The sequence below is a fragment of the Streptomyces sp. NBC_00670 genome, assembly GCF_036226765.1.
Lineage (GTDB): Bacteria > Actinomycetota > Actinomycetes > Streptomycetales > Streptomycetaceae > Streptomyces.
In genome coordinates this window covers 1627501-1742567 of the sequence record NZ_CP109017.1, presented here as the reverse complement: position 1 = coordinate 1742567, position 115067 = coordinate 1627501, and the positions used below count along the sequence as shown (strand labels likewise).

The window sequence follows — 115067 nt, the reverse complement described above, 5'->3', positions numbered from 1 at the left end:
GTACAGGGACGGGTCCACCGCCACCCGGTCGCCGACCGCGACCTCGGTGACCTGTGCGCCGACCCCGACCACCTCGCCGGCGAACTCGTGCCCGGGCACGATCGGCAGCTTGGGCGCGAACTCGCCCTGGAGTATGTGCAGATCGGTGCCGCACAGCCCGCACGCGGCGACCTCGACGACGACCTCGCGGGGACCCGGCGTCGGGTCCGGGACCTCGGTGACGACGGCGCGGCCCACGGACTCGATGACGGCGGCCTTCATTTCACGGCTCCCAACGACAGGCCCTGGACCAGCTTGTCCTGGGCGGCGAACCCCGCGGCGAGCACCGGCAGGGAGACGACGAGCGACGCGGCGCACACCTTGGCCAGGAACAGGCCCTGGCTGGTGATGAAGCCGGTCAGGAAGACGGGGGCGGTCTCGGCGGCCACACCCGTCAGCACCCGGGCGAACAGCAGTTCGTTCCAGCTGAAGATGAAGCAGATCAGGGAGGTGGCGGCGATGCCCGGCAGGGCGATCGGGGCCACCACACGGGCCAGGACCGTAGGCAGCCGCGCCCCGTCCACCCGGGCCGCCTCGATGACCGCGACCGGCACCTCGGCGAGGAAGGACTGCATCATCCACACCGCGATCGGCAGGTTCATGGAGGTGTAGAGGATGACGAGCAGCCAGATGTTGTCGAGCATGTCCGCGTTCTTGGCGAAGAGGTAGATCGGCAACAGGCCCGCCACCGCCGGCAGCATCTTCGTCGACAGGAAGAAGAACAGCACGTCGGTCCACTTGCGCACCCGGTTGATGGAGAGCGCGTACGCGGCCGGGAAGGAGAGCAGGAGGACGAAGAGCGTGGAGGCGATCGAGGCCACCGCCGAGTTGATCAGCGCGGGCCAGGGGCTGGCCCCGCCGCCGACGCCGAAGAAGTCCCGGTAGCCGTCGAGGGTGAGGGCGGCCGCGAAGGACGGCGGGTTGGTCGCCGCGTCGGCCTCCGAGTGGAAGGAGGTCAGCGCCATCCAGGCGATGGGCAGGAAGAACAGCACTCCCAGCACCCAGGCCAGCAGGCCCAGGCCCGCCCCCCGGGTCCGCCCGGGGCGCTTGGCGCCGCCGGTCTCGCCGGCGGTCCGGGACGGTCGTACGCGTACTGCGGTGGCGCTCATGCGCGGGACACCTCCTCGCGGAACAGGGACGACACCACGCGCAGCGCGAAGGTGGCGATGATCAGGGAGCCGATGACCACCAGGACGCCGGCCGCCGAGGCGAGGCCGTTCTCATGGGCCTGGTAGAAGCTCTGGTAGACGGTGTAGGGCAGGTTGGCGGTGCCCAGGCCGCCGGACGTGATCGTGAAGACCGCGTCGAAGTTCTGCACGATGTAGATCGAGCCGAGCAGCGCGCCCAGTTCGAGGTAGCGGCGCAGATGCGGCAGCGTCAGATGGACGAAGATCTGCCAGTCGCTCGCGCCGTCCACCCGGGCGGCCTCGATCTGCTGGTGGTCGCGGCTCTGCAGCCCGGCCAGCAGGATCAGCATCATGAAGGGCGTCCACTGCCACACCAGGGAGGCCTCGACGGCGAGCAGCGGGGTGTTGGAGATCCAGTCCGGCTGGGGGCCGCCCACGTAGTGGAGCAACCCGTTGAGCAGGCCGTACTCCGGGTTGTAGAGCACGTGCTTCCACAGCAGCGCCGCCGCCACCGGGACCACCAGGAAGGGGGCGATCAGCAGCGTGCGTACCGCGCCCCGGCCCGGGAACTTCCGGTCCAGGAGGAGGGCGAGGGCGAGGCCCAGGACGAGGCTGACCAGGACGACGGCGACGGTCAGCAGGATCGTCGTCCACACCGAGTGCCGCAGGGCGGAGTCGGTGAGCACCTCCTGGTAGTTGTCGACGCCGGTGAACCTGCGGGCCTTGGGATAGAGCGCGTTCCAGTCGAAGAAGGAGATCACCAGCGTGGCCACGAAGGGGAGCTGGGTCACGGCGATCATGAAGATCAGGGCGGGCAGCAGGGGTGCCCGGGTGGCCCAGGCGCGCAGTCGCGCGGAGGGCTGCTTCACGTGCTGCTCGGGAGGGGCGGCCACGGGGGCCGCGGTGGTGGCGGTCATCGTCCCTCGTACTCCTCGGAGATCTGCTCGGCGAGCTTCTGGGACTTCTTCAGGGCCGACTCGACGGACTGGCGTCCGGCGATGGCCGCGCTGATCTCCTGGGAGACCTTGGTGCCGAGATCGGTGAACTCGGGGATGCCGACGAACTGGATGCCGGGCGCGGGCCGCGGCTGCACGCCGGGGTCGTTGGGGCGGGCGTTCTCGATGGCCTCTCGGGTCATCTCCTGGAAGGCGCCCGCCTCCTCGCGGTAGTCGGGGTTCTCGTACGTCGACGCCCGCTTGCCGGCGGGCACGTTGGACCAGCCGATGGTGTCGCCGACCAGCTGCTCGTACTCCTTGCTGGAGGCCCACGAGACGAACTTCCACGCCTTGTCGGTGTTGCGGGAGGCCTTCTGTATGCCCCACGCCCAGGTGTAGAGCCAGCCGGAGGACTCGGTCTTCTCCACCGGCGCCGGGGCGTAGCCGATCTTGCCCTTGACCGGGGACTTGTCCGCCTCCAGGGAACCGGCCGCGGAAGTGGCGTCGTACCACATGGCGACCTTGCCCTGGGTGAGGTTGTTCAGGCACTCCGCGAAGCCGGACTGCGGGGCGCCGGACTCGCCGTGCGCACGTACCAGGTCGACGTAGAACTTGGTCGCCTTCTCGAACGCGGGGTCGGTGAGCCGGGCCTTCCAGTCCTTGTCGAACCAGGTGCCGCCGAAGGTGTTCACCACCGTGGTCAGCGGCGCCATGATCTCGCCCCAGCCGGGCAGTCCGCGCAGACAGATGCCCTTCATCCCGGACTTGGCGCCGTCCGCCTTCGCGGCCAGGTCCGCCACCTGGTCCCAGGTGGGGTGCGCGGGCATCTTCAGCCCCTTCGCCTCGAACACGTCCTTGCGGTACATCAGGAAGGACGACTCGCCGTAGAAGGGCTGGCCGTAGAGCTTGCCGTCGTCGCCGGTGAGCGACTGGCGCATCGGCTTGAGGACGTCCTTCTCGTCGTACGACGGGTCCTTGGCGACATAGCTGTTCATCTCGTGCAGCCAGCCGTTGCGGGCGTAGATGGGGATCTCGTAGTTGGACAGCGTCGCCACGTCGTACTGGCCGGCCTGGTTGGCGAAGTCCTGGCTGATCTTGTCGCGGACGTCGTTCTCCGGCAGCACGGTGAAGTTCACCTTGATGCCGGTCTCCTTGGTGAAGTGGGCGGCGGTGAGCTTCTGGAGCTCCACCATCTGGGGATTGTTGACCATCAGGACGTTGACGGAGTCACCGCCGGAACCGGATCCGCCCGCTCCGACCCAGCAGCCGGAGAGCAGCGGTGCGAGCAGCGTTCCCGCGGCGGCCATGGCGAGTGTGACTCGCGGCCTCCGTCGGCTCTGGGTGCGCATGGATCGCTCCTGGAGGAGGGGGATGGGTGAACGGGTGCGTGGGGGCATAGGACGCATATGGGGCATATGGGAGGTGTGTAGGGGGTGTATGGGGATGGGCGGGGCTGGGGCTTACGTGGGTGCGGGTGCGGGTGCGGGTGCGGGTGCGGGCTCAGACTCGGATGACCTGCGGGCCCAGCAGGGAATACCGGTGGGCCTCGGAGGCGGGCAGCAGGGTGCTGGTGACGATCGCCTCCAGCGCGCCGACCTCCGCGAACCGGCAGAAGCTCACTGCGCCGAACTTGGTGTGCACCCCGGTGAACACCGTGCGCCGGGAGGCGCGGATCGCCTGGGTCTTGACCTCGCTGACGGCCGGGTCGGGCGTGGTCAGTCCGTATTCGCGGGAGATGCCGTTGGCGCCGATGTAGGCCAGGTCGATGACGAATCCGGCCAGCATCTTCGTCGTCCAGTGGTCGACGGTGGCGAGGGTGCCGGGGCGTACCCGGCCGCCGAGGAGGAGGACGCTGATGTTGCCCGCCTCCGCGAGCGCGCCGGCCGTGGCCAGGGAGGCGGTTACCACGGTGAGCGGGCGGTCGCGGGGGAGTGCCTCGGCGATGAGCTGCGGGGTGAAGCCCTCGTCGACGAAGACGGTCTCCGCGTCGCCGAGGAGTTCCGCGGCGGCGGCCGCGATCCGGCGTTTCTCGGGGACGTGGCTGGTGGCGCGGAAGGCGAGGGTCGTCTCGAAGCCGGCGCTCTCCACGGGGTAGGCGCCGCCGTGGGTGCGGCGGACCAGGCCGTGGTCCTCCAGTGCGCGCAGGTCGCGGCGGACGGTCTCCTTGGCGACGCCGAGCTGGGTGGCGAGGGCGGCGACGTCGACGGAGCCGGTGCGGCGGGCGGCCGTGACGATCTCGCGCTGCCGTTCCTCGGCCGATCGTGTCGTCATGGCTGGTACCTGCCCTTTCGCTGCCGCGGGATGCCGCCGCTCGGTGCGGCTCGGTACGGCTCGTGGCCGCGGGGTGTTGCTGTGGCATCGCTGTGCCCGTTCGGGCCCTGTCGGGCCTTGGGGAGAGTTCTACAGCGGGGGCGCGGTGCTGACCAGGTCTGTTGCCGGTCCGAGTGGGCCCGTTTGTGCCCGCTTCGGGGGGTGGGGGGTGGGCGACGACCTGCGGGATGGGGGTACGGCGAGTGGGAACGGGCAGCGGCCGTGCCCGGGGAATGCCCCTCGGGGGCCCGTTTCCCGCCCGCCATGCCGCCGAAGGCACCTACGGCTCGCCTGGTGCGCCCGGCCAAGGGCTCGCTGCGGGCGGTTCGCCCGACCCCGCTGCGGGCAGCCGCTCCGCGCCTCGCTGCGGGCACACTTAGCTGCGGGCAGTCGTGCCGCTGGGGCGATGGGGGTCCCCCCTGCTCGAGCGAAGCCGAGAGCTTGGGGGAGGGTGGGCGCAGCGGCACCCGGCAAGCGCCGGTTCGCGAAGCTCCCGTGACGGTCACCCCGGGGTGCGGTGCGTTGTCGGCTGACGGTCACAGTTGTCTCGCCCCCGCCGCCCCTACCCATTCCCGTCCCCCAGGGGCTCCGCCCCTTCAACCCCGGGGGCCCGGAGCGCCCAAGAGCTCGGGTGGCGAGGGGTTGTGGGGCGGGTGCGGGTGTGAGGGGGCTGGGCGCGCAGTTCCCCGCGCCCCTTACTGGGCGCATGGCTGGTCGCCCCCCCCGCGGCGGAGCCGCGCGGTGAGGGCGGTCTTGGGGGCTAGTGGGGCCAGGTTGGGGGGTTGGTGAGGAAGCGGCCGCCGATGTGGGTGTGGGCGGGGTTGTCGGGGGAGAGTTCGCCCTGCGCGGCGAGCAGCGCGGGGGCGAACTTCTCGGAGTCGTCCTGTGGTTCGTACCCCAGGGCTCGCGCACTGCCGAGGTCCCACCACAGCCGCGTGTTCGCCGAGGAGCCGTAGACCACCGTGTGGCCGACGTCCGGCGCCGTCAGCGCCGCATGGAAGAGCCGCGCACCGTCCTCCGGGCTCATCCAGAGCGACAGCATCCGCACGTCCGCCGGCTCCGGGAAACAGGAGCCGATCCGCACGGACACCGTCTCCACGCCGTGTTTGTCCCAGTACAGCTGCGCGAGATCCTCGCCGAAGGACTTGGAGAGGCCGTAGAACGTGTCGGGCCGGCGCGGAGTGTGGACGGGAACCAGCGGCTCCCCCTCCTTCGGCGCCGGCGTGTAACCCACCGCGTGGTTGGAGGAGGCGAAGACGACCCGCCCCACGCCCTCCTCCCGCACCGCCTCGTACAGGTGGTACGTCCCCTCGATGTTGGCCGCGAGGATCTTCTCGAACGTGGACTCCAGGGAGATCCCCGCGAGGTGCAGCACCGCGTCGACCCCGCGCACCGCCTCCCGCACGGCCCCCCGGTCGGCGAGATCGCCGACGATCGCGTCCGGCTCGCCCTCGATCGGGCGGACGTCGAACAGCCGCAGCTCGTAGCCGTACGACGGCAGCAACTCCCGCATCAGCGTGCCGAGTCCGCCGGCGGCGCCGGTGAGCAGAACGGTGCGGGGAGCGGGCATCCGCGGTCTCCTTGAGTTGGCCGGGTCGAGCATGTGGGGGCACCAGAAACGCGCACCTCTTCCATTCACATGCGTGGACACGCTACGAAGGACGTTCTCCCGCGTCAAGTACCCCTCGTCCCAACCCCGTCCCGCCATCGTGCACGCTTGACCGGTGCCAGGACGGCGGCCTAGCGTGACGTCGTTCATGAGTGTGTACACAAATCAGAAACATGGAAGGCGTGTCGGGGGCGCGACCACCCGCGCGCCCCTGCCCAGGGAGAGCCCGTGACCTCGTCCCCTCTCGCCGCTCGTCTCAGTGTGCCCAGCGGGCCGCTGTTCTTCCCCGTCACCGCGTACGGCCCCGACGGCGCCGTGGACCTCACCGCCTACCGCGCCCATGTGCGCCGGGGCGTCGAGGCCGGGGCCGCCGCCGTCTTCGCCTGCTGCGGCACCGGCGAGTTCCACGCGCTGACGCCGGAGGAGTACGAGGAGTGCGTACGGGCGGCCGTGGCCGAGACCGCCGGACGCGTACCCGTCGTCGCGGGCGCGGGCTACGGCACCGCGCTCGCCACGCACTACGCGCGCCGCGCGGAGGCCGCGGGCGCCGACGGGCTGCTCGCCATGCCGCCCTACCTGGTGAAGGCCGGCCAGGAGGGCCTGCTGCGGCACTACCGCGAACTGGCCGCCGCCACCGCCCTCCCGGTCGTCGTCTACCAGCGCGACAACGCCGTCTTCACCCCGGAGACCGTCGTCGGACTGGCCCGCACCGAGGGCATCGTCGGCCTCAAGGACGGCTACGGCGACCTCGACCTGATGCAGCGCACGATCAGCGCCGTGCGCGGCGAGGTGCCCGGCGACTTCCTCTACTTCAACGGCCTGCCCACCGCCGAGCAGACCCAGCTCGCCTACCGGGCGCTCGGCGTCTCCCTGTACTCCTCGGCCGTGTTCTGCTTCGTCCCCGAGATCGCCGTCGCCTTCCACCACGCGCTGCGCGACGGCGACGACGCCACCGTGCGGCGCCTGCTCGACGGCTTCTACCGGCCCTTCGTCGAACTGCGCGACCGGGGCCGCGGCTACGCTGTCTCCCTGGTCAAGGCGGGCGTACGGCTGCGCGGGCTCGATGTGGGCGAGGTGCGGCCGCCGCTGCACGAACCGTCCGAGGACCACGTCAAGCAGCTTGCGGCGCTCGTCGACCGCGGCTGCGCACTGCTGGAGGAGGACCGGTGAAGGCGTCGGCGTTCGTCTACCCCTGGGACGTCAACGGGGACCCGGAGGCGCCCGGGCGCATCGCCGGGCTCGGGGTGCGCCAGGCGACCCTGGCCTCCGCGTACCACTCCACGCGCGCGCTGACCCCGCGCCACCCCCGGCACCGGATCGTGACCGCCGAGCACGCCGCCGTGCTGTACCCGGCGGGGGAGCGGTGGCAGGGGCGCGCGCTGCGGCCGTACGCCGCCGGAGACTGGGCGCCGGGGGACGCCTTCGGCGAGGCCGCCGCCGCGCTCGCGGACGCCGGTCTCGAGGTGCACACCTGGGTCGTGCTCGCGCACAACTCCCGGCTGGGCGCCGAGCATCCGGAGACCTCCGTCGTCAACGCGTACGGGGACCGCTACCCGTGGGCGCCCTGCATCGCGCAGCCCGCCACGCGGACGTACCTCGTGGACCTCGCGGCGGAGGCGGCCGTGCGGCCGGGCGCGGCCGGTACGGAGCTGGAGTCGCTCGGCTGGTACGGGTTCGCGCATCTGCACGCCCACGACAAGACCGGCGGGGTGGGGCTCGGCGACGCCGGGCAGTACCTGATGTCGCTGTGCTTCTGCGGGACGTGCCGGGCGGGGTACGGCACCGGCACCGACGCGGACGAGCTGGCGGCGGCGGTACGGGACGCGCTGGAGCCGGTGTGGCGGGGGGCGCCCTCCGGTGGGGGGTGGCCCGCGGTGGAGAAGCTGCTCGGTGCGGAGCGGGCGGCGGTCACGCGGGCGTGGCGGGAGCCGGTGGCGCGGTCGTTGCAGGAGGAGGCGGTCGCGGCGGTGCGAGGGGCGGCGCCGGAGGGGTTTCAGGTGCTGCTGCACGCGGATCCGGTCTGGTACCACGTCGGGGCCAACGCGGGCGTCGACCCCGGGGGTGTGCTGGGGACGGCGGACGGGGTGGTCGTGCCGTGCACGGGCGGTGCGGGGGCGCTGGTGCCGTTCGCGGAGCGGGCGGGGGGTGACAGCGCCGTGCTCGCCGCGAACCTCACGGTGGTCTCCGGGATGGGCGGCAGCCCCGACACGCTGGCGGCGGATGCCCGGGGGGCGGCTGAGCGGGGTGCGACGGAGTTGCGTCTGTACCACGCCGGGCTGGCGTCGGACGCCAACCTGACGTCGGTACGGACCGCCCTCGCGGAGCTGAACCACTAGTTCCTCGCCCCCGCCGCCCCTACCCGTCCCATCCGCAACCTGGGGGCTCCGCCCCCAGGCACCCCGGCAGGAGTTGGGGACGGGCGGGGATACGCGGGAGAGCTCGGGTGGGTGGGTGCGTTGGCGGGTGCGGGTTCGTCGTGGCTGGTCGCGCAGTTCCCCGCGCCCCTTGAAAGCCACGGGGCTGTGTCGATCTGCGGCTACCGCCGCGCGGGCGCGGGAAGTCCCCGCCCACCCGCACCCGACGACGCACCCCGGGGTCCAAGGGGCGGAGCCCCTTGGAGGGATGGGAAGGGTAGGGGCGGCGGGGGCGAAACACGCTTGGCCGGTGGCAATGAGTTCCGGGGGTCCGGGGGGTCCACACTTCGAGGGGCGCACCTCGTATCCCGCCCCCCGAGCGAGGAGACACGCATGGACGCCACCACCATCGACCTGAACCCGCAAACCCTCGTCATCGCCCGCCTCGCGGACACCGTCCGGGACGCACAGCTCACCGACCCCACCCCCTGCCCCGGCTGCTCCGTGGGAAGCATGATCGGCCATCTCCTCGGGCTGTCCGTCGCCTTCCGCGACGCCGGCCGCAAACAGCTCGGCGCCACGACGGACACGGCCCCGGACGTCGCCGGCACGGCCCTCCCGCCCGGCTGGCGGACGGAACTGCCGAAGGCGCTGGAGGAACTCGCGGCGGTGTGGCGCGAGCCGGAGTCGTGGAGCGGCACGACCCGGGCGGGCGGGGTGGACCTGCCGGGCGCGGTCGCCGGGGCGGTCGCGGCGGACGAGCTGGTGATCCACGGCTGGGACCTGGCGCGGGCGACGGGGCAGGAGTACGCACCGGACGAGGGCGCCCTGCGGATGGCACACGGCTTCCTGGCGGCGGCGGAGGACAAGGAACGCGGCGAGGGCATCTTCGGGCCCGTCGTCCCCGTCCGGGAGGACGCGCCGCTGCTCGACCGGGCGCTCGGCCTCAGCGGCCGCGACCCGTCCTGGCGCCGCCCGTAGCCACGGGCCCGTCCCGCAGCCCTCGATCCCACCGCAGCGCCCCCGGCACGAAAACAATCCCGTCGGAACCATTGACGCCCAGTCACCGCGCGCCTACCTTCATCGCGTCGTACTTCGTACGTCATATATGAGACGCGATATCCGAGAGGCGCGCATGACCTCTGTGCCCACGCCGATCCCCTCCCGCACGCAATTCGTGCTGGAAGGGATCAAACACCGCATCCTCACCGGACAGCTCAGCCCCGGCCATCCCCTCGTCGAGACAGAACTCGCCGCACAGTTCGGGGTCTCCAAGACCCCGGTCCGCGAGGCCCTCAAGACGCTGGCCGGCACCGGGCTCGTCGTGATGAGCCAGTACAAGGGCGTCACGGTGCGCACGGTGGACGCGGACATGGCGCGCGAGGTCTACGACGTACGCCTCCTGCTGGAACCGGAGGCCCTGCGCCGCTCCGTCCGGCGCGGCTCCGCCCTGGACGCCGCCCGCGACGCCCTCGCCCGCGCCGACCAGGCCGCCGACACCGCCGAACGCTCCCTGGCCAACCGGGAGTTCCACCGCGCCCTCTACGTCAGCTGCGGCAACCCCCTGCTCGGCCGGATGCTCGACGAGGTGCGCGACCAGGCCGCCCTCGTCTCCGCCGTCGTCTGGTCCACCCATCCCTCCTGGGAGCAGGAGGCCGCCGAGCACCGGGAGATCCTGCGGCTCGCCCTGGCCGGCGACGCGGACGGCGCGGCACGCGCCCTGCACGCCCACATCGCGGACTTCGTCACGCGGGCCTTCCCGGACGCGGAGGACGAGATCTCCGAGGGCACCCTTCCCCAGGTGCCCCAACCCCGTGAGGAGGAAGGCCGGCGATGAGCGGCAGCAGTGTGGCGTTCGAGACACAACGGACCGCCCTGGCCGACGTGGTGGCGATCCCGGTGACCCCGTTCGCCGAGGACGGCACCATCGACCGGGACACCCACCGGGCACTGCTGCGCCGGCTGCTCGACGGCGGCGTCGGCATCCTCACCCCCAACGGCAACACCGGCGAGTTCTACGCCCTCACCCCCGACGAGCGGCGCCTGGTCACCGAGTTGACGATCGACGAGGCGGGCGACCGGGCGAGCATCCTCGTCGGCGTCGGCCACGACGTGCCGACCGCCGTCGCCTCCGCCCGGCACGCCCGCGAACTCGGCGCCCAGATGGTGATGGTGCACCAGCCCGTGCACCCCTACGTCTCCCAGGGCGGCTGGGTCGACTACCACCGGGCGGTCGCCGAGGCCGTGCCCGAACTGGGTGTCGTCCCCTACATCCGCAACGCGCTGCTGCCCGGCGCCCGGCTCGCCGAACTCGCGGACGCCTGCCCCAACGTGATCGGCGTGAAGTACGCCGTCCCGGACGCCGCCCGCTTCGCGGGCTTCGCGCGTGACGCGGGGCTCGAACGGTTCGTGTGGGTCGCGGGGCTCGCCGAGCCGTACGCCCCCTCGTACTTCTCCGCGGGCGCCACCGGCTTCACCTCCGGGCTCGTCAACGTCGCCCCGGCCGTCTCGCTGAACATGATCGAAGCGCTTCGATCCGGCGACTATCCGGCGGCCATGAAGATCTGGGAGCAGATCCGCCGCTTCGAGGAACTGCGCGCGGCCAACGGCTCCGCCAACAACGTCACCGTCGTCAAGGAGGCCCTCGCCTCACTCGGCCTGTGCCGGCGCGACGTCCGCCCGCCGAGCAAGCCGCTGCCCGAGGACGAGCGCGCCGAGGTCGCCGCGATCGCCGCGGGGTGGTCGATATGAACGCCCCCGACCCCAAGCGCCCCGAGGAGCTGCGCAGCCACCAGTGGTACGGCACGGACGGGCTGCGTTCCTTCAGCCACCGCGCCCGCACCCGCCAGCTCGGCTACCTCCCCGAGGAGCACCTGGGCAAGCCGGTCGTCGCCATCCTCAACACCTGGTCCGACATCAACCCCTGCCACGTCCATCTCCGCGACCGCGCCCAGGCCGTGAAGCGCGGGGTGTGGCAGGCGGGCGGCTTCCCCCTCGAATTCCCGGTCGCCACCCTCAGCGAGACCTTCCAGAAGCCGACCCCCATGCTCTACCGCAACATGCTCGCCATGGAGACCGAGGAGCTGCTGCGCTCCTACCCGGTCGACGGGGCGGTGCTGATGGGCGGCTGCGACAAGTCCACCCCCGCGCTGCTGATGGGCGCCGCCAGCGTCGACCTGCCGGCCGTGTTCGTGCCCGCCGGGCCGATGCTGCCGGGCCACTGGCAGGGTGAGACCCTCGGCTCCGGCACCGACATGTGGAAGTACTGGGACGACAAGCGGGCCGGCCTCATCGGCGACTGCGAGATGCAGGAACTGGAGAGCGGCCTGGCCCGCTCGCCCGGCCACTGCATGACGATGGGCACCGCCTCCACCCTGACCGCCGCCGCCGAGGCGCTCGGCGTCACGGTCCCCGGCGCCTCCAGCATTCCGGCCGTCGACTCCGGGCACGACCGCATGGCGGCCCGCGCGGGCATGACGATCGTGGACCTGATCCACCGGGACCGGAAGCTGAGCGACCTCCTCACCGCCGACGCCTTCGAGGACGCCGTCACCACCGTGCTCGGCCTCGGCGGCTCCACCAACGCGGTGATCCATCTGATCGCCATGGCGGGCCGCGCGGGCGTCACCCTCACGCTCGACGACTTCGACCGCATCGCCCGCACGGTCCCGGTCCTCGCCAACGTCCGCCCCGGCGGACAGACCCATCTGATGGAGGACTTCCACTTCGCCGGCGGACTGCCCGGCTTCCTCTCCCGCATCCCCGACCTGCTCCACCTGGACCGCCCCACCGTCTGTCACGACACCCTGCGCGAGCAGCTCGCCGGCGCCCAGGTGCACCACGACGACGTCATCCGCCCCCGTGACAACCCGGTAGCGGACGAGGGCGGGGTCGCCGTCCTGCGCGGCAACCTCTGCCCGGACGGCGCCGTCATCAAGCACATCGCCGCCGAACCCCACCTGCTCAAGCACACCGGACCCGCCGTCGTCTTCGACGACTACAAGCAGCTCCAGCGCACCATCAACGACCCCTCGCTCGGCATCACCGCCGACAGCGTCCTCGTGCTGCGGGGCGCGGGCCCCAAGGGCGGCCCCGGGATGCCCGAGTACGGCATGCTGCCGATCCCGGACCACCTGCTCAAGCAGGGCGTGCGGGACATGGTGCGGATCTCCGACGCCCGGATGAGCGGCACCAGTTACGGCGCCTGCGTGCTGCACGTGGCGCCCGAGTCGTACATCGGCGGCCCGCTCGCCCTGGTGCGCACCGGCGACTCGATCACCCTCGACGTCGAGGCGCGGACCCTTCAACTCAACGTGGACGACGAGGAACTGGCGCGTCGGCGGGCCCGGTGGACGCCGCCGCCCGTGCGGTACGAGCGGGGCTACGGCGCGCTCTACTCCGAACAGATCACCCAGGCCGACACCGGCTGCGACTTCACCTTCCTGGCCCGCGAGGGCAGCGTGCCGGACCCGTACGCGGGCTGACGCCCACCCCCGAAAAAGATCATCGAAGCGCTTCACCCACGTCGCTTCACTCATGCGCGTGTAGCAAGCGCTTCCTGCACCGTCCGTACACGACCCACCGCAAGCGAACGGAGAAGAGTCATGGCCCAAGCCGCAGCCGTGGCGAAGCCCCCCGCGCCACCCCGGCGGCGCCGTGCCTCCGCGACGCCGCGCAGGCTGCCGTATCTGCTGATCGCCCCGGCCGCCCTGCTCATGCTGGGCTTCATCGCCTACCCGGTGCTCAGCGTCTTCTACTACAGCCTGCAGAACTACAACCCCACCAAGCCGTGGCGGAACGGCTTCGCGGGCTTCGACAACTTCGTCCACGCCTTCACCGACGACCCGCAGTTCTGGGACACGCTCACCTTCAGCGCCAAGTGGGTCGTGGTGGAGGTCGGGCTCCAGCTCCTCTTCGGCCTCGCGCTCGCCCTGATCGTCAACCAGACCTTCGTCGGCCGGGCCTTCGGCCGCGCGCTGGTCTTCTCCCCCTGGGCCGTCTCCGGCGTGCTGACCTCCGCGATCTGGGTGCTGCTCTACAACTCCCAGACCGGCATCAGCCGTTACCTCGCGGACATGGGCGTGGGCGAGTACGGCACCAGCTGGCTCTCCGACACCTCCACCGTCTTCCCGGCGGCCGTCGTCGCCGACCTGTGGCGCGGGGTGCCCTTCTTCGCCATCCTCATCCTCGCCGACCTCCAGTCCGTCTCCCGCGATCTGTACGAGGCCGCCGAGGTCGACGGGGCGAGCAGGCTCAAGCAGTTCTGGCACATCACGCTGCCGCACCTGAAGGACGCCATCGTGCTCTCCACGCTGCTGCGCGCGGTGTGGGAGTTCAACAACGTCGACCTGCTCTACACCCTCACCGGCGGCGGCCCCGCCGGCGAGACCACCACGCTCCCGCTGTACATCGCCAACACCAGCGTCGACGCGCACAACTTCGGTTACGCCTCGGCCCTGACCACCGTCGCCTTCGTGATCCTGCTCTTCTGCTCGATCGTCTATCTGCGGCTGAGCAAGTTCGGAGGGGAGGGCAAGTGATCACCAAGAACGGTACGCAGGACGACGTGCGCGGCACGGACATCGACGCCGTCGTCGCGCCCGCCCCCGGCCCCGAGCGGCCCGCGCCGCCCCGCCGCGGTCGCCGGCGCGCCTGGGACGAGGTGCCCCGCTGGCAGATCTACGTCCCGCTCTCGCTCTACCTGGTCTTCACCCTCGTCCCCTTCTACTGGATCCTGCTCTTCGCGGTCCGCCCGGCCGGCTCCACCTCGCTGGTGCCCTGGCCGATGACCACCGAGCACTTCGAGAAGGTGTGGACCGAGCGGGCGTTCGGCACCTACTTCCAGAACAGCGTCCTCATCGGCGTCGCCACCCTGGTGATGACCACCCTGGTCGCGCTCGCCGGCGGCTACGCGCTCGCCCGGTTCGACTTCAAGGTCAAGCGCGGCTTCATGCTCGCCCTGCTCTGCTCGCAGTTCGTGCCCGGGGCGCTGCTGCTCGTGCCGCTGTTCCAGATCTTCGCCAAGCTGCAGATGATCAACTCGCTGGGCAGCGTCATCATCGCCGAGACCGTCTTCCAGTTGCCGCTGTCCATGATCCTGATCAGCGGGTTCATCCGGAACGTGCCCTACTCCCTGGAGGAGGCCGCCTGGGTCGACGGCTGCGACCGGCTCACCGCGTTCCGCATCGTCGTGCTGCCGCTCCTGCGTCCCGGACTGATAGCGGTCGGTTCCTTCGCCTTCGTGCACGCCTGGAACCACTTCCTGTTCGCGCTGATGTTCCTCTCCGACCAGAGCAAGCAGACCATCCCCGTCGGTCTCAACACCCTGATGAACGCGGACAGCGTCGACCTCGGCGCGCTCGCCGCGGGCGGCATCATCGCCGCCGTGCCCGTGGTGATCGTCTTCGCGTTCATCCAGAAGTGGCTGATCACCGGCTTCAGCGCGGGGGCGGTGAAGGGCTGACATGACCGCCGCCGACCCCCTCATCGCGGGCACCACTTCGGTTGCCGCCGCGCTCCCCACCCCGATCCCCGTCGTGCTCGCCGGGGCCCGCGGCCACGGCGGGTGGCACCTCGCCAACATCGGCCGCCTCCAGGACAAGGGCCTCGTCCGGCTCGCCGGGATCTGCGAACTCGAGCCCCTCACCCCCGACGAGATCCCCGACGGCCTCGGCACCCCCGCGCAGTCCTCCGACTTCGGCGCGCTGCTCGACGCCACCGGCGCCCGGATCGCGGTGATCTGCACCCCGATCCCCACCCACACCGACCTCGCCCTGGCCGCCGCCGTGCGCGGGACGCATCTGCTCCTGGAGAAGCCGCCGGCCCCCTCGTACGCGGAGTTCCGGCGCATGGCCGACGGGGTCGCGGCGGCCGGGGTGGCCTGCCAGATCGGCTTCCAGTCGCTGGGCTCGCACGCCGTGCCCGCGATCCGCCGGATGGCCGGCGAGGGGCTGATCGGCGAGATCCGGGGCGTCGGCGGCGCCGGTGCCTGGGTGCGCGACGAGGCCTACTACCGGCGGGCGCCCTGGGCGGGCAGACGGCGGCTCCACGGCGCCGACGTCGTCGACGGGGCGCTCACCAACCCCCTCGCGCACGCCGTCGCCACCGCCCTCGCACTGGGCGGCACCGACCGCGCCGAGGACGTCACCGGCATCGAGACCGAACTGCTGCGCGCCAACGCCATCGAGTCCGACGACACCTCCTGCGTCCGCGTCACCACCGCGACGGGCCGCCGGGTCACCGTCGCCGCCACGCTCTGCGCCGAACGCGCCGACGAACCGTACGTCCTGGTCCACGGCGACCGGGGCCGGATCACCTTCTGGTACAAGCAGGACCGCGTCCTGCTCCAGCGTGCGGGGCGCGGCCCCGAGGAACTGAGCTACGGCCGCACCGACCTGCTGGAGAACCTCGTCGCCCACCTCACCGAGGGCGCCCGGCTGCTGGTGGCGCCGGAGGCGACCGGCGCGTTCATGCGGGTCGTCGAGGCGATCCGCAGCGCCCCCGACCCGGCCCCGCTGCCCGCCGACGCCTGGCACCGGCCGCCCGGCGAGGACCGCCGGGTCGTGCCCGGGATCGACGGGCTGGTCGCGGCCGCCGCCGACACCCTCGCGCTCTACTCCGAACTGGGCGCCCCCTGGGCGGCCCCCGCCCACGCGTCCACCGGGACACCCGCGTCCACCGGGGTCCCCGCGTCCACCGGGACCCGCGCGTCCACCGGTGCCCCCGCGTCCGCCGCGGCTCCCGAAAGGCAGGCGAGCACCTGATGACCACGCCGAGCAGGACCGGCGCACCGGGCACCCCGCACGACACCCCGGTGCTGCGCGTGGCGGGCCGCCCCGTCGGCCGCTACGTCACCCGTCCCGAACTCCCCGGCCGGCTCTCCCCGCGCCCCTACCTCCACCCCGTCACCACCCTGGCCGGCACGGCGGTCACCGAGCTGCGCCCCGCCGACCACCTCCACCACCTCGGCGTCGGTGTCGCCGTTCCCGACGTCGAGGGGCACAACTTCTGGGGCGGCCGCACCTTCGTCCGCGACCGGGGCTCCACCGAGCTCGACAACCACGGCGTCCAGCACCACCGCGCCTTCCAGCTCCGCGACCCCGACGGCTTCGTCGAGGAACTGAGCTGGACCGCCGAAGGACGCGAACTCCTGCACGAACGCCGGACCGTGGCCGCCACCGCGCTCACCGACACCGCCTGGGCACTGGACTTCACCTTCTCGCTCACCAACACCACCCCCGGACCCCTGTCGTTCGGCAGCCCCGCGACCAACGGCCGCCCCGGCGCGGCCTACGGCGGCTTCTTCTGGCGGGCCCGCAAGGAGGCCGCCGCCCCGCACGCCTTCACCGCGGAGGCCGAGGGCGAGACACAGGTGCATGGCCGGTGCGCCGACTGGCTCGCGCTGGCCGGCGCGGACTGGACGCTGGTCTTCGCCGGGGCCACCGCCGACACCCGCCGCGACCCCTGGTTCGTGCGCGCCGAGGAATACCCCGGCGTCGGCTCCTCCCTCGCGCACGCCGCACGGCTCCCACTTCCCGCCACGGACACCGTCGTACGGCGGATCGTCACCGTCGTCGCCGACGGCCGGCTCTCCCGGACCGAGGCCGCCGCCCTCGTCCGCCGGGCGGTGAGCCCATGACCGCCGTGCCCGCCCCCGAGCCCGCCCCGGGCACCTACCGCAACCCGGTCCTCAACGCCGACTGGTCCGACCCGGACGTCGTCCGCGTCGGCGACGACTTCTACCTCACCGCCTCCAGCTTCGGCCGTGCCCCCGGACTGCCGCTGCTGCACTCCCGCGACCTCGTCAACTGGACCCTGGTCGGCCACGCCCTCGAACGCCTCGAACCCGAGGAGGAGTTCGCCGTCCCCCGGCACGACCGCGGCGTCTGGGCGCCCTCCCTGCGCCACCACGACGACCGGTTCTGGATCTTCTGGGGCGACCCCGACCACGGCATCTACCAGGTCAACGCCCCCGCGATCCGCGGCCCCTGGACCCGCCCGCACCTGCTCAAGGAGGGCAAGGGCCTGATCGACCCCTGCCCGCTGTGGGACGAGGAGACCGGCGAGGCATACCTCGTGCACGCCTGGTCCAAGTCCCGCTCCGGCATCAAGAACCGCCTCACCGGCCACCGTATGCACCCCGACGGCACCGAACTCCTCGACGAGGGCAAGGTGATCGTCGACGGCGACCGCATCCCCGGCTGGTTCACCCTGGAGGGCCCCAAGGCCTACCGGCACGACGGCTGGTTCTGGATCCTCGCGCCCGCCGGGAGCGTGGAGACCGGCTGGCAGGGCGCCTTCCGCTCGCGCGGCTTCTTCGGCCCGTACGAGGAACGGATCGTCCTGGAGCAGAAGGACACCGACGTCAACGGCCCCCACCAGGGCGGCTGGGTGCGCACCCCGGCCGGCGAGGACTGGTTCCTGCACTTCCAGCAGCGCGGCCCCTACGGCAGGGTCGTCCACCTCCAGCCGATGCGCTGGGACGACGAGGGCTGGCCGGTGCTCGGGGACGACGGCGCCCCCGTCGCCGTCCACCGGCGGCCCGCGCTGCCGCCGCAGCCGGCCGCCGCGCCCGCCACCGACGACGACTTCCCCGGCGGACGGTACGGCCGCCAGTGGCAGTGGGCCGCCAACCCGCAGGCCGGCTGGGCCACCCAGCACTCCGCCGACGGACTGCGCACGGCCTGCGTCCGCACCGCCGGCGCGCACGACCTGCGCACCGTGCCGCACCTGTTGACCCAGCGGCTGCCGGGTGAACCCCGCACCGTCGAGGTCGACCTGCGGCTGCACAGCGAGGAACCCGGGGCACGGGCCGGACTCGCCGTCCTCGGCGACGCGTACGGCTGGATCGGCCTGGAGCGGGGCGCCGACGGGACCGCCCGCCTGGTGCACCGGTTCGCCGAACCCGTCGCCGAGCGCGAACGGGACGCCGCGCACCCGGTGCCGGTGCCCGGTGCCCGGGTCCGGCTGCGCGTCGAGATCGGCGCCGGGGCGCGCTGCCGCTTCTCCTACGACCTCGGCACGGGACCCCGGCCGTCCGGCCCCGTCTTCGCCGCCACCCCCTGGCGCTGGGTCGGCGCGCTGCTCGGGCTGTTCGCCCTGGCCCCCGAGGGCCAGGGGCACGCCGGGGCGGCGACGTTCACCCGGTTCCGCATCACCAACCCCTGACCAGAGAACCGCGAAACCCGATATTCCAGATCCAGCAGAAGAGAGCCGTTCAATGAAGAGCAGCAATCACAGAAGCCGGCGCGCCGCCACGGCCGTCGCCCTGGGCTCCGTCCTCGCGCTGACCGCCACCGCCTGCGGCGACGACGGCAGCGGCGGCGCGGGGGACAAGGGAGACGAGGGCTCCGGCAAGGGCAGCATCACCTTCTGGGACAACAACGGCGGCGTCCGGACCGACGTCTGGAAGCAGATCATCGCCGACTTCGAGAAGAAGTACCCCGACATCGAGGTCAAGTACGTCGGCGTCCCGGCCGCCGGCATCCAGTCCAAGTACGACACCGCCATCCAGGGCGGCGGCCTGCCGGACGTCGGCGGTCTGGCCACCTCGATGCTGGCCGAGGTCGCCGCGCAGGGCGCCCTCGAACCGCTGGACGGCCGGCTCTCCAAGAGCTCCCTCAACGGCAAGCTCAACGACAACTTCCTCCAGGGCGTCAAGGCCGCCGGCACCGACGGCAAGACGTACACGGTGCCGACCTCCGCGAACAACGGCACCCTGTGGTACCGGACCGACCTGTTCAAGGCGGCCGGCCTCGACGAGCCGTCCACCTGGACCAACTTCTACAAGGCCGCCGACAAGCTCACCGACACGGACAAGAACAAGTTCGGCTACACGATCCGCGGCGGCGAGGGCTCGATCGCCCAGGCGCTGGACGCCATGTACGGGCAGAGCGGCATCACCAGCTTCTGGAACGGCGACAAGACCACCGTCAACGACCCGAAGAACGTCGCGGCGCTGAAGAAGTACACCGATCTGTACAAGAAGGACACGCCGTCCGCCGACGTCAACAACGACTTCACCAAGATGGTCGCCCAGTGGGACAACGGCACGATCGGGATGCTGAGCCACAACCTCGGCTCCTACCAGGACCACCTGAAGGCGCTGGGCGAGGGCAAGTTCAAGGGCATCCCCAACCCGACGCTCGACGACGGCTCGCGGGTGCAGGTCTCCAACCCCGTCGACGGACTCGCCATGTTCAAGTCCGGCACGAACAAGGCGGCGGCCTGGAAGTTCATCGAATTCGCCGCGTCCCACGAGTCCAACAGCAAGTGGAACGAGTCGGCGGGGCAGGTGCCGGCCAACAAGGAGGCGGCGCAGGACGCGTGGGTCCAGAAGTCCGAGCCGACGAAGCTGGCGGCGGAGGCACTCGGGGGCAACACGAAGATCGTGCAGCTTCCTTATTACCTGCCGGACTGGAACACGATTTCCAAGTCCGACAATGAGGCGAACTTCCAGAAGGTTCTTTTGGGGAAGACGTCGGCGAAGTCGTTCCTCGATACGTTGGCTGAGCAGCTGAATGCCGCTCAGGGGGACTGGAAGGAGAATCACTAAGGGGGTGGGTGGTTCGGTTTGTGCGTTGGCTGCGGGCCGGATGTGGTCGGTCGCGCAGTTCCCCGCGCCCCTTTGGGGGCGCGGCCCCCACTCCCTGTTAGAGAGGTGGACGTAAGTGTCTCTTACTCGCAGGCAGGTTGCTTTCTCCGGGGTTGCCGCTGTTCCGTTGGTCCTCGGCGCCGCCGGTACAGGGCAGACCCATGAACGCCGCAATCGCACCCTCTACCTCGCCGGTGACTCCACCGCCGCTCAGAAATACGTCGACGCCGAGCCCGAGACCGGGTGGGGGATGGCGTTGCCGTTCTTCCTCGGGAAGGGCATCGATGTTGCCAATCACGCCGTGAACGGGCGGAGTTCCAAGAGTTTTGTGGACGAAGGGCGGCTCGACGCCATTGGGTGTTCGGGCGGCGTGACGTGCGCCGGCTCGACACCGGGATCCCCGCGTCCTGGATCACCTGGTCCGAGGGCACGACCCCCGCGTAACACCGCCACCCCCGCGTAACGCCCAACTCCGCGTAACACCGCCACCCCCCGTACTCATCCGATGAGGAGCCGCACAATGAACGCACAGGTATGGCATGGGCATGCCATAGCGAAGGCCGCCGCGCTGGCCGGCTGCACCGCCCTGGTCCTCTCGCTGACGGCCACCACCGCCGACGCCCACTCCCGCCACCACGACCCGGCGCGGCAGACACTGGGCGCCCACGACGGCTGGGCCGCCTACGGCACCGGCACCACCGGCGGTGCCGCCGCCGACGCCGCGCACGTGTACACCGTGCGCACCTGGACCGAGTTCACGTCCGCCCTCGCCGACGGCGGCACCGCGCCGAAGATCATCAAGGTCAAGGGCGTCATCGACGCGGTCGCCGAGGGCTGCGACGCCTTCGCCGCCGACGGCTACGACTTCGACACCTATCTGGACACCTACTCGCCCGAGAACTGGGGCCGCGACACCGACCTGTCCGCCGAGCCCGACGACAGCCCCGAGGGGCTGCGCCGGGTCTCCGCCGACAACCAGGCGAAGGCCATCAAGGCGTCCGTGCCCGCCAACACGACGATCATCGGCGTCGGCCGGAACGCCGGCTTCAAGGGCGCCAGCCTCCAGATCAACGGCGTCGACAACGTCATCGTCCGCAACCTCTCCTTCGAGAGCCCGCTGGACTGCTTCCCGCAGTGGGACCCCACCGACACCGCCGACGGCAACTGGAACTCCGAGTACGACAGCGCGGTCGTCCACGGCGCCACCCACGTCTGGCTGGACCACAACACCTTCACCGACGGCGACCACCCGGACAGCACGCTGCCGTATTACTACGGCCGCATCTTCGAGCAGCACGACGGCGAACTGGACATCGTCAAGGGCGCCGACTACGTCACCGCCTCCTGGAACGTCTTCGAGGACCACGACAAGACGATCCTCATCGGCAACAGCGACAGCGAGTCCACGGCCGCGTTCGACCGCGGCCATCTCAAGGCCACCTTCCACCACAACCTCTTCGCCAACCTGGTCGAGCGCGCGCCCCGGGTCCGGTTCGGCCAGGTCGACTCGTACAACAACCACTTCGTCGCCGGAGACGGGTACGGCTACAGCTACGGCATCGGCAAGGAGTCCCAGCTCGTCGCCGAGCACAACGCGTTCACCCTGGCCGACGGGGTGGACGAGGCGACGATCCTGAAGAAGTGGTCGGAGTCCTCGCTCACCGCCGGCGACAACTACGTCAACGGGAAGCGGACCGACCTGATCGCCGTGCACAACGCGGGCGTCCCCGACGAGGTCCTCCAGTCCGGCGCGGGCTGGACGCCCACCCTGCGCACGAAGGTGGACTCGCCCAGGGCCGTGCCCCACCTCGTCGACCGCGGCGCGGGCGCCGGGAAGGTGCGCTGACCGTGGAGACCCCCTCCCTCGGCCGCCGGGGGTTCCTGGCCGCGGGGGCGGGCGCCGTGGCGGCGTCCGTCCTCGCGGCCGGGCCCGCCCGGGCCACCGGCCGCCGCTCCCCGTTCGGCCGGTACGGCTCGCCCGCCGACCGGCGCACCGCCCGCACCCTGTACGTCCACCCGGGCGGCGCCGGCGACCACACCACCGTGCGGGACGCCGTCGCCGCGGCGGCCGGCAGCGGCTGGACCCTCGTCCTCGCCCCCGGCACCTACCGCGAGACCGTCGCCGTCGACAGCACCCGTACGGAGATGACCTGGCTCGGCGCCTCCGGCGACCCCCGGGACGTCGTCATCGTCTACGACCACGCCAACGGCACCCCGAAACCCGACGGTTCGGGCACCTACGGCACCACCGGGTCGGCCACCACCACCGTGCAGGCCGACGGGTTCACCGCCCGCGCGGTCACCTTCGCCAACGACTGGCTGCGCGCCGACCACCCCGGGATCACCGGCACCCAGGCCGTAGCGATCAAGGTGCAGGGCGACCGCTCGGCCTTCCTCGGCTGCCGCTTCCTCGGCCACCAGGACACCCTGTACGCCGACACCATGGCGCTCACCGTCTTCGCCCGGCAGTACTTCTGCGACTGCTACGTCGAAGGCGACGTCGACTTCGTCTTCGGCCGCGCCACCGCCGTCTACGAGCGCTGCCACTTCCGCACCCTGAACCGCACCGACCTCACGGCCGCCCCGTACGGCTTCGTCTTCGCGCCCTCCACCGCGGGCGCCGACCCGCACGGCTACCTCGTACTCGACAGCCGCGTCACCAGCGAGGCACCCGACGGGTACTACAAGCTGGCCCGCCCCTGGGTGCCCAGCTCCGACACCACCGCCCGGCCCATGCTCACCGTCCGCGACACCTGGCTCGGCCCCGGCATCGACGCGGTGGCGCCCTACGCCAACATGTCCGACTCCTACCCCTGGCAGGAGCAGCGGTTCGCGGAGTACCGCAACTCCGGGCCCGGCGCGCGGATCACCGTGCCCGCGAACCGGCCGCAGCTCACTCGCGCCCAGGCCGCCGCCGCGACCCGGCGGGCGTACCTGGGGGACTGGACGCCGTGGCGGGAGAAGGAGAAGGGGGCGGGGTGCTGATGCGCCGCCGTACGCTGCTCGCCGCGGTCACCGGGTCACTGGTGGCCGCGGCGGCGGCCCCCGCCGTCCCCGCCGCCGCACGGGACCGGGACCGCCGGGTGCTGCACGTGCGCCCGGGCGGCTCGGTCCAGGCCGCCGTCGACGCGGTCACCGGGCCCGGCTGGACGATCGTCGTCCACCCGGGCACCTACCGGGAGACCGTCACCGTCCCCACCCGGGCCGCGGACCTCACCCTGCGCGGCGCCTCCCGCGACCCCCGGGCCGCCGTCCTCGTGTACGACCACGCCAACGGCACCCCCCTGCCGGACGGTTCGGGCACCTACGGCACGGCCGGCTCCGCCACCTTCACCTCGGCGGCGCCCGGCCTCACCGTCCGCGACCTCACCCTCGCCAACGACTGGCTGCGCGCCGACCATCCGGAGACCACCGGGACGCAGGCCGTCGCCGCCTACGTCACGGGGGACCGGTCGGCGTTCCACCGGGTGCGGTTCCTGGCCCACCAGGACACCCTCTTCGCGGACACCACCGCGCTGACGGCCTTCGACCGGCAGTACTACCGCGACTGCTACCTCGAGGGCGACGTCGACTTCGTGTTCGGGCGGGCCCGTGCCGTCTTCGACCACTGCCACTTCCACACCCTGGCCCGGAACGTCGACTTCACGCCCAAGGGCATGGTCTTCGCCCCCTCCACCGCCCGCGCCAACCCCTACGGTTTCCTCGCCGTGCGCGGCCGGGTCACCTCGGGCGCGGAGGACGGGGCGTACAAGCTCGCCCGCCCCTGGGTGCCGTCGTACGAGACCACCGCCTGGCCCTCGCTCGTCGTGCGCGACACCCGGATGGGCCCCGGCATCGACGCGGCCGCCCCGTACACCGACATGCGCGAGGCCTACCCGTGGCAGATGATGCGCTTTCGCGAGTACGCCAACTCGGGCCCGGGAGCGGTCATTTCCGTCCCCGAGAACCGTCCGCAACTGACCCGCGCGGAGGCCGCCGTCCACACCCCGCGCACGTACCTGGGCGACTGGCGGCCGTACTAGTACCTGTCCCCGGCAACGGCAGGAACCGCTGGGGCGACCTGACGGCGGCAGGCAGGAGTGCGGGGCCCGTTTTGTCCGCCGTACAGGTATCGATCGGGCAACAGGCCTCGCGCTCGGCGGGGTGACGCGCGTAGAAACCTGTCATGAATAAGCCACTGCGCACCACGGCCGTCGCCGCCGCCTGTACCGTCGCCGCCGCCGCGCTCTACGGTGCCGGCGCCGCCACCGCCGGGCAGTCCACGGCCAACTCCACCCACGAGCCGTACAACATCGGGCTCCTGACCAAGGACATCGACACCTACTACGGCACCGCGGCCGACGCCGACGGTGTCTACCAGGCCTCGCCGGACAGCCCGTACGCCAAGGACCTCGCCCGCATCGACGCGGCGGCGAAGCGGTACCTGGACAAGGTGGCCCACCAGGCGAAGCACAAGCACGCCAGGCCGGCCGTCGTCTTCGACATCGACGACACGCTGCTGCTCAGCCTCGACTACGAGAAGAAGAACAATTACGGCTACAACAGCGCCACCTGGGCCGAGTACGTCAACCGGGCCGACCGCCCGGAGGTCTTCGGCAGCCCCGCGCTCGTGCGGTACGCCGAGAAGAAGGGCATCGAGGTCTTCTACAACTCGGGCCTGAGCGAGGCGCAGCGCACCGCCGCCGTGGAGAACCTGAAGAAGGTCGGCGCCGACGTCAACCTGGACGCCGCGCACATGTTCCTCAAGGACGCGGCCAACCCGCCGGCGTACCTGAGCGGCTGCGCCACGCCGGGCGCCTGGAAGTGCACGACCGTCGAGTACAAGTCCGGCACGCGCAAGCACATCGAGTCGCTCGGGTACGACATCGTCGCCAACTTCGGCGATCAGTACTCCGACCTCGAGGGCGGCTACGCCGACAAGAAGTACAAGCTGCCGAACCCGACGTACTTCGTGAGCTAGGGCCTGTCTCTCGCGCGCGGGTGCCGCGGCCCCCGGCGGCAACCTTTCCGGGGGCGGTGGCGACGGATGAGCAGAAGCGGGGCCGGATGACGGCCCCTCCGGCCCCGCTTCGCGTCAGTCGTACGTCAGGTCCGACGACTGGAAGTCGCAGTACGTGCCGTCGGCGCCGCTGCCCGTCTCCGTCGGCTCCGCGCCCGTGTTGTTGCCCGTGTACCGGACGCAGGTCTTGATCTTCTTGCTGCTGTCCCCGTGGATGCGGACGTTGCGCAGCGCCGCCGTGTCCCCGTAGTTGGTGTTGATCCCGACGATCGCCTTGCCGGGCGCGGTGACGTCCACGTCGTTGATGATGATGGTGCGCTTGTACTGCTTCTTGCAGTTGCCGCAGCTGCGCACCAGCTTGCCGAAGTCCGACACCTGGAACTTGGTGACGACGAGCTTGCCGGCGCCGTTGAACTGCAGCACCTTGTCGTCGGCCTTCTTGGCGCCGCCGCCGTACACCGTGTAGACGGCGGAGGAGGAGGTGCCCTTGAAGGAGGCGGCGTCCTCGCCGACATCCGTCCACCACACGTTCTGCAGCGTGCAGGAGCCCAGGCAGTGCACGCCGTCGGCGGCGGGGGAGCCGATGATGACGTCCTTGAGGGTGGCGCCGTCCGCGAGTTCGAAGAGCGGGCCCTGGTCCTCCGACTGGTCGGAGGAGCCGAGGTCGCCGGTGCCGTAGAAGTTCTTGTACCCGCCGTTGTACGTGCCGGACACCTCGATCGTCGACGAGACGGCCTGGTTGCCGGTGGCGGTGGGCCAGCTGGTGGCGGCGCTCGCGGGGGAGAGCAGCGACGTCGTGAGGATCGTGGCGCCGGTGAGGCCCAGCGCGGCGCTCCCGCTGATCAGCGCCCGCCGCCGGGTGGATCCACGGCGGTGGCGGACGCGCTGTGCGGCTCGTGCGGTCATGGCCATTCCTTGGGTGGGAGGGGATGTGTGTGCTCCCTGGTCGCCGCCGGTGGGGAATGGGTTGCCGGGGTCGGTGATCCTTCTCGGAGGGGCGGTCCTCCGGTGGCCGGCCGTGGGTTCAGCCGTGGGCCGCGAAGTCGCCCGCCACCGCGAGGTTGTCGCCGTCGCCGCCCGCCGTGGCCGTCGCCGTGTAGGCGTCGTGCCGTGCGTCGCGGCCGCCGCGGTCGTGGTCGTACTGACCGGCGAAGATCCACTCGCCGGCCGGGACCGTACGGCCCTGCTTCAGCGTCCAGGTGTAGACGAGGAAGCCGTCCTGCTCCCGGACCGTCGAGGTGAAGTCCGTCTCGGGCAGCGACCGCCAGGCGCCGGTGGACCGCACCCCACCGGTCTGCCGGATCCGCAGCACGACGCTGAGCGCCGTGAGTTGCTCCTTGGTCTTGAGGGTGATGTCGCTCTGCGCCCAGAAGTCGTTGCTGTGCGGGTCGACCGAGCCGTCCGACCACAGCGGGCCGTCCTCCTCGTCGGCGGAGGGCCGTCCCGAGGGCCTTCCGGACGCCTCGGGGGAGTGGCCGGAAGCGGCCGGGGGCGGCACCGGATCCGCCGACACGGACGAGGCTCCCTGCGGCGGGGCGTCGGACCGCACCGCCGAGGCGACGGTGTAGCCGCCGGCCGCGAGGACGCCGGCCACCGCCGCGGTGGCGGTCGCCACCCGCACCCAGCCGGACAGCGGCGGACGCGTGGCCCGGCGGGCCGGCCGCGTCTCCTCGGCCATGCCGCGCTCGACCCGGGCCAGGATGCGGGCGCGGTCGGGCGCGTGCGACGCGGCCGCCTCGCGCAGCCGGGCACGCAGCTCCTCGTCCACGTCCGTCATCGGTCCCTTCCTCCAGCCCCGCTCCCGGGCAGGGCCGCCGCGTGCACGCGCCGCGGAGCCTCGTCGCCGCCCAGGAACCGCTGCAGTTCGGCCATGCCCTTGGACGTCTGGCTCTTCACGGTACCGACCGAGACGCCCAGGGCGAGGGCGGTGTCCTTCTCGGACAGGTCGAAGGCGTGCCGGAGCACGACACAGGCCCGCTTGCGGAACGGCAGCCGGCGCAGCGCCTCCTGCACGTCCACCACGCCGGCCACGTCGGGGTTCTCGGTGCGCTCCTCGCGCTGGGACCAGAACAGCGTGACCCGGCGCCGTTCGCGCACCGCGCTGCGGATCCGGGTGCGGGCCAGATTGGCGACCACCCCGCGTGCGTACGCCACCGGGTGGTCCGCGGCGCGGACCCGGTCCCAGCGGTGCCACAGCGCGAGCAGCGCGTCCGCGGCGAGGTCGTCGGCGGCGTCCGGTTCGCCCGTCAGGAGCTGGGCGAGGCGGGAGAGTTCGGCGTAGTGGCGTTCGAAGAAGGCGTGGAACTCCACGGAGGCGGCGTCGTCGACGACAGTGCCCACGGGGCCCTCCTCGCTGCGGCGGAGTGCGGTGATCCGCCCGGCCCTTCCCGAACCGGCCCCGGCGGACCGACTCGGGAGCGTACCAGTGGTCCGCACGCGCCTTCGATGAGGAGGGCGCCCCCTCGAAAGGGGGTCAGCTCTTCAGCGCCTCCTTCATCATCGCCGCGGCGACCGGCGCCGCCAGACCGTTGCCGCTGACCTCCGAGCGCGCGGCGTCCGACTGCTCGACGACCACGGCCACGGCGATCTCCTTGTCACTGGAGTCGGACTTGCCGTAGGCCGTGAACCACGCGTACGGCGTCTTGCTGTTGTTCTCGCCGTGCTGCGCCGTACCCGTCTTGCCACCGACCGTGGCCCCGGATATCCGCGCGTTCACACCCGTGCCGTCCTCCACGACCGTCCGCATCGCCGACTGCAACTGCTCGGCGGTGGACTTGCTGACGATCCGGTCGGTGGTCGTGCTGTCCCCGTAGTCCTTGAGCACGTTGCCGTCGGCGTCGGTGGTCTGCGCCACCATGTGCGGCGAGACCAGCTCACCGCCGTTGGCTATCGCGGCCGACACCATGGCCATCTGAAGCGGCGTCGCCGTCACGTCGAACTGGCCCATGCCGGTCAGGCCGGTCTGCGACTTGTTCATGTCCTTGGGGTACACGCTCGTGTACGCCCGCACCGGCACGTCCAGCGACTCGTCGTTGAAGCCGAACTTCTCGGCCATCGCCCGCAGTGTGTCCTGCCCGAGGTCGACGGCCATCTTCGCGAAGACCGTGTTGCAGGAGTACTGGAGCGCCACCCGGATCGTGGCGTCCTCGCAGGGCGCGGAGCGGTTCTCGTTGGTCATGTCGGTCACGGTGCCGGGCAGCCGGTACGGGTCCGGGCTGTCCGTCTTCTCGTCCACCGACGAGTAGAGGCCGTCCTCCAGGGCCGCCGCCGCGACCACCAGCTTGAACGTCGAACCCGGCGGCAGTGGCTGGCGCAGCGCCCGGTTCGTCATCGGCTTGTCCTCGTCCTTGGTGAGCCGCTTCCACGCCGCCCCGTCGTCCGTGCCGCTGATCGACGTCGGGTCGTAGGAGGGGGTGGAGACGACGGCGAGGATTTTGCCGGTGGACGGGTCGATGGCGACGGCGGCGCCCTTCTTGTCGCCCAGCGCCTCGTAGCCCGCCTTCTGCACGTCCGGGTCGATGGTCGTGAGCACGTTGCCCGGGTCCGGGCGCTCGCCGGTGACCGTGTCCATCACCGTCTTCAGCCGGTTGTCCGTGCCGTCCAGGAGGTCCTGGTAGATGCCCTCCAGCTGCGTCGCCCCGTAGACCTGCGAGCTGTAGCCCGTCACCGGGGCGTACAGCTTGCCGTCCGTGTACGTGCGCTTGTACGCGAGGTCGCCGCCCGAGGTCCGTTTCGAGCCGGTGACCGCGTCCCCGGCCACGATGATGTTCCCGAGCGGCGCCGCGTACTGCTCCATGACGTTCCGCCGGTTGTTCTTGTCGTCCGCGAGCGCCTTGCCTTCGTAGAACTGCACCCAGGTCGCCCGTACCAGCAGGGCGATGACCAGCAGCAGGGTGAAGACGGAGGCCCGCCTGATCGTCGTATTCATCGCACAGGGACGACGAACGGAACGGACCTGATCGTTCCCGTCCCGCGCTCTTCGGCCGAATTTCTCATCGGACCTTCACGAGACGGCCGAAGGTGAGCAGAAGCGGACGGAATCGGCCGGAGTCGGTCAGAGGCGGCGCGTCGCCAGGGTGAGCCGGTCGCGCGCGTCGAACAGCGCGTCCTGCACCAGCTGCTCGTGCGCCGGCGTCAGCCGCGCCACCGGCACCGAGCAGCTGATCGCGTCCCGGGCGGGCGTGCGGTAGGGGATCGCCACGCCGAAGCAGCGCAGCCCCAGCGTGTTCTCCTCGCGGTCGACCGAGATGCCCTGCTCACGGATCTGGTGCAGCTCCTCGATGAGCTTCTCCCGGTCCGTGATCGTGTGCTCGGTCAGCGCCGGCAGCGTCTCCGGGAGCAGCCCCCGCACCTGCTCGTCGGTGTACGTGGACAGCAGCGCCTTGCCGAGCGAGGTGGAGTGCGCGGGCAGCCGGCGGCCGACCCGGGTGAACGGGCGCAGGTAGTGCTGCGACTGGCGGGTGGCGAGGTAGACCACGTTGGTGCCGTCCAGGCGGGCCAGGTGGATGGTCTCCGTGGTGTCGTCCGAGAGCCGGTCCAGGGTGGGGCGGGCCAGCGCCACCACCTCGTCGCCGTCGATGTACGACGTGCCGACCAGCAGCGCCCGTACGCCGATGCCGTACCGCGTGCCGGTCGCGTCCGTCTCCACCCAGCCGAGCTCCACCAGGGTGCGCAGCAGCATGTAGAGGCTCGACTTGGGGTACCCCACCGCCTCCTGCACGGCGGCCAGGGAGTGCATGCCGGGCCGCCCGGCGAAGTACTCCAGCAGTTCCACCGTCCGTACCGCCGATTTGACCTGCGCCCCGCCGCCCGTCTCGCCTGCCGACATCGCCCTTGACCCCTTCGTTGGACGCGAAATAGTCTCGACAGCATATTCACCATCAGAGACAGCGTTCAGTATATCGAACGGGAAATGGAGTGACCCGCGGTGGCAGCAGCACCAGTCTGGAGTGTCGACCCCCGTACCGGGAAGCAGCGCGAGCAGGTTGCGGTGGAGGCCACAGCCCAGGAGGTGGACGCCGCCGTCCGGGCCGCGCACGACGCGCGCGGCGCCCTGGCCGACCGTGCCGTGCGCGCGGCGTTCCTGCGCACCGCGGCCGAGCGACTGGAGGAGGCCAGGGACACGCTCGTCGAGGTCGCCGACGCGGAGAGCGCGCTCGGCCCGGTCCGGCTCACCGGTGAGCTCGCCCGCACCTGCTTCCAGCTGCGGGCCTTCGCCGGCATCGTCGACGAGGGCGCCTTCCTCGACGTGGTGATCAACCACCCCGACGACACGACCGTCCCGCCCACGCCCGACCTGCGCCGCTACAAGGTGCCGCTGGGCGTCGTCGCCGTCTACTCGGCGTCCAACTTCCCCTTCGCGTTCTCCGTCGCCGGCGGCGACACCGCGAGCGCGCTCGCCGCCGGGTGCCCCGTGGTGGTCAAGTCCCACCCCGACCACCCGGCCCTGTCCGAGCTGGTCGCCAAGGTGCTGCGCCGGGCGGCAGGCGAGCACGGCATCCCCGAGGGTGTGCTCGGCCTGGTGCACGGCTTCGAGGCCGGCGTCGAGCTGGTCAAGCACCCGCTGGTCGCCGCCGCCGGGTTCACCGGTTCCGTACGCGGCGGGCGGGCCCTGTTCGACGCGGCGGCCGCGCGCCCCGTGCCGATCCCGTTCCACGGCGAGCTCGGCTCCCTCAACCCCGTCGTCGTCACCGAGGCGGCGGCCGAGGAGCGGGCCGAGGCGATCGGCACCGGGCTCGCCGGTTCGATGACGATGGGCGTGGGCCAGTTCTGCACCAAGCCGGGGTTCGTGCTCGCTCCGGCCGGTGCGGCCGGTGACCGGCTGCTGAAGTCGCTCGTCGCGGGCGTCAGCGACACGGACGCCGGGGTGCTGCTGGACCACCGGATGCGCGACCACTTCCTCGCCGGGATCGAGGAGCGCACGCGGCTCGCCGACGTGGAGAGCCCCGTGACGCCGGGCGCGGGCGGCGAGCACACGGTCAGCGCCGGGTTCCTCACGGTGCCGGCGAGCCGGCTGGCGGCCGGGGGCGAGTACGACGTGCTGATCGAGGAGTGCTTCGGGCCGGTGACGGTCGTCGCGCGCTACGAGAGCGCGGACGAGGTCACCGCGGTGCTGTCCCGGCTGCCGGGCAACCTGACCGCCACGCTGCACCTCTCCGAGGGGGAGGGTGCGGGCGAGGGCCGGGGCGCCGAGCTCCTGGCGGAGCTGACGCCGCTGGCGGGGCGCGTGCTGGTGAACGGCTGGCCGACGGGGGTCGCCGTGGCGCCGTCCCAGCACCACGGCGGGCCGTACCCGGCCACGACGTCGACGTCCACGTCGGTGGGCGGGACGGCGATCGAGCGGTGGCTGCGGCCGGTGGCGTATCAGGGGGTGCCGGAGGCGCTGCTGCCGGTGGAGTTGCGGGACGCGAACGAGGCGGGTGTGCCGCGGAGGTATGACGGGGTGCTTGAGCGGTAACGCTGCCGCTGGGTGCGGTGCGGTGCGGTGCGGTGCGGTGTGGGGGGCGCGGGGCCTGGGGCCCCGTGACCCCCCTTCGCTTGTTCGCCGTTGGGGGTGGGGTGTCTGGCGGCTGCCGGCTGAGTGTGGCTGGTCGCGCAGTTCCCCGCGCCCCTTGGGGTGGCTGGGGTGCGTGTTCGGCTGCGGGCCGGTCGCGCCCGCGCGGCGGAGCCGCAGATGACACAGCCCCGGCCGTCTGGCGGGAGGCCATCGCGCGGCCCGATGGGCGGGTGCTGGGGGAGCGGCTCGTCGCCATCGCCTCCTTCCGCACCCCGGAGGGCGCCCCCGGCGACACCGTCAAGCTGTTCCAGTTCCACGTCGATCCCGAGCACTGGCGCGGTGGGCGCGGGGCCGCGCTGCACGCCGTGTGCGTCGAGGAGTGGCGGGCCGCGGGGAGGCGGACCGCCGTGCTCGACGTGCACGTCGACAACGCGCGGGCGCAGGCCTTCTACGCACGGCAGGGCTGGGTTCCCGATCCGGAGAACCCGCCCGCCGAAGGCGATCACCATCTGTATCTGCGGTACGCGGTGCCGGGCGAATGAAGAGGGAATGAAGGCACGCTGTTGAAGGTTCACGTACCGGATGGAATCCGCGGGGAGCGGTCCCGCCCCCGTACCGGTACGAGCAGTGGAGTGAGCCGAGCATGCGTGTGGAGATCTGGAGCGACGTCGCCTGCCCGTGGTGCTACGTGGGCAAGGCGCGGTTCGAGAAGGCGCTGGCCGGATTTCCGCAGCGGGAGCAGGTCGAGGTCGTGCACCGCTCGTTCGAGCTGGACCCCGGGCGGGCCAAGGGGGACGTCGAGCCCGTGCTCACCATGCTCACCCGGAAGTACGGGATGAGCCAGGCGCAGGCGCGGGCCGGTGAGGAGAACCTGGGCGCGCAGGCCGCCGCCGAGGGGCTGGCGTACCGCACCCGGGACCGCGACAACGGCAACACCTTCGACATGCACCGCCTGCTCCACCTCGCCAAGGAGCACGGCAGGCAGGCCGAGCTGCTGGGGATTCTGTACCGGGCCAACTTCGCCGAGGAGCGCTCCGTGTTCTCCGAGGGCGACGAGCGGCTCGTGGAGCTGGCCGTCGAGGCCGGTCTCGACGAGGCGGCCGTACGGACGGTCCTCGCCGACCCGGACGCGTACGCCGACGCCGTGCGCGCCGACGAGCGCGAGGCCACCGAACTCGGCGCGAACGGCGTGCCGTTCTTCGTCCTCGACCGGAAGTACGGCGTCTCCGGCGCCCAGCCCGCCGAGGTCTTCACCCGCGCCCTCACCCAGGCCTGGGAGGCGCACACCCCGCTGCGGCTGCTCGACGGCGATAGCGACGGTGCCGACGCCTGTGGCCCGGACGGCTGCGCGGTCCCGCAGAACTGAGAAACCGCAGGTGAGAGCCGTCCCATAAGCGTCTCTTGGGGATATCGCGCAGAAACCGGCAATGGACGGGGCGGCCACCGGGCCGCACAGTTGTCCCATGGAGACCACCGAGAGCATCGAGAGCACAGAGAGCCCCCGGACCTTCGACGACCTCGTCCGCGCCGAGTTCGCGCCGGCCACCACCTATCTGAACACCGCGAGCACCTCGCTGCCCCCGGCCCGTACGGTCGCCGCCATGCGCACCGCCCTGGATGCGGCGGCCGCCGGGCGGCCCACCGACATGTTCGCGGACGTCGAGGCGGCCCGCGCCTCCTTCGCCCGTCTCGTCGGCGTCCCCGCCACCCGGGTCGCCACCGGCGCGTCGGTCGCCACGTACACCGGGCTGATCGCCGCCTCGCTCCCCGAGGGCGCCGAAGTCCTCACCGCCGAGGGCGACTTCAGCTCCGTGGTCAACCCCTTCCACGTCCGCCGCGACCTCAAGGTCCGCGCGGTGCCGCTGGAGGCGGTCGCGGAGTCCGTGCGCCCCGGCACCGCGCTCGTCGCCGTCAGCGCCGCCCAGTCCGCGGACGGCCGCATCGCCGACCTCCCCGCGATCCGCGCCGCCGCCCACGCGCACGACGCGCGCACCTACGTCGACGCCTCCCAGGCCGCCGGCTGGTTCGACCTCGACGCGGGGGCGTACGACTACGTCTCCGCCGTCGCCTTCAAGTGGCTGCTCTGCCCGCGCGGCGCGGCGTTCCTGGTCGTCCCGGAGGAGCCCGTCGGCCTCGAACCGGTGTTCGCCGGCTGGGTCGCGGGGGAGCGCCCCTGGGACAGCTGCTACGGCCCGGTCGAGGAACTGGCCCACTCCGCACGCCGGTTCGACGAGAGCCCCGCCCTCTACTCCTACGTCGGTGCCCGCCACTCCCTCGCCCTCCTGGAGGAACTGGGCGTGGACACCGTACGCGCGCACGACCTCGCCCTCGCCGAACGGTTCCGCACCGGGCTCGCCGCGCTCGGGCACGCGCCGGTGCCCGCGCCCGGTTCGCCGATCGTCTCCGTGCCCGGACTCGGCGACCGGCAGCCGGCGCTGAGCGAGGCCGGCATCGAGGTCTCCGACCGCGCGGGCAACCTGCGCGCCGCGTTCCACCTCTACAACACCCCGGCGGACGTGGACCGGCTCCTCGACGCGCTGGGTTCCTAGCACACGCGTCCGGGGCCGCTCCCCACGTGGGGAGCGGCCCCGGGAACGGGCTACCGCGTGCTCACTTCACCGGCGTGAAGTCCTGCGCGCCGATGAACGACGGCCGGCGCACCGGCGCCGCGAACGGCTCCACCGCCGCGTTCTCCACGCTGTTGAACACGATGAACACGTTGCTGCGCGGATACGGCGTGATGTTGTCGCCGGAACCGTGCATGCAGTTGCAGTCGAACCACGTCGCCGAGCCCGGCCTGCCCGTGAAGAGCTTGATGCCGTACTCGCTCGCCATCGAGGTCAGAGCCTCGTCCGACGGCGTGCCCGCGTCCTGCATCTGGAGCGACTTCTTGTAGTTGTCCTTCGGCGTGGCCCCCGCACACCCGAGGAACGTCTTGTGCGACCCCGGCATGATCATGAGGCCGCCGTTGGTGTCGTAGTTCTCGGTCAGCGCGATCGAGACGGACACCGTCCGCATGTTCGGCAGACCGTCCTCGGCGTGCCAGGTCTCGAAGTCCGAGTGCCAGTAGAAACCGCTGGCCCCGAAGCCCGGCTTGACGTTGATCCGCGACTGGTGGACGTACACGTCCGAGCCGAGGATCTGCCGCGCCCGGCCGACGACACGCTCGTCGCGCACCAGGTTGGCGAACACCTCGCTGATCCGGTGCACCTCGAAGACCGAACGGATCTCCTGCGACTTCGGCTCGACGATCGACCGCTCGTCGGCCCGGATCGCCGGGTCGGCGACCAGCCGCTCCAGTTCCGCGCGGTACGCGCCGGCCTCGTCCTCGCTGATCAGCTGGTCGATGGCGAGGAAGCCGTCGCGGTCGAGGTTCCGCAGATCGCCCGCCGGGACCGGTCCGGGCGTGTCCGGGGAGCCCCAGACGACCGGGTCCTGCCGGGGCACGGACACCTCGGTGGCGCCGCGGGTGGGGTAGAGGTCGGTGACGCCGGAACCGGCGGATGTGGTGGTGGGAGCGGTCATGGGGTCCTCACACCTCCTCGGTGATCAGGGGGTAGACGCCGTTCTCGTCGTGGTCCTCCCGTCCGGTCACGGGCGGGTTGAACACGCAGATGCAGTGGAAGTCCTTCTCCTTGACCTTGAGCGTGTGCCGCTCGTGGCCGTTGAGGAGGTACATCGTGCCGGGGGTGATCGTGTACGTCTGCCCGGTCTCGCGGTCGGTGAGCTCCGCCTCGCCCTCGGTGCAGACGACGGCCTCGATGTGGTTGGCGTACCACATCGACGTCTCCGTGTTCGCGTAGAGAATCGTCTCGTGCACGGAGAAGCCGACCTTCTCCTTGGCGAGGACGATGCGCTTGCTCTCCCAGGTACCGGACTCGGACTTGATGTGCCGGTCGGTGCCTTCGACTTCCTTGAACGATCGGACGATCACGGTGGGGTGACGCCTCCTTCTCGGTGTTCCCGGGTGTTTCCCGGTGTGGCTGTGTCCCGGTGTTCAGTTGTGGTGCCGGTGTTCAGTTGTGCCCCGGTGGCGCGGTGCCGCTTCGGCGACGGCGGCTCAGGCCGTCTCGCGGACCGCGCGGGCGAGGATCCGCAGACCCTCGTCCAGCTCCTCGCCGGTCGTGGTGAGCGCGGGCAGCAGCTTGACGACCTCGCTCTCCGGACCGGAGGTCTCGATCAGCAGGCCGAGGTCGAAGGCGCGACGGGCGACGCGCCCGGCCCGCTCCTTGTCGTGGAACTCCAGGCCCCAGACCAGACCGCGGCCGCGGTACTCCTTGACGTCGGCCAGGTTCTCCTCGGTGATGGAGATGAGCGCCTGCTCGACCTGCTCCCCGCGGGCGCGGGTCTGCTTCTCCATGGCGGAGCCGTCGGTCCAGTACGTCTCCAGCGCGGCGGTGGCGGTGACGAACGCCGGGTTGTTGCCGCGGAAGGTGCCGTTGTGCTCGCCCGGCTCCCACACGTCGAGCTCGGGCTTGAACAGGCACAGCGACATCGGCAGCCCGTAGCCGCTGATGGACTTGGAGACCGTGACGATGTCGGGCGTGATGCCGGCCTCCTCGAAGGAGAAGAACGCGCCGGTACGGCCGCAGCCCATCTGGATGTCGTCGACGATCAGCAGCATGTCCTGCCGCTCGCACAGCTCCGCCAGCGCACGCAGCCACTCGGGCCGGGCGACGTTGATGCCGCCCTCGCCCTGCACCGTCTCGACGATCACGGCGGCGGGCTTGTTGAGGCCGGAGCCCTGGTCCTCGAGCAGCCGCTCGAACCAGAGGAAGTCCTCGACGGTGCCGTCGAAGTAGTTGTCGAACGGCATCGGCGTGCCGTGCACCAGCGGAACACCGGCGCCGGCCCGCTTGAACGCGTTGCCGGTGACGGCGAGCGAACCCAGCGACATGCCGTGGAAGGCATTGGTGAACGACACGATCGCCTCGCGCCCCTTCACCTTGCGGGCCAGCTTCAGCGCCGACTCCACGGCGTTGGTGCCGGTCGGGCCGGGGAACATCACCTTGAACGGCAGGTCGCGCGGGCGCAGCACCAGGTCCTGGAAGGTCTGGAGGAACTGCCGTTTGGCGGTGGTCGACATGTCGAGCCCGTGCGTGACGCCGTCCCGCTCCAGGTAGTCGATCAGCGCGCGTTTCAGTACGGGGTTGTTGTGGCCGTAGTTGAGTGAGCCGGCGCCGGCGAAGAAGTCGAGGTAGCCGTGGCCGTCCTCGTCGTACATACGGCTGCCCCGGGCGCGGTCGAAGACGGCGGGCCAGCCGCGGCAGTAACTGCGTACCTCGGATTCGAGGGTCTCGAAGACGCTGAGGTCGGGCTGGGTGATGGTCACGCGAATCGCTCCTCGGTGGTGGGGTGGGAGTGGGACTCGGACGTAGCGGGCTGAAGTCCTGGGGCGGGTGAGGTGAAGGGAAACGGCAGGGGTGGGCGACGGCTCAGGCGGCGGGGGCGGCCGGGGCGCTGTCGGCGGACAGCGGGCCTATGCGGTGCAGCACCTCGGGGTCGTGCGGACCGTCGGGGAACCGCTCCGTCTCGAACAGCACCTCGCGCTCGACGGTCGCACCGTGGCGGCGGGCGAACGAGGCGAACAGGCGCTCGGAGGCGGTGTTGCCGGGGCTGATGGTCGTCTCGAGTCCGGTCACGCCGTACTCGGCGACGACATGGGCGGCCAGATCGTCGAGCAGTCGGGCGGCGAGGCCGCGGCCGCGGTGGGAGGCGTCGACGGCGACCTGCCAGACCAGCAGGGTGCTGGGGCGGTCGGGGCGCAGATAGGCGGTCACGAATCCGACGGGGGTGCCGTCGGCGGCACGGGCCACCACCGAGGTGCCGGCGAAGTCACGGCACCACAGCAGGTAGCTGTAGGAGGAGTTGAGGTCGAGGGTTCCGGAGTCCTTGGCGATGCGCCACAGTGCGGCGCCGTCCGCCACGTCCGGACGGTCTGTACGTGGTTCTCCGGTGTTTCCGGTCATTCCCATGAATTCCGCTGACAGGTCGGCTTGTGCGGCGGTCATGCAGAATGAACTTACCCAGGTAAATTGAAAATTGCATCGCCGATCGGGGTTACGCGTGGCAGACCCGTGTGTTATCACGCGGGCGCGGGCGTCCGGGCGAGCCGGCGGTGAAATGTCCTGGTAAGCGGGGCGCGAAGCGGGATGAAACGACCACCTTGTGGAACGCATCACAACCGTGTAACCCTTAGGAAGGGTGTCCGGATTATGTCGATACGGCTTCGCGAAATCGTTGCGTTTAGACCGAGAAGAAGCGGGCAGGAGAATATGGGAAACTGTTCAGGAATAAGGAGAAGAATGCCGTCGGAATGTCACCTGCAATACCCCGGCTGATAAGGGGCGCGGGGCTGTGTCAATGTGCGGCTCCGCCGCGTGGGCGCAATCTTTCGGCGGGGTCCGGGGGCGCAGCCCCCGGGGGACGGGAAGGGTAAGGGCGGCGGGGGCGAAAACCCTCAACCCCCCACCACCCGCACCGCCCCCTCCACATCCACCCCACCCACACCCAGCTCCTCCAACGCCGCGCCCAGCGCGACCAGACACCGCCGCACGACCTCCACCCCCGCATCCGCCCCGTAGTGATTCACCCGCACCATCTCCCGCGCCAGCACACCCCCGCCGGCCACCAACGGCACACCCGCGTCCACAGCCACCGCCCGCGCCACGAGCGCGGAGGCGTCCACACCGCCCCGCACCCGCACGGTCGTCGCCACCGGCGCCGCCTCCCGCGCCTCGTACACGTACGGCTCAAGACCGCCCCCCAGCGCCCGCACCCCCGCCCGCATCGCGGTCGCCGCGGCGGCGTGCGCGGCCATCACCGCATCGAGCCCCCGTTCCTCGATCCGCTCCAGACACGCCTCGAGCGCCAGCATCTCCAGCTGCGCCGGCGCGTGCGGCAGCGCGACCCGGCCCCCGTCGATCCACCGCTCCTTCCAGTCGAGGAGCGACAGATACGACCGCCGCGGCGCCCGCGGATTCGCCGCCATCCGCGCCCACGCCCGCTCGCTCACCGACACCGCCGACACGCCCGCCGGGCCGCCCATCGCCTTCTGGCCGCCGATCACGCACAGGTCGACGCCCCACGCGTCCACCCGCACCGGCTCCGCCGCGACCGAGGCCACCGCGTCCAGGTAGAGCAGGGCGCCCCGCTCCCGTACGACCTCGCTGATCTCCGCGACCGGGTTGGTGTTGCCGGTGGCCGCCTCCGCGTGCACCAGCGAGACGAAGTCGATCTCCGGGTGCTCCTCGAACGCCGCCCGCACCCGCTCCGCGGTCACCGCCGTGTGGAACGGCACCGCGAGATCGATCACCGTGGCCCCGCAGTCACGCAGCCAGTCCCCGAAGGTCTGCCCGTACGGCCCGGTGATCACGTTCAGCGCGGTGGTGCCGGGCCCGGCGCAGCCGCGGATCGCGCCCTCCAGCGGCAGCAGCGCCTCGCCCTGCATGATCACCACGTCGTTCCGCGTGCCGAGCAGCCGGGCCACCCGGTCCTCGACGGCGGCGAAGCGCGCGGCGGTCAGCGGGGGCAGGTCCAGCAGGGGGTGGGTCACGACGCGCTCTCTTCTCTCTCAACGGGTCACTTAACGGGTGCCGACACGGGTAGGGAACACCGGTGTCACCCACGTATCGCTCCGCCCGACGAGCCTAATCCCACCCCTGGAACCCGTCCCGCTCCCTCCGAACCACCCGCCGCTGCCTTCCGAACCGCAGGTCACACGACCGCTTCGACCATCGGTTTGGTTTGAGAACCCCAAACATCTCCTTATAATCGGAAGTCTGTTTGTGCCCCACAGACAGACCACAGCCTCGGCAACCCCGCGGCTCCCGCACCACAACCGCCCCACATGCCCCCACAGGAGGCCCCCGTCGTGAACACGGTCCCCGGACGCCGGACCCGCGTGCTGACCGCCACCGCCGCGGTCGCCGGACTGCTGCTCGCGGCCGGTTGTTCCTCCGGCGGCGACGACGGCGGGAAGAAGGCCACCACCAAGGGCGTGCCCCTGGTCAAGGCCGGCCAGATCACCACCTGCACCCATCTGCCGTACCCCCCGTTCCAGTCCGAGATCGACGGCAAGGTGCAGGGCTTCGACGTCTCCCTCGTCGACCTGGTCGCGGACGACCTCGGGGTGAAGCAGGCGATCGTCGACACGCCGTTCGAGAACTTCAAGACCGGCGCCTTCCTCAACTCCGGCCAGTGCGACCTCGCCGCCGCCGGTATGACGATCACCGACGAGCGCAAGAAGAACGTCGACTTCTCCGACCCGTACTTCGAGGCCACCCAGGCCGTCCTGGTGAGCAAGAAGAGCGGCCTCACCTCGCTCGCCGACGTCAAGGCCAAGGGCAAGAAGCTCGGCGCCCAGGCGCAGACCACCGGCGAGGACTACGCCCGCGAGAAGGGCTTCGACCCGGTCTCCTTCGAGTCCTCCGACGCCGTCCTCAACGGCCTGCGCACCGGCCAGGTCCAGGCCGTCGTCATCGACTACCCGGTCGTCCAGGGCTGGCTGAAGGACAAGGCCAACGCCGACGCCTTCGAGGTCGCCGACAACATCAACACCGGTGAGCAGTACGGCTTCACGGTGAAGAAGGGCAACAGCAAGCTGCTCGCCGCCATCAACAAGGCGCTCGCCGAGGCCAAGTCCGACGGCACGTACAAGAAGCTGTACGAGAAGTGGATCGGCCCGTACGACGAGTCGGCCGCGTCCCCGTCGGCCACCACGTCCGCCTCCGCTTCCGCCTCATGACGGACACCGGCACCGACACCGCCCTCCAGCCCAGGAAGTCCGGCCTGACCCGGCGGCAGAAGCGCGCGCTCTCGCGGGGCGCGCAGTACGTCGTCTTCGTCGCCGCCGTGGTCGCGCTCGCGGTGGGCGCCGACTGGGGGCGACTGCAGAACCAGTTCGCCCAGGCGGACCTGGCCAAGCAGCTGTTCCCGGACATCATCACGCTGGCCCTGAAGAACACCGTGCTCTACACGCTGTCCGGCTTCGTCGTCGGCCTCGTGCTCGGCATGGTGATCGCGCTGATGCGGCTGTCGTCCGTGGGCCCGTACCGCTGGGTCTCCGGCATCTACATCGAGATCTTCCGCGGCCTGCCCGCCCTGCTGATCTTCATCTTCGTCGGGGTGGCCGTCCCGCTGGCCTTCCCCGGCACGGAGATCCCCGGCGGCACGTACGGCAAGGTCGCCATCGCGCTCGGCCTGGTCTCCGCCGCGTACATGGCGGAGACGATCCGGGCCGGCATCCAGGCGGTGCCCAAGGGGCAGATGGAGGCGGCCCGCTCGCTGGGCTTCTCGCACGCCCGCGCCATGGTCTCCGTCATCATCCCGCAGGCGTTCCGCATCGTGATCCCGCCGCTCACCAACGAGCTCGTCCTCCTCTTCAAGGACTCCTCGCTGGTGCTGTTCCTCGGCGTCACGCTGGAGGAACGCGAACTGGCGAAGTTCGGCCGCGACCTGGCGAGCCAGACCGCCAACTCCACGCCGATCCTGGTCGCCGGCCTGTGCTATCTGCTGGTCACCGTGCCGCTCGGCTTCGTCGTCCGGCGTCTCGAGGCCAAGGCCGGGGAGGCCACCAAGTGAGCACCCGAGCGAGCAGCGAAGAGGCAGTCCAGTGAGCGCACCCCACAGCAGCGCGCCCGAGATCAGCGTCCGTGCGCTGCACAAGTCCTTCGGGGACAACGAGGTGCTGCGCGGCATCGACCTGGAGATCCACCAGGGCGAGGTCGTCTGCGTCATCGGCCCCTCCGGTTCCGGCAAGTCCACGCTGCTGCGCTGCGTGAACCTCCTGGAGGAGCCCACCAAGGGCCAGGTCTTCGTCGGCGGCACCGAACTGACCGACCCGGACGTCGACATCGACGCCGTACGCCGCCGGATCGGCATGGTCTTCCAGCAGTTCAACCTGTTCCCGCACGTGACGGTGACCGAGAACCTCACCCTGCCGCAGCGGCGGGTGCTCGGCCGGGACAAGGCGACCGCGGCCCGGGTGGCCGCGGAGAACCTGGAGCGGGTGGGGCTCGCCGAGAAGGCGGACGCCTACCCGTCCTCGCTCTCCGGAGGCCAGCAGCAGCGCGTCGCCATCGCCCGCGCGCTGGCCATGGGCCCGGAGGTGATGCTCTTCGACGAGCCCACCTCCGCGCTCGACCCGGAACTGGTCGGCGACGTCCTCGCCGTCATGCGCCGCCTCGCCCACGAGGGCATGACGATGATGGTCGTCACCCACGAGATGACGTTCGCCCGCGAGGTCGCCGACCGGGTCGTCTTCATGGACGGCGGCGTGATCGTCGAGGACGGCACCCCCGACCAGGTCATCACCGACCCGCGGCACACCCGCACCCGCCACTTCCTCTCCCGCCTCCTCGACCCCGCGATGGCCGAGGTGGAGGAGGAGACCTCGGACCAGGTCCACGCCGCCCCGGCCCCGCCGGCCAAACGGGACCACCCGCCGACCCCGCCGGGGCGGGGCGCCTGAAAAACAGGCACCGTACGCCGGAGCGGGCCACCCTTTAGGGTGCCGTGCATGAGCGATGACGTGGTGCTGCACGTGAAGGGGCGGGTGCTCGTCGGGGCGGACGACGGGCAGGTGCGGGACGAGGTGTGGGTGGTCGGCGGGCGGATCACCTACGACCGGCCGGTGACCGCGCGGGACGTCCGCACCGTCGAGGGCTGGGTGCTGCCCGGGCTCGTCGACGCGCACTGTCACGTCGGGCTCGACGCGCACGGGCCCGTGCCCGACGACGTCTCCGAGAAGCAGGCGCTGACCGACCGCGACGCCGGGGCGCTGCTGCTGCGGGACGCGGGGTCGCCGTCCGACACCCGGTGGATCGACGACCGCGCCGATCTGCCGCGGATCGTCCGGGCCGGCCGGCACATCGCCCGCACCCGCCGCTACATCCGCAACTACGCCTGGGAGGTCGAGCCGGAGGACCTGGCCGCCTACGTCGCCCAGGAGGCGCGGCGCGGTGACGGCTGGGTCAAGCTGGTCGGCGACTGGATCGACCGGGACGCCGGTGACCTGACCGCGTGCTGGCCGCGCGGCGCCGTCGAGACCGCCATCGCCGAGGCCCACCGGCTCGGCGCCCGCGTCACCGCGCACTGCTTCGCCGAGGACTCCCTGCGCGACCTGGTCGAGGCGGGCATCGACTGCGTCGAGCACGCCACGGGTCTGACGGAGGAGACGATCCCCCTGTTCGCCTCGCGCGGGGTGGCGATCGTCCCCACGCTGGTCAACATCGCCACGTTCCCCCGGCTCGCCGAGGGTGGCGAGGCCAAGTTCCCGCGCTGGTCCGCGCACATGCGCCGGCTGCACGAACGCCGCTACGACACGGTCCGCGCGGCCTACGACGCCGGCATCCCCGTCTACGTCGGCACGGACGCGGGCGGCTCCCTGCCGCACGGGCTGGTCGCGGCGGAGGTCGCGGAACTGGTCACCGCCGGCATCCCCCCGCTCCAGGCCCTCTCCGCGACGGCCTGGGGCGCCCGGCAGTGGCTCGGCCGCCCCGGCCTGGAGGAGGGCGCTCCCGCGGACCTCGTCGTCTACGAGACGGATCCGCGGGAGGACGTACGGGTCCTGGCGGCGCCCCGGCGGATCGTGCTGGGCGGGCGGGTGGTCGGGTGACGCCGGAGGCGGGCGTGTGGGCGGCTCCGGGTCGCTGAGGAGACGGCGGGCGCCGCCCCGTCAGGTGGTGCGGGAGCGGAAGTTGTGGCCGAGTTCGGGGCCGAGGCCGTAGTAGTGGCGGAAGTTGTAGAGGAGGGGGCTCCAGGCGGTCGGGTCGATGTGCTGGGTGCCGGGGACGACGATCCCGGGGGCGGCGTGCACCCGGAGCACGTCGGCCTCGACGATCAGGAAGTCCCCGGAGGCGTCCGGCCGGACCTGGGCCGCGCGGGCCTCCAGTTGGAGGGGGCACTCGGCGACGCGGGGCGGGCGCACCCGTTCGGAGGGCTGGGGGCGCAGCCCGGCGGCGGTGAACTTGTCCGGCTCGAAGCGGAACATGCCCCTTTTCTCCTCGGGCACGGGGCTCCGCCCGGTCAGCGGGGCCAGCCGCTCCACCGCCTGCCACTGCGCGGGTGCGGGAAGGTTGATCACCAGGCCGGGGCGGGCGCGGAGGTTGTGCGCGGTCTGTCCCCCGGTGCCCAGACCGAGGACCACCACCTGCCCCAGCGCCCACGCCGAGGACATCGGCGCGAGATTGCACGAGCCGTCCTCGTTCTCCGTGGAGAGCAGCACGACCGGCGTCCCGAAGTACAGGATGCTCGGCGTGACGGTCATGTGCGTGGACGACGGGGCGGCGGGCGGGGTGGGCGGTGTCGCGGTGTTCATGGGGCGACCGTAGAACGCGGACGCTTCGGCGCCGGCCGAAGTGTTCCGGGCGGAGAATGGGCGGTGATGAACAGCCATGACGCCCATGTCGCCCCCGGCCACGGTTCCGACGCCGAGGCCGGCCACGTCGCTCCCGTCGAGGGGGCCGACCTCGCCGGACTCGCCGCGCTGCTGGCCGACGGCACCCGGGCCGCCTTCTGTCTGGCCCTCCTGGACGGCCGCGCCTGGACCGCGAACGAACTGGCACGCCATGCCGCGGTCGCCCCCTCCACGGCGACCGGGCACCTCAACCTCCTGGTCGACGGCGGACTCCTCGCCCAGGAGCGCCAGGGCCGGCACCGTTACGTCCGCCTGGCCGACCCCGACACGGCCGAGCTCATCGAGCGACTCGCCTCGATGGCGCCCCGGCGCCCCCGTCCGCCCCGTTCCCTGCCCGCCGTCGGCCGCGGTCGCGCGCTGGCCCGCGCCCGTACGTGCTACGACCACCTCGCCGGGGCTCTCGGCGTCGCCCTCACCGACGCGATGACCGCACGGGGACTGCTGGACTGGACGCACGGGCTCGCCCTCACCGCCGACGGCACCGCCTGGCTCGCCGGCCTCGGTATCACCCTGCCGCCCGCCGCGCGCCGGCCGCCGGTCCGCTCGTGCCTGGACTGGACCGAGCGCCGCCCCCACCTCGCCGGCGCGGCCGGTGCCGCGCTGTGCCGGCACGCCTTCGAGGCCGGCTGGATCGTCCGCATCGGCACGGGCCGCGCCGTCGCCCTCACGGATGCGGGTGAGCGGGCGCTCGGTGAGCAGGTGGGTCTTGAGGGGGAGTGGGGGCGGGTCGACGGGGGCAGGTGAGCGCCGCCCGCTCGCCCTCCTATTCGAACCCGTTCGCGGAAACCCCTCGATGGAGTGAAGTAACCCAGGATTGCTGACCGTTCACTGACAGTAGGTAATTCTGACCGGGTCCCACCATCTGTCCCACGTATCCCATGGGGGTCCCACGCCGTGAACGGCTCCACTTTCCGCCTGCCCGCACGCCGTCTCGGCGCCGTCGCCGTCGCCGCCGCCACCGCGCTGGTCGCGGGGTCCGTCGTCCTCGCGGGCGCCGGGTCCGCCGCCGCGACCGGCGGGCACGGGCACGGGCGTGACGCCGGCAGTGCGCACGCCGTCGTCCTGCGCACCGGGCTCGACGTCTCGCTCGCCGCCAAGACCGTGAACGTGCCCCTCGCGGTCACGCTCAACGAGGTGCGGGCGCCGCGGAGCGCGGAGAAGACCGCGCTCACCGCACGGCTCGACGGCGTCGACCACGGCCGTCCGTTCAGCGTGCTGCACGCCGATGCGGCGAGCGCGAAGGCGACCGTGTCCGGAGGCACGGCCGAGGCGCGTACCGAACTCGCGCATGCCCGGCTGCACGTGCCCGGGCTGCCGTTGCTGTCCCTGGTCGAGCTGACCCAGGTCACGTCGACGGCGACCTGCGAGGCCGGGAAGGAGCCGGTCGCCTCGGCCAACGTCCTCGGGCCGGTGACCGTGCTCGGCAAGAAGGTGACCGTGAGCGCGGGTGGGCCGACCGAGGTGAAGTTGCCGGGGGTGGGGGAGGTGCGGCTGGATCTCTCCAAGCGGACGACGACGTCCCGTACGGCTGCCGCGACCGCGCTCGAACTGACGGTGTCCGTCAACCCGTTGAAGCTGAACGTGGCCGAGGTGGAGGGGACGGTGACGCTGGCGTCGGCGGAGTGCGGGGCGCCGGGGAGCGCGGAGCCGGCGGGTGGGGGTGGGGCGGAGGCCCCGGAGGATGTGCGGGCCCAGGGGGAGCGGACGGAGGAGGGGCTCGCGGAGACGGGCGGGAGTTCGATGACGCCGTATCTCGCGGGTGGGTCGGTTGTGCTGCTGATGGTGGGCGGGGGTGTGTTCGCCGCGCTGCGCAGGAGAAGCTGACGGTTCAGGGGCGCGGGGAACTGCGCGAAACGGGGCGGGGCCCGTGTGGGGGTCCGGGGGCGGAGCCCCCGGGGACGGGAAGGGTAGGGGCGGTGGGGGCGAAGGAATTGCCCTACCCCCCGCCCCGCACCTTCCGCAGCGCCCCCAGGAACGCCTCCGTCGTCTCCCGGCCCCGTACCGCCAGCCGCAGCCAGCAGTCACCCTCAAGACCCGGAAACGTATCGCCCCTCCGCACCGCGAACCCCAGTTCGCGCAGGCCCCGGCGGACCCCCGCCGCGCCCGGCACGCGGGCGAGGACGAAGGGGGCCCGCGGAGGATCCACCACCGCGGCCAGCCCCCCGTCCCGCAACCCGGCAACGAGGAACGCGCGATCCGCCGCGACCCCACGCGCCACCCGCCCCGCCTCCACCACCGCCGCAGGCGACACACACGCCTCCGCAGCCACCAACGCCGGCGTGGACACCGGCCACAACGGCTGCACCCGCCCCAGCGCACGGACCACGTCCGGCGCCGCCAGCACGTACCCGATCCGCAGCCCCGCCAGCCCCCACGTCTTCGTCAGACTGCGCAGCACCACCAGCCCCGGCACGTCCGTCCGCCCCGCCAGCGCCTCCCGCTCCCCCGGCACCGCGTCCATGAACGCCTCGTCCACCACCAACGTCCGCCCGGGACGGGCGAGTCCGGCGATCACGGCCGCCGGGTGCAGCACCGACGTCGGATTGGTCGGGTTGCCGATCACCACCAGGTCCGCCTCCTCCGGCACGGCGTCCGGACGCAGCCGGAAGCCGTCCGACTCCCGCAGCAGCACCCGCCCCACCTCGTGCCCCGCGTCCCGCAGCGCCGCCTCCGGCTCCGTGAACTGCGGGTGCACGACCACGGGCCGGCGTACCCGCAGCGCCCGCGCCAGCAGCACGAACGCCTCCGCCGCACCCGCCGTCAGCAGCACCCGCTCCACCGGCAGCCCGTGCCGCGCCGCGACCGCCGCCCGCGCGGCCCGGCCGTCGGGGTAGGCGGCCAGAGTGGTCAGCGAGGCGGCGATGCACTCGCGCAGCCACGCCGGGGGCGTGTCCGCGCGGACGTTCACCGCGAGGTCCACCAGGGCACCGCCGCCGTCCCGCACCTCGGCGTCCCCGTGGTGCCGCAGCAGGTCGGACCCGTCCGGACCAGGGGCTCCGTCAGTGCGCATGGGAGTGCGCGTGCCCGTGCCCGTGGTGATGCCCGTGCCCGTGCCCGTCGTGCCCCTCGTCGTCCGGGTGGAAGTGCGGCTGCTGCGGCAGCCCCACCTTGTCCTCGAACCCCGGCAGCGCGATCCGGTACACGCACGCGTCGCAGTTCATCCGCACGCCCCCCTTCGCCGCCTCCTCGTACCGCTCCCACACCAGGTCGAGCAGCTCCGGCTCCGGGCCGATCACGTCGGCCGACCGCACGCCCACCTCCGGGTGCGCCGCCGCCCAGATCTGCGTCTGCTCCCGCACCCGGTCCGGCAGGATGCCGGTGAACAGGAAGTAGGGGAGGACGACGATGCGGCGCGCGCCCAGCCTCGCGCAGCGGTCCAGGCCGGTCGGCACGTCCGGCGCCGCCAGCGACACGAACGCCGGTTCCACGCCCGCGTACCCGCGCCCCTCCCACAGCAGCCGCGCGGCCTTGTGCACCTCGGCGTTGGCGTCCGGGTCGGTCGAACCGCGCCCCACCAGCAGCACCGTCACCTCGGACGGGTCCCAGCCCGTGCCCTGAAGGGCCTGGCCGAGGCGCCGTTCCAGCACCGCGAGGAGCGACGGGTGCGGGCCCAGCGGACGGCCGTAGGTGTACGAGATCCCCGGGTGCCGCTCCTTCTCGCGGGCCAGTGCCGCCGGGATGTCGCCCTTGGCGTGCCCGGCGGAGACCAGCATCAGCGGGACGGCGGCGAACCGGCGCACCCCCCGCTCCACCAGCTCGCCCACCGCGTCACCCAGCGGCGGCGGGGACAGCTCGATGAAGCCGCCCGCGACGGGCAGTTCGGGGTGCCGGCGCCCCAACTCCCGTACGAACGAACGGAATGCCTCGGCCCCGGCCTCGTCCCGGGTGCCGTGTCCGGCGATGAGCAGGGCGGGGGGCGTCGGGGCGGTCACAGAGTCTCCTCAAGGTGTGAAACGGGGCGTGAAACGGGGTGGTACAGCAGGGCGTTCAGCGCGGCCGCGGCCACCGCCGAACCGCCCTTCTCGGACACGTTGCTCACGGCGGGCAGCCCGCTCGCGCGCAGCGCGGCCTTGGACTCGGCCGCGCCGACGAAGCCGACGGGCAGACCGATGACGAGCGCGGGGGAGGCGTCCAACGTCAGCAACTCCTCCAGCGCGGTGGGCGCACAGCCGATCACCCACAGCGCGCCGGGGCCGACCTCCTCGTACGCCAGCCGCACCGCGTGCGCGGAACGGGTCAGCCCGGGGCCGGACTTGGCCTCCTTCAGACGGCAGACGGTGTCGCGGCGCGTGATGCCCGCCGCGACCATCTCCACGTCCACCACCACCGGCGCCCCCGCGTGCAGGGCGGCGTGCGCGGTCACCAACTCGGCCTCGTCCAGGACGAGATCGGCCGCGTAGTCGAGATCGGCGGCGGAGTGGATCACCCGCTCCACCACCGCCCGGGTCAGCGGCGGGAAGTGCGAGGTGTCCAGGCGGGCGCGCAGCCGCCGGAAGGACTCCTGTTCGATCGGGTGGATCACGCGGTTCACTTGGCCTCCTCCTGCCAGCGGTAGCCGCGCGGGGTCACCATGCGGCCGGCGATCTCGCGGGTCGCGGTGTTGCCCACCGTCACGACGGTCATCATGTCGACGGTCGCCGGGTCCAGCGCGGAAAGCGTCGTCACCCGGCCCGACTCGTCCGCGCGCGAGGCGTTGCGGACGACGCCCACCGGTGTGCCCGGCTCCCGGTGTCCGGCGAGGATCGCCAGCGCCTTCGGCAACTGCCAGTCGCGGCCCCGGCTCCGCGGGTTGTAGAACGTCACGACGAGGTCCGCCTCGGCCGCCGCCCGCACCCGGCGCTCGATGACCTCCCACGGCGTGTGCAGGTCGGACAGGCTGATCGACACGTGGTCGTGGCCCAGCGGCGCGCCCAGGATCGCCCCGGCCGCCAGCGCCGCCGTCACCCCCGGCACCCCGACCACGTCGATGTCGTCGGACGCCTCCGCCAGCGCGGGCGAGGCCATCGCGTACACCCCGGCGTCCCCGCTGCCGATCAGCGCGACCGCGTGCCCGCGCCGCGCCTCGGCCACCGCCGTCCGCGCCCGCTCCTCCTCCGCGCCGAGCCCCGACTCCAGGACGCGGGTGCCCGGGCGCAGCAGATCGCGGATCTGGTCGACGTACTGGTCGAGCCCGACGAGCACCGACGCCCGGCGCAACTCCGCCTTCGCGCGCGGGGTCAGCAGGTCGCGCGCGCCCGGGCCGAGCCCGACCACCGCGAGCCGCCCGCGCCCCGGACGCCGTACGACCGCACAGGTCGCCATCGCGGGCCGCGCCGCCGACTTCCGCTTGGGCACGAGGAGTTCGCCCCCGCGCACCAGCGCCGCCGCCTCCGCCACCGACGGCGTGCCGACGGCGGCGAGCGGGGCCTCGGACGGGTTCGGCACGTCCACCTCCGCCAGCTCCCCGGCGGAGTACGTCACCAGCGGCACGCCAAGGCGCGCGGCCGCCTCCACAAGACCCGGCTCCTCCGCCTTCGCGTCCACGGTGGCCAGTTCGGCGACGGAGGCAGGGGACAGCCCGGCCTCGCGCAGCGCGTCCTCGACCAGCCCGAGCACCTCCGCCACGGGCGCGCCCTTCGAGGCGCCCACGCCCACCACCAGGCTCGGCGGCCGGAGCACCACCTCCCGGTCGTCCGGTTCCACGAGCCGGTCGGTGACCCGGACCGCGTACGCCCCCTCGGCCGCCACCGGCAGCGGCGGCAGCGGCCACGCCACCTCCGCCCGCAGCGCCACCGGCTCCCCGTCGAGCAGCGCCCGCGACACGGCGGCCACCGCGCCCTCCACCGGCAGGCCGAGCGTGTCCAGGCCCGGCAGGTCCGTCGCGTCCGTCGCCGTCGTCACCACGGGCGCGGCACCCAGCACCTCGCCCACCGCGCGCGCCAGCTCGTTGGCCCCGCCGCCGTGGCCGCCCACCAGCGACACCGCGAACCGTCCGCCCTCGTCGACGCAGACCACGCCCGGGTCGGTGTGCTTGTCGCCGAGCAGCGGCACGAGCAGACGTACCGTCGCGCCCGTCGCCAGGAAGCACACGAGCCGCTCGCACTCCGCGAACGCCCGCCGTACGGCGTCCCCGACGGGACCCTCGTAGACGCGCGTACGCTCCGGCCACGCCGCCGCCAGCCGGTCACGCGCGGCCGCGCCCGCCGCGGTGGCGGAAATCAGGCCGATCACAGGGCAACTCCTTCAGCAGTCGCCGGGGGCCGTACGCCCCACAGCAGGAAAACGGGGTTGGCCGCCGCCAGCCGGGTCACGTCCCCGGGCAGCGGCGCGAGCCGGGAGGACTGCAACAGCACGCCGTCCACGTCGAGACCGGCGCCGGTCAGCGCCGCCCGGGCCGCCGGGACCCGGTCGAGCGCGGCCAGCGCCACCACGACCGTCCGCCGGGCCCGCCGCGCACACGCGGCGGCGACGTCCGGCAGATCCGCGCCGCCCCCGCCGACGAACACGGCGTCCGGGTCGTCGGCAAGGCCCGCCAGCGCCTCGGGCGCCACGCCGTGCACCACGTGTACGTCGACGCCGTGCGCGGCGGCGTTGGCGCGGATCCGTCCGACACCGTCCGCCGTCTTCTCCACGGCCACGACCGCCGTGCCGAACCGCGCGCACTCCACGGCCACCGAGCCGGAGCCCGCGCCCACGTCCCACACCAGCTCGCCGAGCCGGGGCCCGAGGCGGGCCAGCGCCAGCGCCCGCACCTCCGCCTTGGTGATCATCGAGTCGCGGTGCGCGAAGGCGTCCTCGGGCAGCGCCCAGCCCCCGGCGGGCCCGGTCCGCGGACCGGCCACCGTGCGGACGGGGCCCAGCGCGCGGGCCGGGTCCAGACACAGGACGACGTTCACCGCCTCGCCCCAGTCACGGGCGGCGGCCTCGGTGGGGGACACCCGTTCGAAGCGTTCGGCGTCGGGGTCGCCGAGGGCCCGCGCCACCACCAGGACCCGCCCGTCCGGCCCGTCCGCCAGCGCCGCGCCCAGCTCGGCCGGGCCCGCGCCGGGACCGGTCAGCACCGCCACCTTGGGGTGGGCGCGGCAGACGTTCACGGCCGTCCGCAGGGCGCGTCCGTGCGCGCTCACCACCACCGCGTCGTCCCACGGCAGCCCGGCGCGCGCGCACGCGGCCGCCACCGACGACACACCCGGCCGTACGTCGAGCCGGGCACCGCCGAACCGTTCCGCCAGCGCCCGCACGATCCCGAAGAACCCGGGATCGCCGGAGGCCAGCACGACCACCGGGCCCGCCCCGCCCTTCTCCAGATGCCGGGCGATCGCCTCCAGCGCCGGCGCCAGCGGCCCGAGCGTCACCCGTTCGGCGGTGTCCGGCACCGGCGCCGCCGCCAGATGCCGCCGTCCGCCCACGACCAGCCCGGCCCCGGCCACCGCCGCCCGCGCCTGGTCGGCGAGCGGGGCGCCGGTGCCCGTACCGACGACGATGATCTTCGTCGACTCATTCATGGCGTCGTGTTCCGGGCGCGCAGGGCCCGGCGGGCCTCCGGGTCGGCCTTGCGGAAGCCGTGGAAGTGGCCGGGGTGGTACAGGTGCGAGCGGGTGCCGTGCGCGTCCAGGGCCGGGCCGACCAGGAACAACGTGTGCTTCCAGAGCTTGTGCTCCTTGACCGTCTCCTCCAGCGTGCCGATCGTGCAGCGCACGATCAGCTCCTCCGGCCAGGTCGCCTGGTACGCCACCACGACCGGCGTCGTCGTCGGATAGCCGCCCTCCAGCAGCTCCCGCACCAGCTGGCCGCTGCGGGCCGCCGACAGGAACAGCGCCATCGTGGTGCCGTGCCGGGCGAACTCGCGGACCTCCTCACCCGGCGGCATCGGCGTCTTGCCACCGCCGAGCCGGGTCAGGATCACCGACTGCGCCACCTCCGGGATGGTCAGCTCGCGCTGCGCCAGCGCGGCCACGGCGGAGAAGGACGAGACGCCCGGCACGATCTCCGTCTCGACGCCGAGGGCCGTGCACCGGTCCAGCTGCTCCTGCGTGCCGCCCCACAGCGCCGGGTCCCCGGAGTGGATCCGTGCCACCTTCAGCCCCTCGGCGCGCGCCCGCTCGTACACGGCGACGACGTCCTCCAGCGACATGGTCGCCGAGTCCAGGACCTCCGCGTCCTCGCGCGCGTGTTCGAGGACCTCGGCCTGGACGAGGCTGGCCGCCCAGATCACCACGTCCGCCTCGGCGATCGCGCGCGCGGCACGGAACGTCAGCAGATCGGCGGCGCCGGGGCCGGCACCGACGAAGGTCACCTTGCCGGTGGGGGCATCGGCCATGGGGTCGGGTCCTCTCGTACGGAATGACACGCACGGGGCCGGAGATGGCCTCGTGGTGGATGTGGTGCGGAATGTCATGGTGTGCGGGGGCGGCGAGGCGTCCGGATGTGCGCGAACGGGGGTTGATCGGATAGCAAGGGCCCATGGCGGTACTCGTCGCGCTCGGCGCGTTCCTGATGACGCTGGCCGGCGGCTGGACGGCACAGCGTGTGACCGACCGCCGCCACCTGGTCCTGGGCCTGGCCGGCGGCCTGATGCTCGGCGTGGTCGGCCTCGACCTGCTCCCCGAGGCACTTCGGGCGGCCGGCGAGGACGTCTTCGGCGTCCCCGAGGCCCTGCTGCTCTTCGTCGGCGGCTTCCTCCTGGCCCACCTGGTCGAACGGCTGCTCGCCGCCCGCCGTGCCTCCCACGGCGCCGACGAGCACAACCACCGGGCCCCCGAGGTGGGCCTGACGGCCGCCGCGGCGATGGTCGGGCACAGCGCGATGGACGGTGTCGCGATCGGCGCCGCCTTCCAGGTCGGCGGCGGCATGGGCGCGGCCGTCGCCCTCGCCGTCGTCGCCCACGACTTCGCCGACGGCTTCAACACGTACACGCTCACCAGCCTGTACGGGAACGCCCGCCGCAAGGCGCTGATCATGCTCTTCGCGGACGCCGTCGCCCCGATGGCCGGCGCGGCCTCCACCCTGTTCCTCACCATCCCGGAGCAGGCGCTCGGCGCCTACCTCGGCCTCTTCGGCGGCGTACTGCTCTACCTCGCCGCCGCCGAGATCCTGCCCGAGGCACACCACGTCCACCCCGCCCGCTCGACGCTGCTGTGCACGGTCGCGGGCGTGGGCTTCATCTGGGTGGTGGTGGGCCTGGCGGGCTGAGCGCCGCCCCACCGGTACGGTCACAGCTTGCCGCCCCGGGTGCCGTCGCGGCGGGCGGGCGCGATCAGGGTCGACAGGTAGGGGAGCGGGCCGTCACCGTCCAGCTCGGCGGCCGGACGGATCGACTCCTCCGGCAGCCCCAGCGCGCTGCCCCACACCGCGTCCGCCAGCCGCCCCGTCTCGCGCAGCGCCCCGGCGACCTCGCCGGCCTGTCGCCCGAACTTGTACGCGACGACCGTGCCGGGACCGTTCAGCGCCTCCTTCAGCACCGCCGCCCCCGCGGTCACCGGGACCAGCGTCAGCGGCTCGGTGCCCTCGGTCAGCACGGCGCCGGACCGCGCGGCCAGGTCCTGCATGGCGGTGATCCCGGGCACCGTCTCCACGACCGTCCCCGGCACCAGCGCGGTGATGGTGTGCGCGAGATAGGTGAACGTCGAGTACACGTTCGGGTCACCGATGGTCGCGAACGCGACGGAGCCCTCCGGGTGCGCGCGCAGCAGCGCGGCGACCCGCTCACCGGCCGCGTCCCACGCCGCCTCGCGCCGCGCCCGGTCCGTCCGCTCGTTCAGTGCGAACACGACCCGTACGACCTTCTCCGCGGGCACGTAGTGCAGCACCGTCGCCTCGGCTCGCCCGCGCTCGCCGCTGTCCATGACGGGGACGACGACCACGTCGGCGGCGCGCAGCGCGCCCACGCCCTTGACGGTCACCAGCTCGGGGTCGCCGGGGCCCACCCCGATCCCGATCAGCCTGCTGCTCATGACGTCCGGCACCTCTCGACGAACCTGTGGGCGACACCGGGCGTGGCGGCCCAGTGCGTGTGCAGATAGCTGGCGTGCACACCGCGCCGTACGAACCCCTCGAGGCGGCGTTCGGCGCCTCGGACGCCCCAGGCGGGGGACTCCCCGGCGTGCGGTTCCACCACCGTGCGGTGGAACTCGTGGCCGCGCATCCGGGTGCCGGCGGGGGCGAGGGAGCTGTCGGTCACCGCGACCGCGTCCCGGTAGCCGAGGGTGAGCCGCTCGGACATGCGTGCGGTGGCGTCGAGCACGCCGCACATCGGGGATCCGTCCAGCTCCCGGCACAGGTACAGCAGCCCCGCGCACTCGGCGGCGACGGGGCCCCCGGCCCGCGCGAACTCCCCCACGGCCTTGCGGAGCGGCTCGTTGGCGGACAGCTCGGCGGCGTACACCTCGGGGAAACCGCCGCCGACGACGATGCCGGCGGTGCGGTCGGGAAGCCGTTCGTCCCGGAGCGGGTCGAACGGCACGACGTCCGCGCCGGCGGCGCGAAGCAGCTCGGCGTGCTCGGCGTAGGAGAACGTGAAGGCGGGCCCGGAGGCGAGGGCGACGACGGGGTGGGGGTGAGAGGCGCCTTCCGGCTCGGGGGGTTCTGGTGCGTTGGCGGGTGCGGGCGGTTCGTGATCGCTCGCGCAGTTCCCCGCGCCCCTCAGGGGCGCGGGGAACTGCGCGACCAGCCCCGACGCACCCGCACCCGACGAAATACCAAGGGGGGTGTGGGGGGCGGAGCCCCCCGAGGTCGGGAAGGGATGGGGCGGCGGGGGCGAAACCCTCACGGCCTCAGCGGCATCCCAAGCCGCACCCGACACAGGCCCCGCCGAGCGCGCCAGCGCGACCACCGCCTCAAGATCACACCCGGCGGCCACCATCGCCCCCATCGCGGCCACCGCCTCCACAGCCTGCGCACCCCGCTCGGCCACCGGCACCAGCCCAAGATGCCGCGACGGCGTCTCGACAGGCGTCGTCCTCCGCAACACCCCCAGCACCGGCACCCCGACGGAGTCCAACGCCTCCCGCAACAACGACTCGTGCCGCTCCGACCCGACCTTGTTGAGGATCACGCCCCCGACCCGCACCTCCGGATCCCACGTCACGAACCCGTGCACCAGCGCCGCCACCGACCGCGACTGCGCCGACGCATCGACCACCAGCACCACCGGCGCCCCCAACACCTTCGCCACCTGCGCGGTCGACGCCAGCTCACCCTCCCCCGCCGCCCCGTCGAACAGCCCCATCACGCCCTCGACGACCGCGAGGTCACACCCCCGCGCCCCGTGCAGGAACAGCGGAGCCACCAGCTCGGGACCGCACAGATACGCGTCGAGGTTCCGCCCCACCCGCCCCGTCGCGAGCGCGTGGTACCCGGGGTCGATGTAGTCGGGCCCGACCTTGTGCGGCGACACGGCCAGCCCCCGCGCGGTGAGCGCGGCCATCAGCCCCGTCGCCACGGTGGTCTTGCCGCTGCCGGAGGCCGGCGCGGCGACGACCAGCCGGGGCAGCACGGTGGACGACGTCACCACTCGATGCCCCTCTGGCCCTTCTGACCGACGTCCATCGGATGCTTGACCTTGGACATGTCGGTCACCAGGTCGGCGAGGTCCACCAGCTTCTCCGGCGCGTTCCGCCCCGTGATCACGACATGCTGGGTGCCGGGACGGTGCCGCAGCACGTCGATCACCTCGTCGGTGTCGACCCACCCCCAGTGCATCGGATACGCGAACTCGTCGAGGACGTACAGCTTGTACGTCTCGGCGGCCAGGTCACGCTTGACCTGCTCCCAGCCCTCGCGCGCCTTCTCCTCGTTGTCCATCTGCGCGTCCCGCTGGACCCACGACCAGCCCTCGCCCATCTTGTGCCAGTCGACGGAGCCGCCCTCGCCGGACGCCCCCAGCACCCGCAGCGCGTTCTCCTCGCCGACCTTCCACTTCGCCGACTTGACGAACTGGAACACCCCGATCGGCCACCCCTGGTTCCAGGCGCGCAGGGCCAGCCCGAACGCGGCGGTGGACTTGCCCTTCCCCACCCCCGTGTGCACGACCACCAGCGGCCGGTTGCGCCGCTGACGGGTCGTCAGACCGTCGTCCGGTACGACACTCGGCTGTCCCTGCGGCATTACGCGGCCCTCCTCTGGATCTTCCGCGCACCCTGCGCGTCCCGCACCAGCCCGGCGATCGAGTCCGCCCGCAGCTCGTCCAACGTCACCGCCGTACCGCCCAGGTCGTCCGCGACCCGCCCGGCCAGCCCCAGCCGTACCGGCCCCGACTCGCAGTCCACGACCACGGAGGCGGTTCCCTCGGCGGCGAACAGCCCCGCCGCCCGCGAGGCCAGCGCGACCGGGTCCGGGCCGCCGGTGGCCCGTCCGTCCGTCACCACCACGACCAGCGCCCGCCGCGCGGGGTCCCGCAGCCGCTCCACCCGCAGCACCTCGTGCGCCTTCAGCAGCCCGGCCGCCAGCGGGGTGCGCCCACCGGTCGGCAACGACTCGAGTCGGGCCGCCGCCGCGTCCACGGAGGAGGTCGGCGGCAGCGCCACCTCGCCCGAGGCACCCCGGAAGGTCACAAGGCCCACCTTGTCCCGCCGCTGATAGGCGTCCAGGAGCAGCGACAGCACCGCACCCTTCACGGCGCTCATCCGCTGCCGCGCCGCCATCGACCCGGAGGCGTCCACGACGAACAGCACGAGGTTGCCCTCACGTCCCTCGCGGGTCGCCTGCCGCAGATCGTCCCGCCGTACGACCAGCCCGGGACCGGACCGCCCCCGCGCCCGCTGATGCGGCGCGGCGGCCTGTACCGTCGCCGCCAGATGCAGCTTGGTCAGGGTGCCCCGGGGCCGCCGGGCGCCCGTCGTGCGCCCGTGCTCGGTCCGCGCCCGCGAGCGCCGCCCGGCGGCGCCCTCGCCGAGGCCGGGGACGCTGAGCACCTTCGTACGGAAGGGCTCGGCGGCCCTGACCGGCGACTGCTCGCCGGCGCCCGCACCGGACGGCTGCGGCTCACCGCCGTCGCCCGCCTCGGGCCGCGCGGCGGTGTCCCCGCCCTCGGGGCCGCCGTCCTCGGGGGCGGGCCGACCGCCGCCACCGCCGGGCCCGTTGTCGTCCGGGTCCGGATCGTCGTCGCCGTCGGACCCGTCCGACCCGCCGAACTCCTCCAGCGTCTCGTCGAGCTTGTCCTCGTCGAGCCCGGGCGCGTCGAAGGGATTGCGGCGGCGCCGGTGGGGGAGGGCCAGCAGCGCGGCCTGCCGTACGTCCTCGGCGAGCACGTCGGTCCGCCCCGCCCAGGCGGCCAGCGCGGTGGCCGTCCGCGCCATCACGATGTCGGCCCGCATCCCGTCCACCTCGAACGCCGCGCACGTCGCCGCGATCTGCCGCAGCGCCCCGTCGCCGAGCCGCACCGACGGCAGCAACTGCCGTGCGGCGACGATCCGTTGTCGTACGGTGGCCTCGTCGTCCGCCCACCGCGCGGCGAACCCGGCGGGGTCGTCGTCGTACGCGAGCCGCCGCCGTACGACCTCCACCCGCTGGTCGGGCTCGCGCGAGGCGGCGACCTCGACCGTCAGCCCGAACCGGTCGAGCAACTGCGGCCGCAGCTCGCCCTCTTCGGGGTTCATCGTCCCGACGAGCAGGAACCGCGCCGCATGCCGTACGGAGACGCCCTCACGCTCGACGTACGAGGCGCCCATCGCGGCGGCGTCGAGCAGAAGGTCCACGAGGTGGTCGTGCAGGAGGTTGACCTCGTCGACATAGAGGATGCCCCGGTGTGCGTCGGCGAGCAGCCCCGGCTCGAACGCCTTCACGCCCTCCGCGAGCGCCCGCTCGATGTCGAGCGCGCCCACCAGCCGGTCCTCGGAGGCCCCGACGGGCAGCTCGACCATGCGGGCGGCACGGGACTCGAACGCCCCGCCCTCGTGCGGCCCGTCCGGGCACGCGGGGTCCGGCGCGGCGGGATCGCACGAGAACCGGCACCCGGAGACGACGTCCACGGCGGGCAGGAGCGCGGAGAGCGCCCGCACGGCGGTGCTCTTGGCGGTGCCCTTCTCGCCGCGCACCAGCACGCCGCCGACTGCCGGGGACACCGCGTTCAGCAGCAGCGCGAGCCGCAGGTCGTCCTGGCCGACAACGGCCGTGAACGGAAAGGGGGTACTCACTTCTCGTCGCCCTCCAGATCGCCTTCGAGTTCCAGATACGTGGCGCGCAGCCGCTCCAGCGTCTCCGCGTCGGGCTCCGCCCACAGCCCGCGGTCCGCCGCCTCCAGCAGGCGTTCCGTGATGCCGCGCAGCGCCCACGGGTTGGACCGCTTCATGAAGTCGCGGTTCTCGGCGTCGAAGACGTACTCGGCCGACAACTTCTCGTACATCCAGTCGTCCACGACGCCGGCCGTGGCGTCGTACCCGAACAGGTAGTCCACCGTCGCGGCCATCTCGAACGCGCCCTTGTAGCCGTGGCGCCTCATGGCCGCCATCCAGCGCGGGTTGACCACCCGCGCCCGGAAGACGCGGTGCGTCTCCTCGCCGAGGGTCCTGGTCTTCACCTGGTCCGGTGTCGCCGAGTCGCCCACGTACGCCTCCGGGCTCTCGCCCGTCAGATGGCGGACCATCGCCACCATGCCGCCGTGGTACTGGAAGTAGTCGTCGGCGTCGACGAGGTCGTGTTCTCTCGTGTCGACGTTTTTCGCCGCCACCGCGATCCGCCGGAACGCCGTCTCCATGTCCCCGCGCGCCGCCCGCCCGTCGAGCCCGCGGCCGTACGCGTAGCCGCCCCACACCGCGTACACCTCGGCGAGGTCGGCGTCGGAGCGCCAGTTGCGGGCGTCGATCAGCGGCAGCAGGCCCGCACCGTACGCGCCGGGCTTGGAGCCGAAGATGCGGGAGGTGGCCCGGCGGCGGTCGCCGTGCCCGGCGGTGTCCTCGTCGGCGTGCGCCTTGACGAAGTTGGACCCGGCCGGTTCGTCCAGCTCCGCCACGGCCCGTACCGCGTCGTCGATCAGGCCCACCACGTGCGGGAACGCGTCACGGAAGAAGCCGGAGATGCGGACCGTGACATCGATGCGCGGCCGGCCCAGTTCCTCCAGGCCGACCACCTCGAAGCCGGTCACGCGCCTCGACGCGTCGTCCCACACCGGGCGGCAGCCCAGTAGCGCGAGGATCTCGGCGATGTCGTCGCCCTGCGTGCGCATCGCGGAGGTGCCCCACACCGTCAGGCCGACCGACTTCGGGTACTCGCCGGTGTCGGTGAGGTACCGCTGCACCAGCGAGTCCGCCAGTGACTGCCCGACCTCCCAGCTCAGCCGGGACGGGATCGCCTTGGGGTCGACGGAGTAGAAGTTCCGGCCGGTCGGCAGGACGTTGACCAGTCCGCGCGTGGGCGAGCCGGAGGGGCCCGCCGGGACGTAACCGCCGTCCAGGGCGCGCAGGATGTGCCCGATCTCGTCCGTCGTACGGGCCAGCCGGGGCACGACCTCCTCGCTCGCGAACCGCAACACGGCGACCGCGTCCGGGAGTTCGGTGCCCAGCACCTCGCCTACCAGCGTCTGTCCGGCCTCCGCCGCCCAGCCGCGCGCCTCCATGCCCTCCGCGAGGCGGCGGCAGAGCTGCTCCAGCAGGTCGATCGCGTCGGACGCGGTACGGGACGGGCCGTCGACCAGGTCGGTGAGTTCCACCGGGACCTTCACCCCGGCGCCCGGCTCGGCCAGCAACTCCTTCTCCACCAGGCCGAAGTGGGCGGCGAGCGAGGCCCGCAGCCCCGGCAGCGCGTTCGCCCGCCCGCCCCACACCTGCGAGGCGCGCAGCACGGCGAGTACGAGGTTCACGCGGGGTTCGCCGACCGGGCCGCCGCCGAGGATGTGCAGACCGTCGCGGATCTGGACGTCCTTGATCTCGCAGAGATAGCCGTCGATGTGCATGACGAAGGAGTCGAACTCGTCGTCGTCCGGCTGGTCGTCCACATGCAGGTCGTGATGGAGCTCGGCGGCCTTGACCAGGGTCCAGATCTGCGCCCGTACGGCCGGGGCCTTCGTCGGGTCGAGGTCGCTCACCAGCGCGTACTCGTCGAGGAGTTGCTCCAGCTTGGCGAGGTCGCCGTAGGTGTCGGCCCGGGCCATCGGCGGCACCAGATGGTCGACCACCGTCGCGTGCCCGCGCCGTTTGGCCTGGGTGCCCTCGCCGGGGTCGTTGACGATGAACGGGTAGATCAGGGGCAGGTCGCCGAGGACCGCGTCCGGCGCGCAGCCCGCGCTCAGGCCGAGGCCCTTGCCCGGCAGCCACTCCATCGTGCCGTGCTTGCCCATGTGGACGATCGCGTCGGCGCCGAAGCTGTTCTCCAGCCAGCGGTAGGCGGCCAGGTAGTGGTGGGAGGGCGGCATGTCGGGGTCGTGGTAGATCGCGATGGGGTTCTCGCCGAAGCCGCGCGGCGGCTGAATCATCACGATCACGTTCCCGAACTGGAGGGACGCGAGCACGATGTCGTCACCGTCGACGTACAGCGAGCCCGGCGGCTCGCCCCATGCCTCCAGCATGCCGCCCCGCAGCTCGGGGTCGAGCGTGTCGAACCACTCCCGGTAGTCGGCGAGCGGCACGCGCGCGGGGGCGGCGGCGAGCTGGTCCTCGGTGAGCCACTCCACGTCGTGGCCGCCGGCCTCGATGAGCCGGTGGATCAACTCGTCGCCGCCGGACGGGTATCCGTGCACCCCGTACCCGGCGTCGCGCAGCGCGTCCAGCACCCGGACGGCCGAGGCGGGCGTGTCCAGGCCGACGGCGTTGCCGACCCGGGAGTGCTTGGTGGGGTAGGCGGTGAAGACGAGCGCGATCCTCTTCTCCGCGTTCGGCTTGTGCCCGAGCGCCGCGTGCCGCACGGCGATCCCGGCGACCCGCGCGGCCCGCTCGGGGTCGGCGACGTACACCGGCACGTCGTCCGGGCCCTGCTCCTTGAAGGAGAAGGGGACGGTGACGAGCCGGCCGTCGAACTCGGGGATGGCGACCTGCATCGCCGCGTCCATGGGGGACAGCGCGGCGTCGGACGCCTCCCACTGGGCGCGCGAGGAGGTCAGGCAGAGCCCTTGCAGCACGGGCACGTCGAGGTCGGCGAGCGCGCCGACGTCCCACGCCTCCTCCTCGCCGCCCGCCGACGCCTGGGAGGCGTGGGTGCCACCGGCGGCGAGGACGGTGGCGACGAGCGCGTCGGCCCCCGCCAGCAGCTCGTACAGCCCGGGGTCCGCACCGCGCAGCGAACCGCAGTACACCGGGAGCGCGTTGGCACCGCGCGCCTCGATCGCGTCGCACAGGGTGTCGACGAAGCCGGTGTTGCCGCTGAGTTCGTGGGCGCGGTAGAAGAGCACGCCGACGGTCGGGCGGCCCGGCGCGCACGCGCGTGCCCCGTGCACGCCGTACTCGGGCATCTTGCGCGGCTCGTCGAAGCCCTCGCCGGTCAGCAGCACGGTGTCCGACAGGAACCGGGCGAGCTGGGTGAGGTTGTCGGGGCCGCCCTCGACCAGATAGCGCAGCGCCTCGGCCACCACGCCCGCCGGCACCGACGACTCCGCCATCAGCTCGGCGTCCGGCACGGTCTCCCCGCCGAGCAGCACGGTCGGCACGCCGGACGCCTTCAGCGCGGCGAGCCCGTCCTCCCAGGCCCGCTTGCCGCCCAGCAGCCGTACGACGGCGAGGTCGGCGCCGTCGAGCAGCGCGGGCAGCTCCGCGGCGACGTCCACGCGGGTGGGGTTGCCGATCCGGTACCCGGCACCGGCGGCGGCCCGGGCCGCCAGCAGGTCCGTGTCGGCGGTCGACAACAACAACACTGTGCTCATGCGGGCGCTCCCGGTGGGATGAAGGGCAGTCCTTGCGGCGCGCCGGACTCGATGAGCCGCCACAGCGCGTCCGTGTCCGCGTGCTGTTCGATCAGGTCGCCTAGCCGGTCGAGCTGCTCCTCGCGGAGCGCGGCGAACGACGTGTCCGGGGCGGGGACGAAGCGGCGGCCTGCGGCGGCGGCCACCTCGCGCAGGAAGGCGCGCCGGAAACCGTCCGACTCCAGCGAGCCGTGCCAGTGCGTGCCCCAGACGGCGCCGACCCGGCAGCCGTCCAAGAACGCTTCTCCGCCGGTGACGTCGGCGACCCCGTGGTGGATCTCGTACCCCTCGACGGGCTCGCCGAGGGCCTCGCCGACGGGCCGGGCGAGGGTCTTCCCGGGGGCGAACCGGACCCGTACGGGCAGCACCCCGAGGCCGTCCACCCGCCCGGCGCGCGACTCGACCTCGTCCTCGATGCGTTCGCCGAGGATCTGGAAGCCGCCGCAGATCCCGAGCACCGGCCGCCCCTCGGCCGCCCTGCGCCGCAGCGCGTCCGCGAGCCCCCGCTCCCGCAGCCACTCCAGGGCGCGGACCGTCCCCCGGGTCCCCGGAACCACCACGAGATCGGCGTCGGCCAGCTCCTCCGGCCGGTCCACGAACCGCACGACGACGCCGGGTTCGGCGGCGAGCGCGTCGACGTCCGTGAAGTTGGACATCAGCGGGACCGCGCACACGGCGACCCGCAGCACGTCCTCGCCGACCGGCGGCGCGGTGTTCGACTCCCGTACGGTGCCGCGCAGCGACACCCTGAGTCCATCCTCTTCATCGATGCCGAGTCCGTGCCGGAACGGCAGGACGCCGTAGGTGGAGCGGCCGGTGAGGCCGTGCAGCATGTCGAGGCCGGGTTCGAGGAGCGAGACGTCGCCCCGGAACTTGTTGACGAGGAACCCGGCGACCAGCTCCTGGTCCTCGGGAGAGAGCAGGGCGACGGTGCCGAAGAAGGAGGCGAAGACGCCGCCCCGGTCGATGTCGCCGACGACGACCACGGGGAGCTTCGCGTTGCGCGCGATCCCCATGTTGACGATGTCGGTACGGCGCAGATTGATCTCGGCGGGGCTGCCCGCGCCCTCGCAGATCACCGCGTCGTACGTGGCGCGCAGCTCGGCCAGGGAGTCGAGCACGGTGCCGAGCAACCGCTGCTGCCGGCCGCCGTGGTAGCCGCGGGCGCTCATCTCGCCGACCGGCCGGCCGAGCAGCACGACCTGGCTGCTGCGCTCGCCGCCCGGCTTCAGCAGGACGGGGTTCATCAGCGCGGTCGGCTCGATCCGGCACGCCTGGGCCTGCATGGCCTGCGCGCGCCCGATCTCGGCGCCCTCGCGGGTGACGAACGAGTTGAGGGACATGTTCTGCGCCTTGAACGGCGCGACCTTGACGCCCTGCCGCGCCAGCCACCGGCAGATACCGGCGGTGACGACGCTCTTCCCGGCGTCGGAGGTGGTTCCGGCGACGAGCAGCCCGCCGCCCGGCCGACGGTCGGTGCCGCCGCTCATGACATACGTCCCTTCGTCCGACGGCGCCCGAACACGAGCCGCACGCCCGCGCACACGCCCAGCGCGAGCCAGCTCACGCGTCGGGAGAGCCGCGCCGCGCGCTCGATGTCGTCCGTCCGCACGGCGCGCCCGGTGCCGTTGAGGACCGGACGGTGCTCCACACGCCCCGCGTAGGACAAGGTGCCGCCGAGCCGCACCCCGAGCGCCCCCGCGAAGGACGCCTCCACGGGACCGGCGTTGGGGCTCGGATGCCGGGACGCGTCCGCCCGCCAGGCCCGTACCGCACCCCGGGGGTCCGGTCCGGCGACGGCCGCGAGGACGGCGGTGAGCCGCGCCCCCGGCGCACCGGCGAGGTCGTCCAGGCGTGCGGAGGCCCAGCCGTAGCGCAGATGACGGGGGGAGCGGTGACCCACCATGGCGTCCAGCGTGTTGACGGCCCGGAAGCCGAGCAGCCCCGGCACACCGGCGACGGCGCCCCACACCAGGGCGCCGACGACGGCGTCGGAGGTGTTCTCGGCGACGGACTCGACGACCGCCCGCGCGATCCCGTCGGCGTCCAGCGCCTGCGGGTCGCGTCCGCACAGATGCGGCAGCCGCGCCCGGGCGGCGTCCACGTCACCGGCCTCCAGCGCCCGCCCGACGGCCCGCGCCTCGCGGACGAGCGAGGTGCCGCCGACGACGGCCCAGGTGGCGGTCGCGGTCAGGGCGATCGAGGCGGCGGGGGAGCGGCGTACGGCGCGCGCGGCGACGGCTCCGAGCGCCGTGGCGCCACCGGCGCACACGACGGTGTGCAGCGCGCCCCAGCCACGGTGGTCGCGCCAGAGCCCGCGCTCCACGGCGGCCGCGGCACGGCCGAACACGGCGACCGGATGCCCGCGGCGCGGATCGCCGAGGAGCAGGTCGCCGAGGAGGCCGGCGGTGGCGCCGTACGCGAAGCGTTCGGCACCCACGGGGTCAGCCGGCCGTGGGATCGGTCAAGGTGTCGCTGGTGAACCTCGGTCGGCAGCCGCGCATGGCGATATGTCCTCACTCAGGGTGTCCACGCCCTGGTTCGACGAGACCGGCGGTGAGAGTTCCTGGCTCCCGGGATTCCTACCCCGGTGACAGTGGCGGGACCGCGCCGGATTTCCACCGGCTTCCTCTCCTGCCGCCGCATTGGCCCCGGCAGTCCACCACGCGCCCGCACAACAGGTCAACCTGCCCCTGACCTGCTGTGCGAAGTCCCACACCCCCCACCACGAACCCGCCGCGGAACGGTGGCCCGTAAGGGGCGCGGGGCGCGACGAACGCAAGAGCCGCGCCCCATGAGGGGCGCGGGCAACTGCGCGACAAGCCACAACGAGCCCGCACCCGCCCAAGAACCCCACCCACCCGAGCTCTCAGGCGCCCTCTCCCACCCACCCCAACTCCCCACCCCCCCCCGGGGGTCCAAGGGGCAGCGCCCCTTGAGGGACGGGAAGGGTAGGGGCGGCGGGGGCGAAAAAAACCCACCCCCGCCCACCACCACGGCTACAACACGACCACGGCTACAACACGACCACGGCTCCGGCTACGCCACGATCAGATGAATCCCGTACGCCACAGCCGCCGCACACGCGGCAAAGCACACGTACGCTCCCGTCGCGGCAAGCACGGCCCCCCCACCCCGCGCCGACTCCCTCTTCGTCAGCCCCACGATCCCGAGCGTGAACAACCCCACCAGCCCCACCGTCACCACGAGCGAGACCCCGAACACGGAACCCAGCGCAACCCAGTCGATCTTCATGCCGTCCGCTCCTTACACCGTGGCCGCACGGTTGGGTTCCGCGGCCGGCCCCGCATCGGCGGCCGGCGCGGGAATGGTCGCCTGCAACCCCGCCCCCGCCGGGGGCACCCCCACCGGCGGCGGCGCCACCGCGGCGATCGCCGCGGTCACCACCCCCGGCGACTCGACGGCACCGGAGCCGGCCTCACCCGCGTCGAGTTCATTGACGTTGTCCACGGTCACCGGCGTCCGCCGCGACAGCACCCAGATCGTCCCGGCCCCCGCCACCAACAGCGCACCCGTGACCACCGTCCCCCACGTCCCCTGCTTCGTGAGGAACTCCGCCCCCGCCCCGACCAGCCCCGCCGCCGGCAGCGTCAGACACCAGGCGACGAACATCCGGGTCGCGGTGGACCAGCGGACCACCCCGCCCCGCCGCCCGAGCCCGGAGCCCATCACCGCACCGGAGCAGACCTGGGTGGTGGAAAGGGAGAAACCGATGTGCGAGGAGGCGAGGATCGCCGTCGCCGCACTGGTCTGCGCGGCGAACCCCTGCGGCGGCGCCAGATCCGTCAGCCCCTTGCCGAGGGTGCGGATGATCCGCCAGCCACCCAGATACGTGCCGAGCGCTATCGCCGTACCGGCCGAGAAGATGACCCACATCGGCGGGTTGGAGCCGGGCGCGAGAACGCCTCCGGTGACCAGGGCGAGGGTGATGATGCCCATGGTCTTCTGCGCGTCGTTGGTGCCGTGCGCGAGCGAGACCAGCCCGGCCGAGGCGATCTGCCCGGCCCGGTACCCCTTCGCGGTGGCCTTCTCGTCGGCCCGGTTGCCGATCGCGTACGTCAGCCGGGTCGCGAGCATCGCGGCCAGCCCGGCCACGACGGGCGCGGCGACCGCCGGGATGAGGACCTTGGTGACGACGGTCGAGCCGTTCACCGACGACCAGCCGGCCGACATGACCGCCGCGCCGATCAGACCGCCGAACAGTGCGTGGGAGGAACTGGAGGGCAGACCCAGCAGCCAGGTCAGCAGGTTCCACAGGATCGCGCCGACGAGGGCGGCGAAGATCACTTCGGTCCGCAGGCCCTCTTCGTTGATGATGCCGCCGGAGATCGTCTTGGCGACCTCCACGGAGAGGAACGCGCCGACGAGGTTCAGCACGGCGGACATGGCCACCGCCGTCTTGGGCCTCAGGGCGCCGGTCGAGATGGTGGTGGCCATCGCGTTGGCTGTGTCGTGGAAACCGTTCGTGAAATCGAACACGAGTGCGGTGACAATCACGATACCCAGGAGGAGCGTGATGTGTTCCATTTACCCAGGCTTCTGTTGGACGTCAGTGTCACCTGGACGGTAGGCAACCTGGGTGAACGGCAGGTGAACGAGGGCGGGCGGTGCGGTGACCCGAACGGGGTGCCGCGATTCCGCTTTCCGGCGGTGTCCGCGCACCCGCCGCCCCGCGTCAGCCCCGCGCGAACCGTTTCAACCCGGCGAGCGAGCCGTTGAAGCGGTTCTGGTCGCCGGGCAGGGTGCCGGCGGTGGCGTACTGCCAGAACGTCCAGGTGTTCCAGCCGCCCGGCAGCGCCCCCGTACCGGAGGTGCCGTGCCGGGCGATCCACAGCGCGTGGTCCGCGGCGAAGGCGGTGCTGTCGCCGGTGCACAGCCGCCACCAGTTGGCCGTGGTGTACAGCACGGGCCGGCGCCCGGTCAGCCGCAGCACCTCGTCGCTGAACGCTCTGATCCAGCGCACCATGGCGGCCTTGCCCAGCCCGTAGCACTTGTGCGATCCGTACGGGTTGTACTCCATGTCCAGCGCGGGCGGCAGCGTCCGGCCGTCCGCGCGCCAGGCGCCGCCGTTGCGCACGAAGTACGCCGCCTGCGTGGCGCCGGAGGACCGGTCCGGCACGGCGAAGTGGTATGCGCCGCGCAGGATCCCGGCGGCGCGCGCCCCGTCGTACTGCTTCTTGAAGGTGGGGCTGCGGTAGTCGGTGGACTCGGTCGCCTTGACGTAGACGAACGCCGCCCCGTCCGCCCTGGCCTTCGCCCAGTCGACGCCGCCCTGGTGCGAGGAGACGTCGTGCCCCTTCGGCTTGCCCGCGGCGACGGCCCGGGCGGGCGCCGCCGCGCCCGTGGCGAGCAGCGCACCGCAGAGCGCGAGCGTCAGGGTGCGGGCAGCGTGACGTGAGGTCATGGATCCCCCCGGGGGACGGTGGACACGCGGGCGCGGGAACCGTCGCGCACGGACGGCCCCGCAGGAGCCCCAGAGAGTAGTAGAAGACGGGAGGAAATCGGCCAATCATCATCCAATCGGCTCATAGGGGCGCGTTCAGGGGCGTATGCGCCGGGCGTGAGCGCCGGGCGCGCACGGCGCACCTGGCATGATCGCGCCATGACTGAGCAGCGGCAGAACCCGGGACGGGAGCAACGGCGGGAACGGGTGCGGGTGCGGGAGGCGGCCGAGGGCGGGGTGGCCGACGCCTGGGAGGCGCTCGTCGCCACCGCCCGCCGCACGGTCGCCGACGGACTGGTCGTCGGCACCTCCGGCAACGTGTCGGTACGGGTCGGGGACACGGTGCTGGTCACGCCCACCGGAGTGCCGTACGACAGGCTGGGCCCCGACGACGTGGTCGGCGTCGGACTCGACGGCCGCCAGGTGCTCGGCACACTGCGGCCGACCAGCGAACTCCCCATGCACCTCGCGGTGTACCGCACCACCGACGCACGTGCGGTCGTGCACACCCACGCGGTGCACTCGACGGCGGTCTCCACACTCGTCCGGGAGCTCCCGCTGATCCACTACATGGCCGCGGCCATGGGCGGCCCCGTCCGGGTCGCCCCCTACGCCACGTACGGCACCCCCGAGCTGGCCGACAACGTGCTCCAGGCCCTCACCGACCGCACCGCCTGCCTCCTCCAGAACCACGGCACCCTGGCCTACGGCACCACCCTCGACCAGGCCTATGACCACACCGCCCAACTCGAATGGATGTGCCACGTCTGGCTCACGGCCACAGCAACGTCGGCAGGCCCACCCACCCTCCTGACCCCCGACCAACTGAACGAGGTCAAGGCCCGCTTGCACACCTACGGCCAGCAGCGCGCCCCTTAAGGGGCGCGGGGCTGTGTTGTCTGCGCGGCTCCGCCGCGGCGGGCGCGAGCACTCACCGTGCCCCTTAAGGGGCGCGGGGAACTGCGCGAGAAGCCCCCACCCACCCGCACCCGACAACGCGCCCCCCCGGGGTCCAAGGGGCCGAGCCCCTTGAAGGGACGGGAAGGGTAGGGGCGGCGGGGGCGAAACAAACCACAGCACCCCACCAAAAAGGGGGCCCGCTGGCCGAAGCCCCCCGCACCCACGACACTGGACCGGTGCGCACTGTCAGGCCGACCCCCACCACCCTCACCACAGCCCTGGCCCTCACCGCCGGCCTCGCCGGCGCCACCGGCCTGGCCGCCGGCCGCCTCGCCGCCGACGCCGCCCTCAAAGCACCCCCCGGCCGCCCCCTCCCCACCGAATCCCGCCTCACCGTCCACGCCACGGCCGCCGGCCGCATCACCCTGACCCGCGCCCTCGCCTCCCGCCGCCCCGGCACCTACGGCCTCACCGGCCACGGCTCCCACGCGGTCGTCGGCCAGGTCCTCACCGGAACCCCGCACTCCGCCGACACGGTCGTCCGGCGGCTCGAACGCGTCACCCACGGCACCCTGGAGACCGGCGACAGGGTCCGGCTCACCCCCAACCTCCACATCGGCGACCCGGGCACCGCCCTCGGCCTCGACCACACCGACGTGGACGTGCCCGGCGAACTCGGCCCGCTGCCGGCGTGGTTCGTGCCGGGCGTGCGCGACATGTGGGTGATCGCCGTGCACGGGCTCGGTGCGACCCGCGAGCACCCGATGAACCTGATGCGGTTCTACAACCGCAACCACCTCACCGTGCTCGCCCTCTCCCACCGGGGCGACGCCGGCGCGCCCCGTTCGCCGGACGGTCTCCACCACCTCGGGGACACCGAGTGGCGGGACGTGGACGCGGCGATCCAGTACGCCGTGCGCCACGGTGCCCGGCAGGTGGTGCTGCACGGCTGGTCGACCGGCGCGACCATGGCGCTGATCGCCGCGGTCCGTTCCGAACTGCGGGACCGTGTCGTGGGGCTGGTGCTCGACTCGCCCGTGCTCGACCGGGAGGCGACGGTGCGGGCACTGGCGGCGGCGCGGCACACGCCGCGGGTGCTGCTGCCGTTGGCGGTGCGGGCGGCGCAGGGGAAGGCGCGGTGGGATGCGGAGCGGTTGCGACGGGTGGTGGACCCGGGGCGGCTCACGAAGCCGACGCTGCTCTTCCACGGGCCGGGCGACGCGGTCGCGCCGTGGGGGGCGTCGCGGCGGTTGGCGGAGGCGAAGGAGGGGCTGGTGGTGTTGCACGAGGTGCGGGAGGGGGTGCACGGGGCGATGTGGAACGCGGACCCCGAGGGGTACGAGGAGGCGCTGGGGCGCTTCTTGACGCCGCTGGTGTGAGCTTGAGGGTTTCCTCGCCCCCGCCGCCCCTGCCCTTCCCGTCCTCAAGGGGCGCTGCCCCGTGGACCCCGGGAGTGGGAGAGGGCGCCTGGGAACTGGGGTGGGCGGCGTTCCCGGGCGGGCGCGGGTGCGCCGTGGCTTGTCGCGCGGTTCCCCGCGCCCCTGCGTTGGTCGCGTCCGCGCGGCGGCGGCCGCGGATCGGCACAGGGGCCCGCGTCCCGTGCGGGGTGCGGTCCCGTTCCGGTTCGCGGCCCGGGGAGCGGTTGTCGCGCTGGCCTCCCCGGGCCGCGAAGGCCGGGCATCGGCATTCCGTTTGGGTTTTCGGACCGTCAACCGGAAGACTGCACCTGTGACGTCCCGTACCCCGCGCGACTCCAGGCTCCGACTCGTCCGTCCGCGGCCCCTGGCCGCCGCTCCCCGGGCGGTGAACCAGCACCGCACGCGCCGCCCCGCGCCCCGGCCGCCGGAGGGCACCCCGCCACCGGCGGAACTGGCCCGCATGGCCCGCGCCCGGCTGGCCGGGGCCGCCACGATCGCCCGGTGGGCCGACACCGCACTGCGCCCCGGCCGTGACGGCGCGGGCTCCGACGGCGGAGGCACCCTCTCCGACCGGACCGCCGAACACGCCGCGGACGAACTGCGGCTGACCGTCGCTCAGGTGCGCGCCGACTGGGACACCGCCCGGCTCGCCGGCCTCGTCGAGGTGCACGGCAACAGCGCCCGCTCCGGCTGGCGGCTGCGCGCCTGGGACCGTGACGACAGCGCCGTCCTGCGCGGCTGGGTCGCCCTGTTCGACGCCTGGTCGCTCGCCTCCCCGGAGCCCTCGGACCGGGAGCACGCCGACGTCGCCGAGGTCGTCTCCGCGATGCCCCAGCTCCTCTCCTTCCTTCAGCTCTCCGCCGGCCCCGTGCCCGTGGAGCAGCTCCTGGACCTGCTGCGCCAGCGCGTCACCGAGCTGCGCACCGAACGCTGCGAGGTCCCCTACGGCCCCGCGCCCGAACCCCTCGCCCCGTCGAACGGCGGCCTCCGGGCCGTCGAACCCCCCTCCCTCGTCGTTCCCCCCGCCCCACCCGAACCCGCCGACGCCGGCACCCTCGCTCCCCTCCTCGACTGGGCGCTGCGGGCGCTCGCCTCTGTGGGGGCGCTGACCTACGGCGACGGCCAGGCCACCCTCACCCCGCTCGGCAACTGGGCGGTGTGGGTCAAACTGGAGCAGATCTGCGTGGCCGCGCAGAGCCCCGCCGGCAACATCGAGGTCGCCGCCGAGGACATGCTCCGCGGCTGCGCCCAGCTCCGCCCCAACGCCGCCCGCGCCGAGTACCGCGCCTGGCTCGCCGCCCGCCCCGTCGGCGGCGCCGTCACCGAACTCCTCGAGGCCGCCCGCGGCGAGGACGCCCTGCTGCGCGGCCTGGCCTTCGAGGCGCTGCGCGTCGTCGGCGCCCCCGCCGAACCCGAGGTGCGCACCGCCGCCGAGGAGGCCGGACTGCGCCCCTACGCCCTGCTCTGGCTCGCCGAGCAGGAGGGCGTCGACCCCGAGGACGCCCACGAGGTGCTCACCCGCGAGGAGGCCACCTGGCTGTGGGTCGACACCGCCGCCGCCGTCGCCGACCACGGGGAGGCGCCGCTCCTCGTACGCCACCTGGAGTCCGCCGTGCAGCCCACCGTGCCCGCGCTCCTGGACGAGGTGCGTGCCGTCGGCCATCCGCGCACGGTGCAGGTGCTCGTCGCCCTCGCCGCCGCGCACCCCGACCCGGCGCTGGCCAGAGCCGTCCGCAGAGCCGCCTTCCAGGTCCACACCGGCGGCTGACCCCACGAGCGGGCCCCGTGCCCGGCCACCCCGCTCAGGAACCGGTCCCGCACAGGAACCGGTCCGCGCTCAGGAACCGGTCCGCGCTCAGGAACCGGTCTCCGGCGCGTACGTGCCGAAGCTCCAGATGTTGCCCTCCACGTCCCGGGCCATGTAGTCCCGTGAGCCGTAGTCCTGGTCCGTCGGGGGCATCAGGATCTCCGCGCCCTGCTCCACCGCTCTGCGGTGGTGTGCGTCGACGTCGTCCACCACCACGTAGACCCCCGACGGGCCCCCGCCCTTCATCGCCTCGTCGAACCGGCCGCCCCGGCCCTTGGAGCCGAGCATCACCGCGCCATTGCCCTGGACCAGTTCGGCGTGGACCACCTTGCCGTCCTCGCCCTCGTACACCGCGAGTTCGGCGAAACCGAACGCCGCGGTGAGCTGGCGGATCGCCGCCGACGCGTCCGCGTACAACAGCGTCGGGAAGACGCTCGGACGTCCGCCGCCCGTGCCTGCCATGCCGATCACGCTCCCTTCACGGCCTCCGCACCCCGCGCCCTCCATGACCGGAATGTGGCCTGCTTCACAGTCTGGCACCCCCCACTGACAACGCGGCCGGAACCGGCACGGCCCTACCCGGGAGGAGTACGCGAGCGGCACGTACGGGACGCGGCAGGAAGCGCACGGCGGCCCCGTACGTGGGGCAAAACCGCTTGCGCACCCCCGTTAGACTTGGCCCATGGCCATTCTCCTCGCGCATTAGACAGCGGGAACGCCCCCAGCCGCCCGTCCCGCCCTCTCCCGCTACTGGAGTCTGTCCGTGATTTCCGCTTCCGGCATCGAGCTGCGCGCCGGTGCCCGCATCCTCATCGAGTCCGCCACCTTCCGCGTCGCCAAGGGCGACCGCATCGGCCTGGTCGGGCGCAACGGCGCCGGCAAGACCACCCTCACCAAGGTCCTGGCCGGCGAGGGCATCCCGGCCGGCGGCACCGTCACCCGCTCCGGCGAGGTCGGCTACCTCCCGCAGGACCCCCGCACCGGCGACCTCGACGTGCTCGCCCGCGACCGCATCCTCTCCGCGCGCGGCCTGGACGTCCTGCTGCGCAAGATGCGCGAGAACGAGCAGCGCATCGCCAACGGCCAGGGCGCCACGCGGGACAAGGCCATGCGGCAGTACGAGCGCCAGGAGACCGAGTTCCTCACCAAGGGCGGGTACGCCGCCGAGGCCGAGGCCGCCACCATCGCCGCCGCGCTCAACCTGCCCGACCGCGTGCTCGGCCAGCCCCTGCACACGCTCTCCGGCGGCCAGCGGCGCCGTATCGAACTGGCCCGCATCCTGTTCTCCGACGCGGACACCCTGCTGCTCGACGAGCCCACCAACCACCTCGACGCCGACTCGATCATCTGGCTGCGCGACTACCTCAAGACCTACCGCGGCGGCTTCATCGTCATCTCCCACGACGTCGACCTGGTCGAGACGGTCGTCAACAAGGTGTTCTACCTGGACGCCAACCGCTCCCAGATCGACGTCTACAACATGGGCTGGAAGCTGTACCAGCAGCAGCGCGAGGCGGACGAGAAGCGCCGCAAGCGGGAGCGGCAGAACGCCGAGAAGAAGGCCGCCGCGCTCCACTCGCAGGCCGACAAGATGCGTGCCAAGGCCACCAAGACGGTCGCCGCGCAGAACATGGCCCGCCGCGCCGACAAGCTGCTCGCCGGTCTGGAGGCGGTGCGCCAGTCCGACAAGGTCGCCAAGCTCCGCTTCCCCGAGCCGTCCCCCTGCGGCAAGACCCCGCTCATGGCCGAGGGCCTGTCGAAGTCGTACGGCTCCCTGGAGATCTTCACCGACGTCGACCTGGCCGTCGACAAGGGCTCCCGGGTCGTCATCCTCGGCCTCAACGGCGCCGGCAAGACGACGCTGCTGCGGCTGCTCGGCGGCGTCGAGCAGCCCGACACCGGCGCGGTCGTCCCCGGCCACGGCCTCAAGCTCGGCTACTACGCGCAGGAGCACGAGACCCTCGACGCCGACCGCACGGTGCTGGAGAACATGCGTTCGGCCGCGCCCGACATGGACCTCGTCGAGGTCCGCAAGGTGCTCGGCTCGTTCCTGTTCTCCGGCGACGACGTCGACAAGCCCGCCGGGGTCCTCTCCGGCGGCGAGAAGACCCGGCTCGCGCTGGCCACCCTCGTCGTCTCCTCCGCCAACGTGCTGCTCCTGGACGAGCCCACCAACAACCTCGACCCGGCCAGCCGCGAGGAGATCCTCGGCGCCCTGCGCACCTACAAGGGCGCGGTCGTCCTGGTCACCCACGACGAGGGCGCGGTGGAGGCGCTGCAGCCGGAGCGGATCATCCTGCTCCCGGACGGCGTCGAGGACCTGTGGGGTTCCGACTACGCGGACCTCGTCGCCCTCGCCTGAGCGAGGTGATGATCCATTGCTCATGGATCATTCGGCCCATCGGTGATCCACCATCTGTGTGAGATCTCCTCGTACCGCGGTGCGTCGCACGCCGCTCTTCCGGCCGGGTCCCCCTTCCGCGGGGGCCCGGCCGTCGCGCGTCCGTGACCTGCTGCTTCGCGGAAGCACTCGTTCGGACGTACGGAACGCCACCGATCGGAATACATCCCTCCGCTTGTGGGGACCCGCTCCTGTCGTCAAAACCGTCTCTCATCGACCTTGCCGAATGGGTGGCCAACCCGCCCCGGAGGGGTGATCATGAGAGGACCAGAGCGCACTTCCCATGAGGAGGCACGGGTGGCCGAGACTCTGAAGAAGGGCAGCCGGGTGACCGGCGCCGCGCGCGACAAGCTCGCGGCAGACCTGAAGAAGAAGTACGACTCCGGTGCGAGCATCCGGGCGCTGGCCGAGGAGACCGGCCGCTCGTATGGCTTCGTGCACCGGATGCTCAGCGAGTCGGGCGTCACGCTGCGTGGACGCGGCGGAGCGACCCGGGGAAAGAAGTCCACCTCCGCCTGAGGCCCTCGAGCCCTGGGCGGCCATCGGATCTCCGATGGTGACCACCCGGACGGTCGGGTGACCGACCGGGTGGTTACTGTGCAGTCACTTGGGATGCCGGTGCACGGCGTCCCCGACGACCGCACCCCTCGGAGGCGCCCCATGGCTTCGCTCGGACTGGACCTCGAACCGGTATTCGACAAGGACGGCGTACGCCTCACCGTGGACGACGCGATCGCCACGGTGACGCTGACCAACCCCGCCAAGCGCAACCCCCAGGGCCCCGCTCTGTGGCGCGCGCTGATCGAGGTCGGCCGGCTGCTGCCGGGTTCGGTGCGGGTGGTCGTGCTGCGCGGCGAGGGCCAGTCCTTCTCGGCGGGGCTCGACCGGCAGATGCTCACGCCCGACGGAATCCCCGGCGAGCCCTCGTTCATCGGGCTCGCGCGCAGCGACGACGCCGAGCTGGACGCCACGATCGCCGCGTACCAGGAGGCGTTCACCTGGTGGCGGCGGAACGACCTGGTGTCGATCGCCGCCGTGCAGGGGCATGCCATCGGCGCCGGATTCCAGCTGGCGCTCGCCTGTGACCTGCGGGTCGTCGCGGACGACGTGCAGTTCGCCATGCGTGAGACCAGCCTCGGTCTGGTGCCGGACCTCGCGGGTACGTACCCGCTCGTCGGCCTGGTCGGGTACGCCCGCGCCCTGGAGATCTGCGCGACGGGCCGCTTCGTCCACGCGGAGGAGGCGGTGAGCACCGGCCTGGCCAATGTCGCGGTGCCCGGCGCGCAGCTCGACGACGCGGTGCGGGATCTCGCGGACGCGCTGCTCGCGGCCCCGAGGGACGCCGTCGTCGAGACGAAGGCGCTCCTGCGGGGGGCGGCCGACCGCACGTACGACGCGCAGCGCGCGGCGGAACGGGCCGCACAGGCCCGCCGCCTCCGCGACCTGGCCGGCCTGTCGGACTGAGCGGGGCGCCCAGTAGCTCGGGGGTGCGTGTTGTCGGGCGACTGCGGGTGTTCGTGGTCGCTCGCGCAGTTCCCCGCGCCCCTTTCAGGGGCGCGAGGAAATCCCTCAGAACCCCCGCAGCGCGCCCCCGTCCACCGGCAGCATCACGCCCGTCAGATACGACGCCCCCGGCGACAGCACGAACGCCGCCACCCGCCCGAACTCCTCGGGCAACCCGTACCGCCTGAGCGGAATCCGCGACTCCTGCGCCCGCCGCGTCGCCTCCGGATCCGCGGACAACGCGTCCAGCTCCCGCACCCGGTCCGTATCGATCCGCACCGGCAGCAACCCCACCACCCGAATCCCCCGCGGACCCAACTCGTCCGCCAACGACTTCGCGAACCCCGCGAGCCCCGGCCGCAACCCGTTCGAGATCGTCAGCCCCGGTACCGGCTCGTACACCGACCCCGACAGCACGAACCCGATCACCCCGCCCTCCGCCAGCTCCGCCGCGGCCGCCCGCGCCATCCGCACCGCCCCCAGGAACACGGACTCGAACGCGGCCCCCCACTGCTCGTCCGTGTTGTCGGCGACGAACCCCGGCGCCGGCCCGCCCACACTCACCAGCACCCCGTGGAAGCCGCCGAAGTGCTCCCGCGCGGCGGCGATCAGCCGGGCCGGCGCCTCCGGGTCGGCATTGTCCGCGGCCACCCCCACCGCGTTCGGCCCGAGCTCCGCCGCGGCCTCGGCCACGCCGTTGTCGTCCCGCCCGGTGAGCACCACCTTGGCCCCGTCGGCCACCAGCTCCCGAGCGGCGGCGTTGCCCAGCCCCCGGGTCGCCCCGGTGACCACGTACACACGGTCCTTCAGTCCAAGATCCATACGTCCATCCTGCCCTCACTGCTGCGGGAACGCGGGGCTGGCCCCCTTGCCGCCGTACAGACACAGCGCCGTGTTGACCAGGCCCAGATGACTGAACGCCTGCGGAAAGTTGCCGAGCTGGCGGCCGTCGACCGGGTCGTACTCCTCGGCGAGCAGCCCGACGTCGTTGGCGAGGGCGACGATCCGTTCGAACAGTTCCCTGGCCTCCTGCGCGCGGCCCGTCAGGTGCAGCGCCTCCGCGAGCCAGAAGGAGCAGACCAGGAACGTGCCCTCGTCGCCGGGCAGCCCGTCGACGTTCGGGCCGGCCGTGCTGTAGCGGCGTACGAAGCCCTCGTGGCCGAGCTCCGCACGGACCGCGTCGACCGTGCCGACCACCCGGGGGTCCTCCGGCGGCAGGAAGCCGACCCGGGGGATGAGCAGCAGCGAGGCGTCCAGCTCCTGCGAGCCGTAGAACTGGGTGAACGTGTTCCGCTTCGGGTCGTACCCCCGTTCGCACACCTCCCGGTGCACCTCGTCCCGCATCGCCCGCCAGCCGTCGAGGTCGCCGTCGAGTTCAGGGTTCTGTTCGAGCGCGCGCACCGCGCGGTCGGCGGCCACCCACGCCATCACCTTGGAGTAGACGAAGTGCCGGCGGCCGCCGCGCACCTCCCACAGCCCCTCGTCGGGCTGTTTCCAGGCGGTGCGCAGGAAGTCCATCAGGGCCCGCTGCACCTGCCACATGTGCGGCTTGGCGGGCAGCCCGGAGCTGAGCCCGAGCGAGAGGGAGTCGATGACCTCGCCGTACACGTCCAGCTGGAGCTGGGTCACCGCGTCGTTGCCGATCCGTACGGGGGAGGAGCCGGCGTAGCCGGAGAGCCAGGGCAGCTCCACCTCGCGCAGCCGCCGCTCGCCCGAGAGGCCGTACATGATCTGCAGGTCGGCGGGGTCGCCGGCGACCGCGCGCAGCAGCCAGTCCCGCCACGCCTCGGCCTCGTCCAGATAGCCGGCGCCGAGCAGCGCGTTCAGGGTGAGCGTGGAGTCGCGCAGCCAGGAGTAGCGGTAGTCCCAGTTGCGGACCCCGCCGAGCTGTTCGGGCAGTGAGGTGGTCGGCGCGGCGACGATGCCGCCGGTCGGCCGGTAGGTGAGCGCCTTGAGCGTGATGAGGGAGCGTACGACGGCGTCCCGGTGCGGCCCGTCGTAGCGGCATCTGGCCGCCCAGGCCTGCCAGTCCGCCAGGCTGGTGCGCAGGGCGGTGTACGGGTCGACGAGCGGGGGGCGCGGCTCGTGCGAGGGGTGCCAGGTGAGGACGAAGGCGACCTTCTCGCCCTCGCGCACGGTGAACTCCGAGTGCGTGCAGAAGTCCTCGCCCCAGGTGCGCACGTGCGGCTCGCTGCGCAGCCAGACCGCGTCGGGCCCGGCGACCGCCACGCGGTGGCCGTCGGTGCGGCGCATCCAGGGGACGATGGAGCCGTAGTCGAAGCGCAGCCGGAGCGCGCCGCGCATGGTGACGGCGCCGGACAGCCCCTCGACGATGCGGACGACGTCGGGGGCGCGGTCGCGCTGCGGCATCAGGTCGGTGACGCGGACCGATCCCTCGGGGGTGTCCCACTCGGTGTCCAGGATCAGGGAGTCGGGGCGGTAGGACCGTCGTGCGCAGGTGTCGGCCCCCTTGGGCGCGAGGCGCCAGTGGCCGTTGTGCTTGTCGCCCAGGAGGGCGGCGAAGCAGGCCCCGGAATCGAAGCGGGGCAGGCAGAGCCAGTCGATCGAACCGGCTCTGCTGACCAGCGCGGCGGTCTGTTCGTCACCGATGAGGGCGTAGTCCTCGATGCGCAACTCCATGCGGTCGCGGGTTCCCGGAACGGGACCGGCGCAATCACGCAGGCCCGGGGCGCACGGAGGCACCGGAAGCCCCCGGGACGGGCCTTACGCCGTGGCGGGTTCCCGTGACTCCGCCGTGTCGTCGTTCTCGCCGTCCTCGCGCTCCGCGCCCGCCCGGTCGCGGGCCTCCCGCCGGGCCAGGACGACCCAGCCCACCGGAACGCCCGCCGAGAACAGCCACCACTGGACCGCGTACGCCATGTGGGGGCCGATGTCGCTGTGGTTGGGGTCCGGGATCAGCTCCGGGCTGCCGCCCTTCGGCTCCGGCGCCGTCAGCTCCACATAGCCGCCGAGGACCTGCTTGCCGAGCCGGTCGGCCTCCTCCTTGCTGTTGATCAGCATGACCTGGCGGTCGGGGAGGCCCTTGACGTTCTTGATGCCGCTGTCGGCGGTCGTCTGGTCCGGCATCAGCCGCCCGGTGACGGTGATCTCACCGCGCGCGGGCGCCGGGATCTTCGGGAACTCGGTCTGCGCGCCGTCCGCCGGGACCCAGCCCCGGTTGACCAGCAGCACCTTGCCGTCGTCCAGGACGAACGGGGTCAGCACGTGGTAGCCGACCTCGCCGTCGGTGTTCGTACGGCGCCGGACGACGACCTCGTGCGCGGTGTCGAAGTGGCCCTCGGCGGTCACCCTGCGGTACAGGTCGACGTGCTTGACCTGACCGCCGGGGGAGGTGAGCGACTCGGCGGGCACCGGCTTGGCGGCCAGCGAGTCGCCTATCACCTTGTTCAGCGCCACCTTGTGCTCGTGCCGGTGCAGCTGCCAGAAGCCCAGCTCGATCATCGTCGGGATGAGCACGAGTGCGATGAGGGTGAGGATCACCCACTGCCGGGACAACAGGAAGCGGTACACCCGATGACGGTACCTCTTGCGCGCGGGCGCCCGACGCGTAGGGGTCCCCCGGCCTCAGACCCGGTCGGTGATGCCCGCCCTCCCCTCCGCGCGGGCGCAGTGCGCCCCGCAGTACCAGTGGCCGTCCACGTCGACGCCCTGGCCGATGATCTGCACGCGGCAGTGCTCGCAGATCGGGGCCATCCGGTGGATCGCGCAGGAGAAGCAGTCGAAGACGTGCACCGCGCCCTGGGCGTGCACCTCGAACGTCATGCCGTAGTCGTTTCCGCAGACCTCGCAACGTGCCATGGGGGACAGGGTGCGGTGCCGCCCCGCACGGGGCGAGCGACCGCCGGGCGCGTCGCCGCACCGTCACCCGTACGTCCGGTATGCGGCTTATGCCTGCTTGCTCCCCTTGGTGCTTTCGGCCTCCGTCGCCGGTGCCACGTTCTGCAGGAGCTGGCCGAAGGCCGCCTCGTCGACCACCGGCGTGCCGAACTGCCGGGCCTTGAGCACCTTCGAGGTGCCCGAGTCGGGATCGTTGGTGACGAGCAGGCTGGTGAGCCGGGACAGGCTCGTCGCCACGTGCAGTCCGGCGTCGACCGCGCGGTCCTCCAGCAGCTCGCGGTCGACCGAGGTGTCCCCGGAGAACGCCACCCGCATCCCCTGCTTCAGCGGCCCGCCCTCCTCGTACCGGCCGGGGTTGGGGTAGGGGCACGGCGGCAGCTTGCGGGACTGGCGCCAACTCCCGGGCCGGTGGCCCCCGGCGGGCGTGGCCTGGCGGCCGATGCGCGGCGTCGCGGACCACTCGGTGAGCGGCAGGCACTCCAGGAGCGGCAGCCGGACGTTGTCCCGCGCCGCCGCGTGCAGGCTCGGCCGGAACGCCTCGGCCAGCACGCGCGCGTCGTCCAGCGCGTGGTGCGCCCGCTGCTGGACGACGCCGAAGTGGGCGGCCAGCGTCTCCAGCTTGTGGTTGGGCAGCGGCAGCGCGAGCGCCTTGGAGAGCGCGATGGTGCACAGCCGCTGACGGACCGGCGGCTCGTGGCCCACGCGCGCGTACTCCCGGGCGATCATCGACCAGTCGAAGACCGCGTTGTGCGCGACGAGCACCCGGCCCGCCAGCCGGGCCGCGAACTCCTCGGCCACCTCCTGGAACAGGGGCGCCCCTTCGAGCGCCTCGCTCGTCAGACCGTGTATCCACACGGGGCCGGGATCGCGCTCCGGGTTGACCGTCGTGTACCAGTGGTCCTCGACCTCACCGCGGGCGTCCAGCCGGTAGACGGCCGCCGAGATGATGCGGTCGTCCCGGGCCAGACCGGTGGTCTCCACGTCGACGACCGCGTACCCCTGCGGATACGCGGCCGGCCAGGATGCCGGGGGCACTGCGATCGTAGGGTCTTCGAGCATGGTCAATGAGAATACGGCCTCCCACTGACAGCCCTGACGGCCCCGTCACCAACCTCGCCGCACGGGGGCTGACGCCCCCTCACCGCCACCGGGCCGCGTCGGCGCCCCACGCCCCCGGTGGCCGCTCCCAGGTCGGCGGGGAGCCCGCGAAGCGGACCGGCGACAGGGCGTACCGCAGCCTGCCCGCCCCGCTGTCCGCCTCCGCCAGCCAGGGCGAGGCGTCCTCGTACGGCGCCCCGGGCACCACCGTGGCCGCCTCCGTGGGACGCCCGCCGTCGCCCCGCGCCCCCGTCAGCCACGCCGCCGTCCGCGCGAGGGCGAGCCGTACGACGCGGGAGCCGCCCCGTTCCGTCTGCTCGGTGAGGGAGCGCAGGACGGCCGCCGCCAGCAGATAGCCCGTGCCGTGGTCCAGCGCCTGCGCCGGCAGTACCCCCGGCCTGCCGTCAGGCGCCCCCTCGGTCACCGCGATGCCGGTGGCGACCTGCACCAGGCTGTCGAAGCCCCGCCGCCCGCCCCAGGGGCCGTACGCGCCCCACGCCGACAACTGCGCCACCACCAGCCCCGGCCGCCGCTCGGCGAGCGCCCGGGCGGAGAGCCCGAAGCGGTCGAGCGCGCCGGGCCGGTACCCCGTCACGACCACGTCGGCGCCGGTCAGCAGCTCCTCGAACGCCTCGCGGTCGCCGGGCGCCGTCAGGTCGAGCGTCGCGGAGCGCTTGCCGAAGTCCATGTCGAGATGCTGGTCCGGGAGTTCGGGGAGCCCGGGGCTGTCGATCCGCAGTACGTCGGCGCCGAGCAGGGCGAGCGTGCGGGTCGCCACGGGTCCGGCGACGACCCGGGTGAGGTCCAGGACGCGCAGCCCCGCCATCGGGAGCAGGGGCGCGTCCGTGAGCGGCGGGGGCGTGCGCGCCGGTGCGTCGTCCAGGCGCTCGCGCTCCACCAAGGGGCGCGCGGCGAGCGCCCGGCCCTGCGCGTGCGCCGCCCACTCCTCGGGCGTGCGCATCGCCACCGCGAGCCCTCCGGCCGCGTACACCGTCTCCTCCACCTCGGCGGCGGAGCGTTCGGCGAGTACCGCCTCGACCGTCTCCACGGTGGCGTCGGCCGTCAGTCGGAGCGCGCCGAGCAAGCGCGCCCGGTGGTGCGGGTAGTTGGCGTGCGTGCGCACCCAGCCGTCCGCGGTGCGCCAGAAGCGCGAGAGCGGCGCGAACGTCTCCGGTGCGCGCCCCTCGACCCGCAGGTGCCGTTCGCTGTGGAAGGCGGTCGCGACGGCCCCGTCGTCGACCCGCACCTCGGGCACCTGTACGAGCCCGGCCCGCCGCGCTCCCCACTCGGCGCCGGCCAGCGCGCACGCCCCCACGCACGCCCGCGCGAGCTCCCGCACGGGCAGCCGTGCCGTGAGCGCCCCCTCCCGTACGACGGCCGAGACCCGGGGGACCAGCGACGCGTTCCCGCCCAGCGCCGCCCACGCCATGTCGATGTCGGTCATGACCGCAGTATGCGCGGGCGCGCGGCGCACGTGAGGGGCCGGGTGCGCCACCGGCGCGCCCCGGCCCCTCACGTGCCGAACGGGACTACCGCGTGACCGCCTTGAGCGCGTTCACGGTGCCCCACCCGTAGAACCCGTTGCGGTTCTTCGAGCCCTCGCACACCGCGTCGACCTTGCCGTCCGAGTCGATGTCGTACGGCTTGGTGCACGGCGTGGCGTCGGCCTCGGCGTAGAGCAGGGCCTTCACCAGCGAGGCGGGGGCGTGCGGGTGCGTCGACTTGATGAGCGCGGCCACACCGGCGACGTGCGGGCTCGCCATCGACGTACCGGCCATGTAGCCCCAGCCACCGCCCGGCAGCGGGCCGAGGATCAGGCCGCTGGTGGCGGGCGGTGCCGGGGTCTGGTAGGCCGTCGAGTCACCGCCGGGCGCGGCGACGTCGATCTGGCCCAGGCCGTAGTTGGAGAACGACGACTTGATGCCCTTGGCGCCGGTCGCGGCGACGGTGACGACGCCCGGCAGCTGGGTCGGGATGTCGTAGCACTTGGAGGTGTCGATCACCCGGTCCCCGGGGGTGGTGTCGTTGGGGGAGGAGGGGTCGGTGATCTCGTCCGCGGCCAGGTCGTAGTTCTCGTTGCCGGCGGCGGCGACGTTGACCGTGCCCTTGTGCTCCGCGTACCGGGTGGCCCGGGTCAGGGCGGTGACGAGCGCCTTCTGGTCCGGGTCGTCGGTGCAGTTGAAGTACCAGGGGTCGGTGTAATAGCTGTTGTTGGTGACGTCGACGCCGTGGTCCGCGGCCCACATGAAGCCGCAGACGACGGCCTCGGTGTAGAAGAAACCGGCCGTCGTGGCGACCTTGATGCCGGCCACCTTCACGCCCGGGGCGACACCGGTGATGCCGACGCCGTTCTTGGCCCCCGCGATCTCACCCGCCACGTGCGTGCCGTGCGGGCTCTCCTCGGCGGTGGGCCGCCACGCGCCGTCGGCCGTGTTCGCCTTGCCGGAGACGCAGTTGGCGGAGGCCTCGCGGTCGAAGTTGGGCGCGATGTCCGGGTGGGTGTCGTCGACGCCGGTGTCGATGACGGCGACCGTCACCCTGCGGCTGCCGAGCGTCTTCTCGTGCGCCTTGTCCGCCTTGATGGCGGGCAGGTCCCACTGCAGCGGCTCCAGCGGGTCCTGGCCGTCGACGGCCTCGGCCCCCGCCACCTCCTGCGCCGAGAGCGCCTTGGGGGTGCCGACGTCGGTGGTGGACTGCGCGGGCAGCGGGGCGGTACGGGTCGCACCGGCCGACTGGACGCCGGGCACCCGGCGGACGGTTCTCGCGAAGTCGGCGTTCGAGGAGTGGACGACGATGACGCCTATCTTGTCGTACGAGGTGACGACCGTGCCGCCGGCCCTGCTGATGGCCCGCTGCACCCGGGCCGAACTGCCGTGCCCCGGGGTGACGTTGACGACGTAGCTGAGCGGGGTGCCGTCGGCCGTGGCGGCCCCCGGCGTCCCCTCGGCGGCGAAGGCGCCGGTGTTCGGCAGGAAGGCGAGGGCGGAGGCCATGGCCATTCCGAGCGGAAGGGCCATGACGCGGCGCGAGCGCAGACGAGGCATGGGATCTCCACATCATCCGTAAGCGTGAAAGCCCGGGACGCGGGTGACGGCCCGGGCAGGTACATGACGGGTGGTGCAGGGTGACGCTATCCCGCGACCTCGCTGGCCAGCAATGAGTTCGCAAAATCACCCGGATCGATGGCGTCTCGGCGGGATGCCGAAGCGGGTGGCGAAAACGTCCCCGGAAAGCCGCCGCGGATGTTGAACCGGTCCGCCGGCCGGTCCGTGACCTTGTGCAGGGAACGGGAGAGTGACCGGAAACACACCCTCCTCGTTCACCGTCGTCACCACCCGTACGCACCAGCAACGCGAGGAGACTTCGTGGCCACCGACGCACCTCCCCCTTCGAAGGCCGAACCCCGGCTCCCGTCGACCGAGGAGTTCACCGCGGTGCAGCAGAGCGCCGAGTTCGGTGAACTGCGCCGCGCCCACCGGTCGTTCGCCTTCCCGCTGACCATCGCCTTCGCCGCCTGGTACCTGCTCTACGTCCTGCTGTCCAACTACGCGGGCGACTTCATGGGCACCAAGCTCTTCGGCAACATCAACGTCGCCCTGGTGCTCGGCCTCGCCCAGTTCCTCACCACGTTCCTCATCGCCTGGTGGTACTCGCGGCACGCCGCCGCCAAGCTCGACCCGAAGGCGGACGCCATCAAGGCCCGGATGGAGGGCGGCGCATGAGCCCCGCACACCCCGCAGCGCACACCCTGCTCGCCGCCGGCGAGGCCAGTGAGCACCGGACGCTGATCATCACCCTGTTCGCGGTGTTCGTCGCCGCCACGCTCGTCATCACCGTCTGGGCGGGCCGGCAGACGAAGGACGCCGCCGACTTCTACGCCGGCGGCCGCCAGTTCAGCGGCTTCCAGAACGGCCTCGCCGTCTCCGGCGACTACATGTCCGCCGCGTCCTTCCTCGGCATCGCCGGCGCCATCGCCCTGGCCGGCTACGACGGCTTCCTGTACTCCATCGGCTTCCTGGTCGCCTGGCTCGTCGCCCTCCTCCTGGTCGCCGAACCACTGCGCAACTCCGGCCGCTACACCATGGGCGACGTGCTGGCGTACCGCATGCGGCAGCGCCCGGTGCGCACCGCCGCGGGCACCTCCACGATCGTCGTGTCGATCTTCTACCTGCTGGCGCAGATGGCCGGCGCCGGTGTCCTCGTCTCGCTGCTGCTCGGCATCACCAGCGACGGCGGCAAGATCGCCATCGTCGCCCTGGTCGGCGTCCTGATGATCGTGTACGTCACCATCGGCGGCATGAAGGGCACCACCTGGGTGCAGATGGTCAAGGCCGTGCTGCTGATCATCGGCGCCATCCTGCTGACCTTCCTGGTGCTGCTGAAGTTCGACTTCAACATCTCCGACCTGCTCGGCAAGGCCGCCGAGAACAGCGGCAAGGGCTCCGCCTTCCTCGAACCCGGACTGAAGTACGGCGCCACCGGCACCACCAAGCTGGACTTCATCTCCCTGGGCGTCGCCCTGGTCCTCGGCACCGCCGGACTGCCGCACATCCTGATCCGCTTCTACACGGTGCCCACCGCCAAGACCGCCCGGAAGTCCGTCAACTGGGCGATCGGCCTCATCGGCGCCTTCTACCTGATGACCCTCGCCCTCGGCTTCGGCGCCGCCGCGCTGATCAAACCGGACGAGATCATCGCCTCCAACAAGGCGGGCAACACCGCGGCACCACTCCTCGCCCTCCATCTGGGCGGCGTCGACTCCAACTGGGGCGCGATCCTGCTCGCCTCCATCTCCGCGGTCGCCTTCGCCACGATCCTCGCGGTCGTCGCGGGGCTCACCCTGGCCTCCTCCTCGTCGTTCGCGCACGACATCTACGCCAACGTCATCAAGAAGGGGAAGGCGGGCGAGAAGGAGGAACTGCGCGCGGCCCGCTGGGCGACCGTCGGCATCGGTGCCGTCTCCATCGTGCTGGGCGCCCTCGCCCGCGACCTCAACGTGGCCGGACTCGTCGCACTCGCGTTCGCGGTCGCCGCCTCCGCCAACCTGCCGACCATCCTCTACAGCCTGTTCTGGAAGCGGTTCACCACCTCCGGGGCGCTGTGGTCGATCTACGGCGGCCTGGTCACCGCGGTCGGACTCGTGCTGTTCTCGCCGGTCGTCTCCGGCAAGCCGTCGTCGATGTTCCCGGACGTCGACTTCCACTGGTTCCCGCTGGAGAACCCGGGGCTCATCTCCATCCCGGTGGGCTTCCTGCTGGGCGTGATCGGCACGCTGCTGTCGAAGGAGAAGCCGGACGAGGGCAAGTACGCGGAGCTGGAGGTGCGCTCCCTGACGGGCACGGGGGCGCACTGAGCACCTGGTCGACCCCGCCGGGGCCGCGTCGTGCACCGCACGGCGCGGCCCCGGCGTGTGCGGGGGCACGAGGGACGTACGGGATCCGTGGCAAGAACGCCTCGGCCGTTGTCGGTGGCGTCACGTAGGCTCGCAGTTGCCGGGAAGAATTACGCAGTGTCCCGAGGGAGGGGGCCCACGTGCTCATCGACACCTACGGCCGGGTGGCCACCGACCTGCGCGTCTCGCTGACCGACCGCTGCAACCTGCGGTGCACCTACTGCATGCCCGAGGAGGGTTTGCAGTGGCTGGCCAAGCCGGACCTGCTCACGGACGACGAGATCGTCCGCCTGATCGACATCGCGACCGGCACCCTCGGCATCACCGAGGTCCGCTTCACCGGCGGCGAGCCGCTGCTGCGCCCCGGGCTCGTCGGCATCGTCGAGCGGGTCGCGGCCCTGGAATCGCGCCCCCGGATGTCCCTCACCACCAACGGCATCGGCCTCAAGCGCACCGCGACGGCCCTGAAGGCGGCGGGCCTGGACCGGGTCAACGTCTCGCTGGACACGCTGCGCCCCGAGGTCTTCAAGACCCTCACCCGGCGGGACCGCCACAAGGACGTCCTCGAAGGGCTCGAGGCCGCCCGCGCCGCCGGACTGACCCCCGTCAAGGTCAACACCGTCCTGATGCCCGGCCTCAACGAGGACGAGGCCCCCGACCTCCTCGCCTGGGCCGTGGAGCACGACTACGAGCTGCGCTTCATCGAACAGATGCCGCTCGACGCCCAGCACGGCTGGAAGCGCGAGGGCATGGTCACCGCCGGGGACATCCTCACCGCGCTGCGCACCCGCTTCACGCTGACCCCGGAGGGCGCGGAGGAACGCGGCGCCGCCCCCGCCGAGCGGTGGATCGTGGACGGCGGCCCGCACCGCGTGGGCGTGATCGCCTCCGTCACCCGCCCGTTCTGCGCCGCCTGCGACCGCACACGGCTGACTGCCGACGGGCAGATACGGACGTGTCTGTTCGCGCGGGAGGAGACGGACCTGCGCGAGGCGCTGCGCTCGGGCGCGCCCGACGAGGAGATCGCCCGCATCTGGCGCGTGGCGATGTGGGGAAAGAAGGCCGGATCCGGTCTGGACGACCCGACGTTCCTCCAGCCCGACCGCCCGATGTCAGCGATCGGCGGCTGAACCCTCACCCTGCCCGGCGGCCGGTCCGCCGGGATGCGGGGCCTCGTCGGCCGGTTCCCACTCCTCCAGCCGTACGACGTCCTTCAGGAATCCGCGCACGCCCAGGAACTGGGACAGATGCTCCCGGTGCTCGTCGCAGGCCAGCCAGGTCTTGCGGCGCTCGGGCGTGTGCAGCTTGGGGTTGTTCCAGGCCAGGACCCATACGGCGGCGGCACGGCAGCCCTTGGCGGAGCAGATCGGGGTGGCGGGATCATCGGGGACCATCACACCGCGACAATACCGGCCGGTCACAAGGCGACGCCGAGCAGCCACGGGGGGAGCTGCCCGGCGTCGGTCTGTCGCTCCGACGGGGGATGCGGAGCGCGTACGAAGTATGTCACGGGTAGCCCGTCGCCCGGCACCGGAACAGCACGATTGATCTGAGGATTCTTCGGCTCCCCCGCGGGGGCCGCGCAAGGGGTGGTTCCGGTTCCGCGGATCCGCCGTGGTCAGGCCCGTTCGCGCGACTCGCCGCGCGGTCCCGCGGCCGCTCCGGGCAGCGGATCGTCGGCGCCCGAACCCGTGGCACGGTCGGCGGCCGGCGGCGGGATCATCGGACGCGTCGGCATCCGCACGAACGTGGACGGCAGCCCCGGAGCGTTTTCCCGGCCCGCGTTGGCGATCACCACGGCGACGTAGGGCAGCACCGCGCCGAGCACCAGGGCGACGATCGCGACGTACCGCTCCACGTTCCACAGACAGGCGGCGAGGATCACCGCGACGGTGCGCAGCCCCATGGAGATGACGTACCGCCGCTGCCGCCCGCGCACATCGTCGGCCAGACCCTGCCGGGCGCCGGTGATCCGGAACACCTGGGCATTGCCGTTGCCGCTGCCGTTCTGCTTCGCCATCACTTCCACCGCCCGCCTGCCCCACTGCCCGCCCGGCCCGTACCGGTGCGCACCCGGTCGGGCCCCGCGCCGAACGTTTCAACGGTACGCCCCGTCCGCCCAGGCCACGAGAGGGGGTCGGCGCAGGCCGGGCCGGGTGGGGGAGTCCCGTCGCGGAGCCGTCACACGGTCGGCCCCGCCCCGCGTGCACCGTCCGGGGGACCACCCCAACCTGGTCGTACCGCTCGGGGCGGGCCGTACAAGGAGGACATCATGGGCTGGTTGTGGGCGATCATCGTCGGATTCGTGCTCGGACTGCTCGCCAAGCTGATCCTTCCGGGCAAGCAGCACAGCCCGCTCTGGCTGACGACCGTCATGGGCATCATCGGCGGCATCGTCGGCAACGCGATCGCCCGGGGCATCGGCATCGGCTCGACCCGCGGCATCGACTGGGGCCGCCACTTCCTCCAGCTCGCCGCGGCGGTCGTCCTCGTCTTCTTCGGCGAGATGCTCTACATGGCCATGCGGGGCAGGCGCGGGCAGCGCGAGCGGATCTGAACTCCGCCCACGCCGCTCACTCCGCCCAGGCCGGCCGGCGGCCGGTCTACGGAGGCGTCGGGCCCCGGCAGTGGACTCCGGGACCGTCAGACTCCGGCCGTGAACTCCACCGCCGCCAGGTTGCGCTTCCCGCGCCGCAGCACCAGCCACCGGCCGTGCAGCAGGTCCTCCGGGGCGGGGACCGCGTCCTCCGCCGTGACCTTGGCGTTGTTCACGTACGCGCCGCCCTCCTTCACCGTGCGCCGCGCGGCGGACTTGCTGGCGACGAGCCCGACCTCCGCGAACAGATCCACGACCGGGGCGAGTTCGGCGACCTTCACATGCGGCAGCTCGGAGAGGGCCGCCGCCAGCGTGGCCTCGTCGAGACCGCCCAGCTCGCCCTGCCCGAACAGCGCCTTCGACGCGGCGATCACCGCGGCCGCCTGCTCCGGGCCGTGCACCAGCGCCGTCAGCTCCTCGGCCAGCGCCCGCTGCGCCGCCCGCGCCTGCGGCCGCTCCTCGGTCCCCCGCTCCAGTTCCTCCAGCTCCTCGCGGGACTTGAAGGACAGGATCCGCATGTAGCCCGAGATGTCCCGGTCGTCCACGTTCAGCCAGAACTGGTAGAACGCGTACGGCGTCGTCATCTCCGGGTCCAGCCAGACCGCGCCACCCTCGGTCTTGCCGAACTTGGTGCCGTCCGCCTTGGTCATCAGCGGTGTGGCGTAGGCGTGGACCCCGGCGTCCGGCTCCAGCCGGTGCAGCAGGTCGAGGCCGGCCGTGAGGTTGCCCCACTGGTCGCTGCCGCCCTGCTGCATCGTGCAGCCGTAGCGCCGGTACAGCTCCAGGAAGTCCATCGCCTGGAGGAGCTGGTAGCTGAACTCGGTGTAGCTGATGCCCTCGGAGGACTCCAGGCGCCGGGCGACGGAGTCCTTGGTCAGCATCTTGTTGACGCGGAAGTGCTTGCCGATGTCCCGCAGGAACTCGATCGCGGACAGCCCGGCGGTCCAGTCCAGGTTGTTGACCATGACGGCCGCGTTCTCGCCCTCGAAGGACAGGAACGGCTCGATCTGGCCACGCAGCCGCTCGACCCAGCCCGCGACGGTCTCCGGTGAGTTCAGCGTGCGCTCCGCCGTCGGCCGCGGGTCGCCGATCTGGCCCGTGGCCCCGCCCACCAGCGCCAGCGGCCGGTGCCCGGCCTGCTGGAGCCGGCGCACGGTGAGCACCTGGACCAGGTGTCCCACGTGGAGGGACGGGGCGGTCGGGTCGAAGCCGCAATAGAACGTGACGGGACCGTCCGCGAGCGCCTTGCGCAAAGCGTCCTCGTCAGTGGACTGGGCGAACAGCCCACGCCACTTCAGCTCGTCGACGATGTCCGTCACGGTTCTCGCGTCTCCTCGGTGATGCGGTGGTGCTGATGGGTGAGAGTTCGGCTACGAGGTTATACGCCCTGACTGACAGAGCTCATATTGAAGTCCGGCACCCGCAGCGGAGGCATCGCGGCCCTGGTGAACCAGTCGCTCCACTCCCGCGGCAGCGTCTTCTCCGTGCGCCCCGCCTCGGTCGCCCGGCCCAGCAGGTCCACCGGCGACTCGTTGAACCGGAAGTTGTTGACCTCGCCGGTGACCTCGCCGTTCTCGACCAGGTAGACGCCGTCCCGGGTCAGCCCGGTCAGCAGCAGCGTCGCCGGGTCCACCTCGCGGATGTACCACAGGCAGGTGAGCAGCAACCCGCGCCCGGTGTCCGCGACCATCTCCTCCAGGGAGCGGTCGGCGCCCCCGTCCAGGATCAGGTTCCCGATCGCCGGGGTGACCGGCAGCCCGGTCAGCCCGGCGCTGTGCCGGGTGGTCGTCAGGTGCTTCAGCGCGCCGTCGGAGAGCCACTCGGTGGCGGTCAGCGGCAGCCCGTTGTCGAACACCGAGCGGTCGTCCCCCGAGGAGTGGGCGAGGACGAACGGGGCGCACTCCAGACCCGGCTCGTGCGGGTCGCTGCGCAGCGTCAGCGGCAGCTCCGCGAGCTTCTCGCCGACACGGGTGCCGCCGCTGGTCCGGCTGAAGACCGTACGGCCCTCGGCGGCGTCCCGGGCCGCCGCCGACCACAGCTGGTAGATCAGCAGGTCCGCCACGGCCGTCGGCGGCAGCAGTGTCTCGTAGCGGCCCGCGGGCAGCTCCACCCGCCGCTCCGCCCAGCCCAGGCGTACGGCGAGCTCCGCGTCGAGCGCCGCCGGGTCCACGTCGGTGAAGTCCCGGGTGGCGCGGCCGGCCCACGCCGAGCGCGTACGGTCCGGTGACTTGGCGTTGAGCTCCAGGGTCCCGGTGGGCTGGTCGTGCCGCAGCCGCAGCCCGGTCGAGCTGCCCAGGTAGCTGGAGACCAGCTCGTGGTTGGCGAAGCCGTACAGCTCGCGGCCGCCGGCCCGGGCGCGGGCGAACGCGTCGCCCAGGGCGGGCGCGAAGCCGTCGAAGACGGCCGAGGAGGTCTCGGCGGGCGCCTCGGTGAAGTCGGGCGAGGCCGGCACGTCGGCGACCAGTGGCTGCGCGTCCTCGGCCGGGCCGGCGCCGCGGGCGGCGGCCTCGGCGGCCCGTACCAGCGGCTCCAGCTCGTCCGCGGTCACCGCGGAGCGGGAGACCACGCCGGACGCCGTGCCCTCCTTGCCGTCGACGACGGCGACGACGGTGACCGTGCGCCCGCGTGTGACGCCGTTGGTGGTCAGCGCGTTGCCCGCCCAGCGCAGATTGGCGGTGGAGTGCTCGTCGGCGACGACGACACAGCCGTCCGCCCGGGACAGCTCCAGGGCCCGCTCGACGATCTCGTGCGGCTTGTTGGTGCGGGCGCTCATCGACCGGCCTCCTGCGTGGTGTTCAAGATGTTGACGCCCCGGAAGAGGGCGGACGGGCAGCCGTGCGACACCGAGGCGACCTGACCCGGCTGGGCCTTGCCGCAGTTGAACGCGCCGCCGAGCACATAGGTGGACGGCCCGCCGACGGCCGCCATGGAGCCCCAGAAGTCGGTGGTCGTCGCCTGGTAGGCGACGTCCCGCAGCTGCCCGGTGATCCGCCCGTTCTCGATCCGGAAGAACCGCTGCCCGGTGAACTGGAAGTTGTACCGCTGCATGTCGATCGACCAGGACCGGTCGCCGACCACGTAGATCCCGCGGTCCACGCCCCCGATCAGGTCCTCCGTCGACATCCCGGCGGGGTCAGGCCGCAGCGACACGTTGGCCATGCGCTGCACGGGCACATGGCCGGGGGAGTCGGCGTACGCGCACCCGTTCGACCGCGCGAAGCCGGTCAGCTTCGCGATCCGCCGGTCGAGCTGGTAGCCGACCAGGGTGCCGTCCTTCACCAGGTCCCAGGACTGCGCCTCGACGCCCTCGTCGTCGTACCCGATCGTGGCGAGTCCGTGCTCGGCGGTGCGGTCGCCGGTGACGTTCATCAGCTCCGAGCCGTACCTGAGCTTGCCGAGCCGGTCGAAGGTGGCGAAGGAGGTGCCGGCGTAGGCGGCCTCGTAGCCCAGCGCGCGGTCGAGTTCGGTGGCGTGCCCGATCGACTCGTGGATGGTCAGCCACAGGTTCGACGGGTCGACGACGAGGTCGTACACCCCGCCCTCGACGCTCGGCGCCCGCATCTTCTCGGCGAGCAGCTCCGGAATCTCGGCCAGCTCACTCTCCCAGTCCCAGCCGGTGCCCGTCAGGTACTCCCAGCCGCGTCCCACCGGGGGCGCCAGGGTGCGCATCGAGTCGAACTCGCCGGTCGACTCGTCGACGGCGACGGCGGTGAACTGCGGGTGCAACCGCACCCGCTGCTGGGTGGTCACGGTCCCGGCGGTGTCGGCGTAGAACTTGTTCTCGTGCACGGTGAGCAGCGAGGCGTCCACGTGGCTGACGCCCTCGGCCGCGAGCAGCCGCGCGCTCCACTCGGCGAGCAGTCCCGCCTTCTCCTCGTCCGGCACGGAGAAGGGGTCGATCTCGTACGACGACACCCACGTCCGCTCGGCGTGCACGGGCTCGGCGGCCAGCTCCACGCGCTCGTCCGACCCGGCGGCCGCGATCACCCGCGCCGACAGCTTCGCCATGGCCACGGCCTGCGAGGCGACCTTCGCGGCGGCGTCCATGGTCAGGTCCACCCCGGAGGCGAACCCCCAGGTCCCGCCGTGCACCACCCGGACCGCGTACCCGAGGTCGGTGGTGTCCGAGGCCCCGGCGGGCCGGGCGTCCCGCATCCGCCAGGCCGCGTTGCGCACCCGTTCGAACCGGAAGTCCGCGTGCTCGGCCCCGAGCGCCCGCGCCCGCGCGAGCGCGGCGTCGGCGAGGGCCCTCAGAGGCAGCGCCGTGAAGGCTTCGTCGATGGTATGCGGCACGGAGGTCTCCCTGCTGTCGTGGGTCTGTCCGCTCCGATGATGTCCTGTCGGCGGGTCCCCGGACCACACCTTTCGACGCCCGTCCAGGCGCGCGGGCAGGTCCCCTTGGCGCTCGCGTCCCGGAGCCCCGTCGGTGGGGCGTTCTGTAGGGATCCGACAGGACGTGCCCCGCGCCACTGTCGGTGCCCGATTGCCTCCGGAAGCGGGCGGACCGATAGGTTTCCTGGTGAAGGCGCCTGTCTCGCAGGGGCTGCAGACCGCTATCGAAAGGGTGATCCGTTGAGCCGCTCGGTTCTCGTCACCGGAGGCAACCGGGGCATCGGCCTCGCCATCGCCCGCGCTTTCGCCGACGCCGGCGACAAGGTCGCGATCACGTACCGCTCGGGTGAGCCGCCCCAGGGGTTCCTGGCCGTCAAGTGCGACATCACCGACCCCGAGCAGGTGGAGCAGGCCTACAAGGAGATCGAGGAGACGCACGGTCCCGTCGAGGTTTTGATCGCCAACGCCGGCGTCAACAAGGACCAGCTGCTGATGCGGATGTCGGAGGAGGACTTCACGTCCGTCGTCGACACCAACCTCACCGGCACCTTCCGGGTCGTCAAGCGCGCCAACCGCGGCATGCTGCGGGCCAAGAAGGGGCGGGTCGTCCTGATCTCCTCCGTCGTCGGCCTGCTCGGCTCCGCGGGGCAGGCGAACTACGCCGCCTCCAAGGCCGCGATGGTCGGCTTCGCGCGCTCCCTCGCCCGTGAGCTGGGCTCGCGCAACATCACCTTCAACGTCGTCGCGCCCGGTTTCGTCGACACCGACATGACCCGGGAGCTCACCGAGGACCAGCAGGCGAAGATCCTCGCGCAGGTGCCGCTCGGCCGGTACGCGCGGACGGAGGAGATCGCCGCGACGGTGCGCTTCCTCGCCTCGGACGACGCCTCGTACATCACTGGAGCCGTCATCCCCGTTGACGGCGGACTGGGAATGGGTCACTGATCACCATGAGCGGAATTCTCGAGGGCAAGCGCGTCCTGATCACCGGTGTGCTGATGGAGTCCTCCATCGCCTTCCACGCCGCCAAGCTGGCCCAGGAGCAGGGTGCGGAGATCATCCTGACCGCGTTCCCGCGCCCCACGCTGACCGAGCGCATCGCCAAGAAGCTGCCGAAGCCCACCAAGGTCGTCGAGCTCGACGTCACCAACGACGAGCACCTCGGCCGGCTCGCCGACATCGTCGGCGAGGAGCTGGGCGGCCTGGACGGCGTCGTGCACTCCATCGGGTTCGCCCCGCAGGACGCCCTCGGCGGCAACTTCCTCAACACCCCGTTCGAGTCCGTCGCCACCGCCATGCACGTCTCGGCGTACTCCCTGAAGTCGCTGACCATGGCCTGCCTGCCGCTGATGCAGAACGGCGGCTCCGTCGTCGGCCTCACCTTCGACGCGCAGTACGCCTGGCCGCAGTACGACTGGATGGGCCCGGCCAAGGCCGCCCTGGAGGCCACCAGCCGCTACCTGGCGCGCGACCTGGGCAAGCAGAACATCCGCTGCAACCTGGTCTCCGCCGGCCCGATCGGCTCCATGGCCGCCAAGTCCATCCCGGGCTTCAGCGACCTGGCCGCCGTCTGGGACAGCCGCTCCCCGCTGGAGTGGGACCTCAAGGACCCGGAGCCGGCCGGCAAGGGCATCGTCGCCCTGCTGAGCGACTGGTTCCCGAAGACCACCGGCGAGATCGTCCACGTCGACGGCGGTCTGCACGCGATCGGCGCCTGAGCCGCCCGCTCCGTACGCGCGGATGCCCCGCCCCCTGCCGGCTCCGGGGGGCGGGGCATCCGCGCGCGGGGTGTGCGTGCGTCCGGTGCCCGCGCGTCAGCCGGCGGACGGCGGCGTGGCCCGCCCCGGGCGGCACATCACCGGGTAGCTCGCCGCCGCGTCCGCCGCGGCCGCCGCGTCCCCGTCCCGCAGCGCGTCGAGCAGCGTGTCGTGGTCCATGTACGTCTCCGGGGTGAGCTCGGTGCCCACGTCGCCGCGCAGCCAGTCCCGCAGCACCTCGCTGAGGTCCGCGTACATCGCCGTCATGACCTCGTTGCCGGACGCGGCCACGACCCCCAGGTGGAACGTCGCGTCGGCCGCCACGAACGCCTCCGGGTCCCCGGACCGCCACGCCTCCTCCCGGCGCACCAGCAGCGTCTCCAACTGCTTCAGATCGCGCTCCGTGCGCCGCTCGGCGGCCAGCCGGGCCGCCGCCGACTCCAGCGCCGAGCGCAGCTCCGCGATGTGACCGGCGTCCGCACCGGCGAACCGGCGGTGCATCACCCCCGCCAGCTCGCTGGTGGCCACGACATACGTGCCCGAGCCCTGGCGGATGTCCAGCAGCCCGTTGTGCGCGAGCGCGCGTACGGCCTCCCGCACCGTGTTGCGCGCGACACCGAGCTGCTCGACCAGCTCCGGCTCGGTCGGGATGCGGGAGCCCACCGGCCACTCGCCCGAGGTGATCTGCGCCCGCAGCGCCGCGATGACCTGCTCGGACAGCGCCGAACGGCGGGGATGACTCAGTGGCATGGCAGACCTCCGGGCGGGCGCCTGGTCACCCCGGGGGCCCGGGACAAGAGTGGACAACCAATCATCCCATGATTCTATGATGGGTGACATGGCCAGCGACAACATCCGCACGACGACCCCCCGCTCCATACCCGGCACGGAGACCGACTCCGCGGCCGGCGGCGGCGCGACCGCGGCGGCCGGCGGCAACCCGGCCGACCCGAAAACGTCCTCCACGCGCGCGTGGGTGATGCGGCTCCTCCCCGTGGGCATCGTCCTGGCCGCCCTCAACCTCCGCCCCGCCGTCACCAGCCTCGGCGCCCTCCTGGAGGAGGTCCGCGACGGCCTCGGCATGAGCGGCAGCGTCGCGGGACTGCTGACCTCGGTGCCCTCCCTGTGCTTCGCCGTCTTCGGCGTCATGGCACCCCGGCTGGCCCGCCGCTTCGGGCTCTCCGCCGTGGTCTGCACCGGCATGGTCGCGATCACCGCCGGACTGCTCATCCGGCCCTACGCGGGGAACACGGTGGGCTTCCTGGCCGCCACCGCCCTCGCCCTCATGGGCATCGCCGTCAGCAACGTCCTGATGCCGGTCCTCGTCAAGCGCTGGTTCCCCGACCGGGTCGGCCCCATGACCGGCCTGTACTCGATGGCCCTCGCGCTCGGCACCTCCCTCGCCGCCGCCGTCACCGTCCCCGTGACCGACGCCCTGGGCGGCGACTGGCACTCCGGGCTCGCCGTGTGGGCCGCGCTCGCCGCGGTCGCCGTCGTGCCCTGGCTGGTGTTGCTGCGCGCCCGCAGCGCCGAACCGGCCGAGCCCGCCCCCGCCGCGCCCCGCATCGGGGGGAGCGGCCTGCGCATCACCCGCAGCCGCATCGCCTGGGCACTGGCCGTCTTCTTCGGGCTCCAGTCGACCGCCGCCTACATCACCATGGGCTGGATGGCGCAGATCTACCGCGACGCCGGCCTCTCCGCCGGCACGGCGGGACTGCTGCTCGCCCTCACCATGGTGATGGGCGTCCCGCTCGCCTTCGTCATCCCCCGGGTGGCCACCCGGCTGCTCCACCAGGGGCCCATCGCCGTCGTCCTCGGCGTCTGCGGCCTCGCCGGGTACGCGGGGCTCTACCTCGCCCCCGCGGGCGGTGCCTGGGCCTGGGCGTTCCTGCTCGGCATCTCCAACTGCGCGTTCCCGCTCGCGCTGACCATGGTCGGCATGCGGGCCCGCACCGGCGCGGGCGTGGCCCAGCTGTCCGCCTTCGCGCAGAGCACCGGGTACCTCATCTCGATCCCCGGGCCGCTCCTGGTCGGCGTCCTCTACCAGCACTCCGGCGGCTGGGGGCAGCCCTTGGCGCTGATGGCCGTCCTGATGGTCCCGCAGATCCTCGTCGGCATCCTGGCCGGCCGCAACCGCACGGTGGAGGACGAGGCGGCGGCACGCTGACGCGGCCTTGCGCCAGGACGGCACGGCACGGCTGGGGCTCCGGCGCCAGGGCGGGCACGGCCGACGCGGGGTGGCCGTCGCGCTGCCGCGCGGGGACGGGCACGGCCGACGCCCCCGCACGAGGGCGGGCGCGAGGGAAGTGCGAGACTTGTCCCCATGCCCGTCCTCGAACCGAATCCGCAGAACGGCCAGAAGAAGATGCTGCTCGTCTTCGGCGCGTTCCTCGCCATCCTCGTGGTCATCGCCGTCATCGCGACGATCGCCGCGCCCTGACCCCACCTCGCGGGGTGGGGCTGGCCCCCCTGTCCCCTAGGGGGCGAGTGTCAGGGTCAAGTGGGTGGATCACCGGATGGGCCCGGCCCCTCCGACTCCGTACCTTCGAATCGTGACCGCGCACCGCGGCCACGACGACACGGAGACCCTGGAGGCGTCATGCCGGCCCCCGCGCACACCCCGCCCCACCCGGCGTCCACGGGTGGTGTCGACATCCGGCTCCCCTGGTGGGCGCTGGCCCTGCCGATCCTGGCCTTCCTCACGCTGCTGACCCTCATACTCAACCCCGCCCACGCGGGCACGGCCGGTGCGGACACCGGGCTCACCCACGTCGTCGAACACGCGGCGCAGCTGATCCACCACGCGTAGGCGGCTCGGCCAACTCCCTGAGCCCACCGGCCTGTTTCGTGCGAAGCTGGGACACATGAGCGTCGCAGAACCCCGCAGGATCGTCCTCCTCCGCCATGCGAAGGCCGACTGGCCCCAGGTCGCCGACCACGAGCGCCCGCTCGCCGACCGGGGACGCAAGGACGCCCCCGTCGCCGGCCGCCGGCTGGCCGACTCGGGCATCGCCTTCGACCTGGCCCTCTGCTCCACCTCGACCCGGACCCGGGAGACCTGGAAGCTCGCCGTGCACGAGCTGCCGCACCGGCCGAAAACCGTCTACGAGGAGCGGGTCTACGATGCCTCGCCCGGCGAACTGATCGCCGTGCTCAACGAAACCCCCGACGACGTCCGCAACCTCGTCCTCATCGGCCACAACCCCGGCGTCCAGGGCGCCGCCGAGGTCCTCTCGGGCCGGTCCGACCCCGGGGCCCGCGACCGCATGACCCGCCGTGGCTTCCCCGCCGCCGCGTTCGCCGTCCTCACCTTCGACGGCCCCTGGAAGACCCTGGAACCCGGCGCGGCCGCGCTCGACGACTACTGGGCCCCCACGGAGTAACCACCTCCGCCGTCGCGTCCCTGGCCCTCCCACAGGGGGACCAGGGCCCTACCCCGGTGCCAGGGCCCCGCCCCGGCGAGCAGGCGCCCGCGGTTACAGGGAGTCGTCCTGCGTGTCCGCCGCCTCGACCTCTTCCCGGGTGACCCCCAGCAGATACAGCACCGTGTCCAGGAAGGGGAAGTTCACCGCCGCGTGCGCGGCCTCCCGCACCACCGGCTTCGCGTTGAACGCCACGCCCAGCCCCGCCGCGTTCAACATGTCCAGATCATTCGCACCGTCGCCGATCGCCACCGTCTGCGACAGCGGCACCCCCGCCTCCGCGGCGAACCGGCGCAGCAGCCGCGCCTTGCCCGCCCGGTCGACTATCTCCCCGGTGACCCGCCCGGTCAGATGGCCGTCGACGATCTCCAGGGTGTTGGCCTGGGCGAAGTCCAGTCCGAGCCGCTCCCGCAGATCGTCGGTGACCTGGGTGAAGCCGCCGGAGACGACCCCGACCTGGTAGCCGAGCCGCTTCAGCGTACGGATCAGCGTGCGCGCCCCCGGGGTGAGCCGCACCTCGCTGCGCACCTTGTCCACCACGGACGCGTCGAGCCCCTTCAGCAGCGCGACCCGCGCGTGCAGCGACTGCGCGAAGTCGAGCTCGCCCCGCATCGCGGCGGCGGTGACCTCGGCGACCTCGGCCTCGCACCCCGCGTGCGCGGCGAAGAGCTCGATGACCTCGTCCTGGATGAGCGTGGAGTCCACGTCCATGACCACCAGCCGCTGCGCCCGCCGGTGCAGCCCGGCCGAGACGACGGCGACATCGACACCGAGTGCCGCGGCCCCGGTCGCCAGCGCGGTCCGCAGGGGCTCGGTCTCGACGCCGGAGACGGCGAACTCCACCGCCGTCACGGGGTACTTGGCGAGCCGGAAGATGCGGTCGATGTTGCCGCCCGTCCCGGAGATCCACGCGGCGATCGCCGCCGTGGCCTCCGCGGTGAGCGGATGGCCGAGCACCGTGACCAGGGAGCGCCCCGAGCCGCGCGGACGGTTGTCGCCCGTGCCGGAGATGATCTCCGCCTGCATCTTCATCGACTCCGCCCAGCTGTGGACGGTGGCCCGCAGATCACCCTCTGTCCCGGCGGTGGGCTGCGTCACGAGCGCGCAGAGCACCATGCGGCCACGGGTGACGACCTGCTCGATGTCGACCACGTCGACGGAGTAGGCGGCGAGGGTGTCGAACAGCCCGGCCGTCATGCCGGGGCGGTCCTTGCCGAAGATCTTGACAAGGAGAGTGGGCGTGTCGGTGGTGTGCGATGCGCTCATGGTGTTTCCACCGTATCCGGCACGCAGTGCCCCGCGCCCGCGCGGTCCGCCTGACGGACACGGAACAGTGGGCGACGGCCCGCTGAACCGGCCGTGGATCACAGGCGAACGTTCTCACCCCCGCTCGGTCCGCCGTCCGCGGGGCGGTTCCGGCGGCGGTTCCGGCGGTGCCCCCGGGCGCGCCCCCGGAGGGCGTCCCGGCGGCGGTGGGGGCGCGACGGGCCGGGGCGGCACCGTCGGCCGCGGGGGCACCCTCGGCCCCGGTGGCCGGGCCGGGGGAGGGGGTGCCAGGGGCCCCACGACCGTGGGCGCCCCGTGCACACCCGGCGCCGGTCCCTCGAACCCGGGCGGCCGTGCGTCCTCCGGTTCCGGCACACCGCCCTCGCCGTCCGGCTTCCGCGCATACGGGCCGGCGCCGGTGTCGGGGTCCGGCGCCCAGGGGGACACGGCCGGCCGATGGGGGCCGGTGGCCCCGCGCAGCCGCACGGTTCCGCCCGGCGGCACGGCCCCGCGCAACAGCGCGCCCCGCTCGGACGGCGCGCCCTCCTCGGACAGCGCGGCACCCGGCGGCGCACCCCCCGGCACAGCTCCCCGCCCCGCCGCCCCGAACCCCCACGCCAGCAGCGCGCCCGCCGCCCCCGCCCCCGCGCCCCACGCCGCGCCCAGCAGCAGTGCCGTACCGAGGTGTCCGTGCAGCACCATCCCCGCCCCGAACGTGTCGAAGCCGAGCACCGACAGCGAGGCGTCCACCGACACGTCCGTCAGCCGGGCCAGCAAGGGCAGTGCCAGCGCCGTCACGGCCCCCAGCCGCAGCGCGCAGCGCCACGCGAAGCCGAACGGACCCGGCTCTCGTACGCCAGGACCACCCACCCCCGGGCCGCGCCCGGCAGCGCCCCCTCCCCCAGCCGTCGTACCCGCCACCCCGGCCGACGGCACGGCGTACGCCGTCGAAGGTGGTGTCCGTACCGCCGTCAACACCCCGGCCAGCAGCATCATCAGCGCCGCCGCCACCCCCAACAGCCACACCCGCCCGTCCAGTTCGGCCAGCCGCCGCAGGGTGACGGGCTCGGCGGACCCCGTGCTCAGCAGACGGTTCACGGGGTCGGGCAGGAGCTGCGCGAGCGCCCCCGTGGCCCTGCCGTCCCACGGGACGAACAGACCGATCGGCACACCCATCCACACCCCGTTGGGCGCGCCCAGCAGTGCCGCGCCCGCGATCCGCCTCGGGTGCGGGTCGCCGACCGCCGCGTACGCCGCCGCCGCGAGGCCCGCCGCCACCGCCGTCAGCACCACCGTCACCAGCGCGGACACGGCCGGCCGCACCACCCGGTGCACGACGTCCCAGCCGTACGGCAGCGGGGTCCGGCGGGAGGCGAGCAGCGCGATCAGCAGCACCCCGGCCGCCCACACGGCACCGCCCAGCAGCGTGGGCCCCGTGTCGACGGTGAACCCGACCGCGGCCCTGGCACGCACGAGGTCGCCGATCCGGTCCGGCAACAGCCCACCGAGATCCCCCAGGTCGCCCAGGTCCCCGAGATCCCCCAGGCCACCCAGTCCGGGTATCTCCGGACCACCGGCCCCCGAACCGCCCGACCCCGTCCCCATGCCCGGCAGTGAGTCGAGCCCCAGCGCGCCCCCGTCGATGGTGACGACATCGTGTCCCGCCCAGGCCAGTCCGCCCAGCACCGCCACGAACAGCACGACCACCGCCCCGGCCCGCGCGAGGAGTTCACCCGGCGTCGGCACAACTCCCGCCGCGCGCAGGGACCGCAGGAAGAACCAGGACAGCAGCAGCGCGCCGACCAGCCCGACACCCAGCGGCGTGATCTGCAGCGCGGTCGTCGCCTCGGTCCCCTTCAGCCCGAACACCGAGACGTCACCGGCGGGTTCGACCGATCCGCCCGCGCCGAGCGCCACCACCGCCGCGGTCATCGGCCCCAGCGAGGCCGTCGAGTCCGCCTCCAGCAGATGCAGTCCGAGCGCGGCGGTGCCCGCCATCCCGACGACCGCCCAGCCGACGCACGCGAGCGCGGCGAGCAGGACGTCCCGCCACGGCACGCGTCGGCCACGCACCCCAATTCCCGGGCCACCCGCACCGCTTCCCGGGCCACCCGCCCCGCCCCCGGGGCCACGCACCCCGGCCCCCGCTCCGTACCCGGCCCGTTCGGCCGGCCCAGCATCCATGGCAGATCCCCCGATCCGCGTCTCCCGCGTCGCGGCGCACCCGTCGTCACGTGCCCCGGTACGTGCCCGGCCCGGCGGATGTCCCCCTCGCGTGGTTTACCACTTTCCGGACCGGTTTCAACCCCCGGCGGCGGCAAAGACACCCGCACGTGCGAAGCCGCCGTACGCCGCCGCCGTACGCCGCCTACGCCGCCGTACACGGTCTTCACAAGGCCCGACTTTCGGTCAGGGGTGCCCGCCTGAAATAGTTCCCCACGATGTTCGACATCCCTAGACTCCCCGCGACGGGGGTAATTCGGGGGACAACTCAGTGGGGCATGGAGTGCCAGAACTCGTACTGGAAACAAATGGACGGACCTGGACGCTCGACCCGTCCAGGTCATACACCCTCGGCCGCGATCCGCAGGGGGACATCGTGTTCGACGACGCCAGGGTCTCCTGGCGGCACGGCACGATCGCCTTCGACGGCCGCGGCTGGGTGCTGGAGGACCACGGCAGCACCAACGGCACGTTCGCGCGGGGGCAACGGGTGGACCGCGTGGAGCTCGCCTCCGGCACGGCCGTCAACCTGGGCAACGCGACCGACGGACCGCGGCTGACCCTGTCCGCCGCCGAGGCCGCCGTCGCCGCCCCGCAGGCGGGGCCCCAGCAGCAGCCGTACGCCGCCCAGGGCGCGGGCCCCGGCTGGGGACAGCAGGCACCCGGCGGCCACGCGCAGCAGGCCGCCCCGCCCGTCCCGCAGCAGCCGCAGATCCCGCAGCAGCAGAACCACGGCCCCGCCGGGAGCCCACCGCAGCCGGGCCCGGGCAACGGCGTGGGGGCGGCGTCGCACTACGGCGACCGCAGCCCCACCACGTTCCACCAGTTCTCGATAGGCCGTGTGATGCGCATCGGCCGTGCCCTGGAGAACGACCTGGTCGTCTCCGACCTCCAGGTCTCCCGCAACCACGCCGAGTTCCACGCCACGCCCGACGGCCGCCTGGAGATCCGCGACCTCGGCTCGCACAACGGCACGTTCGTCAACGGCCACCCGGTCCCCAAGGGCGGCTCGGTCCAGCTCGGCCCGGCCGACATCGTCGGCGTCGGCCACTCGACGTTCCGGATCGTCGGCGACCGGCTCGAGGAGTTCGTCGACACCGGTGAGGTCTCCTTCTCCGCCCGGCACCTGACCGTCACGGTCGACGGCGGCAAGCAGATCCTGCGCGACGTCTCCTTCGGCGTCCCCGAGAAGTCGCTGATCGCGGTGATCGGACCCTCCGGTTCCGGCAAGTCGACGCTGCTCAAGGCGCTCACCGGTTACCGCCCCGCCAACCAGGGCGACGTCCTCTACGACAACCGGAACCTGTACAAGCAGTTCGCCGAGCTGCGCCAGCGCATCGGTCTCGTGCCGCAGGACGACATCCTGCACAAGGAGCTGTCCGTCAAGCGGGCCCTGAAGTACGCGGCCAAACTGCGCTTCCCCGCCGACACCACGCGCGCCGAGCGCCAGGCCCGCATCGACGAGGTGCTGCGCGAGCTCAAGCTCGACATCCACAAGGACAAGAAGGTCAGCTCCCTCTCCGGCGGCCAGCGCAAGCGCGTCTCCGTCGCCCTGGAGCTGCTCACCAAGCCGTCGCTGATCTTCCTGGACGAGCCGACCTCCGGCCTCGACCCGGGCATGGACCGCGACGTCATGCAGCTGCTGCGCGGCCTCGCCGACGACGGCCGCACCGTCCTCGTCGTCACCCACTCGGTGGCCGAGCTGGCGATCTGCGACAAGCTCCTGGTGATGGCCCCCGGCGGCTCGGTCGCCTACTTCGGGCCCCCCGAGGAGGCGCTGAACTTCTTCGGCTACGACTCCTGGGCCGACGTCTTCTCCGCCTTCGAGAACTACCGCGACTACGACTGGGCGGGCCGCTGGAAGGGCTCGCAGCACTACCAGATGTACGCGGCCGACATCGACGCGGTGGCGCCGCAGTCGGTGCACATGCCGCCGCCGCAGGCGATCAGGCCGCCCAAGCCGCAGGGCTGGACGTCCCAGCTCGTCACACTGATCCGGCGCTATGTCTCGGTCATCGCCTCCGACAAGGGCTTCCTCGCGCTGACGGTGATCCTGCCCGCGGTGCTCGGCGCGGTCAGCCTGCTGATCGACTCGGACAAGGGACTGCTGGTCAACCGGGTCAATCGGCAGACCGGCGTGCCCTTCCCGAACGGCACGGCCACCACGGTCCTGCTGATCCTCGCCGTCGGCGCCTGTTTCGCGGGCGCCGCCAACTCCGTCCGCGAGCTGATCAAGGAACGGGTCATCTACGAGCGGGAACGCGCGACGGGACTGTCCCGGTCGGCGTACCTGATGTCCAAGGTGGTCGTCCTCGGCGCCGTCACGGTGCTGCAGGGCCTGCTGGTCGGCCTGATCGGCTTCTCCAGCCGTGAGATCCCCGGGCAGGGCCTCGTCCTCAAGAGCAACACCCTGTTCGAGCTGTGCCTGCCGATCATGGCGCTCGGCTTCGCTTCCATGATGTTCGGCCTGGTCATCTCCTCCCTGGTGAAGACGGCGGAGAAGACCATGCCGCTGCTGGTCATGTTCGCCATCGTCCAGGTGGTGTTCACCGGCTGCCTGTTCACCCTGCACGGCACGGTCGGCGTCAACGAGTTCTCGTACCTGATGCCGTCCCGCTGGGCGGTGGCCGCCGCCGGCACGACGCTGGACTTCAACAACATCGCGCCCAACACCGACGACCCGACCAGCACCGACCCGCTGTGGAACCACGAGGTCTCCGCCTGGGGCATGGACATGGCTGCGCTGCTCGTCCTCGGTGTGGTCTGTGGCTTCTTCGTGGCCCGCTTCCTGCGCCGCCACGAGCCGGAGGTCATGCGCAAGTAGCGTCCGCTCCGGCGTGCGTGCCCGCGCGTCCGGCTCGAACGCACGCCCGCGCGCGTACGGCGAAGGGCGGCACCCCCGTCGGTGGGGTGCCGCCCTTCGCCTTGTCCCGTCGCCGGGCCGGGGCCCGCCTCAGTACGCGCTGTCGACGTTGTCCATCGAGCCGTAGCGGTGCGCCGCGTAGTTGCAGGCGGCCGTGATGTTGGCGACCGGGTCGTAGATGTTCCACGACGTGCCGGCCACGTGGTACGCCTCGAAGGTCGGCGGGATGACCTGCAGCAGCCCCTTGGAGGGGATGCCGTTGACGGCGTTGATGTCCCAGTCGTTGATGGCGTGCGGGTTGCCCGAGGACTCCCGCATGATGTTGCGGTGCAGACCGCTGTAGGAGCCCGGGATGCCGTGCTTGTGCATGATGTCCAGCGACTGGCGGATCCAGCCGTCCAGGTTGTTCGCGTACGACTTCCCCGCGGGGGCCGAGGGGCGGTGCGCGGAACGGCTCGCCGAGCCGTCGCCGCCGCGGCTGTGCGCGGCCTTGGCCGCCGCCTGCTTCCCGGCCTCGCGGGCCGCGTCCTGCCGGGCCTCGGCGGCGTCCCGCTTCTTGGCGGCCGCGTCGTCGGCGGCCTGCCTCTTCGCCTCGATGGCCTCGGCCTTCAGCCGCTGGCCCGCCATCTGGTCGGTGACGCGCACCTTGACGTCCTCGATCCGGTGGGTGCTGTAGCTCACCGGGGCGGAGGAGGTGGCGGCCTCGTCGGTCGTGGTGGTGGTCTGCGCGCTGCTCGGAGCGGCGGAGATCGCGAGGGCGGCTGCACCGAGCGCGGCGACACCGGCGATGCCGGCGCGATGGGACGTGGCCAGGGCGCGGCCGCGAAGCAAGGCGGTGTACTTGGGCATGGGTGGATGGACCTCTTCGAATAGCGCGGAGGTCGCTCCCGGGCCGGGGACGGACAAGGGATGTTTCCGGTCCGGACGCCGTGGGTAGAACGGGCGGCGCCGAGCGACGGGAGCAATTCTTAGCTGCCGCAAAAACGCCAGGCAAAGGTGTGACGTACGATCCCCGGTAGTGGACACAGGAACGACAAAGCGGGGCAGATCGCCCGATCCGCCCCGCTCAAGAGCCCTTTCCGTTCCTCCTAATCCGCTTCGTACGTGATGTGCGCCCTATGCGCGGGCTCACACGGGCTCCACCCTTCTCTCACGGTTGGTTGCGAGAGCAATGCGCTGCGTGAGGACCGGTACCACCCGCGGAACCCGTTCGTCCGCTACCTCAGCAGAAGGTGCGTGTCCCCGAACTCGTGCCACAGATAGCGGCCCGCCAGCGCCGCCTCGTATCCCCGCTCGATCGCCTCCCGGCCCGCGACCGCCTCCAGCATCAGCAGGTGCGAGGCCTCCGGCTCGTGCAGCCCGGTCAGCAGCCCGTCCACCACCCGCACCCCCCGCTCGGGCGTCACCACCAGGTCCGTCCACCCGGCACGCGCGCGTACGACCCCGTCCGCGCCGGCGGCGGACTCCACCGCCCGCACCGCGGTCGTCCCCACCGCCACCACCCGGCCGCCCCCCGCCCGGGCCGCGTTGACCAGCCGCGCCGAGGCCTCCGGCACCGCGAACCGCTCCGGGTACGGCGGCTCGTGCGCCTCCTGCGACGCCACCCCGGTGTGCAGCGTGAGCGGCGCGAACTGCACGCCCCGGCTCACCAGCTCCGCCACGAGGCCCGGCGTGAAGGGCCGCGCCGCGCTCGGCATCTCCGCGCTGCCCGCCCCGTCGGCGTACGGCAGCGCGAACACCGTCTGGTACGCCGAGAGCGGCTGGTCCCGCTCCGTGTACGCGTAACGGATGGGACGGCCGTGCCGGCGCAGCAGCGCGGAGAGGTCGGGAACGCCCGAGGGGCGCACGCCACGCACCTGCGCGGTGGGCGTGTCCCGCCAGATGGGCCGCGCCCACCACAGCCGCTCGCTCCCGCCCGGCAACGGCTCCTCCAGGACCAGCCGCACCCCCTCCGGCAGCTCCACCGGCGCGCCCGCGGGCCCTTCCGCCGGTCGCCCGCCACCACCCTTCCCATGAGCGCTTCGCGCACTGCCCCATTGACGCGCGCGCGTGGTGCCCCGTCCGTCCGGTTCCCGCAGCTCCACCGCCCAGCGCCCGTCGTCGCCCCGCGTGGAGAAATGCACCACCACGCGCGCGTGCCCGACGCTTCCGTCCACCGCGGCGGCCAGCGTGGGGGAGGTGTTCACGAGCAGCAGGTCCCCGGCGCGCAGCAGCCCCGGCAGCTCCCGGAACGCGTGGTGCGCCACCTCCGTGCCGCGCGACACCAGCAGCCGTACGGCGTCCCGGCCGCGCCCAGGGCCGCGCTGTTCCGCCGGCACGCGGGCCGACAGCTCCTCGGGCACCGTCCACGCGCGCCCGCGCGCGTGCACCTTCATCGCCCCTCCACCAGGGCCGGCGCACGGTAGCGGCCGCTCGGCGGCCGTTCGTCCAGCAACCGCAGGAACGCGGGCGCCACGCTCTCCGGGGCCGGCCGCGGAGCGTCGTCGTCCGGTACGGCCGCCGCGTACAGGTCGGTCGCCATGTCCCCGGGGTCCACCGCCCACACCCGCAGCCCCGGCTCCTCCACGCCCAGCACCGCCGCCAGGTGGTCGAGCGCCGCTTTGGAGGCCCCGTACCCGCCCCACGTCCCGTACGTCTCCACCGCCGCGTCCGAGCTGACGGCGACCACCGCGCCCGCCGGCGACTCCCGCAGCAGCGGCAGCGCCTCCCGCACCAGAGCGTGCGCCGCCACCACGTTCACCTCGAGGGCCCGGCGCAGCCCCTCCGGCGCCAGCTCGGCCAGCGGCACCAGCGGCTCGGCGCCCAGCGCGCTCGCGTTGTGCACCACCAGGTCGACGCCGCCCAGCTCCCGGGCGCGCGCCACCAGCTCCGTACGGTGCCCGGCGTCCGTGACGTCCCCCGGCACCGCCGCCACCCGCGTCCCGTACGCCGCCAGACCGCCCGCCGCCCCGGCCAGCGGCCCCGGATCCCGCGCGTCGAGGACCAGGTCCCAGCCCCGTTCGGCAAGGGCCGCGCCGAGCGCCCGCCCCAGCCCCTTGGAAGCCCCCGTGATGATCGCTACCGGCATGCCCGTCCGTCCCCTCGTCCACCGCCGCCGACCACCGGCGACGCCCCCAACGTAGGAACGCGCCCGCACCCGCCGCCTCGGACAGGAGATCCAGCCCGGCGGGGCCCTTCGGCCTACGTCCCCGGGCCCTCCGCCCTACGCCCGCGGCCCCGGTCCGCACCCCGCCACCGGACCGATCCCCGCTGTCGGTGCCCCCCGGTACCGTGAGGTCATGAGTTCCGGACCCACGTCGGGCCTGGCCGCGGTGAGTTCCGCGCTGCTGGCCATGAGCAGGCACCTGGAGGTGCGCGACGTCCTGAAGACGATCGTCGCCTCCGCCCGCGAACTGCTCGACGCCGAGTACGCGGCCCTGGGCGTCCCCGACGACCACGGGGGCTTCGCCCAGTTCGTCGTCGACGGCGTCAGCGACGCCCAGTGGAAGGCCATCGGCCCGCTCCCGCGCCAGCACGGCATCCTCGCCGCCATGCTCAGCGAGGCCACCCCGCAGCGCCTCGCCGACGTCCGCACGGACCCCCGCTTCGAGGGCTGGCCCGCCGCCCACCCCGAGATGTCCGACTTCCTCGGCCTGCCCGTCCGCGACGGCGACGAGGTCATCGCCGCCCTCTTCCTCGCCAACAAGAGGTGCCCCGGACCCGCCGGCGGCTGCGGCTTCACCGAGGAGGACGAGCAACTGCTCGGCATCCTCGCCCAGCACGCCGCCATCGCCCTCACCAACGCCCGCCTCTACGAGCGCAGCCGCGAACTGACCATCGCCGAGGAACGCTCCCGCCTCGCCCACGAACTGCACGACGCCGTCAGCCAGAAACTGTTCTCCCTGCGTCTGACCGCCCAGGCCGCCGCCGCCCTCGTCGGCCGCGACCCCGCCCGCGCCCGGGGCGAGATGCGGCAGGTCGCCGCGCTCGCCGCCGAGGCCGCCGACGAACTGCGCGCCGCCGTCGTCGAACTGCGCCCCGCCGCTCTGGACGAGGACGGCCTCGTCGCCACCCTGCGCACCCAGACACAGGTCCTCGACCGCGCCCACACCGCCCGCGTGACGTTCACCGGCAAGGGGGTGCGCGCCCTGCCCGCAGCCCAGGAGGAGGCCCTCCTGCGCGTCGCCCAGGAGGCCCTGCACAACGCGCTGCGGCACTCCGGCGCCGCCCGCGTGGACGTCACCCTCGAACGCCGCGGCCCCGGCGCGGTCCTGCGCGTCACGGACGACGGCACCGGCTTCGACCCCCGCACGGTGCGCCGGGCCGGACGCCACCTCGGACTGGTCTCCATGCGCGACCGGGCCGGCGGTGTCGGCGGCACCCTCACCGTGGAATCCGCGCCCGGCAAGGGCACCACGATCGAGATGGAGGTCCCCGGTGGCTGAGGCGATCAGGGTGCTGCTCGTCGACGACCACCAGGTCGTCCGCCGAGGCCTGCGCACCTTCCTGGAGGTGCAGGACGACATCGAGGTCGTCGGCGAGGCGTCCGACGGCGCCGAAGGGGTCGACCGGGCCGAGGAACTGCGGCCCGACGTCATCCTCATGGACGTCAAGATGCCGGGCGTCGACGGCATCGACGCGCTGCGCAGACTCCGCGAACTCGACCACCCCGCGCGCGTGCTCGTCGTCACCAGCTTCACCGAACAGCGCACGGTCGTCCCCGCCCTGCGCGCGGGCGCCGCCGGATACGTCTACAAGGACATCGACCCCGACGCCCTGGCCGGCGCCATCCGCTCCGTGCACGCCGGGCACATCCTGCTCCAGCCCGAGGTCGCGGGCGCGCTCCTCTCCCAGGAGGACACCGGCCCGGCCCAGGGCAGGGCCGGCACGCTCACCGAACGGGAACGCGAGGTGCTCGGGCTGATCGCCGACGGCCGCTCCAACCGCGAGATCGCCCGCGCACTCGTCCTCTCCGAGAAGACGGTCAAGACGCACGTCTCGAACATCCTGATGAAACTCGACCTCTCCGACCGCACCCAGGCCGCCCTGTGGGCGGTACGCCACGGGGTGGTCGGGGCATAGCGGCCAGCCGTACCGCTACCGCACCCCCCGCTCCCGCTCCTCCACGACGGAGTTGTACGCCGCGACCCGCGCCCGCCGTGCCGTCCGCTCCACCGGCCGCAACGCCTCCCCCCGCGCGGCCATCTCGGACGCCGTCACCGCACCGCCGTGCCCGCTGTCGTACGCCACCGACACCAGCAGCCCCACCCGCCCCGCGAGCTCCAGCACCCGCACCGCCCGCGGCGGATAACCCGGCGCCAGCACCTCGCGGTCGCCGCCCTCCGCCCGGGCCCGGTACGCGTCCACCGCCGCCTCCGCCACCGGCCCCGACCCGGCGACGTCAAGCCGCGACAGCACCTCCGTCGCCTCCCGCAGCGCCTCCGCCAGCTCCCGCTCGGCCTCCCCGAGCGAGGGCACGTCGGCCGGCGGCGCCTCCCGCACCGGCAGACAGTGCCAGACCACCTCGACGTGCACATCACCCGCGGGCCCGGCCTCGCGCACCTCCGGCACCAGGCCGAACGCCGCCCCGTGGCACACCACGGCCTCCTCCGCCTCCAGCGCCCGCGCGTTGAACTCCGGCGGTCCGCTCAGCCCCAGCGGATGCCCCGGCACCGGCAGCGCCACCCGCAGCCCGGTCACCCCCAGCGCGCGCAGCCGCCCCAGCGCCAGCGACAGCCCGACGGGCCCGGACTCACCCGGCAGCCCCTCGACCCGGTGCACGGCGTCCTCCCCGACCACCGCCGACACCGCGTCGTCCGGCGACACATTCCCGGCAAGAAGGGCATTTCCCCATGCGGCCAACCGTCCTGAGCGTGGTTCCGTGAGCATGCCCCCACCCTAAGGACCGGACCGATGGAACAGCCCGGCCGACCAGTGGCGTAGATTTCCTGAAGGACTGCGCCCACAGGCGCGGCGGGCCGTGCCGACCGGTGCGCGCCCGGCGTGGGCGGCAGCCGAGACCGGCCGACACTGCTGCAATGGGGAGACAACGCGCTCATGAGCGATGTTCTGGAACTTCAGGACGTATCCGTGGTCCGCGAGGGCCGGGCCCTCGCGGACCAGGTCTCCTGGTCGGTCAAGGAGGGCGAGCGCTGGGTCATCCTCGGCCCCAACGGCGCCGGCAAGACCACCCTCCTCAACGTCGCCTCCAGCTACCTCTACCCCAGCAAGGGCACCGTCAGCATCCTCGGCGAGACCCTCGGCCGCCCCGGCACCGACGTCTTCGAACTGCGCCCCCGCATCGGCGTGGCCGGCATCGCCCTCGCCGAGAAGCTCCCCAAGCGCCAGACCGTCCTGCAGACCGTGCTGACCGCCGCCTACGGCATGACGGCCGGCTGGCAGGAGGAGTACGAGGACATCGACGAGCAGCGCGCCCGCGCCTTCCTCGACCGCCTCGGCATGAGCGACTACCTCGAACGCCGCTTCGGCACCCTCTCCGAGGGCGAGCGTAAGCGCACCCTCATCGCCCGCGCCCTGATGACCGACCCCGAGCTGCTCCTCCTCGACGAGCCCGCCGCCGGCCTCGACCTCGGCGGCCGCGAGGACCTCGTCCGCCGCCTCGGCCGGCTCGCCCGCGACCCGATCGCCCCCTCCATGATCATGGTCACCCACCACGTCGAGGAAATCGCCCCCGGCTTCACCCACGTCCTGATGATCCGTCAGGGCAAGGTGCTCGCCGCCGGCCCCCTGGAGCTCGAACTCACCTCCCGCAACCTCTCCCACTGCTTCGGCCTCCCGCTCGTCGTCGAGCAGGCCGGCGACCGCTGGACCGCCCGCGGCCTGCCCATGAGCTGACGCCCACTCGGGCTCCGCGCCGGACCACCCCGAACGAGCCCTGCGGTGGACCGAACTGCGCCCTGTCCGACTCCCGGGCGCGGTCCTACCATTGACCATGTGAACGACATCGACGCATGGGTGTGGTGGCTCGTCGGCGCGGCCGCGCTCGGAATCCCCCTCGTCGTCACCGCGATGCCCGAGTTCGGCATGCTCGCCGTCGGCGCGGTCGCCGCCGCGGTCACGGCCGGCCTCGGCGGCGGCGTCGTGGCCCAGGTGCTGGTCTTCGTCATCGTCTCGGTGGCCCTCATCGCCGTGGTCCGGCCCCTCGCCAACCGGCACGCCCGGCAACGGCCCCAGCACGCCACCGGAATCGACGCCCTCAAGGGCAGACAGGCCGTCGTCCTCGAACGGGTCGACGGCGAGGGCGGCCGGATCAAACTCGCCGGCGAGGTCTGGTCCGCCCGCGCGCTCGACTCAGGACAGGCCTACGACGTGGGCCAGTCCGTGGACGTCGTCGACATCGAGGGAGCGACGGCGATCATCATGTGACCTCGGACGACGCAACTCGACGGAACGCCTCCCAGTGCGGACGACGGTCTGTCAGACTCGACCAGCAAGATCTTCGACAACCATAAGATCTGCCGTAAGAGCCGAGGCGGAGAAGGGTACGGGGAACGACGATGGAACCGGTCATCATCGTCCTGATCATTCTGGTGGTGTTGGTCTTCATCGCCCTGATCAAGACGATTCAGGTCATCCCGCAGGCGAGCGCGGCCATCGTCGAGCGTTTCGGCCGCTACACACGCACACTGAACGCCGGCCTCAACATCGTGGTCCCGTTCATCGACTCCATCCGCAACCGCATCGACCTGCGCGAACAGGTCGTGCCGTTCCCGCCGCAGCCGGTGATCACCCAGGACAACCTGGTCGTCAACATCGACACCGTCATCTACTACCAGGTGACCGACGCCCGCGCCGCGACGTACGAGGTCGCCAGCTACATCCAGGCGATCGAACAGCTCACCGTCACCACGCTGCGCAACATCATCGGCGGCATGGACCTGGAGCGGACGCTGACCTCCCGCGAGGAGATCAACGCGGCCCTGCGCGGCGTCCTCGACGAGGCCACCGGCAAGTGGGGCATCCGCGTCAACCGCGTCGAGCTCAAGGCCATCGAGCCGCCGACCTCCATCCAGGACTCGATGGAGAAGCAGATGCGCGCCGACCGTGACAAGCGCGCCGCGATCCTCACCGCGGAGGGCATCCGCCAGTCCCAGATCCTCACGGCGGAGGGCGAGAAGCAGTCCGCCATCCTGCGCGCCGAGGGCGAGGCCAAGGCCGCCGCCCTGCGCGCCGAGGGCGAGGCCCAGGCCATCCGTACGGTCTTCGAGTCCATCCACGCCGGAGATCCCGACCAGAAGCTGCTCTCCTACCAGTACCTGCAGATGCTCCCGAAGATCGCCGAGGGCGACGCCAACAAGCTCTGGATCGTCCCCAGCGAGATCGGCGACGCCCTCAAGGGCCTCTCCGGCGCCATCGGCAACTTCGGCCCGATGCCCAGCGGCGGCTCCAACGGCGGCTCGACCCCACCGTCCCCCCGCACCCCCAACGACGACCGCCGCGAACGCCCGTCGATCGACTAGGCCGACAGCCCCGCGCTCGTCCCGTCGGGCGGCGCGGGGCGGGGTCGATCTGCGGCTCCGCCGCGCGGGCGCGAGCACTCACCGTGCGTCAGGGGCGCGGGGAACTGCGCGACCAGCCACGAACTGCTCGCAGCTCAAAACGCACAGCCACCCCCCGATCAAGGGGCGCGGGGAACTGCGCGAAGTCCCACCCCCGGGCGCCTCCCCAGGCAAACAGCCACTGTTACGCCGCAGTCGGCGACAGCCACCCCGGCAAGGAATCGAAGTCGTCCCGCCCCAAAGCCAACAACATCGCATCCGCCGGCGTCGGCTCGAACGGCGCCGTCAGCAACGGCATCCCCGCCTGCTCCGGCGTCCGGTCCGCCTTGCGGTGATTGTCCTCCGCGCACGAGGCCACCGTGTTCAGCCACGTGTCCCCGCCACCACGCGACCGCGGCACCACGTGGTCCACGGTCGTCGCGCGCCCCCCGCAGTACGCGCACCGGTGCCGGTCCCGGACCAGCACCCCCCTCCGCGACCACGGCGCTTGTCTTCGGAACGGCACCCGCACATACCTGCACAACCGGATCACCCGCGGCGCCGGTATGTCCACCAGCGCGCCCCGCATGCGCAGTTCGGGGTGGGCCTGCTCGACGACGGCCTTGGCCTGCAGCACCAGGACGACGGCCCGGTTCAGGGTCACCGTCGACAACGGCTCGAAGCTCGCGTTGAGTACCAGCGTGTCACGCATCCAGCCCACCTCCTGTGCGCTCCGGCCCACCCCCCTGGCGGGCTGGATCAACTCTGGCCGGGCACGCCGAGATGGACAACGCAATAAAAAAGTGCCCGCCCCTGATCAATTCCAAGACCAGGGGCGGGCAAACGTTCCATGAACGAGGGACGGAACCACGGACGGAACGCGCGAGGAACGACGGGCGGCCTCAGCCCTCGCCCGGCACCTCGTACTCACCCACCAACTGCGCACGCCCCACCGTGTGGAACCGCAGATTGAACCCGACGACGGCGGGCGACGCGTCCGAGTCCGGGCCCAGCTTCTCCTGGTCCACGGCGTACACCGTGAACACATACCGGTGCGGTCCGTCTCCCGGCGGCGGCGCGGCCCCGCCGAAGTCCTTCGTCCCATAGTCGTTGCGCGCGTGGACCGCGCCCTCGGGCAGCCCCTCGAAGGAGCCACCGCCCGCGCCCACCGGCAACTCGGTCACCGAGGCGGGGATGTCGAACAGCACCCAGTGCCAGAACCCGCTCCCCGTCGGGGCGTCCGGGTCGTAGCACGTCACGGCGAAGCTCTTGGTCTCCGGCGGGAACCCCTCCCAGCGCAGCTGCGGAGAGGTGTTCCCGGCGGCCTGGACCTGAGCATCCTTCAACGCCGCACCTTCCACGACGTCCTCACTCGTCACCGTGAACGACGGCACGGGCGGATGGAAGTCGTGCGGAAGCGGCGGCCTCTTGCCCTCGGTCACCTCGGCACCTCCAGGTCGATCGGTATCGGCCCGCAGGCCGCGCGCCCTCGGCGCACGACCGCGGAATATCGTCACCCTCCGACCCTAGATCCCTAGAACCAGTTGCGCTTGCTGCCGACCTCGGACACCCACTGGTGGAGGTACGCCGACCAGTCGGTGGCGTGGAAGTCGTGCAGCCCCACCTTGAACGCGCGGTAGGTGTCGCTGCCCTCGCTGAACAGCCCCGGCTTCTTGTCCATCTCCAGCACGACGTCCATCTCGTGGTCGTCCGCGACGAAGCTCAACTCGACCTGGTTCAGCCCCCGGTACTGCTGCGGCGGGTAGAACTCGATCTCCTGGTAGAACGGCAGCCGCTGCCGCGTACCGCGGATGTGCCCGCGCTCCATGTCCGCGTCCTTGAAGCGGAAACCCAGCTGGATGAACGCGTCCAGGATCGCCTTCTGCGCCGGCAGCGGGTGCACGTTGACCGGGTCCAGGTCACTGGAGTCGACGGCCCGGGCGATCTGCAGCTCCGTGCTCACCCCGATGTGCATGCCGCGCAGCGACTGCCCGTCGATCATCGTGACCGGCGTCTCCCAGGGAATTTCGAGCCCGAACGGCACCGCGTGCACCGCGCCCGCCTTCAGCTCGAAGGCACCGCCCAGCCGCTGCTGGGCGAACTCGATGTTCTGCTTGTACTCCTGGTCGCCGCTCTCCACCTCGACCTTGGCCTGGAGACCGACCGACAGCCCCTCGATCTGCTGGTCGACGGACCCGCCCTGGATCCGCACCTCGCCCTGGACGACGCCGCCCGGAACCACGTTCTCCTCGGTCAGCACGGTCTCGACCGAAGCACCGCCGGCCCCCAGGCTCGCGAGCAGCTTCTTGAACGCCATGTCTCTCCCTCTCCAGGCCGCCCTTCGCGGCGGCTCCCGCTTTCGTACATACGCGATCCGACCACGGCCGGTTCCGCGCCCCCACCCTTCCAAGCCGCGGCATGCTTGACCAGCCCTTGACGACGGCCCCACCCCGCCCGCGCCCCCGGCCGCCTGGACTACGCTCGTACGACATGATCGCGACGCCCGACCGTACGCCCCTGCCCAGGCCGTTCTTCGACCGGTCCGTACTGGAGGTCGCCCCCGACCTCCTCGGCCGCGTCATCGTCCGCAGCACCCCCGACGGTCCG

Annotated in this window: 105 protein-coding genes, 2 pseudogenes and 1 riboswitch (2 of these 108 only partly in view); of the genes and pseudogenes, 51 read left to right on the top strand and 56 right to left on the bottom strand. The window is 72.6% G+C overall.

Annotated elements, in window-relative coordinates:
- The 6 genes from OIE12_RS07770 to OIE12_RS07745 all read right to left on the bottom strand — a co-directional run.
- On the bottom strand, positions 1-261 hold the start of the coding sequence (locus OIE12_RS07770) for a zinc-dependent alcohol dehydrogenase family protein (protein WP_329133110.1). 729 nt of this gene lie to the left of the window's left edge; the window shows 261 of its 990 coding nt (coding positions 1-261); it begins with the start codon at positions 259-261; its stop codon lies off the left edge, out of view.
- Positions 258-1148 carry a carbohydrate ABC transporter permease gene (locus tag OIE12_RS07765; protein WP_329133109.1) on the bottom strand — a complete coding sequence of 297 codons (891 nt, stop codon included), beginning with the start codon at positions 1146-1148 and terminating at the stop codon, positions 258-260. Before OIE12_RS07765 ends, OIE12_RS07770 begins: the two co-directional genes overlap by 4 nt.
- Complete coding sequence (locus OIE12_RS07760; protein ID WP_329133107.1) at positions 1145-2083, bottom strand: carbohydrate ABC transporter permease; 939 nt, start codon at positions 2081-2083, stop codon at positions 1145-1147. The genes OIE12_RS07765 and OIE12_RS07760 overlap by 4 nt, the downstream gene beginning before the upstream one ends.
- On the bottom strand, positions 2080-3450 hold the full coding sequence (locus OIE12_RS07755) for an ABC transporter substrate-binding protein (protein ID WP_329133105.1): 1371 nt from the start codon (positions 3448-3450) through the stop codon (positions 2080-2082). Before OIE12_RS07755 ends, OIE12_RS07760 begins: the two co-directional genes overlap by 4 nt.
- A gap of 151 nt (positions 3451-3601) precedes the next feature.
- Complete coding sequence (locus OIE12_RS07750) at positions 3602-4372, bottom strand: DeoR/GlpR family DNA-binding transcription regulator (RefSeq protein WP_329133102.1); 771 nt, start codon at positions 4370-4372, stop codon at positions 3602-3604.
- A gap of 799 nt (positions 4373-5171) precedes the next feature.
- Entirely contained in the window at positions 5172-5981 is an 810-nt protein-coding gene (locus OIE12_RS07745) for an NAD-dependent epimerase/dehydratase family protein (protein WP_329133100.1), read from the bottom strand.
- A 267-nt stretch (positions 5982-6248) separates the two neighbouring features.
- On the opposite strand from OIE12_RS07745, the gene OIE12_RS07740 reads away from it, so the two are divergent.
- The 17 genes and pseudogenes from OIE12_RS07740 (at position 6249) to OIE12_RS07660 (ending at position 24927) form a co-directional block, all read left to right on the top strand.
- On the top strand, positions 6249-7190 hold the full coding sequence (locus OIE12_RS07740; RefSeq protein ID WP_329133098.1) for a 5-dehydro-4-deoxyglucarate dehydratase: 942 nt from the start codon (positions 6249-6251) through the stop codon (positions 7188-7190).
- Positions 7187-8356: a hypothetical protein gene (locus OIE12_RS07735; RefSeq protein ID WP_329133096.1), complete on the top strand. Its 1170-nt coding sequence runs from the start codon at positions 7187-7189 to the stop codon at positions 8354-8356. The genes OIE12_RS07740 and OIE12_RS07735 overlap by 4 nt, the downstream gene beginning before the upstream one ends.
- Positions 8357-8767: 411 nt before the next feature.
- Complete coding sequence (locus OIE12_RS07730) at positions 8768-9355, top strand: TIGR03086 family metal-binding protein (RefSeq protein ID WP_329133094.1); 588 nt, start codon at positions 8768-8770, stop codon at positions 9353-9355.
- A 154-nt stretch (positions 9356-9509) separates the two neighbouring features.
- Positions 9510-10211: a GntR family transcriptional regulator gene (locus tag OIE12_RS07725; RefSeq protein ID WP_329133092.1), complete on the top strand. Its 702-nt coding sequence runs from the start codon at positions 9510-9512 to the stop codon at positions 10209-10211.
- Positions 10208-11125, top strand: a complete 918-nt coding sequence (locus tag OIE12_RS07720; protein WP_329133091.1) for a dihydrodipicolinate synthase family protein — start codon at positions 10208-10210, stop codon at positions 11123-11125. Before OIE12_RS07725 ends, OIE12_RS07720 begins: the two co-directional genes overlap by 4 nt.
- Positions 11122-12858: an L-arabinonate dehydratase gene (araD, locus tag OIE12_RS07715; RefSeq protein WP_329133089.1), complete on the top strand. Its 1737-nt coding sequence runs from the start codon at positions 11122-11124 to the stop codon at positions 12856-12858. Before OIE12_RS07720 ends, araD begins: the two co-directional genes overlap by 4 nt.
- Before the next feature lie 120 nt (positions 12859-12978).
- Positions 12979-13914 carry a carbohydrate ABC transporter permease gene (locus OIE12_RS07710; protein WP_329133087.1) on the top strand — a complete coding sequence of 312 codons (936 nt, stop codon included), beginning with the start codon at positions 12979-12981 and terminating at the stop codon, positions 13912-13914.
- A gap of 41 nt (positions 13915-13955) precedes the next feature.
- The gene (locus tag OIE12_RS07705) at positions 13956-14837 is read left to right on the top strand and encodes a carbohydrate ABC transporter permease (protein ID WP_329141762.1); all 882 of its coding nucleotides are present in this window, start codon (positions 13956-13958) and stop codon (positions 14835-14837) included.
- 1 nt (position 14838) lies between these two features.
- On the top strand, positions 14839-16137 hold the full coding sequence (locus tag OIE12_RS07700; RefSeq protein WP_329133085.1) for a Gfo/Idh/MocA family protein: 1299 nt from the start codon (positions 14839-14841) through the stop codon (positions 16135-16137).
- Positions 16137-17012 carry a PmoA family protein gene (locus tag OIE12_RS07695; RefSeq protein WP_329133083.1) on the top strand — a complete coding sequence of 292 codons (876 nt, stop codon included), beginning with the start codon at positions 16137-16139 and terminating at the stop codon, positions 17010-17012. The genes OIE12_RS07700 and OIE12_RS07695 overlap by 1 nt, the downstream gene beginning before the upstream one ends.
- Complete coding sequence (locus OIE12_RS07690) at positions 17009-18541, top strand: glycoside hydrolase family 43 protein (protein WP_329133081.1); 1533 nt, start codon at positions 17009-17011, stop codon at positions 18539-18541. The genes OIE12_RS07695 and OIE12_RS07690 overlap by 4 nt, the downstream gene beginning before the upstream one ends.
- A gap of 52 nt (positions 18542-18593) precedes the next feature.
- Positions 18594-19928 carry an ABC transporter substrate-binding protein gene (locus tag OIE12_RS07685; RefSeq protein WP_329133079.1) on the top strand — a complete coding sequence of 445 codons (1335 nt, stop codon included), beginning with the start codon at positions 18594-18596 and terminating at the stop codon, positions 19926-19928.
- Between the two features lie 115 nt (positions 19929-20043).
- Positions 20044-20322 (top strand): annotated as a pseudogene (locus OIE12_RS07680) (rhamnogalacturonan acetylesterase); the annotation flags it as partial.
- Between the two features lie 165 nt (positions 20323-20487).
- On the top strand, positions 20488-21813 hold the full coding sequence (locus OIE12_RS07675; protein ID WP_329133077.1) for a pectate lyase family protein: 1326 nt from the start codon (positions 20488-20490) through the stop codon (positions 21811-21813).
- A 2-nt stretch (positions 21814-21815) separates the two neighbouring features.
- The gene (locus tag OIE12_RS07670; RefSeq protein WP_329133075.1) at positions 21816-22952 is read left to right on the top strand and encodes a pectinesterase family protein; all 1137 of its coding nucleotides are present in this window, start codon (positions 21816-21818) and stop codon (positions 22950-22952) included.
- Positions 22952-23989 (top strand): pectinesterase family protein, encoded by a 1038-nt coding sequence (locus OIE12_RS07665; protein WP_329133073.1) that lies wholly within the window; start codon positions 22952-22954, stop codon positions 23987-23989. The genes OIE12_RS07670 and OIE12_RS07665 overlap by 1 nt, the downstream gene beginning before the upstream one ends.
- Before the next feature lie 143 nt (positions 23990-24132).
- Positions 24133-24927 carry an HAD family acid phosphatase gene (locus OIE12_RS07660; protein ID WP_329133071.1) on the top strand — a complete coding sequence of 265 codons (795 nt, stop codon included), beginning with the start codon at positions 24133-24135 and terminating at the stop codon, positions 24925-24927.
- Between the two features lie 114 nt (positions 24928-25041).
- Here the strand turns inward: OIE12_RS07660 and OIE12_RS07655 are convergent, their stop codons facing one another.
- From OIE12_RS07655 to OIE12_RS07635, 5 genes are all read right to left on the bottom strand, one after another.
- Positions 25042-25872: a pectate lyase gene (locus OIE12_RS07655; protein ID WP_329133069.1), complete on the bottom strand. Its 831-nt coding sequence runs from the start codon at positions 25870-25872 to the stop codon at positions 25042-25044.
- Between the two features lie 118 nt (positions 25873-25990).
- Complete coding sequence (locus tag OIE12_RS07650) at positions 25991-26743, bottom strand: hypothetical protein (RefSeq protein ID WP_329133067.1); 753 nt, start codon at positions 26741-26743, stop codon at positions 25991-25993.
- Positions 26740-27306, bottom strand: coding sequence for a SigE family RNA polymerase sigma factor (locus tag OIE12_RS07645; protein WP_329133065.1), 567 nt, complete (start codon positions 27304-27306; stop codon positions 26740-26742). The genes OIE12_RS07650 and OIE12_RS07645 overlap by 4 nt, the downstream gene beginning before the upstream one ends.
- A gap of 133 nt (positions 27307-27439) precedes the next feature.
- Positions 27440-28894: a peptidoglycan D,D-transpeptidase FtsI family protein gene (locus OIE12_RS07640; protein WP_329133063.1), complete on the bottom strand. Its 1455-nt coding sequence runs from the start codon at positions 28892-28894 to the stop codon at positions 27440-27442.
- 126 nt (positions 28895-29020) lie between these two features.
- Positions 29021-29794 (bottom strand): IclR family transcriptional regulator, encoded by a 774-nt coding sequence (locus OIE12_RS07635; RefSeq protein ID WP_030378996.1) that lies wholly within the window; start codon positions 29792-29794, stop codon positions 29021-29023.
- Positions 29795-29893: 99 nt separating this feature from the next.
- Between OIE12_RS07635 and OIE12_RS07630 the strand changes: the two genes are divergently transcribed.
- The 4 genes and pseudogenes from OIE12_RS07630 to OIE12_RS07615 all read left to right on the top strand — a co-directional run bounded on the left by OIE12_RS07630 (position 29894) and on the right by OIE12_RS07615 (position 34011).
- On the top strand, positions 29894-31423 hold the full coding sequence (locus OIE12_RS07630; protein ID WP_329133061.1) for an aldehyde dehydrogenase (NADP(+)): 1530 nt from the start codon (positions 29894-29896) through the stop codon (positions 31421-31423).
- Positions 31424-31653: 230 nt separating this feature from the next.
- A pseudogene (locus OIE12_RS07625) lies at positions 31654-32004 on the top strand (GNAT family N-acetyltransferase); the annotation flags it as partial.
- Positions 32005-32105: 101 nt separating this feature from the next.
- Positions 32106-32828: a DsbA family oxidoreductase gene (locus tag OIE12_RS07620; RefSeq protein WP_329133060.1), complete on the top strand. Its 723-nt coding sequence runs from the start codon at positions 32106-32108 to the stop codon at positions 32826-32828.
- A gap of 61 nt (positions 32829-32889) precedes the next feature.
- On the top strand, positions 32890-34011 hold the full coding sequence (locus OIE12_RS07615) for an aminotransferase class V-fold PLP-dependent enzyme (protein WP_329133058.1): 1122 nt from the start codon (positions 32890-32892) through the stop codon (positions 34009-34011).
- Between the two features lie 61 nt (positions 34012-34072).
- Here OIE12_RS07615 and thpD read toward each other — a convergent pair whose 3' ends face one another.
- The 5 genes from thpD to OIE12_RS07590 all read right to left on the bottom strand — a co-directional run bounded on the left by thpD (position 34073) and on the right by OIE12_RS07590 (position 39017).
- Complete coding sequence (gene thpD, locus OIE12_RS07610; RefSeq protein ID WP_329133056.1) at positions 34073-34987, bottom strand: ectoine hydroxylase; 915 nt, start codon at positions 34985-34987, stop codon at positions 34073-34075.
- 7 nt (positions 34988-34994) lie between these two features.
- The gene (locus OIE12_RS07605; RefSeq protein ID WP_030378990.1) at positions 34995-35396 is read right to left on the bottom strand and encodes an ectoine synthase; all 402 of its coding nucleotides are present in this window, start codon (positions 35394-35396) and stop codon (positions 34995-34997) included.
- A gap of 126 nt (positions 35397-35522) precedes the next feature.
- Entirely contained in the window at positions 35523-36794 is a 1272-nt protein-coding gene (gene ectB / locus OIE12_RS07600; RefSeq protein ID WP_329133053.1) for a diaminobutyrate--2-oxoglutarate transaminase, read from the bottom strand.
- A 103-nt stretch (positions 36795-36897) separates the two neighbouring features.
- Entirely contained in the window at positions 36898-37431 is a 534-nt protein-coding gene (gene ectA / locus OIE12_RS07595; protein WP_329141760.1) for a diaminobutyrate acetyltransferase, read from the bottom strand.
- Between the two features lie 491 nt (positions 37432-37922).
- On the bottom strand, positions 37923-39017 hold the full coding sequence (locus tag OIE12_RS07590; RefSeq protein ID WP_329133051.1) for a pyridoxal-phosphate-dependent aminotransferase family protein: 1095 nt from the start codon (positions 39015-39017) through the stop codon (positions 37923-37925).
- Between the two features lie 318 nt (positions 39018-39335).
- On the opposite strand from OIE12_RS07590, the gene OIE12_RS07585 reads away from it, so the two are divergent.
- The 4 genes from OIE12_RS07585 to OIE12_RS07570 are packed head-to-tail and all read left to right on the top strand — an operon-like array spanning position 39336 to position 43079.
- On the top strand, positions 39336-40208 hold the full coding sequence (locus OIE12_RS07585) for a transporter substrate-binding domain-containing protein (RefSeq protein ID WP_329133049.1): 873 nt from the start codon (positions 39336-39338) through the stop codon (positions 40206-40208).
- Positions 40205-41044: an amino acid ABC transporter permease gene (locus OIE12_RS07580; protein ID WP_329133046.1), complete on the top strand. Its 840-nt coding sequence runs from the start codon at positions 40205-40207 to the stop codon at positions 41042-41044. Before OIE12_RS07585 ends, OIE12_RS07580 begins: the two co-directional genes overlap by 4 nt.
- Positions 41045-41075: 31 nt before the next feature.
- Positions 41076-41933, top strand: coding sequence for an amino acid ABC transporter ATP-binding protein (locus OIE12_RS07575; RefSeq protein WP_329133044.1), 858 nt, complete (start codon positions 41076-41078; stop codon positions 41931-41933).
- Positions 41934-41981: 48 nt separating this feature from the next.
- Positions 41982-43079: an amidohydrolase family protein gene (locus OIE12_RS07570; RefSeq protein WP_329133042.1), complete on the top strand. Its 1098-nt coding sequence runs from the start codon at positions 41982-41984 to the stop codon at positions 43077-43079.
- A gap of 60 nt (positions 43080-43139) precedes the next feature.
- Here the strand turns inward: OIE12_RS07570 and OIE12_RS07565 are convergent, their stop codons facing one another.
- The gene (locus OIE12_RS07565; RefSeq protein ID WP_329133040.1) at positions 43140-43781 is read right to left on the bottom strand and encodes a flavin reductase family protein; all 642 of its coding nucleotides are present in this window, start codon (positions 43779-43781) and stop codon (positions 43140-43142) included.
- Between the two features lie 66 nt (positions 43782-43847).
- On the opposite strand from OIE12_RS07565, the gene OIE12_RS07560 reads away from it, so the two are divergent.
- Entirely contained in the window at positions 43848-44624 is a 777-nt protein-coding gene (locus OIE12_RS07560) for an ArsR/SmtB family transcription factor (protein ID WP_329133038.1), read from the top strand.
- A gap of 150 nt (positions 44625-44774) precedes the next feature.
- On the top strand, positions 44775-45704 hold the full coding sequence (locus tag OIE12_RS07555) for an SCO1860 family LAETG-anchored protein (RefSeq protein ID WP_329133036.1): 930 nt from the start codon (positions 44775-44777) through the stop codon (positions 45702-45704).
- 112 nt (positions 45705-45816) lie between these two features.
- On the opposite strand, the gene cobC is transcribed toward OIE12_RS07555, so the two are convergent.
- Genes cobC through cobM form a run of 6 tightly spaced genes read right to left on the bottom strand, consistent with a single transcriptional unit; the run spans position 45817 to position 52179 of the window.
- Positions 45817-46890 carry an Rv2231c family pyridoxal phosphate-dependent protein CobC gene (gene cobC, locus OIE12_RS07550; protein WP_329133034.1) on the bottom strand — a complete coding sequence of 358 codons (1074 nt, stop codon included), beginning with the start codon at positions 46888-46890 and terminating at the stop codon, positions 45817-45819.
- Positions 46880-47812: a sirohydrochlorin chelatase gene (locus tag OIE12_RS07545; RefSeq protein ID WP_329133032.1), complete on the bottom strand. Its 933-nt coding sequence runs from the start codon at positions 47810-47812 to the stop codon at positions 46880-46882. Before OIE12_RS07545 ends, cobC begins: the two co-directional genes overlap by 11 nt.
- Positions 47809-48411, bottom strand: coding sequence for a precorrin-8X methylmutase (locus OIE12_RS07540; RefSeq protein ID WP_329133030.1), 603 nt, complete (start codon positions 48409-48411; stop codon positions 47809-47811). The genes OIE12_RS07545 and OIE12_RS07540 overlap by 4 nt, the downstream gene beginning before the upstream one ends.
- Positions 48408-50090, bottom strand: a complete 1683-nt coding sequence (gene cobJ / locus OIE12_RS07535) for a precorrin-3B C(17)-methyltransferase (protein ID WP_329133028.1) — start codon at positions 50088-50090, stop codon at positions 48408-48410. The genes OIE12_RS07540 and cobJ overlap by 4 nt, the downstream gene beginning before the upstream one ends.
- Positions 50087-51364 carry a precorrin-6y C5,15-methyltransferase (decarboxylating) subunit CbiE gene (cbiE, locus tag OIE12_RS07530; protein WP_329133026.1) on the bottom strand — a complete coding sequence of 426 codons (1278 nt, stop codon included), beginning with the start codon at positions 51362-51364 and terminating at the stop codon, positions 50087-50089. The genes cobJ and cbiE overlap by 4 nt, the downstream gene beginning before the upstream one ends.
- Entirely contained in the window at positions 51361-52179 is an 819-nt protein-coding gene (cobM, locus tag OIE12_RS07525) for a precorrin-4 C(11)-methyltransferase (protein WP_329133024.1), read from the bottom strand. Before cobM ends, cbiE begins: the two co-directional genes overlap by 4 nt.
- Before the next feature lie 143 nt (positions 52180-52322).
- Here cobM and OIE12_RS07520 point away from each other — a divergent pair, with 143 nt between their 5' ends.
- Entirely contained in the window at positions 52323-53051 is a 729-nt protein-coding gene (locus tag OIE12_RS07520) for a ZIP family metal transporter (protein ID WP_329133022.1), read from the top strand.
- A 20-nt stretch (positions 53052-53071) separates the two neighbouring features.
- On the opposite strand, the gene cobI is transcribed toward OIE12_RS07520, so the two are convergent.
- The 10 genes from cobI to OIE12_RS07470 all read right to left on the bottom strand — a co-directional run bounded on the left by cobI (position 53072) and on the right by OIE12_RS07470 (position 67108).
- Complete coding sequence (gene cobI / locus OIE12_RS07515; RefSeq protein WP_329133020.1) at positions 53072-53812, bottom strand: precorrin-2 C(20)-methyltransferase; 741 nt, start codon at positions 53810-53812, stop codon at positions 53072-53074.
- The gene (locus tag OIE12_RS07510) at positions 53809-55371 is read right to left on the bottom strand and encodes a cobyrinate a,c-diamide synthase (RefSeq protein WP_443053775.1); all 1563 of its coding nucleotides are present in this window, start codon (positions 55369-55371) and stop codon (positions 53809-53811) included. The genes cobI and OIE12_RS07510 overlap by 4 nt, the downstream gene beginning before the upstream one ends.
- Positions 55365-55964: a cob(I)yrinic acid a,c-diamide adenosyltransferase gene (gene cobO / locus OIE12_RS07505; protein ID WP_329133016.1), complete on the bottom strand. Its 600-nt coding sequence runs from the start codon at positions 55962-55964 to the stop codon at positions 55365-55367. Before cobO ends, OIE12_RS07510 begins: the two co-directional genes overlap by 7 nt.
- A complete protein-coding gene (locus tag OIE12_RS07500) occupies positions 55964-57991 on the bottom strand; it encodes a putative cobaltochelatase (protein WP_329133014.1) in 2028 nt (675 codons plus the stop codon). The genes cobO and OIE12_RS07500 overlap by 1 nt, the downstream gene beginning before the upstream one ends.
- Positions 57988-61644 carry a cobaltochelatase subunit CobN gene (gene cobN / locus OIE12_RS07495; protein ID WP_329133012.1) on the bottom strand — a complete coding sequence of 1219 codons (3657 nt, stop codon included), beginning with the start codon at positions 61642-61644 and terminating at the stop codon, positions 57988-57990. The genes OIE12_RS07500 and cobN overlap by 4 nt, the downstream gene beginning before the upstream one ends.
- Positions 61641-63173: a cobyric acid synthase gene (locus OIE12_RS07490; protein WP_329133010.1), complete on the bottom strand. Its 1533-nt coding sequence runs from the start codon at positions 63171-63173 to the stop codon at positions 61641-61643. The genes cobN and OIE12_RS07490 overlap by 4 nt, the downstream gene beginning before the upstream one ends.
- Positions 63170-64123, bottom strand: a complete 954-nt coding sequence (locus OIE12_RS07485) for a cobalamin biosynthesis protein (RefSeq protein ID WP_329133007.1) — start codon at positions 64121-64123, stop codon at positions 63170-63172. The genes OIE12_RS07490 and OIE12_RS07485 overlap by 4 nt, the downstream gene beginning before the upstream one ends.
- Before the next feature lie 100 nt (positions 64124-64223).
- A riboswitch (cobalamin riboswitch) is annotated at positions 64224-64363 on the bottom strand.
- 359 nt (positions 64364-64722) lie between these two features.
- Complete coding sequence (locus tag OIE12_RS07480) at positions 64723-64938, bottom strand: hypothetical protein (protein ID WP_329133005.1); 216 nt, start codon at positions 64936-64938, stop codon at positions 64723-64725.
- Between the two features lie 12 nt (positions 64939-64950).
- Positions 64951-66231 carry an inorganic phosphate transporter gene (locus OIE12_RS07475; RefSeq protein ID WP_329133003.1) on the bottom strand — a complete coding sequence of 427 codons (1281 nt, stop codon included), beginning with the start codon at positions 66229-66231 and terminating at the stop codon, positions 64951-64953.
- Positions 66232-66379: 148 nt separating this feature from the next.
- On the bottom strand, positions 66380-67108 hold the full coding sequence (locus OIE12_RS07470; protein ID WP_329133001.1) for a lysozyme: 729 nt from the start codon (positions 67106-67108) through the stop codon (positions 66380-66382).
- Positions 67109-67306: 198 nt separating this feature from the next.
- Between OIE12_RS07470 and OIE12_RS07465 the strand changes: the two genes are divergently transcribed.
- The 3 genes from OIE12_RS07465 to OIE12_RS07455 all read left to right on the top strand — a co-directional run bounded on the left by OIE12_RS07465 (position 67307) and on the right by OIE12_RS07455 (position 71233).
- Positions 67307-68026, top strand: coding sequence for a class II aldolase/adducin family protein (locus OIE12_RS07465; RefSeq protein WP_329132999.1), 720 nt, complete (start codon positions 67307-67309; stop codon positions 68024-68026).
- A 257-nt stretch (positions 68027-68283) separates the two neighbouring features.
- A complete protein-coding gene (locus tag OIE12_RS07460; protein ID WP_329132998.1) occupies positions 68284-69426 on the top strand; it encodes an alpha/beta hydrolase in 1143 nt (380 codons plus the stop codon).
- Between the two features lie 349 nt (positions 69427-69775).
- Positions 69776-71233: a hypothetical protein gene (locus OIE12_RS07455; protein ID WP_329132996.1), complete on the top strand. Its 1458-nt coding sequence runs from the start codon at positions 69776-69778 to the stop codon at positions 71231-71233.
- Between the two features lie 87 nt (positions 71234-71320).
- On the opposite strand, the gene OIE12_RS07450 is transcribed toward OIE12_RS07455, so the two are convergent.
- The gene (locus tag OIE12_RS07450; protein ID WP_329132994.1) at positions 71321-71734 is read right to left on the bottom strand and encodes a VOC family protein; all 414 of its coding nucleotides are present in this window, start codon (positions 71732-71734) and stop codon (positions 71321-71323) included.
- A gap of 301 nt (positions 71735-72035) precedes the next feature.
- Here OIE12_RS07450 and OIE12_RS07445 point away from each other — a divergent pair, with 301 nt between their 5' ends.
- The 3 genes from OIE12_RS07445 (at position 72036) to OIE12_RS07435 (ending at position 75137) form a co-directional block, all read left to right on the top strand.
- Positions 72036-73634 (top strand): ABC-F family ATP-binding cassette domain-containing protein, encoded by a 1599-nt coding sequence (locus tag OIE12_RS07445; RefSeq protein ID WP_329132992.1) that lies wholly within the window; start codon positions 72036-72038, stop codon positions 73632-73634.
- 336 nt (positions 73635-73970) lie between these two features.
- Positions 73971-74192 (top strand): helix-turn-helix domain-containing protein, encoded by a 222-nt coding sequence (locus OIE12_RS07440; protein ID WP_030378959.1) that lies wholly within the window; start codon positions 73971-73973, stop codon positions 74190-74192.
- A gap of 141 nt (positions 74193-74333) precedes the next feature.
- Entirely contained in the window at positions 74334-75137 is an 804-nt protein-coding gene (locus OIE12_RS07435) for an enoyl-CoA hydratase/isomerase family protein (RefSeq protein WP_329132989.1), read from the top strand.
- A 105-nt stretch (positions 75138-75242) separates the two neighbouring features.
- On the opposite strand, the gene OIE12_RS07430 is transcribed toward OIE12_RS07435, so the two are convergent.
- The 7 genes from OIE12_RS07430 to OIE12_RS07400 form a co-directional block, all read right to left on the bottom strand.
- Positions 75243-75998 carry an SDR family oxidoreductase gene (locus OIE12_RS07430; protein ID WP_329132987.1) on the bottom strand — a complete coding sequence of 252 codons (756 nt, stop codon included), beginning with the start codon at positions 75996-75998 and terminating at the stop codon, positions 75243-75245.
- A gap of 15 nt (positions 75999-76013) precedes the next feature.
- The gene (locus OIE12_RS07425) at positions 76014-77816 is read right to left on the bottom strand and encodes a glycoside hydrolase family 15 protein (RefSeq protein WP_329132985.1); all 1803 of its coding nucleotides are present in this window, start codon (positions 77814-77816) and stop codon (positions 76014-76016) included.
- A gap of 84 nt (positions 77817-77900) precedes the next feature.
- On the bottom strand, positions 77901-78707 hold the full coding sequence (locus OIE12_RS07420) for an SURF1 family cytochrome oxidase biogenesis protein (protein WP_329132983.1): 807 nt from the start codon (positions 78705-78707) through the stop codon (positions 77901-77903).
- Positions 78708-78761: 54 nt separating this feature from the next.
- On the bottom strand, positions 78762-78995 hold the full coding sequence (locus tag OIE12_RS07415) for a hypothetical protein (RefSeq protein ID WP_329132981.1): 234 nt from the start codon (positions 78993-78995) through the stop codon (positions 78762-78764).
- Between the two features lie 87 nt (positions 78996-79082).
- The gene (locus OIE12_RS07410; protein WP_329132979.1) at positions 79083-80093 is read right to left on the bottom strand and encodes a DEDDh family exonuclease; all 1011 of its coding nucleotides are present in this window, start codon (positions 80091-80093) and stop codon (positions 79083-79085) included.
- A gap of 79 nt (positions 80094-80172) precedes the next feature.
- Complete coding sequence (locus OIE12_RS07405) at positions 80173-81576, bottom strand: CoA transferase (protein WP_329132977.1); 1404 nt, start codon at positions 81574-81576, stop codon at positions 80173-80175.
- A gap of 85 nt (positions 81577-81661) precedes the next feature.
- Positions 81662-83176, bottom strand: coding sequence for a S8 family peptidase (locus OIE12_RS07400; protein WP_329132975.1), 1515 nt, complete (start codon positions 83174-83176; stop codon positions 81662-81664).
- A 321-nt stretch (positions 83177-83497) separates the two neighbouring features.
- Between OIE12_RS07400 and OIE12_RS07395 the strand changes: the two genes are divergently transcribed.
- The 3 genes from OIE12_RS07395 to moaA all read left to right on the top strand — a co-directional run bounded on the left by OIE12_RS07395 (position 83498) and on the right by moaA (position 86654).
- Complete coding sequence (locus tag OIE12_RS07395; RefSeq protein WP_030378950.1) at positions 83498-83854, top strand: DUF485 domain-containing protein; 357 nt, start codon at positions 83498-83500, stop codon at positions 83852-83854.
- On the top strand, positions 83851-85485 hold the full coding sequence (locus tag OIE12_RS07390) for a solute symporter family protein (protein WP_329132974.1): 1635 nt from the start codon (positions 83851-83853) through the stop codon (positions 85483-85485). The genes OIE12_RS07395 and OIE12_RS07390 overlap by 4 nt, the downstream gene beginning before the upstream one ends.
- Positions 85486-85664: 179 nt before the next feature.
- Positions 85665-86654, top strand: coding sequence for a GTP 3',8-cyclase MoaA (gene moaA, locus OIE12_RS07385; RefSeq protein WP_329132972.1), 990 nt, complete (start codon positions 85665-85667; stop codon positions 86652-86654).
- Here moaA and OIE12_RS07380 read toward each other — a convergent pair.
- Both OIE12_RS07380 and OIE12_RS07375 read right to left on the bottom strand, forming a co-directional pair.
- Positions 86637-86918 (bottom strand): hypothetical protein, encoded by a 282-nt coding sequence (locus tag OIE12_RS07380; RefSeq protein WP_329141758.1) that lies wholly within the window; start codon positions 86916-86918, stop codon positions 86637-86639. The genes moaA and OIE12_RS07380 overlap by 18 nt on opposite strands.
- Positions 86919-87142: 224 nt before the next feature.
- Complete coding sequence (locus tag OIE12_RS07375; RefSeq protein WP_329132970.1) at positions 87143-87544, bottom strand: DUF3099 domain-containing protein; 402 nt, start codon at positions 87542-87544, stop codon at positions 87143-87145.
- A gap of 252 nt (positions 87545-87796) precedes the next feature.
- Between OIE12_RS07375 and OIE12_RS07370 the strand changes: the two genes are divergently transcribed.
- Positions 87797-88081 (top strand): GlsB/YeaQ/YmgE family stress response membrane protein, encoded by a 285-nt coding sequence (locus tag OIE12_RS07370; RefSeq protein ID WP_329132968.1) that lies wholly within the window; start codon positions 87797-87799, stop codon positions 88079-88081.
- An 86-nt stretch (positions 88082-88167) separates the two neighbouring features.
- Here OIE12_RS07370 and tyrS read toward each other — a convergent pair whose 3' ends face one another.
- The 3 genes from tyrS to OIE12_RS07355 are packed head-to-tail and all read right to left on the bottom strand — an operon-like array spanning position 88168 to position 92413.
- Positions 88168-89439 (bottom strand): tyrosine--tRNA ligase, encoded by a 1272-nt coding sequence (gene tyrS / locus OIE12_RS07365; protein WP_329132966.1) that lies wholly within the window; start codon positions 89437-89439, stop codon positions 88168-88170.
- 59 nt (positions 89440-89498) lie between these two features.
- Entirely contained in the window at positions 89499-90893 is a 1395-nt protein-coding gene (locus OIE12_RS07360; RefSeq protein WP_329132964.1) for a metallopeptidase TldD-related protein, read from the bottom strand.
- Positions 90890-92413 (bottom strand): TldD/PmbA family protein, encoded by a 1524-nt coding sequence (locus tag OIE12_RS07355; RefSeq protein WP_329132962.1) that lies wholly within the window; start codon positions 92411-92413, stop codon positions 90890-90892. Before OIE12_RS07355 ends, OIE12_RS07360 begins: the two co-directional genes overlap by 4 nt.
- 279 nt (positions 92414-92692) lie before the next feature.
- Between OIE12_RS07355 and fabG the strand changes: the two genes are divergently transcribed.
- Complete coding sequence (fabG, locus tag OIE12_RS07350) at positions 92693-93397, top strand: 3-oxoacyl-[acyl-carrier-protein] reductase (RefSeq protein ID WP_030378940.1); 705 nt, start codon at positions 92693-92695, stop codon at positions 93395-93397.
- 5 nt (positions 93398-93402) lie between these two features.
- A complete protein-coding gene (gene fabI / locus OIE12_RS07345) occupies positions 93403-94170 on the top strand; it encodes an enoyl-ACP reductase FabI (protein WP_030378939.1) in 768 nt (255 codons plus the stop codon).
- Positions 94171-94266: 96 nt separating this feature from the next.
- On the opposite strand, the gene OIE12_RS07340 is transcribed toward fabI, so the two are convergent.
- Positions 94267-94959, bottom strand: coding sequence for a FadR/GntR family transcriptional regulator (locus OIE12_RS07340; RefSeq protein ID WP_329132957.1), 693 nt, complete (start codon positions 94957-94959; stop codon positions 94267-94269).
- Positions 94960-95047: 88 nt separating this feature from the next.
- Here OIE12_RS07340 and OIE12_RS07335 point away from each other — a divergent pair, with 88 nt between their 5' ends.
- The 4 genes from OIE12_RS07335 to OIE12_RS07320 all read left to right on the top strand — a co-directional run bounded on the left by OIE12_RS07335 (position 95048) and on the right by OIE12_RS07320 (position 97592).
- Positions 95048-96376, top strand: a complete 1329-nt coding sequence (locus tag OIE12_RS07335; protein ID WP_329132955.1) for a CynX/NimT family MFS transporter — start codon at positions 95048-95050, stop codon at positions 96374-96376.
- 156 nt (positions 96377-96532) lie between these two features.
- Positions 96533-96649, top strand: a complete 117-nt coding sequence (locus tag OIE12_RS07330) for an SGM_5486 family transporter-associated protein (RefSeq protein WP_106969796.1) — start codon at positions 96533-96535, stop codon at positions 96647-96649.
- Positions 96650-96808: 159 nt separating this feature from the next.
- Positions 96809-97018, top strand: coding sequence for a hypothetical protein (locus OIE12_RS07325; RefSeq protein ID WP_329132952.1), 210 nt, complete (start codon positions 96809-96811; stop codon positions 97016-97018).
- A 55-nt stretch (positions 97019-97073) separates the two neighbouring features.
- The gene (locus OIE12_RS07320) at positions 97074-97592 is read left to right on the top strand and encodes a SixA phosphatase family protein (RefSeq protein ID WP_329132950.1); all 519 of its coding nucleotides are present in this window, start codon (positions 97074-97076) and stop codon (positions 97590-97592) included.
- 93 nt (positions 97593-97685) lie between these two features.
- On the opposite strand, the gene serB is transcribed toward OIE12_RS07320, so the two are convergent.
- A complete protein-coding gene (gene serB, locus OIE12_RS07315; protein WP_329132948.1) occupies positions 97686-98897 on the bottom strand; it encodes a phosphoserine phosphatase SerB in 1212 nt (403 codons plus the stop codon).
- A gap of 114 nt (positions 98898-99011) precedes the next feature.
- Complete coding sequence (locus tag OIE12_RS07310) at positions 99012-100955, bottom strand: streptophobe family protein (RefSeq protein ID WP_443054026.1); 1944 nt, start codon at positions 100953-100955, stop codon at positions 99012-99014.
- A 448-nt stretch (positions 100956-101403) separates the two neighbouring features.
- On the opposite strand from OIE12_RS07310, the gene OIE12_RS07305 reads away from it, so the two are divergent.
- Positions 101404-103944, top strand: a complete 2541-nt coding sequence (locus OIE12_RS07305; protein ID WP_329132944.1) for an ABC transporter ATP-binding protein/permease — start codon at positions 101404-101406, stop codon at positions 103942-103944.
- A 129-nt stretch (positions 103945-104073) separates the two neighbouring features.
- On the opposite strand, the gene OIE12_RS07300 is transcribed toward OIE12_RS07305, so the two are convergent.
- The 3 genes from OIE12_RS07300 to OIE12_RS07290 all read right to left on the bottom strand — a co-directional run bounded on the left by OIE12_RS07300 (position 104074) and on the right by OIE12_RS07290 (position 107050).
- Positions 104074-104832, bottom strand: a complete 759-nt coding sequence (locus tag OIE12_RS07300; protein WP_329132942.1) for a transglycosylase SLT domain-containing protein — start codon at positions 104830-104832, stop codon at positions 104074-104076.
- Positions 104833-105200: 368 nt separating this feature from the next.
- Positions 105201-106358 (bottom strand): S-adenosylmethionine:tRNA ribosyltransferase-isomerase, encoded by a 1158-nt coding sequence (locus tag OIE12_RS07295; RefSeq protein ID WP_329132940.1) that lies wholly within the window; start codon positions 106356-106358, stop codon positions 105201-105203.
- A complete protein-coding gene (locus OIE12_RS07290; protein ID WP_329132938.1) occupies positions 106355-107050 on the bottom strand; it encodes an SDR family NAD(P)-dependent oxidoreductase in 696 nt (231 codons plus the stop codon). Before OIE12_RS07290 ends, OIE12_RS07295 begins: the two co-directional genes overlap by 4 nt.
- A 211-nt stretch (positions 107051-107261) precedes the next feature.
- On the opposite strand from OIE12_RS07290, the gene OIE12_RS07285 reads away from it, so the two are divergent.
- Complete coding sequence (locus OIE12_RS07285; protein ID WP_329132936.1) at positions 107262-108407, top strand: GAF domain-containing sensor histidine kinase; 1146 nt, start codon at positions 107262-107264, stop codon at positions 108405-108407.
- Positions 108400-109044, top strand: coding sequence for a response regulator transcription factor (locus tag OIE12_RS07280; RefSeq protein WP_329132934.1), 645 nt, complete (start codon positions 108400-108402; stop codon positions 109042-109044). The genes OIE12_RS07285 and OIE12_RS07280 overlap by 8 nt, the downstream gene beginning before the upstream one ends.
- A 15-nt stretch (positions 109045-109059) precedes the next feature.
- On the opposite strand, the gene OIE12_RS07275 is transcribed toward OIE12_RS07280, so the two are convergent.
- Positions 109060-109851, bottom strand: coding sequence for a hypothetical protein (locus OIE12_RS07275; RefSeq protein WP_329132932.1), 792 nt, complete (start codon positions 109849-109851; stop codon positions 109060-109062).
- 168 nt (positions 109852-110019) lie between these two features.
- Here OIE12_RS07275 and OIE12_RS07270 point away from each other — a divergent pair, with 168 nt between their 5' ends.
- The 3 genes from OIE12_RS07270 (at position 110020) to OIE12_RS07260 (ending at position 112442) form a co-directional block, all read left to right on the top strand.
- Positions 110020-110817: an ABC transporter ATP-binding protein gene (locus OIE12_RS07270; RefSeq protein ID WP_329132930.1), complete on the top strand. Its 798-nt coding sequence runs from the start codon at positions 110020-110022 to the stop codon at positions 110815-110817.
- A 99-nt stretch (positions 110818-110916) separates the two neighbouring features.
- Positions 110917-111348, top strand: a complete 432-nt coding sequence (locus tag OIE12_RS07265) for an NfeD family protein (protein ID WP_329132927.1) — start codon at positions 110917-110919, stop codon at positions 111346-111348.
- A gap of 131 nt (positions 111349-111479) precedes the next feature.
- Complete coding sequence (locus OIE12_RS07260; protein ID WP_329132926.1) at positions 111480-112442, top strand: SPFH domain-containing protein; 963 nt, start codon at positions 111480-111482, stop codon at positions 112440-112442.
- 223 nt (positions 112443-112665) lie between these two features.
- Here the strand turns inward: OIE12_RS07260 and OIE12_RS07255 are convergent, their stop codons facing one another.
- From OIE12_RS07255 to OIE12_RS07245, 3 genes are all read right to left on the bottom strand, one after another.
- A complete protein-coding gene (locus OIE12_RS07255; RefSeq protein ID WP_329132924.1) occupies positions 112666-113172 on the bottom strand; it encodes an HNH endonuclease in 507 nt (168 codons plus the stop codon).
- 190 nt (positions 113173-113362) lie between these two features.
- On the bottom strand, positions 113363-113902 hold the full coding sequence (locus tag OIE12_RS07250; RefSeq protein ID WP_329132922.1) for a YbhB/YbcL family Raf kinase inhibitor-like protein: 540 nt from the start codon (positions 113900-113902) through the stop codon (positions 113363-113365).
- Between the two features lie 92 nt (positions 113903-113994).
- Positions 113995-114777, bottom strand: coding sequence for a sporulation protein (locus OIE12_RS07245; protein WP_329132920.1), 783 nt, complete (start codon positions 114775-114777; stop codon positions 113995-113997).
- 173 nt (positions 114778-114950) lie between these two features.
- On the opposite strand from OIE12_RS07245, the gene OIE12_RS07240 reads away from it, so the two are divergent.
- Positions 114951-115067, top strand: the beginning of a protein-coding gene (locus OIE12_RS07240) for a DNA-3-methyladenine glycosylase (RefSeq protein ID WP_329132918.1). 525 nt of this gene lie beyond the right edge of the window; the window shows 117 of its 642 coding nt (coding positions 1-117); the start codon lies at positions 114951-114953; its stop codon lies beyond the right edge, outside the window.

Coding starts and splice junctions, on each gene's coding strand:
- OIE12_RS07465 (WP_329132999.1), top strand. CDS start 67,307: ATGACTGAGCAGCGGCAGAACCCGGGACGGGAGCAACGGCGGGAACGG.
- OIE12_RS07695 (WP_329133083.1), top strand. CDS start 16,137: ATGACCACGCCGAGCAGGACCGGCGCACCGGGCACCCCGCACGACACC.
- OIE12_RS07325 (WP_329132952.1), top strand. CDS start 96,809: ATGCCGGCCCCCGCGCACACCCCGCCCCACCCGGCGTCCACGGGTGGT.
- OIE12_RS07275 (WP_329132932.1), bottom strand. CDS start 109,851: ATGCTCACGGAACCACGCTCAGGACGGTTGGCCGCATGGGGAAATGCC.
- thpD (WP_329133056.1), bottom strand. CDS start 34,987: ATGACCGCTCCCACCACCACATCCGCCGGTTCCGGCGTCACCGACCTC.
- OIE12_RS07255 (WP_329132924.1), bottom strand. CDS start 113,172: ATGCGTGACACGCTGGTACTCAACGCGAGCTTCGAGCCGTTGTCGACG.
- OIE12_RS07765 (WP_329133109.1), bottom strand. CDS start 1,148: ATGAGCGCCACCGCAGTACGCGTACGACCGTCCCGGACCGCCGGCGAG.
- OIE12_RS07755 (WP_329133105.1), bottom strand. CDS start 3,450: ATGCGCACCCAGAGCCGACGGAGGCCGCGAGTCACACTCGCCATGGCC.
- OIE12_RS07725 (WP_329133092.1), top strand. CDS start 9,510: ATGACCTCTGTGCCCACGCCGATCCCCTCCCGCACGCAATTCGTGCTG.
- OIE12_RS07320 (WP_329132950.1), top strand. CDS start 97,074: ATGAGCGTCGCAGAACCCCGCAGGATCGTCCTCCTCCGCCATGCGAAG.
- OIE12_RS07425 (WP_329132985.1), bottom strand. CDS start 77,816: ATGGAGTTGCGCATCGAGGACTACGCCCTCATCGGTGACGAACAGACC.
- cobN (WP_329133012.1), bottom strand. CDS start 61,644: ATGAGCACAGTGTTGTTGTTGTCGACCGCCGACACGGACCTGCTGGCG.
- OIE12_RS07475 (WP_329133003.1), bottom strand. CDS start 66,231: ATGGAACACATCACGCTCCTCCTGGGTATCGTGATTGTCACCGCACTC.
- OIE12_RS07410 (WP_329132979.1), bottom strand. CDS start 80,093: ATGCTCGAAGACCCTACGATCGCAGTGCCCCCGGCATCCTGGCCGGCC.
- OIE12_RS07560 (WP_329133038.1), top strand. CDS start 43,848: ATGAACAGCCATGACGCCCATGTCGCCCCCGGCCACGGTTCCGACGCC.
- OIE12_RS07620 (WP_329133060.1), top strand. CDS start 32,106: ATGCGTGTGGAGATCTGGAGCGACGTCGCCTGCCCGTGGTGCTACGTG.
- OIE12_RS07635 (WP_030378996.1), bottom strand. CDS start 29,794: ATGTCGGCAGGCGAGACGGGCGGCGGGGCGCAGGTCAAATCGGCGGTA.
- OIE12_RS07730 (WP_329133094.1), top strand. CDS start 8,768: ATGGACGCCACCACCATCGACCTGAACCCGCAAACCCTCGTCATCGCC.
- OIE12_RS07380 (WP_329141758.1), bottom strand. CDS start 86,918: ATGGTCCCCGATGATCCCGCCACCCCGATCTGCTCCGCCAAGGGCTGC.
- OIE12_RS07340 (WP_329132957.1), bottom strand. CDS start 94,959: ATGCCACTGAGTCATCCCCGCCGTTCGGCGCTGTCCGAGCAGGTCATC.
- OIE12_RS07650 (WP_329133067.1), bottom strand. CDS start 26,743: ATGACGGACGTGGACGAGGAGCTGCGTGCCCGGCTGCGCGAGGCGGCC.
- OIE12_RS07760 (WP_329133107.1), bottom strand. CDS start 2,083: ATGACCGCCACCACCGCGGCCCCCGTGGCCGCCCCTCCCGAGCAGCAC.
- OIE12_RS07685 (WP_329133079.1), top strand. CDS start 18,594: ATGAAGAGCAGCAATCACAGAAGCCGGCGCGCCGCCACGGCCGTCGCC.
- OIE12_RS07675 (WP_329133077.1), top strand. CDS start 20,488: ATGAACGCACAGGTATGGCATGGGCATGCCATAGCGAAGGCCGCCGCG.
- cobO (WP_329133016.1), bottom strand. CDS start 55,964: ATGCCGCAGGGACAGCCGAGTGTCGTACCGGACGACGGTCTGACGACC.
- cobC (WP_329133034.1), bottom strand. CDS start 46,890: ATGCGCACTGACGGAGCCCCTGGTCCGGACGGGTCCGACCTGCTGCGG.
- cbiE (WP_329133026.1), bottom strand. CDS start 51,364: ATGAATGAGTCGACGAAGATCATCGTCGTCGGTACGGGCACCGGCGCC.
- OIE12_RS07480 (WP_329133005.1), bottom strand. CDS start 64,938: ATGAAGATCGACTGGGTTGCGCTGGGTTCCGTGTTCGGGGTCTCGCTC.
- OIE12_RS07430 (WP_329132987.1), bottom strand. CDS start 75,998: ATGGATCTTGGACTGAAGGACCGTGTGTACGTGGTCACCGGGGCGACC.
- OIE12_RS07415 (WP_329132981.1), bottom strand. CDS start 78,995: ATGGCACGTTGCGAGGTCTGCGGAAACGACTACGGCATGACGTTCGAG.
- OIE12_RS07690 (WP_329133081.1), top strand. CDS start 17,009: ATGACCGCCGTGCCCGCCCCCGAGCCCGCCCCGGGCACCTACCGCAAC.
- OIE12_RS07285 (WP_329132936.1), top strand. CDS start 107,262: ATGAGTTCCGGACCCACGTCGGGCCTGGCCGCGGTGAGTTCCGCGCTG.
- OIE12_RS07655 (WP_329133069.1), bottom strand. CDS start 25,872: ATGACCGCACGAGCCGCACAGCGCGTCCGCCACCGCCGTGGATCCACC.
- OIE12_RS07615 (WP_329133058.1), top strand. CDS start 32,890: ATGGACGGGGCGGCCACCGGGCCGCACAGTTGTCCCATGGAGACCACC.
- OIE12_RS07335 (WP_329132955.1), top strand. CDS start 95,048: ATGGCCAGCGACAACATCCGCACGACGACCCCCCGCTCCATACCCGGC.
- OIE12_RS07470 (WP_329133001.1), bottom strand. CDS start 67,108: ATGACCTCACGTCACGCTGCCCGCACCCTGACGCTCGCGCTCTGCGGT.
- OIE12_RS07295 (WP_329132940.1), bottom strand. CDS start 106,358: ATGAAGGTGCACGCGCGCGGGCGCGCGTGGACGGTGCCCGAGGAGCTG.
- OIE12_RS07435 (WP_329132989.1), top strand. CDS start 74,334: ATGGCTTCGCTCGGACTGGACCTCGAACCGGTATTCGACAAGGACGGC.
- fabI (WP_030378939.1), top strand. CDS start 93,403: ATGAGCGGAATTCTCGAGGGCAAGCGCGTCCTGATCACCGGTGTGCTG.
- OIE12_RS07375 (WP_329132970.1), bottom strand. CDS start 87,544: ATGGCGAAGCAGAACGGCAGCGGCAACGGCAATGCCCAGGTGTTCCGG.
- OIE12_RS07490 (WP_329133010.1), bottom strand. CDS start 63,173: ATGAGCGGCGGCACCGACCGTCGGCCGGGCGGCGGGCTGCTCGTCGCC.
- OIE12_RS07450 (WP_329132994.1), bottom strand. CDS start 71,734: ATGGCAGGCACGGGCGGCGGACGTCCGAGCGTCTTCCCGACGCTGTTG.
- OIE12_RS07260 (WP_329132926.1), top strand. CDS start 111,480: ATGGAACCGGTCATCATCGTCCTGATCATTCTGGTGGTGTTGGTCTTC.
- OIE12_RS07745 (WP_329133100.1), bottom strand. CDS start 5,981: ATGCCCGCTCCCCGCACCGTTCTGCTCACCGGCGCCGCCGGCGGACTC.
- cobI (WP_329133020.1), bottom strand. CDS start 53,812: ATGAGCAGCAGGCTGATCGGGATCGGGGTGGGCCCCGGCGACCCCGAG.
- OIE12_RS07580 (WP_329133046.1), top strand. CDS start 40,205: ATGACGGACACCGGCACCGACACCGCCCTCCAGCCCAGGAAGTCCGGC.
- OIE12_RS07370 (WP_329132968.1), top strand. CDS start 87,797: ATGGGCTGGTTGTGGGCGATCATCGTCGGATTCGTGCTCGGACTGCTC.
- serB (WP_329132948.1), bottom strand. CDS start 98,897: ATGAGCGCATCGCACACCACCGACACGCCCACTCTCCTTGTCAAGATC.
- OIE12_RS07660 (WP_329133071.1), top strand. CDS start 24,133: ATGAATAAGCCACTGCGCACCACGGCCGTCGCCGCCGCCTGTACCGTC.
- OIE12_RS07565 (WP_329133040.1), bottom strand. CDS start 43,781: ATGAACACCGCGACACCGCCCACCCCGCCCGCCGCCCCGTCGTCCACG.
- OIE12_RS07750 (WP_329133102.1), bottom strand. CDS start 4,372: ATGACGACACGATCGGCCGAGGAACGGCAGCGCGAGATCGTCACGGCC.
- OIE12_RS07520 (WP_329133022.1), top strand. CDS start 52,323: ATGGCGGTACTCGTCGCGCTCGGCGCGTTCCTGATGACGCTGGCCGGC.
- OIE12_RS07300 (WP_329132942.1), bottom strand. CDS start 104,832: ATGCCCAAGTACACCGCCTTGCTTCGCGGCCGCGCCCTGGCCACGTCC.
- ectA (WP_329141760.1), bottom strand. CDS start 37,431: ATGACCGGAAACACCGGAGAACCACGTACAGACCGTCCGGACGTGGCG.
- araD (WP_329133089.1), top strand. CDS start 11,122: ATGAACGCCCCCGACCCCAAGCGCCCCGAGGAGCTGCGCAGCCACCAG.
- OIE12_RS07720 (WP_329133091.1), top strand. CDS start 10,208: ATGAGCGGCAGCAGTGTGGCGTTCGAGACACAACGGACCGCCCTGGCC.
- OIE12_RS07360 (WP_329132964.1), bottom strand. CDS start 90,893: ATGAGCGCCCGCACCAACAAGCCGCACGAGATCGTCGAGCGGGCCCTG.
- OIE12_RS07570 (WP_329133042.1), top strand. CDS start 41,982: ATGAGCGATGACGTGGTGCTGCACGTGAAGGGGCGGGTGCTCGTCGGG.
- cobM (WP_329133024.1), bottom strand. CDS start 52,179: ATGGCCGATGCCCCCACCGGCAAGGTGACCTTCGTCGGTGCCGGCCCC.
- OIE12_RS07390 (WP_329132974.1), top strand. CDS start 83,851: ATGAGCCCCGCACACCCCGCAGCGCACACCCTGCTCGCCGCCGGCGAG.
- OIE12_RS07270 (WP_329132930.1), top strand. CDS start 110,020: ATGAGCGATGTTCTGGAACTTCAGGACGTATCCGTGGTCCGCGAGGGC.
- OIE12_RS07640 (WP_329133063.1), bottom strand. CDS start 28,894: ATGAATACGACGATCAGGCGGGCCTCCGTCTTCACCCTGCTGCTGGTC.
- OIE12_RS07400 (WP_329132975.1), bottom strand. CDS start 83,176: ATGCCTCGTCTGCGCTCGCGCCGCGTCATGGCCCTTCCGCTCGGAATG.
- OIE12_RS07245 (WP_329132920.1), bottom strand. CDS start 114,777: ATGGCGTTCAAGAAGCTGCTCGCGAGCCTGGGGGCCGGCGGTGCTTCG.
- OIE12_RS07330 (WP_106969796.1), top strand. CDS start 96,533: ATGCCCGTCCTCGAACCGAATCCGCAGAACGGCCAGAAGAAGATGCTG.
- OIE12_RS07290 (WP_329132938.1), bottom strand. CDS start 107,050: ATGCCGGTAGCGATCATCACGGGGGCTTCCAAGGGGCTGGGGCGGGCG.
- OIE12_RS07700 (WP_329133085.1), top strand. CDS start 14,839: ATGACCGCCGCCGACCCCCTCATCGCGGGCACCACTTCGGTTGCCGCC.
- OIE12_RS07405 (WP_329132977.1), bottom strand. CDS start 81,576: ATGACCGACATCGACATGGCGTGGGCGGCGCTGGGCGGGAACGCGTCG.
- OIE12_RS07710 (WP_329133087.1), top strand. CDS start 12,979: ATGGCCCAAGCCGCAGCCGTGGCGAAGCCCCCCGCGCCACCCCGGCGG.
- OIE12_RS07665 (WP_329133073.1), top strand. CDS start 22,952: ATGCGCCGCCGTACGCTGCTCGCCGCGGTCACCGGGTCACTGGTGGCC.